The sequence below is a fragment of the Nocardioides sp. LS1 genome (assembly GCF_003865225.1).
In the GTDB taxonomy this organism is placed as follows: Bacteria; Actinomycetota; Actinomycetes; order Propionibacteriales; family Nocardioidaceae; genus Nocardioides; species Nocardioides ginsengisegetis.
In genome coordinates this window covers 1,462,040-1,576,575 of the sequence record NZ_BIFF01000002.1, presented here as the reverse complement: position 1 = coordinate 1,576,575, position 114,536 = coordinate 1,462,040, and the positions used below count along the sequence as shown (strand labels likewise).

Below are 114,536 nucleotides of genomic sequence, written 5' to 3'. Positions count from 1 at the left end.
ACCTTCGCCCTGGGCGCTCTCTTCGCCCTCGCGGCGCTGCCGCTGGTGCCGGTCGCGGCCGAGCGCGAGCTCTCCTGAGGCGTGAGCCGGCCGGGATCGGGTACGACGCAGGCATGTCGACCACCACCGTCATCATCGTCGTCCTGCTCGTCGTCGTGCTGGGCATCGCCCTGGCGGCCGTCGCGGTCATGAACCGCAAGCGCCGCGCCGAGCAGGACCGCGCCGCCGCCGAGCAGCTCCGCATCGAAGCGGTCGGGACCCACGGCACGGCCGTCGCCGAGTCGGAGCAGCAGGCGCAGGAGGCCGAGGCGCGTGCCGAGCTCGCCCGCGCCGAGGCCGAGCGCGCCGAGCGCGCCGCCGCCGAGGCCCGCCTCGGCCGGCATGTGGAGGAGGCGCGCCAGGAGGACGTCCTCCGGACCGCCGACCGTGTCGACCCCGACGTCGACCACCGCGCCGACGACTACCGGCCGGGCGCCACGAGCTAGTCGCTCGCTAGCCCTTCCGGGCAGCCAGCACGCAGAACTCGTTGCCGGACGGGTCGGCGAAGTGGCGCCAGGGCAGGTCTCCCCACGCGAAGTGGAGCTCGCGCCCGCCCCGGTCCGCGATCCCGCTCGCGACCGCCTCGGCGTCGTCGTCCGACTCCAGCCGCAGGTCGAGGTGGGTCGGGTTCTTGGCGTCCGTCTTGGGCTGCTCCTCCGGCACCAGCGCGAGCACCGGCCCGCGGCCGGACGGGTGCCGGAGACCGCGCACCTCGCTGCCCGCGACCGGCGTCCAGCCGGTCAGCCACTCCCAGAAGGCCAGGTCCCGCGCGGGGTCGGCAGACTCCAGCCGCAGCGCCGTGAGCTCCCCGTCCCGGACGTCGAGGTGGAGCCGGGGTGTCCCCGTCGGCTCGTCCGGCACCCGCTGGAAGCACAGGTCCAGCTCGGGACCGCCGGGCACCGCGAGGCGGGTCTCGAACCCCGCCTCCTCGTCGGTCAGCGTCTCGGTGCCGAGCTCGGCCTCCCAGGCCCGGCCGGTGGTCTGCGGATCGGTGGCGTCGAAGACGACGTTCTCGAAGTACACGGCCTCACCCTAGGACGCTCGGCCCGGACCCACCCGGAGGGCACGGCGCGGGCACTAGCCTCGGGCCCATGAGCCAGGTGCCCGCCGCGACCCGCACCTTGAGGGTCCTCCGGTTCCTGGCCAGCCAGCCCGACCCTGTGCCCCTGGACCGGATCATGCGGGCCTGCGACCTGCCGCGCTCCACGGCGTACCACCTGCTGCGCGCCATGGTCGAGGAGGGCTTCGTCGTGCACCTGGTCGAGGAGCACCGCTACGGCCTCGGGCTCGCGGCCTTCGAGGTGGGCAGCGGCTACGCCCGGCAGGAGCCGCTCCAGCGGATCGCCCGCCGGCCGCTCGCCGACCTCGTCGACCGGGTCCACCAGTCCGCGCACCTCGCGGTGCTGCACGGCCGCGACGTCCTCTACGTCCTGGAGGAGCGTGCGCCCGGACGGCCGCCGCTCGTCACCGACGTGGGGGTGCGGCTCCCGGCCCAGCTCACGGCCAGCGGCCGGGCGATCCTGGCCGCGCTGCCCGCCCCGCAGGTGCGGGCGCTCTACTCCTCGCCGCGGGACTTCGTGGACCGGCACGGGCTCGGCCCCCGCACGCTCAGCAGCCTGCGCACGCTGCTGTCGGAGACCCGGCAGCGCGGCTATGCGACCGAGGACGGCGAGGTCACGCCGGGTCTCGCCAGCGTCGCCGCCGCGGTGCTCGACCACAACGGGCACCCCGTCGCCGGGGTCGCGGTGACCTACCCCGTCGCCGACGGCGAGCCGGCCCGGATGGTCGGGCACGTGCGGCGCACCGCCGCCGGCCTCACCCGCCGGATCGGGGGGACGCCGGACTGACCGGCGCCTCACCGCCGAGCCGGAAGCCCGCCCACAGGCGTCCGCCGGCCAGGTCGAGGACCTCGTCGGCCACGACGACCAGCGGACCCGGGTCGCCGTCCAGTGCGGCCCGCAGGGCGGCCAGCAGTCGCGGGGCGTACGTCGATCCCGCGGCGTCGTCGTGCGCCTCGAGCTCGCGGACCAGCCACTTGCCGGTGCCCGACCACCGGCCCTCGACCGCCAGCAGCAGCTCGGTCGCCTCGCGCCACACCTCCACCGCCACCGCGGCCATGATCGCGGGCGGGCCGCCGCCGACGAGGTCGTCGAGCAGGTCGGTGAGCATGTAGCGGGCCAGCTCGAGCGCGGATCCCTCCAGCGCGGGCGGCCCCGCCGCGACCGCGGCGGTGCACTCCGCGACCAGGGCCGCCCCCGACCCGTCGACGTCCAGGAGCATCTCGCCGCCGGAGACGAGCCGCGCCATGGTCGGCCGGCGCCGGTCGCGGTCCTGGGCGACGTAGTGCCGGACCGAGTCGGGGGTGTGCACGAACAGCTCGACCGGCCACCCGTCGTACTGCAAGGACTCGCGGTGGGCACCGCCCGACGCCTGCAGCACGGTGATGTCGAGGTCCGACGTCGACGTCGCGCCGCCCAGCACCACGCTGCCGGACAGCCAGGCCGCGGTCGCCTCGGGGAAGCGCTCGGCCACCAGGCGGCGTGCGGACTCGAGGGCGTGCTCGCGGGACGTCACCGGAGCAACCTAGACAGCGCCGGCGACGCGTGCCACCTTCGCGAGGGTGACGTCGCGGTCCCCCGCTCGTTGAACGGTCCACGCAGCCACGCGGGAAGGAACCACCGTGCGCCGAAACTCCCCCCAGCACCCCGATCGACGGCCCGTGCGCCGACTCCTCTGGTCGGGCACCCTCGCCGCCGTCCTGGTGGCGTCGGCCGTCGCGATCCCCTCCTACGGGAGCCGCGGCGGGACCCTCCTCGCGAAGTACGACGCGACCAAGGCGGCCGTGCTCGAGGCGCTGCCGCACACCGACCCGCCGGGGGCCGCGCCGCACAACCACAACGACCCCACCACCAAGAACTCCCTCTCCCGCGCGAGCGACACGGGTCCGGAGACGCAGGACCCGACGACCGCCGCGGAGAAGAAGGCCAACGCGGCCTACGTCGCGGCCGAGCGGCAGACCGCCGACCCCCGGCTGACGACCACGCCGGTCATGGCGCCGCGCGCCCTCCACCCGGAGACCCGCTACGCGATGGCCAACGGCTGCTACACCCTCACCCCCGGCGGTGAGCCGCTCTTCTTCAAGCCGACGAAGCTCGGCACCTACCTCCTCTACGACAAGGCGCGGAAGTTCGTGAGCGCCGCCGGCGGCAAGGCCGACGCGCCCAGCACGGACACCGAGTGGAAGGCCGTCCAGCACGGTGACCGGATCACCTTCACCAGCGGCCAGACCACGCTGAAGCAGGGCGGCACGTCCGACTTCCTGCTGACCCGCACCACCGGCTGCACGGCCTACCCGGAGGCGCAGATCGACATCGACGGCGACCCGACCGCGGGCGTCACGCCGTACCAGGAGGTGCGGGGGTACGTCGACGCGCACACCCACGGCATGGCCTTCGAGTTCCTCGGCGGCGACGTCCACTGCGGCAAGCCCTGGGACAAGTACGGCGCGCCGTACGCCCTGGTCGACTGCCCCGACCACACCTACACCGGCGGCTACGGCTCGGTGCTCGAGGCGGCCCTGTCCGGTCGGCCCAGCCACGACCCGATCGGCTGGCCGACGTTCAAGGACTGGCCGGCGCCGGAGTCGCTGACCCACGAGGGCACCTACTACCGCTGGCTGGAGCGCTCGTGGCGCGGCGGCCAGCGCATCTTCGTCAACCTGCTGGTCGAGAACAACCAGCTGTGCCAGATCTACCCGATCAAGCACAACTCCTGCGACGACATGGACTCCATCCGCCTCCAGGCGAAGGACATGTACAAGATGCAGGACTACATCGACGCCCAGTTCGGTGGTCCCGGCAAGGGCTTCTACCGGATCGTCACCAACCCCTTCCAGGCTCGCAAGGTCATCAACGCCGGGAAGATGGCGGTGATCATGGGCATCGAGACGAGCCGCCCGTTCGGGTGCACCTACAAGCACCTGCCCGGTGGCGACGTCCCGGCCTGCGACATCGCCTCCATCGACAAGCAGCTCGACCAGGTCCGTGCCATGGGCGTGCGCCAGATGGAGCTGGTCAACAAGTTCGACAACGCGCTGTCCGGCATCGCCGGTGACAACGGCGAGGTCGGCGCGGTCGTGAACTCCGCCAACTTCATGGAGACCGGCTCCTACTGGGACATGCAGCACTGCGAGCCCGCCGACCCCGAGGCCCACGACCACAACCAGGTCGCCGCGCCGGACATCTCGGCCGGCCAGCAGGACGCGCTGTTCGGGGCCGTGGGCGAGCTGTTCGGGTCGCTCAACCTGGGCGCGCTGCCGATCTACCCGCCGCCGGACCACTGCAACAGCCGCGGCCTGACCACGCTCGGCGAGCACACCATCAAGGCCCTCGCCCAGCGCCACATGATCTTCGACCCCGACCACATGAGCGTGAAGGCCCGCAACTCGGCACTCGACGAGATCGAGGCCATGAAGTACCCCGGCATCGTGTCGTCGCACTCCTGGTCCACCCCGGACGCCTACCCGCGGATCTACAAGGCGGGCGGCTTCATCACGCCGTACGCCGGCGACTCCACCGGCTTCGTGGACAAGTGGCGCGCGCACGTCGGCTGGGCGGACAAGCGCTACTACTGGGGCATCGGCTACGGCGCGGACATGAACGGCCTCGGCGCCCAGGGCAACCCGCGCGGGACCGACGTCGCCAACCCGGTCACCTACCCCTTCACCGGGATGGGCGGCGTGACCGTCCGGCAGCAGCACGCAGGCAAGCGGGTCTACGACATCAACGCCGACGGCGTCGCGCAGTACGGCCTCTACCCCGACTGGATCCAGGACCTGACCAAGGTCGCCGACGCCAGCAAGCCGGGTGACGGCGCGGCCATCCTCGAGGACATGTCCCGCGGCGCGGAGGCCTACCTGCAGATGTGGGAGCGGGCCACGGGCATCGCTCCGGACTCCTGCCGCAACCCCGAGCTGCGCCAGCCGGTGCGCGTCGTCGAGGGCCGCATCCACGACGGCATGTCGACCCGCGCCGTCATGGAGGCCGTCGGCCAGCCGTTCACCCGGCTCGGCGACCACTACACGTTCTGCGCCCGGACCGGCCAGGACGACGACGTACGCATGCAGGTGACGTTCGACCGGGCGGGTGAGGTGACCGCGCTGCGGCGGGTGGGCTGACCACACCCCATCGGGTGAGCGGAGAGGGGTGCCGCTGCCTCACCTTTGTGCACTGCATGTTCCTGCACGCCAGTTCCTCTTGTGGCGGGGGTGAGGTCCGGATGGAATCCGCTCACCCCCCAGTCGGACCGCAACATCTCCGGCGCCCCCACCACACCCCCAGGGAGCTCGTGCATGAAGCCCACGCTGGCTTCTGCCCTCGCCCTCGGCTGCGTCTCCGCAGCCCTGGTCGCGACGGCAGGCAATTCTCAGGCAGCCGACACCACCCACGACGTCCGTGGCGACAGCATCGCCTCGGCCCGCAGCAACGCCGAGCAGTACGCCGGGGTCGGCCGCGGCCAGGACCTCCGGGTCAAGGACACCGTCCTCGACAAGGACGGCGGCAGCCACGTCCGCTTCACCCGCACCTTCCGCGGCCTCGAGGTCGTCGGCGGTGACTTCGTGGTCCACCAGGCGCAGGGGGGCCGCTTCGAGTCCGTCAGCGGCTCCAAGCTCACGCAGGGGCTCCACCTCGCGACCACGCCCACCGTCTCGGCCCAGCGCGCCGCGACCAAGGCGGCCCACGCGGTCGACTTCGCCGGCCGCAAGTCCAGCCCGGAGCTGGTCGTCCTCGCGGCGCACCGCGCCCCGGCGCTGGCCTGGCGCGTCGACGTCACCGGTCGCAACGCCGACGGCTCCCCCGCCGGCGAGTACGTCTTCGTCGACGCCCGCAAGGGCGGCGTCCTGGCCAGCTGGCCCTCGGTCCTCGAGGACACCGGCACCGGCACCGGCCTGTTCACCGGCACCGTGCCGCTGGAGACGACCCTCACGGGCGGCCAGTACACGATGGTCGACGCCAGCCGCGGCGGCACCGCGACGTACAACGGCCCCTACGGCACCAGCACCCCGCTGTTCACCGACGCCGACAATGTCTGGGGCAACGGCTCCACGAGCAGCGCCCAGACCGCCGGCGTGGACGCGCACTACGGCATCGCGAAGACCTGGGACTTCTACAAGAACACCTACGGCCGCAACGGCATCGCCAACGACGGCAAGGGCGCACGCTCCTTCGTCCACGACGGCGCCTACGTCAACGCGTCGTGGAGCGACTCGTGCTTCTGCATGCGCTACGGCGACGGCGACGCGACGACCTACCCGCTGGTCGCGCTGGACGTGGCCGGCCACGAGATGAGCCACGGCGTCACGAGCCGCACCGCCGGCCTGACCTACCGCGGTGAGTCGGGCGGCCTGAACGAGGCCAACTCCGACATCTTCGGCACCATGGTCGAGTGGTACGCCAACATGGCCGGGGACACCCCCGACTACGTCATCGGCGAGCAGATCTACCGCGCCTACAACCCGGCGACCAACTACATCCGCCGCATGGACAAGCCGTCGATGGACGGCGGCAGCCAGGACTGCTGGAGCACCGCGACCAAGCGCGTCGACGTGCACTACTCCTCGGGTCCCGCCAACCACTACTTCTACCTGCTGTCCGAGGGCAGCGGCGCGAAGACGATCAACGGCATCGCCTACAACAGCCCGACCTGCAACGGCTCCACGATCACCGGCATCGGTCGCGACGCCGCCGCCAAGATCTGGTACCGCGCCCTGACGGTCTACATGACCTCCAACACCAACTACGCCGGTGCCCGCGTCGCGAACGTCAACGCGGCCACGGACCTGTACGGCGCCACCTCGACCCAGGTCGCGGCGGTCAAGGCTGCCTGGTCGGCGGTCTCGGTCAACTGAACCGCCCCAGCACCGCTGACGGCGGCCGGTCCTCGGGGGCCGGCCGCCGTCGGCGTTCCCGGGTGACGAACGCGGCGTGCCACGCGAAGTTACCTGCCGGTAGGATCTGTCTCACAGAGGTCCACCGCTGACGCAGAACCCGTGGCAGCCCTAGGCTCGCGACACGCGTGCCGGACCGGCGTGCCCGCCCCGACGAGGAGCAGTAGTCCCATGCAGATCTTCGCCATTGTCGTCTCCCTCGCGATCGCCGTCGTCGGCGTCGTCTTCTTCGTGCGGGCGATCCGCTCGATGATCGGGGTCATCAAGGTCGGGCAGCCGGCGTCGCGCAGCGACAACCCCGGCAAGCGCACCGTGACCCTGCTGAAGGAGTCGCTGCTCCACACCCGGATGCTCCAGTGGCACTGGGTCGGCGCGGGCCACTGGTTCATCTTCATCGGCTTCGGGCTGCTGTTCTTCACCCTCGTCACGGCGTTCGGCCAGCTCTTCCACGCCGAGTTCGCGCTGCCGCTGATCGGCCACTTCTTCCTCTGGGAGTGGCTCACCGAGTTCGTGACGCTCGTGATGATCGTGGCGATCTGCGCCTTCATCGGCTACCGCGTCTCCCGGCCCAAGGAGCGCACCCGCGGCACCGACGGCCGCTTCTACGGCTCGACCATGTGGCAGGCCTACTTCGTCGAGTCGGTCATCCTCGGCGTCGGCCTCTGCATCGTCACCCTGCGCGGCCTGGAGTACGCCCTCGAGAGCGACTCGACCGCGTTCCACTACCCGCTGACGTTCTGGCTGGGCGAGGCCTTCTCCGGCATGTCCGAGGGCTCGCTGAAGAACGCGATCTACTTCGTGTCGATGCTGAAGATCCTCATCTCCTTCATCTGGATGATCACGATCTCGGTCAACCTCACGATGGGTGTCGCCTGGCACCGCTTCCTGGCCTTCTTCAACATCTGGTTCAAGCGCGAGTCCGCGGGCCGCGACACCGACGGCGCGACCACCGCCCTGGGTGGCCTCAAGCCGCTGACCTCGGCCGGCAAGGCGATCACCCTCGACGACATCGACGACCTCGACGAGGACTCCGTGCTCGGCGTCGGCTCGGTCGAGGACTTCAGTTGGAAGGGCATCCTCGACTTCACCTCGTGCACCGAGTGCGGCCGCTGCCAGTCGCAGTGCCCGGCCTGGAACACCGAGAAGCCGCTCTCCCCCAAGCTCCTCATCACCGCGCTGCGCGACCACGCCTACGCGAAGGCGCCGTACCTCCAGGCCGACGAGGACGCGCGACCCGCGCTCCTCGAGGGCAACGACACCCTGACCCAGGAGGTCGAGCGGCCGCTCATCGGTGACGAGTCGATGTACGGCGTGATCGACCCCGACGTGCTGTGGTCCTGCACCTCGTGCGGCGCCTGCGTCCAGCAGTGCCCCGTCGACATCGAGCACGTCGACCACATCGTCGACATGCGCCGCTACGCGATCCTGGTCGAGTCCAACTTCCCCGCCGAGCTCAACGGCCTCTTCAAGGGCCTGGAGAACAAGGGCAACCCGTGGAACATGTCGCCCTCGGCGCGCATGGACTGGGCCAAGGGCCTCGACTTCGAGGTGAAGGTCGTCGGCGAGACCATCGAGTCGCTGGACGAGGTCGACTGGCTGTTCTGGGTCGGCTGCGCCGGCGCCTACGAGGACCGGGCGAAGAAGACCACGCGCGCGGTGGCCGAGCTGCTCGACATCGCGGGCGTCTCCTTCGGCGTCCTGGGCAACGGCGAGACCTGCACCGGCGACCCGGCCCGCCGCGCCGGCAACGAGTTCGTCTTCCAGGGCCTGGCCCAGCAGAACGTCGAGACGTTCAAGGAGTACAAGGTCAAGAAGGTCGTCTCGACCTGCGCCCACTGCTTCAACACGCTCAAGAACGAGTACAAGGAGTTCGGCGTCGAGCTCGAGGTCGTGCACCACACGCAGCTGCTCAACCGGCTCGTGCGCGAGGGCAAGCTGACCCCGGTCACCAGCGGTGAGGGCGCCCACAAGCGCTCGATCACCTACCACGACCCCTGCTACATCGGCCGCCACAACGGCGTCTACACGCCGCCGCGCGAGCTGCTCCAGGTCCTGCCCGGCGCCGAGTTCGTCGAGATGGAGCGCAACTCCGAGAAGTCCTTCTGCTGCGGCGCCGGTGGTGCCCGCATGTGGATGGAGGAGAACATCGGCGAGCGGATCAACGTCAACCGCACCGTCGAGGCCGTCGGCACCGGTGCCGACCAGATCGCGGTGGGCTGCCCGTTCTGCCGCGTGATGCTCTCCGACGGGCTGACCGCCCAGCAGGCCAAGGGCGAGGCGCGCGAGGAGGTCGAGGTCCTCGACGTCGCGCAGATGCTGCTCGCCTCGGTCAAGGGCGAGGTCGCCACCAAGGCCAAGCCCGGCGAGGCCCCGGCCCCCGCCGCGAAGAAGGCCGAGCCCGCTTCGGTGGTCGAGCCTGCCGAGACCGAGGACGAGGCGACCAAGGCCGAGCCCGAGGCAGGCGACGCGACCCAGACCGAGGAGACCGTCACCGAGACGGCCGACGCGGGACCCGCGGCCAAGGCCAGCGGCGGCTCGTCGCTCTTCGACACCCCCGCCGAGGACGCCGCGGAGGCGCCGGCCGAGGACAAGCCGGCCACCGCCGATGCGGAGAAGCCCGTCGCGGACGAGGCGAAGGCGGCCCAGCCCGCATCGTCCGGCGGCTCGCTGTTCGACCTCGACACCCCCGACGCTCCCGCCGAGAAGGATGCCCCCGAGGCCGAGACCGAGGCCGAGGCCGAGACCCCGGAGCCCGCGGCTGCGGAGACCACGGCCGCACCCGAGGCCAAGCCGGCCGCGGAGGCGGACCTGGGGTCCGGGTCGCTCTTCGACCTCGAGGCCCCCGCCGAGGAGCCGGCCGAGGCCACGAAGGAGCCGGAGCCGGAGGCCGCTCCCGAGCCCGAGCCCGAGTCGAAGACCACGGAGGAGGCGAAGCCTGCGGCGACGTCCAGTGCCCCGGCTGCCGCACCCGCGACCGAGATCCCGGAGGGCGGTTCGCTCTTCGACCTCGAGGCCCCCGAGCCCGCTCCGGCTCCTGCCAAGCCGGAGCCCACCGAGGCGAAGGCCGAGCCCGAGCCGGAGCCCGAGCCGGAGCCCGAGCCGGAGCCCGAGCCCGAGCCCGAGCCCGAGCCGGAGTCGGAGTCGAAGCCCGAATCCGAGTCGAAGGCGACGGAGGAGCCGAAGGCCCCCGCCGCGCCGGCCGCGACGCCGTCCAGCGAGATCCCCGAGGGCGGCTCGCTGTTCGACATCGAGGCGCCCGAGCCCGCCGCCGCCCCGACCAAGGCCGAGCCCGTCGAGGCCCAGCCCGAGCCGGAGGCCGCTGCGGAGCCCGAGCCCGAGCCGGAGGCCGCCGCGGAGCCCGAGCCCGAGCCGGACACCGAGCCGGAGGGCGACCTCAGCCCCGGCGCCGCGATCAGCGCCGCCGCGACCGCCGCCGCCAGCGGCGCGAGCGAGGACGCCGAGTCCGAGCCGGAGGCCGAGCCGGAGCCCGAGCCGGAGCCCGAGCCCGAGGCAGCAGCGGAGCCCGAGCCCGAGCCCGAAGCCGAGCCGGAGAAGCCGAAGCCGGCCAGCAGCGGCGAGGCCCACGAGCCGAAGACCGACGTGGCCATCGACGAGGCCGGATCGCTCTTCGACCTCTGAGAGCCGCAGGACCGCCGACGTGGCGGATCCGGCGCACCTGGTGCGCCGGATCCGCCACGTTCGTCATTTCCGGGGGAGGCATAGCGTGGCGGCGACAGGAGGGCCATGGACGTCCAGACGTACGTCGACGCGCGGCACGCGATGCTCGTGCGCACCGCGGTGCTGATGGGCCGATCCTCCGCCCGGGCGCACGCGCTGGTGGCCGACGCCCTCGACCACTCAGCCCGCCAGGTCGCGCGTCACGACGACCCCGACCCGGTGGTGCTGCAGGCCCTCGTCGACCGGCTCCGCGCCGACCGCGAGGTCGACCCGGGCGACGCCGCGGTCGAGGACACCCTCGACGCCTACCGGGTCGTGTCCGAGGAGTCGCTGGCGGCACGCGAGGCGGTGGCCGCACTCCCGGCGGGTCTGCGCGATGCAGCGGTCCTCCTCTACTTCTCGCGGCTCCGGGCGCGTGACGCCGCGGCCGCGCTGTCCGTGCGCTCTCGCGAGGTGCCGGGCCTGGCCCGCGCCGTGCTGGGCGCCCTGCCCGCGGCGGACAGCGACGAGGCCGCCCAGGTGCTCGGCCTCGCCGGCGAGACCATCGCGGTCGACCCCCCACGACCCGTGGCCGCTGCGCCGGCGCGGCGTCTCCGCGGCGTGCTCGTCGCGGTGGCTGCGCTCGCGGCCGTCGTGGGCCTCGCGACACTGCTCCAGCCGGACGGCGCCCCGGCCAGGTCACTGCCTCCCGACCCGCCCGAGAAGCTCGGCGCCGACCAGGTCCCCTCGGTGTTCGGCCTGTCGACCGACGAGGCGGCGTCGATGCTCGAGGCGCGGGGGCTGACCGTGCGGCTCGCCGACTCCCCCGCCTGCGAGCCGGCCGACCGGGTCCTCGGCACCGACCCGACGACCGGCACCCTCGTCCGACGCCACGACGTGGTGACCCTGCTGACCGCGTCCCCCTCGGGCCCAGCCTGCGAGGTCCACTTCGGCGAGCGCACCCGGGCCTGGGAGTTCCTCGACTTCGCCGCCGGACGGGCCACCGCCCAGCCGGGCTTCGCCCCGACGGTCCGGGTCTTCCTCGACGGCGCGCCGGTCACGCGCCTGAGCGACCAGGAGGTCCTCTTCCGCGGGCCTGCGTGGGCGGCGGTCCTCGACCGGGTCACGGCCGCGACCCGACGGGTGGAGCTGGACGGCCGCAGCTACGCCGTGCCCCAGCTCACCGTGACGACCGGTGTCCCGCCGGCCAACGCGTGCGGGGTGCGACGGCCCGAGACAGTGGGCCGACGCCCCGCACTCGAGCTCGCCCTGGTGATGGCGACCGAGGCCGGGGGGTGCCCGTTCTCCGTCGACCTCTACACGCGCCGGGGAGCGATCGACGCGGTCGTCGTACGCAGCCCGGCGCCGCAGGGCGCGCGGGACGTCGCCCACCCCTGACGAGCGCCGTCAGCCGCCCATGTGGGGAGCCGTGTCGTCGCGCTCCACCTGGTCGGGGACGACGACCGGCTTGAGCCGCGCCCACGCCAGGAAGCCCACGCCGGTCGCGAGCAGGATCAGCCCGGCCCAGAGGTTGGCGTTGATGCCGCCGGTCTTGTCGGTCTCGGTGTCGCCGAAGAGACCCATGCCGAGCAGGATCACGCCGTAGATCGTGAGCAGCGAGCCGATGATGTTGCGGACGTCGAGCGCGCCCGCGGTCTTCTTGTCACTAGCCATGGGAGAGCCTCCTTCAGAACAGGGCGTTCAGGACGATGACCATGCCGAGGGCGAGGCCGGCGAGCGGGACGGTGCGACGGAACCACGGGTACGACGCCTCGTGCTCGTCGGTGCGCTGCTCGACCGGGGTCTCGGAGTAGACCAGGCCGACCAGCTCGGAGGCGGGCTTGGGCTGGGTCACCATCGAGACCGCGATGCTGAGCGCCACGTCGACGACGAAGGCGGTCGATGCGGCGAGGAACGCCGCGCCCTGGCCGCTCACGGGGATCACGCCGGTCGACGCCGACCCGAAGGCGTCCTCGGACAGGAAGGCGACCGCCACCGCCGACAGCGTGCCGGACACGAGCCCGACCCAGCCGGCCGTGGAGGTCATCCGCTTCCAGAACATGCCGAGGATGAACGTCGCGAAGAGCGGGGCGTTGAAGAACCCGAACAGCGTCTGGAGGTAGGTCATGATGTTGGAGAAGTTCGCGGCCAGCGAGGCCGTGAAGATCGCGACCACCGTCGCCGCCACGGTCGCGTAGCGACCGATCCGCAGGTAGTAGCCGTCCTCGCGGCCCTTGACGACGTAGTCGCCCCACAGGTCGTAGCTGAAGACGGTGTTGAACGCCGAGATGTTGGCCGCCATGCCGGCCATGAAGGCCGCCAGCAGGCCGGTGATGGCCAGGCCGAGCAGGCCGTTGGGCAGCACGTCGCGCATCAGGAAGAGCAGCGCGTCGTTGTAGGTCACGCCGTCCCCGGAGGACCCGCCGGGGACCGTGCCGCCGGCCTTGAGCTTGGCCATCTCCGAGACCAGGACGGCCGCGATCATGCCGGGCACGATCGTGATGAACGGGACGAACATCTTCGGGAAGGCGCCGATCACCGGCGTCTTGCGGGCCGAGGAGATCGAGTCGGAGGCCATCGCGCGCTGGACCTCGACGAAGTTGGTCGTCCAGTAGCCGAAGGACAGCACGAAGCCGAGGCCGAAGACGATGCCGATCACCGAGACGACCGGGGAGTCGAAGCCGGACAGGGCCTGGCCCGGCCAGGAGTTGAGCTGCTGGTCGACGGTGGCGCCACCCTTCTCGGGGGCCACCTTGTCCATGAGCCCGCTCCAGCCGCCGACCTTGTGCAGGCCGATGAACGTCAGCGGGGCCAGCGAGGCCACGATGACGAAGAACTGGAGCACCTCGTTGTAGATCGCGGCCTTGAGGCCGCCGAGGGTGATGTAGGAGAGCACGATCAGCGCCGCGACGAGCAGGGCGACCGGGAGCGGCCAGCCGAGCAGGGCGTGCACGATGCTGCCGAGCAGGTAGAGGTTCACGCCCGCGATCAGCAGCTGCGCCACGGCGAACGAGATCGAGTTGACCAGGTGGGCGCCCGGGCCGAACCGGCGCAGCATGAACTCCGGCACCGACCGGACCTTCGAGCCGTAGTAGAACGGCATCATCACGACGCCGAGGAAGAGCATCGCCGGGATCGCGCCGATCCAGAAGTAGTGGACCGTGGGCAGGCCGAACTCCGCCCCGTTGGCCGACATGCCCATGATCTCGACCGCGCCGAGGTTGGCGGAGATGAAGGCCAGGCCGGTCACCCAGGCGGGCAGCGAGCGCCCCGACAGGAAGAAGTCGAGGGAGTCCGAGACGCGGCGACTGGCCATCCAGCCGATGGCGAGCACGAACGCGAAGTAGATGAAGACGATGAGGTAGTCGACGGGACTCGCATCGATGAGCGTGTCGCTCGCGAGTGCCGTGATGCCCGAGAAAGCCATGTGCGGCCCTTCCAGAATCCGTGGTGACAGCCTGCCCACCGTAGACCCGCCGCGCCGTTGACGTCACCCCGCCAGCACGTGACGTCAAAGTTGACGTCAGAAATGCTTGACGTGACATCACGGTGATGTCAGGATGACGCACATGGACATCACGCCGTACATCGACAGCCTCCGCCGGGACCTCGTCGCCGCCGCGGAGGCCGCCGGCCCGGAGACCCGCCAGGCCGCCGAGCGCCTCACCTTCGCCCTCGACCCGTCGGCCCGGCTGGCCCTGATGGAGGCCGTCTCCCAGGCGGCGGCCGAGATCACGGCCGAGATGCCGAGCGGCGGCGTCGACGTGCGGCTCAACGGCCGCGAGCTCGACTTCGTCGTGCAGAGCGCGCCGCTGGCCGCCCCCGCCCCGCCGGCCCCGCCGGCGCCCCCCTCCGCCGAGGAGATGGAGGAGGAGGGCGGCGTCGCCCGGATCACCCTCCGGATGCCCGAGTCGGTCAAGACCAAGGCGGAGGAGCTCGCGGCCCGGTCCGGCCACTCCCTCAACACCTGGCTGGTCAACGTCGTCCGGGCCGCCACCCGCGAGGGCGCGATCAACGTCGACATCGACCTCTCGAGCATCCCGTTCTTCGGCGGCGGCAACGACCCGTTCTCCGGCAAGAACCGCGGCAACCGCCGCATGACCGGCTGGATCTGAGCCCGGACCACCCCAGCAAACCCACTCAAGCCCCCACCGGGGACCAGCCTCCAGGCTGGTCCCGCGGACCAGCACACCCAGGAGCAGACATGCCCGAGCACCACTTCGAGACCCTCCGCCCCACCGCCCTGTACGTCGAGGTCGGCAAGGGCTCCGTGACGATCACCGCCACCGACACCACCGAGACCCTCGTCTCCGTCACCGGACGGGACGCCGACTCCGTCGAGGTCCGTCAGGACGGCGACGAGATCAGCGTCGTCGCCCCGCACCAGCGCACCGGCTTCCTGAGCGGTGACGCCCGGATCGACGTACGCGTCACGCTGCCCACCGACAGCGACCTGGCCGTCAAGACCGGCAGCGCCGACATCGCCGTCGAGGGTCGGGTCGGCACCGCCCGGGTCAAGAGCGGCTCCGGCGAGGTGCAGCTCGACACCCTGGGCGGCCCCGCCACCGTCGAGACCGGCTCCGGCGACGTCCGTGTCGCCGAGGCGCTCGGCGAGCTGCGGGCCAAGAGCGGCTCGGGCGACATCAGCGTCGGCCACGCCACGTCCGCCGTCTCGGTCTCGACCGGCTCCGGCGACGTCGAGATCGGCACCGCCAACGGCCCGGCCGTGGTGAAGACCGGGTCCGGCGACCTCAAGATCGTCGACGCCCAGGACGACGTCACCCTCACCAGCGGCAGCGGCGACCTCCTGGTCGGCACCGCCCACCGGGGCCGCTTCACCGCCAAGGGCGCCTCCAGCGACGTCCACGTCGGCATCCCCGCCGGCGTACCCGTCTGGACCGACATCTCCACCGTCTCGGGGTCGATCCGCAGCAACCTGCGCGGGGCCGGGGAGCCCGCCGAGGGCGCCGACCACGTCGAGGTCCGCGCCAAGACCGTCAGCGGCGACATCGTCCTGACCGAGGTCTGACCCACCCGTCCACGCCCACCACCCGCCAGTGAACCCAGGAGACCGCCATGAACGACACCCACCTCCTCATCGAGACCGAGGCTCGCCACCAGATCGCCGAGCGGGTCGCCCGCGCCGCGGGCCCGCGCATCCCGTCCGTCGCCCCGCGCCACAGGGTCGCCCAGCGGCTGCGCCGGTTCGCCGACCGCATCGACAACTGAGCACCGCACCCCCGCCACCGGGTCGTGCTGCTGGGAGTGCGCCGGGGCGCACCGTCAGCAGCACGACCCGGTGGCGTCAGATGGAGGTGCGGTGGAAGTTCTGGAACGAGCGCGACGGCGTCGGGCCACGCTGGCCCTGGTAGCGCGAGCCGTACTTCGCCGAGCCGTAGGGGTGCTCGCTCGGCGAGGTGAGCTGGAAGAAGCAGAACTGGCCGATCTTCATCCCCGGGTAGAGCTTGATCGGCAGCGTCGCCACGTTGGCGAGCTCGAGCGTGACGTGCCCGGAGAAGCCGGGGTCCACGAAGCCGGCGGTGGCGTGGGTGAGCAGCCCGAGGCGCCCCAGCGACGACTTGCCCTCGACCCGGGCGGCGATGTCGGCGGGCAGCGTCACGACCTCGTACGTCGATCCCAGCACGAACTCGCCCGGGTGCAGGATGAACGGCTCGTCACCCTCCGGCTCGACCTCGCGCGTCAGGTCGGACTGGTCGACGGCGGGGTCGATGTGCGGGTAGCGGTGGTTCTCGAAGACGCGGAAGAACCGGTCGAGCCGGACGTCGATCGACGACGGCTGCAGCATGTCGGGTTCCCACGGGTCCATCGCGATCCGTCCGGCGTCGATCTGGGCCAGGATGTCGCGGTCTGACAGCAGCACGGTCGCACCCTAGCCGACCCCCTCGGTGGCCGAGCCCGCCGAGACCCGAGAATGAACAGCATGTCGACCGCTCCCCCGTTCCACCGCTACGTCGCCCTCGGCGACTCCTTCACCGAGGGCGTCGGCGACCCCGACCCCACGCGGCCCAACGGCCTGCGTGGCTGGGCCGACCGGGTGGCCGAGGTGCTCGCGGGCCGCACGGACGACTTCGGCTACGCCAACCTGGCGATCCGGGGCCGCAAGCTCGACGGGATCCTGGCCGAGCAGCTCGAGCCGGCCCTCGCCCTCGAGCCCGACCTGGTCACCATCTACGCCGGCGCCAACGACATCCTCCGGCCGCGCGTCGACATCGACGGGCTGGTCGACCGCTACGACGCCGCGATCGGCCGGCTGGCCGCGACCGGGGCACGGGTGCTCGTGTGGACCGCTTTCGACCCCGGCGGCTCGGCGATCTACCGGCCGATGCGCGGCCGGTTCGCCCTCTACAACGAGCTCGTCCGTGCCGCCGCCGACCGGCACGGCGCCGACGTCGTCGACTTCTGGCGGCTGCGCGAGTACCGCGACTGGCGCTACTGGGACGCCGACCGCATGCACATGGGCCCCGCCGGCCACCAGCGGATGGCGACGGAGGTGCTCGACGTCCTCGGCATCGAGCACGCCCTCGAGGCGCACCCGCTCGCGGAGGTGGTCGTACCGCCCCGCGGCGAGCAGCTGCGCGAGCACGTGACCTGGGTCCGCGAGTCGGCCGCGCCCTGGGTGCACCGCCGCCTGACCGGGCGATCCTCGGGCGACCGGGTCAGCCCGCGCTACCCCGTCCTGGGCCGTCCCACCCTCGACTGAAACGCGCCTCAGGTGGGGTAGCATCCTCCCGCTGGTCCCGACCGGCGTGCGGATGTAGCTCAGTTGGTAGAGCGCGACCTTCCCAAGGTCGATGTCGCGAGTTCGAGTCTCGTCATCCGCTCCAGTCCCTCTCCCCCCACCAATGTCGCGCTCCAGAGCGCGACGCTCCCCCGAACGTCGATGTCGCGAGTTCGAGTCTCGTCATCCGCTCCAGACCGAAGCCGCGGGCCCGTTGGGTCCGCGGCTTCCTCCATTTGCCGCGAGACCTCTGTGACTGGTGTTGCGCTTGACTACTCGTGAGGTCAGCGGGGACAGTGGGGAGGCTCCCTCCCCTTCCCCGGTCTCGAGGTTCGTCGCCATGCCCCGCCCCCGCACGATCGCGATCGGCGCGTTCGCCGTCCTGCTCGCCGCCACCCCCTTCATCCCGCGCGGCGGGGGTAACGAGGGCGCGCTGCGCCCCTCCGGGAAGCAGCAGTACGCCGCCCTGCCGGGCGAGGCGACCGGCTACGGCCCGCTGACCGCCGACCTGCGCGCCGAGGTGGACCGCGTCGTCGCCCAGGGCCGGACGCTGGGCCGCATCTCCGGCAAGACCACCACCGACGCACTCGTGCGCGGGCTGGTGCGCTGCGCCGATTTCCAGGGCCAGACCTACTGCCTGCACTCGGGCTGGACCGAGAGCAGCCCGACCACCGTGCAGGCCCGGATGGCCGTCGCGGCCCGCACCATCGCCGCCCGGCCCGCCGCCGGCACCACCACCGGCGACCTCGACGTGCTGGCCACCCTCGACCGGGCCGCGGCGCTGTCGCCCTCGGCTCGGGCCGCCGCCGAGCGCGAGGAGCTCACCCAGGCCGCCCGTTCGGTGGCCAAGGTGTGGCTGCTCCGCCACGAGATCGAGGGCGTCCCGCTGCCCGCCGGCTTCCTGGCCCGGCACCCCGAGGCCCGCGCCGACGCGCCGGTCGCGGCGAAGGGCGCGTCGTCCTCGCCCAGCCCGAGCAAGTCACCCAGCCCCACCGCGAGCCCCAGCCCCTCGAAGCCGCAGCCCAAGACCCAGAAGGACTACCCCGCGCGCCGGGTCATCCTCGACACCAAGCAGACGGCCGAGCAGACCCGCACCTACTGGTGCGGCCCGACGTCGATGCAGATGATCACCTGGGGCTGGAAGGGCGTCGACAAGGGCCAGGCCTACTGGGCCGATCAGCTCCACACCACCAGCGGCGGCACCGCCATCAGCGACATGGTCCGCGTCGTCAACAACAGCACCGGCTGGGACCGCAAGGACCACGCCGGGCCCTACGTCGTGCTAGACATCGGCGACTGGTCCTTCAACCAGTGGATGCTGCTGACCATGCGCCACATCGTCGACTACCACGCCCCGCTCGTGCTCCACCCGATCCTGCTGAAGAAGTACTACCCCTACCTCGACGACGACGCCTCCGGGCACTTCCAGGTGGGCCGCGGCTACGACAAGAAGGGCGACAAGCCCACGCTGATCAGCTACTTCGAGCCGTGGAACCAGCAGCGCTTCGACCCCTCGGAGCCCTACATCAGCCGCGTCCAGTGGCGGACGGCGTACAAGAGCTACCGCGCCAACAAGGCCCACTTCCAGCACAACATCGGCGTCTGACGTGCGCCGGTACGCCGCCACCGCCGCCCTGCTCGCCGCCACCCTCGCGCTGGCCGGTTGCACCGCCGACAAGAAGCCGCTGGCCGGCAAGCCCCACGCGACCGCCTCGAGCGGCAGCCCGTCGAGCAGCCCGTCCACCTCTCCCGGCACCCCGCCCGCGACACCTGCCCTGCCCGCCGGCGGGACGGCCGACGAGCCGGCGCTGGTCGTGGCCGACCGCGACCTGCTCGACTGGAGCCCGGTCGGCGGCTCCACCGAGGCCACCGTCACCACCAACGGCGACTGGTCGCTGACCGTCGACAAGTCCGGCAGCCAGGCCGACCTCGAGGGACCCAGCTCGGCCTCCGGCTCGGGCAGCAGCGGCGAGCGGGTCACCGACGCCTTCCTCGACGACCAGTGGGCGGTCGTCGTGTTCGAGGACAAGCAGGAGACCGCGCCCAGCCGGGCGACGGTCACCGACCTTGCCACCGGCAAGACCTTCGACATCGACGGCCACTCCGACGTCCCTACCACGGTCGGCGGCACCTGGGCGATGGGCGAAGGGCACGTGCTGCACGCGACCGTGCACGGGCAGGGCTACTGCGTCGCCTCGGTCGACCTGGCCACCCGGAAGTCCACGCTCGGCTGGTGCGCGCCCCAGCGGCACGGCTTCAACGGCGCCCGGATCACCCCCGCCGGCGACTCGCTGCTCACCTTCGACGACAGCCACCCGTCCTGCCGGACCGTGGTGGCGCTCGACGGGACGACCACCACGCCGTTCGAGGGCGTCGAGGACTGCCACGGCTGGGACGGCCTGGTCACCGACGACGGCGCCGTCTGGTCGGTCGTGCCCCAGGAGAACAACGTCGAGACCGCCCGCTTCTTCGCCCGATCGGGCGACGCCTACTACGACCTCGGCCCGGGCTCGTCCGGCAGCCTCGTGTGGTGCGCGGGATCGGCGTACTTCGCCCGCGACCCGCAGCAGGACGGCGACCCAGCCCGGCTGATGCGCTGGACGCCGGGTGCCGGCCTCGACGTGGTCTACGAGTCGAAGGGCGGCCAGGCGTTCCTCGCGGAGCCCCGCTGCGGCGGCGACACGATGACGGTCACCTCACTCGCCCAGGGCGGCGACGAGCAGGTCAGCACCCCGCTGGGCTGAGGAGATCCGTCGGCTGGCCGACGAAATCTGCCCGTATTTCTCGCCAGAACGCCGTCACGCTCCGCCGACTCGACCGTTCCACCAGTGTCGGGACGTGGGGACCCGGCGACCGGACGCGAGGCGGTGGCGGCGCAGCGGTACGCCATCGCCTCGCCCCGGCTCGCTCCCGCCGCTGTCCTGCACGGACCTCGACGCGACGCCCGCCGTAGGCTGGCCGGGTGACTCCCGAGCCGGCCCCCTTCGAGGGCTTCCCCACCGCCGCACTCGACTTCTACGACGACCTCGAGGTCGACAACACCAAGTCGTTCTGGGAGAAGCACAAGCACGTCTACGCCGCGTCGGTGAAGGCGCCGATGACCGCCCTGTGCGCCGCCCTCGAGCCGGAGTTCGGTCCGGCGAAGGTGTTCCGTCCCTTCCGCGACGTCCGCTTCGCCAAGGACAAGACGCCCTACAAGACCGCCCAGGGCGCGTTCGTCGGCGCCGGGCCGGCGACCGGGTGGTACGTCGAGCTGTCGGCCCGCGGCCTGCGCGTCGGCGCCGGTTTCTACGAGGCGTCCGGCCCGCGCCTGGCCGCCATCCGTGAGGCGATGGCCGATGACAAGTCCGGACCGATCCTCGAGAAGCTCGTCGCCCGGTACGCCGCCGACGGCTGGGAGGTCGGCGGCGAGCAGCTCAAGACCGCACCCCGCGGCTACGACGCCGACCACCCGCGCATCGACCTGCTGCGCCGCAAGCAGCTCTTCGTGGGCCGCCCCTACGGCTTCGAGAACCTCGACGACCCGGCCGTCGCCGACCGGGTGCGCGAGGACTGGCGCACGCTGCGCCCCCTGGTGGAGTGGGTCGCCACCCACGCCGTCGAGTGACGGTCAGCTGAACCAGGCGTCGGTCGTGGCGAGCAGCGTCAGCTCGTCCATCGTCAGCGGCGGGTGCGTGAACAGCGGCGGGGAGTTCTTGCCGTCGGCCGCGTTGTAGGACAGCGCGCTCACCTCGAAGCCGTCGCGCCACACGGTCGCGCCCTGCGCCTCCACGCCGTCGCCGAGGGTGGGCCCCCAGAGCAGCATCGGGCGACCGGCCTCGTCGGTGCTGCACGTCCCGCCGGTCGGGCCGACGCTCTGCTGACAGGCCGCCTGCCCGTCGCCGGGGAAGCGTTCGATGACCACGGACGCGAGCGTGCCCTGCCAGGAGAAGTGGGCGATGAGCCGGTCGGCACTGCCGGCCGAGCCGTAGGACGGGCCGGTCCGGATCGGGCCGGCTCCCTGCCGGCCGAGCTGCTCCTCGACCAGGACGGGCACCTGCTCGGGCGTCACGGTGACGTGGTCGGCGACGAACGGCGGGGGGTCCGACACCGTCGGATCCGAAGGTGTCGAGCTGGCTGTGCCGGTCGGCTGCGCCGTCGGCGACGCCGACGGGCTCACGGTCGGGTCGCTGGCGACCGGCGTGCCGTCACGGCCGGTCGCGTGGGGGATGAAGCTCGCCGCGGCGCCGATGACGCCGAACACGGCCACCGCGGCGAGCATCGAACCCGCCCGTCGACGGCGCTGCGCGCGCCGGCCTCGGGCGATGCCTCCGGAGACGAGTCGGTCGACGTCGGACGTCAGCCCGTTCGTCGCTCGGTCGAAGAGGTCTCGGGGATTCTGGTCAGTCATGCTGGGTCCTTCCGGGTGACGGAGAGTGACTCGTCGAGTAGAGGACGGACCCGCTCCAGCGCCCGCATGCTGCGGTTGCGCACCGCGCCCGGGGAGACCCCGAGCCGCTCCGCCACCTCGCCGACACTGAGGTCCTCGAGGTAGCGCAGCACCAGCACCGCCCGGTCCAGCGGGGCCAGCCCGGCCAGCGCCCGCTGGAGGGCGAGCCGGAGGTCGCTGTCGGCGGACTCGTCAGGACCCGCGTGCTCGGGCAGCTCGGCCCAGGGCAGCTCACCGCTGCTCCGGCGTCGCCGCGCGCTCAGGAAGGTCCGCACGAGCGTGGTCTGGGCGTACGCCGCGGGGTTGTCGATCCGCGCACCGAGCTTGCGGTGCCAACGGACGTAGACCTTCGCCAGCGTCTCCTGCACGAGGTCCTCGGCCAGATGCCGGTCCCCGCACAGCAGCCACGCGCTGCGGTGGAGCTGAGGGGTCCGCCCTCGCGCGAACTCCTCGAATTCCCCGAGATGTCCTGTACTCAACTTGTCACTCCTGTGATGGCGTCACCCCTACGACGCGCTGCACCACTGGAGTGTCACACGACTACTCCTTCCGGTAGGTCGCCATCGCACGCTCGGGCTCCCAGAACGCCCGCATCGAGGCGACCCGGCCGTCGTCGTGGACGGTGTAGACCATGACCAGGTCGGTGTCGACGCGGCCGCCGTCGGGGAAGGTCGTGGTGATCGTGCCGACGTTGGCGCAGGTGTCGCCGTTGGCGTGGGAGTCGTGGATCGTGAAGTGGAAGGTGCCGACCGGGGCGATCGCGGCGTTCCAGAACGCCGTGATCCCGTCGTGCCCGTGGTGGCCCGTGCCCTCGGGGTCGAACATCGAGGGGCCGACCGGGTCCTCGATGACCGCGTCCTCGGCGTAGACCGTCAGCCACTCGGCGAGGTCCCCCTTCGCGACCGCGGCGTAGGAGCGCTGCGAGGCGCGCCGGGCCGGGTGGTCGCCGTCGGGGGCGTTCCAGGTGATGGCGTCGGACGTCGTCATGGGCGGCATCGTACGCCGCAAACTGGAACACGTTCTAGTGGCTGGCCTCACGCCGGACCGGCGGGCACTCGTCACGCGACGTTCACCTGGCGTGCGCCTGCGGCTGGGACATTGCTGGCATGGCACGACGCAAGGCCTTCGTCCACATCGGTCTCCCCGGCACCGGCGGCGCCTTCCTGGGCGCCGAGCTGGCCCACCACGCCGACGAGCTCCGCGAGCAGGGCGTGTGCACCCCCGCCCGCTCCACCAACGAGATGTTCCGAGCCGCCCTCGAGATGCGCCGCGACCACAAGGTGTGGGGTTACCGTCGCCGCGACGTCGAGGGCGTCTGGGCGGGCATCTGCCGCCGGGCGTTCAAGGAGAAGGGCACGGTCGTGGTCAGCCACGAGCTCCTCGCCGCCTGCACGACCCCCCAGATCGCCCTCCTCCTCGACGGCCTGGCCGGCCTCGAGGTGCACGTGGTCGTGACGGCCCAGGACCCCGCGACCCAGGTCGTGACCGGCTGGGCCGACACCGTCGACTCCGGCAGCGCGGCCAGCTTCGGCCGGTTCCGCCGACGGATCATGGACCCGGCCCGCGAGCACGAGCAGGCCCAGCAGTTCTGGGCGGCGCAGGCCCTCGACGAGGTGCTCGAGCGCTGGGGTGCCGCGGTCCGCGACCCGCGCCACGTCCACGTCGTACCCCTCCCTGCTGACAGCGCCGACCCGCGCCCGGCCATCTGGCGGGCCGTCGGGGAGCTCGCGGGGTTCGACGCCGCCGCGCTGCCGCTCGTCGCGAGCGGACCCTCGATCACCCTCGACGGAGCCGGCACCTCGGTGCTGCGCGAGGTCAACGACGCCATCGACGGCCGCCTCGGCGCCCGCGACCGCGCCATGGTCAGCGAGTTCCTGCCCCGCGAGGCCGTGAGCCCCGTGCGGGCCTCGGTCCCGGCCGACCTCTACGACGACCTCCTCGAGGTGGCCGAGCGCTGGGCCAAGCAGATCGCCGACGGCGGGTACGACGTCCTCGGCGCGACCTCGGACCTGCTCCCCGAGCGCCCCGCCGACGACGCGCAGGTCCCCGACCACCACCCGGTCGAGGAGCGGCTCGCCCGCACGACCGACGCGCTGGCCGACGTCCTCGTCGAGGTGGCCCGGCTGCGCGAGCACGCCGAGGACCTCGAGGAGCGCAACGCGAAGCTCGAGAAGAAGAAGCGCAAGCTCAAGCGCCGGCTCGCCGACGCGACCCTCGGGCCGCTCGCGGGGTGAACCCGCCACAGCGGCCGCCCGTCAGTGCGGCTGCCAGGCGTCCTCGTCGGCGGTCCGCGAGGTGACCGCCTTGGGCAGCTTGCCGTCGGCGAGCTGCTGGATGGAGACCTGTTCGAAGACGTCGCGCAGCGAGCGGCGGGCGGCGATCCAGACGTGCTGGAGCACCTCGGCGGACTCGTTGTAGCTGACCGCCTCGGGGCGCAGGCCGTAGACGGAGACGAGCGGGCCGTCGACGGCCCGGATCACGTCGGCGACCGACACGGTCTCGGGGCCACGGCCCATGCGCCAGCCACCCGACTGACCGCGCTGTGACATCACGATGCCGGCACGGCGCAGGTCGGCGAGGATCGCCTGGAGGAAGCCGTGCGGGATCTCCTGCAGCCGGCCGAGCTCCTCGGCGCTGACCGCTCGTCCGTCCACTCGCGTCGCCATCTCGATCAGGGCACGCAGGGCGTAGTCGGACTTGGCGGAAACTCGCATGGGAGCAGTGTGTCAGATTTGTCGACTCAGGCAGTCGACCAACGCCGGTTCAGTGCCGGCTCACGACCGGTGTCCCGCGCGGGAGGTAGCGGGTGGCCTCGGCGTCGACGGCCTGCTCGAGCTTGACGGCCCAGGCGATCCACAGCACCCACAGTGTGAAGACGACCGACGCCAGCAGCGCCACGGTGATCCCCGAGGCGCCGAGGGAGTCGGCGAGGGTCTTGAGGTTGGTGAGCACGATGACCCCGCCGGCGGCGACCCCGAGGATGCGCGGGCGCAGGTGGCGTACGACGAGCGCCGCGAGCGGAGCCGCCACCACGCCACCGACGAGCAGTGCGCCGGCGAAGGCCCAGCTGACACCGGCGCTGCCCAGCCCGAGCAGGAACCCGAGCGAGCCCCCGATCGAGACGACGAACTCGGCGGTGTCGACCGAGCCGACCACCTTGCGGGGCTCGAGCCGTCCCGAGGAGAGCAGCGACGTGGTGCCGACCGGCCCCCAGCCGCCACCGCCGATCGCGTCGAGGGCACCGGCGAACAGCCCCATCGGCGCCAGGAACCAGGCCTCGGGCCGCGGGTTGAACCGCAGCCGCCGGGGCGCGGCCAGGAAGCGCCAGGTCACGTAGGCGCCCAGCGCGAGGAGGAGCGCCGCCACCACCGGCACGGCGGCCGCAGCGTCGAGGCGCACCAGCAGCGTCGCACCGAGGAAGGCGCCGACGAAGCCGGGCAGGGCGAGGATCCCGACCGTGCGCCAGTCGACGTTGCCGAAGGCGTGGTGGGAGGCGCCGGAGACCAGGGACGTCCCGATCTCGGAGAGGTGCACGGCCGCGGAGGCGGCGGCCGGACCGAGCCCCCCGGCAAGGAGCAGCGTCGAGGAGGTGACGCCGTACCCCATGCCGAGGGAGCCGTCGACCAGCTGCGCAAGCAGGCCGACGAGCGCGAGGACCAGCAGCTTCCGCATGCCGCCTCACCTCAATCCTTAATGTGACTGACTTACTCGACATTTTAGGACGCAATCCCCAGACCCACAAGGGCGCAGCGGTTCCGAGGTCACGATCGGGCAAATGCCGGGTAATCCACGTCACCGCGCCTTGCACGGCCCGGGATGCCCTCCTACTATTTTGTTACCGGTCAGTAGTACACCGAGTTTGACCGCGTCCCCCCACGGAAAAGGTGGATCAGTGAGCCACTACAAGAGCAACCTGCGCGACATCGAGTTCAACCTCTTCGAGGTGCTCGGTCGGGACGAGGTCCTGGGCACGGGTCCGTTCGCCGAGGTCGACAGCGACACCGCGCGTTCGATCCTCAGCGAGGTCGACCGCCTCGCCCGCGAGGACCTGGCGGAGTCCTACGAGGACAGCGACCGCAACCCGCCGGTCTTCGACCCGCAGACCAACACCGCCCCCATCGGTGACTCGTTCAAGAAGTCCTACAAGGCCTGGATGGACGCCGAGTGGTGGCGCCTGCAGGTCTTCGAGGAGATCGGCGGCCAGGCGGCCCCCTCCTCCCTCGTGTGGGCCATGGGCGAGCTCGTCCTGGGCTCCAACGCCCCCATCTGGATGTACGCCGCCGGCCCCGCGTTCGCCAACGTCGTCTACCGCAACGGCAACGAGCGCGACAAGCTCATCGCCCAGCACATGGTGGACCGCCAGTGGGGCGCCACGATGGTGCTGACCGAGCCCGACGCCGGCTCCGACGTGGGCGCGGGCCGCACCAAGGCCACCCCCAACGACGACGGCTCGTGGAACATCGAGGGCGTCAAGCGCTTCATCACCTCGGGTGAGCACGACATGAGCGAGAACATCATGCACCTCGTCCTCGCGCGCCCCGTGGGCGTCGAGGGCGTGGGCGGCCCGGGCACCAAGGGCCTGAGCCTGTTCCTCGTGCCGAAGATCCACTTCGACCACGAGACCGGCGAGCTGACCGGCGAGCGCAACGGGGTCTACGTCACCAACGTCGAGCACAAGATGGGCATCAAGGTGTCCAACACGTGCGAGGTCACCTTCGGCGACTCCGCCGTCGGCGGCGGCGAGCCGGCCAAGGGCTGGCTGCTCGGCGAGGTGCACAACGGCATCGCCCAGATGTTCCAGGTCATCGAGAACGCCCGCATGATGGTCGGCACCAAGGCCATCGCGACCCTCTCGACCGGCTACCTCAACGCGCTGGAGTTCGCCAAGACCCGCCAGCAGGGCGCAGACCTGGCGCAGTCCGCCGACAAGACCGCGCCGCGCGTCACGATCACGCACCACCCCGACGTACGTCGCTCCCTGATGACGCAGAAGTCGTTCGCCGAGGCCATGCGCGCCCTGGTGCTCTACACCGCGTCGTGGCAGGACAAGGTCATGCTGGCCGAGCACGCCGGCGAGGTCGACGAGCTCGCCAACGCGGTCAACGACCTGCTGCTCCCGATCGTCAAGGGCTACGGCTCGGAGCGGTCGTGGGTGCTGCTCGGCACCGAGTCGCTGCAGACCTTCGGCGGCTCCGGCTTCCTGCAGGAGTACCCCCTCGAGCAGTACGTCCGCGACGCCAAGATCGACACCCTCTACGAGGGCACGACCGCGATCCAGGGCCAGGACTTCTTCTTCCGCAAGATCGTCAAGGACCAGGGCAAGGCGCTGGGCCACATCGCGAAGGAGATCGAGTCCTTCATCGCCAGCGAGGCCGGCAACGGTCGCCTCAAGGTCGAGCGCGGTCTGCTCGCCAAGGCGCTCGAGGACGCCAACGCGCTGGTCGGCCACATGATCAACGACCTGATGTCGGCCGACGCGTCGGCCGAGGGCGGCGACCTGCGCAACATCTACAAGGTGGGCCTGAACACCAGCCGCCTGCTGATGGTGCTCGGCGACGTCGTCTGCGGCTGGCTGCTGCTGCGCCAGGCCGAGGTCGCGCTTGAGAAGCTGGGCGGGGAGCCGGGCAAGGACAAGGCCTTCTACGAGGGCAAGGTCGCGGCCGCGCAGTTCTTCGCCGCGCACAACCTGCCGAAGATCACCGCCGAGCTGGCCATCGCCGAGGCGACCGACCTGTCGCTGATGGACCTGGACGAGGACGCGTTCTGACGTCTGCTCGCTGATCCCACGCTGACGGGAGCCACGCCGGTCCGACCGGGGTGGCTCCCGTCACGTTTCCCCCGGGTCCCCACCGGGTATCCCTTCGACCAGGCGGTGCGGCGCCTCCCCCGTCGCCGTACCGCCCCCTATTCGCAACCGAAGGAGCACCCATGGGTATCGGAGCAGGCATCGTCCTCCTCGTCCTCGGACTCATCCTGGTCACCGGCTCGGTCGACCTGCCGGCCGCCGTCGACGCCAACGTCGCGACGGACACGGTCGGCTGGATCTGCGTCGTCTGCGGCGTCCTGGCCCTCGTGCTGACCCTCGTGATCAACCAGCAGCGCTCGCGCACCACCCACGTGGAGGAGCGCCGCACCGAGGTGTGAGCGATCTCCGAACCGCCCCGTCCGCATGCTGCGGGCGGGGCGTTCCGCATGTCGGCGTGCCCTAGCGTGCTCCCGTGCTCGACTCCGCCGCGGCCGGCCTGGCCACCGGCCTCTCCCTGATCGTGGCGATCGGCGCGCAGAACGCGTTCGTGCTGCGGCAGGGCCTGGCGCGCTCGCACGTCGGGATCGTCGTGCTCGTGTGCACGCTCTCCGACGTGGTCCTGATCGTCGCCGGCGTCGCCGGGATCGGGACGGTCGTGGAGGCCGCGTCCTGGGCGCTGGAGGTCGTGCGCTGGCTGGGCGTCGCGTTCCTCGGGTGGTACGGCGTCGCGTCGCTGCGTCGGGCACTGCGGCCCGAGGCGCTCGCGGCGGCGGGCGGCAACGGCCTGACCCGCCGCGGCGCCCTCGGGCGCGCGGTCGCGCTCACCTGGCTGAACCCGCACGTCTACCTCGACACCGTGCTGCTGCTCGGGTCGATCGCGAACCAGCACGGCCACTCCGGCAGGTGGTGGTTCGCGGTCGGCGCGTGCGTGGCCAGCACGGCGTGGTTCGCGGGCCTGGGCTACGGGGCCCGGCTCGCGAGCCGGGTGCTGGCCCGGCCGCGGGCGTGGCAGGTGCTCGACGTCCTGATCGGACTCACCATGCTCGCCATCGCGGCCGGGCTCGCGCTCGGCTGACTGCTGCTCGGGTCAGCGACCCCAGCGGGCGTTGCCGTCGGGGCGGCCGCCCTGACGACGGTCGCCGCCGCCCTGACCGCCACGGCGCGGGCCGCCCTGCGACTGGCCGCCGCGGGACGAACCGCCACCCTGGCCGCGGTAGGGCTTGCGAGCCCCGCCGGACGGGGCGGAGGAGCGGGCCGGGGCCGGGCCACCGTGCTCGGCGAGGGCCTCCGCCGTCAGCACGCGCGGGGCGGTCCGGATGTCGTGGTGCAGCACCTCGACGCCGGCGTTGTGCTGGAGGCGCACGACCTCGTTGACGAACTTCGGGGTGGTGATGGTGACCACGCAGCCGTCGTTGCCCGCGCGCGCCGTACGGCCCGAGCGGTGCAGGTAGGCCTTGGGGTCGCTCGCGGAGTCGAAGTGCACGACCAGGTCGACGTTGTCGACGTGGATGCCGCGGGCCGCGACGTCGGTGGCGACGACGGCCTGGGCCTGGCCCTTGGAGAAGCGGGCGAGGTTGCGCTCGCGGACCCGCTGGCTCAGGTTGCCGTGCAGGTCGACGGCGTCGACGCCGGTCTGCCCGAGCGCCTCGGCGAGCTCGACGGCCCCGTCGCGGGTGCGCGTGAAGATGATCGTGCGGCCGTTGGCCGTGATCAGGCGCTGGACGGCGTCGACCTTCTCGCGGAAGCCGCCGACGACCAGCGTGTGGTGGGTCATGGTGGTGACCGCACCGGCGTTGGGGTCGAGCTGGTGGGTGCGGGGGTTGCGCAGGTGCTTGCGGACCAGGCGGTCGACGTCGCCGTCGAGCGTGGCGCTGAGCAGCATCCGCTGGCTGCCCGCGGGGGTCTGGCCGAGCAGGGCGTCCACGGCCGGGAAGAAGCCGAGGTCGCAGAGGTGGTCGGCCTCGTCGAGGACGGTGACCTGGATGTCGGCGAGCTGGCAGTGGCCCTGCTCGATCAGGTCGGCGAGGCGACCCGGGGTGGCGACGACGAGGTCGGCACGGTTCCGCAGGGCGCGGACCTGACGGTCGTACGGCGTCCCGCCGTAGACGTTGGTCATCCGCAGCTTGAGCGCGTCGGCCAGCGGCTGCAGGGAGCGGGCGACCTGCTGGGCGAGCTCGCGGGTCGGCACGATGACGACGGCGCGGGGGTGGTTCGGACGGCTGCGCTCGCCGGCGAGGCGGGCCAGGATCGGCAGGCCGAAGGCCAGCGTCTTGCCCGAGCCGGTCTGGGCGCGGCCGAGCACGTCGTGGCCGGCCATGGCGTCGGGGAGGACGGCGGCCTGGACGGGGGTGGGGGTGGTGATGCCCTGCTTGGCCAGCGCGACGACGACTTCCTCGGGGAGGTCGCTGAAGACGGTGCTGGTGGGGGCGGTGCCGGGGGCGGGGGCGACGGGGGTCTGCTCGAGGGCAGGCGCGGACATGCGTGAACTTTCCGGATGCAGGATGCGTCACTGCGCGGAACCACGGGTGCGGATCCGGTGAGCCTGGCGAGACGCGGTCTCAAGGCACCCGATCCATTGGTCTCTGCGCGACTCGAAACGCGCACCACACCGGGTTACTTGGAGATGAGCGGCCCTGTCGAGAAGCGGGCCACTGGCTGCCCCCAGTCTAGGGAACCGGAGGCCCCATCCGTTAATCGTGTTCCGTTCGCGATCCGTTGATCGTGCCGGTCAGCTCGCCCCACCGAGCGGCAGGGCGAGGACGGCGCTCCCGTCGGGCTCGATCCGGACCGGCACGCCCCAGTCCTGCTGGTGCATCCGGCAGGCCGCCCCCTCGCCGCCGTCGATGTCGCAGGACGCCGCGCGGGCGGCGATGTGGAGCACGCCCTCCCCCACGGCCGGATCGAGCACGAGGGTCCGGGACAGGTCGGTGCCCCGGCCCTCGCCCTCACGGATGAGGGCCGCCGGGGTGGCCGAGACGAGCAGCTGCGAGGGCGGGCCGAAGCGGTCGTCGACCTTCTGGCCGGGGGGCGGCTCGAAGGCCACCACGAGCTCGAGGGCGGCCGAGACGTCGGTGACCGGGCGCTGCGTGGTGTGGGCGAAGCCGTCGGTGGTCGTCGCGGCGGCGCCGAGGGCGATGCGGGTGAGCCGGTGGGCACCGGACTCCACGACGACGAGGTGCTCGCCCGCGACGTACGCCCCGCTGGGCTCGGCGAGGTCGGTGGCCAGGGTCGACATCTCGTCGGTCACCGGGTCGAAGCGGCGGACCGCGCCGTTGTAGGTGTCGCAGACGGCGACGCTGCCGTCGGGCAGGACGGTCACGCCGAGCGGGTGCTGGAGCAGCGCCTGCTCGGCCGGGCCGTCGCGGAAGCCGAAGTCGAAGAGGCCGGAGCCGACGGCCGAGTGGATCTCGGCAGGCTCGATCACCGACGGCTCGATCACCGACCGCTCGATCCAGCGCAGGCTGGACGTCTCGCTGTCGGCGAGCCACAGCCGGTCACCGGCCGCGGCGAGGCCGCTGGTCTGGGCGAACCACGCCTCGGCCAGCGGCCCGTCCAGGAGCCCCTCGTTGGTGGTCCCGGCGGCGACCTCGGTGGTGCCGGTCAGCGGGTCGAACGTCCAGAGCTGGTGGATGCCGGCCATCGCGACCCAGACCCGGTCGCCCCACCAGGCCACGTCCCACGGGGAGGACAGCCGGTCGGTGCCGTCGCCCTGCATCCACTGGGCGCCGTCGCCGGCGAGGACCCGGACCTCGCCCGAGCCGAGCGCGATCCCCCGGAGCTGGTGGTGGACCGTGTCGGCCACCACGACGTCGTAGCCGACCTCGCGGGCCACGTCGTCGGGCAGCAGGCACAGCCCGTTGGGCTCGCGGAAGCCACCGAAGCGACGCACCACGTCCCCCTCGGCCGACAGCTCGACGACCTCGTCGTGGCCGGCGTCGGCGACGAGCACACGACCGTCGGGCAGCGGCACGGCCTTGGCGGGGAAGCGGAGATCGGTGGGCTCCACGACCGGGGCGACGTACGGCGAGTCGCCCGGCTGGAGCGTGCCGCGGGCGCGGTGGTCCTCGACGAGCTCGGCCAGGAGGGCGTCGATGGCGTGGGCGTGGCCCTCGCCGGCGTACTGCCCCACGACGTAGCCCTCCGGGTCGACCAGCACGAGGGTGGGCCAGGCGCGGGCGGTGTAGGCCTGCCAGGTCACCAGCTCGGGGTCGTCGAGGACGGGGTGGTGCACGGAGTAGCGCTCGACGGCCGCCGCCAGGGCGTCCGGGTCCGCCTCGTGCACGAACTTCGGCGAGTGCACGCCGATCACGACCAGCTCGTCGGCGTACTTCTCCTCGACGGGGCGCAGCTCGTCGAGGACGTGCAGGCAGTTGATGCAGCAGAACGTCCAGAAGTCGAGGAGCACGAACCGGCCCCGCAGGTCGCGGAGGGAGATGGGGCCGTCGGTGTTGAGCCAGCCTCGGCCGACGAGCTCGGGGGCACGTACACGCATGGGGCCATTGTCGCGAACCGGCCGCGATCGAGGGGAAGCGTCTCTCGCAGGGCGGACCCGCGCTAGATTTCACGCAAGGAATGCGCCCCGAGACACGGGACATGCAACCGGAGGGGCGGCGCAGATGGCAAGGCAGCAGACGGCCGAGGTGGACACCTCGTTCGACCGCTATGCCCGGATGGTGCGCAACGCCCTCGACACCCCCGTCGCGCTGGTGACGCTGATCGAGGAGAGCCGTCAGGTCTTCGTCGGCGCGGCCGGCCTCGACGAGCCGGTCGCGTCGACCCGGGAGACGCCGCTGTCGCACTCCTTCTGCCAGTACGTCGTCTCCGACGAGTCGCCCCTGATCGTGCGCGACCTCCGCGAGGACGACCGACTCAAGGACAACCCGGCGATCCTCGACTTCGGGGTGGTGGCCTACGCCGGCTTCCCGATCAAGGACCAGCACGGGACCGTCATCGGCTCGCTGTGCGCCCTCGACACGAGTCCCCACGAGTGGAGCGACCAGGACATCGAGCTGCTCGAGGACATGGCCTCGGCCTGCTCGACGGAGCTGTCCGAGCGGGCGCTCCGCCTCGACGCCGCCGAGCGGGCGTGGCACGCACACGGGCTCACCGACCGCAGCCGCGTCCTGCTCGCGCTCAGCGAGGGGCTCTCCACGACCGCGACCCTCGAGGACGTCGCCACGGCGATGGAGGACATCGCGGTGGACATCCTCGGCTGCCTCAAGGGCGGCATCTGGCTGCGCCACGACCCCCTGAAGCAGCGTCACGCCGCGGACCTGCCGCTGACCGAGCAGGAGTCCGCCGGCGGGCTGACCTTCATCACCAACCCCGATGCCGAGTGGACGGCGGCCGCCAACTTCGGCAGCCTGGCCATCGACGACGGCAACCCCGCCGGCGCCGCCCTCGTCCACGACGCCCCGATCTTCTACCGGTCGCGGGCCGAGCAGAACGCCGACTACCCCCACCTGGTCAACCCCGGACAGCTCGGCGAGGCGCGCGCGTTCCTGCCGCTCGGCGTCCGCGGCCACGTCTACGGCGTGCTGGTGCTGGTGTGGCCCGACGAGCGGGAGATGTCGGAGGAGGACCGCGTCACGATCGCCGCCCTCACGGCGTACACCGCCCAGGCGGTGGAGCGGGCGCTGCTCTACCAGGACCGGCTCGACGCGCTGGTCATCCTGCAGAGCTCGCTGCTGCCGCGGCTCCCCGAGCAGGACGACCTCGACATGGCCGCGCGCTACCGCCCGGCCGCGACCCGGGACCAGGTGGGCGGCGACTGGTACGACGCCGTGCTCATGCACGGCGGCGCCACCAGCCTGATGATCGGCGACGTGGTGGGGCACGACATGGACGCCGCGGCCGTGATGGGCCAGCTGCGGACGATGCTGCGCACCATCGCCTGGGCCGGCGACAACTCTCCCGCGCGCAACGTCGAGCGCCTCGACCAGGCGATGCGCGACCTCGACGTCGACGGGATGGCGAGCCTGGTCAAGGCGCGCATCCAGCCGGGCGGCTCGCCCGACCTCTGGGTCCTGTCGTGGACCAACGCCGGCCACCCGCCGCCCCTGCTCATCACCGCCGACGGGTCGACCGAGCTGCTCGACGCCGACCTCGAGGCCGATCTCATGATCGGCATCGCCCCCGACATCCGACGCACCGACCACCGGACCGTCATCGAGGCGGGCTCGATGCTCCTGCTCTACACCGACGGCCTCATCGAGCGCCGGGGTGAGGACCTCACGGCCGGGCTCGACCGCCTGTGCAAGGTCGCGGGCCAACACCACGACCTGCCGCCGGCCAAGTTCCTCGACGCGCTGCTGGGCGAGCTGGTGGGGGCCAGGCCCAGCGACGACGTGGCCGTGCTGGCCGTGCTGTTCAAGACGCAGACCTCCGACTGAAGCAGATCGGCATGCGCCTAGGGTGCTGCGCATGACGGATCAGCAGGTGCTCAGCGGCTACATCGACGTCTGGTGGCAGGCGGTCAACGACTTCACGGCAGTCCTGGAGCAGGTGCCCGCCGAGCAGTGGTCGACCCCGACCGACCTGGCCGGCTGGGACGTCCAGGCCGTGGCGGCCCACATCGCCCACCTCGAGGCGATCCTCGCGGGTGCCCCCGAGGAGACCGTCGAGGTCGGCGAGCCGGCCCACGTCACCAGCCTGATGGGGCTCTACACCGAGCAGGGCGTGGTCGCGCGGCGCGACCGCAGCCCCGACGACCTGATCAACGAGATCCGCTCGGTCACCACGGCCCGGCACACGACGCTGCTCGCCGACCCGCCCACCGACGGCACGGCGAAGCCGGCCACGATCTTCGGCGGCATCGACTGGGACTGGAGCCGGCTCCTGCGCAACCGCCCGCTCGACGTGTGGATGCACGAGCAGGACGTACGCCGTGCGGTCGGCCTGCCCGGCGGGCTGGACACGCCTGCGGCGCAGCACACGGCCGACTACCTGATGGATAGCCTGGGCGTCGTGCTCGCCAAGCGCGTCGGTGCCCCCGCCGGCACGACCGCCGTGCTCGAGGTCACCGGCAGCGCCCCGGCCGCCTTCGTGGTCGACGAGAACGGCCGCGGGCAGCAGATGCCCGAGCTCCCGGCCGACCCGACCGTCCGGCTCGGGATGGACCGCGAGGCGTGGATCGTGCTGGCCGGCGGTCGACGTACCCCGGAGGCGGGGGCGGTCACCGTCGAGGGCGACGCGACCCTGGGCCGGGCCGTCCTGGACAAGCTGGCGGTCACCCCGTGACCGCGACTGCCTGGCACCCCCGCGACATCCCCGACCAGACGGGCCGCACCGTCGTCGTCACCGGGACCACCGTCGGCGGACTCGGCCACGCCACGGCCCTCGAGCTGGCCCGGCGCGGGGCGCGGGTCGTGCTCGCCGGACGCACGCAGGCCCGGCTCGACGAGACCGCTGCGGCGATCCGCGCGGAGGACGGCACGGCCGAGCCGGAGACGCTGGTCGTCGACCTCTCCGACCTCGGCTCGGTGCGCCGGGCCGCGGACGAGGCGGCCGCGCTCGGCCCGATCGACGTCCTGGTCAACAACGCCGGCGTCATGGGCACCTCCCACCAGCGGACCGCCGACGGGCTCGAGCTCCAGATGGCCACCAACCACTTCGGCCCGTTCCTGCTGACCGGGCTGCTCCTGCCGCAGCTGGTCGCCAGCGAGGCCGCCACCGTCGTCACGGTCTCCTCGCTCATGCACCGCGTGGCCCGCCAGGCGCCCCTGCACGATCCCCGCGACCGGGACCGGCGCTACTCCCGGTGGCCGGTCTACGGGCAGTCCAAGCTGGCCAACCTGCTCTTCACCTACGAGCTGGACCGACGGGCCCGCCGCGCCGGGCTGCCGCTCACGGCGCTGGCCGCGCACCCGGGCTTCGCCGCGACCCACCTCGCGGCCAACGGGCAGTACGGCCGCTCGTCGGGCGGTCTGGCCTCGATCCTCGACGCCGCGGTCCGGGCCGTGGCGCAGCCCGCCCACATGGGCGCCTGGCCGACCCTGATGGCGGCCACGGCCGAGCTGCCGGGATCGACGTACTGCGGGCCGGGTGGTCTGGCCGAGCAGCGTGGCGCGCCCGTCGTGGTCGCGAGCAACAGGCTGTCGCACGACGAGTCCGCGCAGCGGCGGCTGTGGGAGATCAGCGAGCAGACGACCGGGATCGCCTACCCCTAGTCCCCGACTCCCCGGTCGCGGACGCGGACCAGGCCCGCGAGCGTGGCGACGTAGAGCGACCCGTCCGGGGCGATGGTGATCGCGGAGTAGTGGTTGTTGAAGAGCGTGCCGAGGCCGGTGCGGACCGCGAAGACGCGGCGGCCGGTGCGGACGTCGAGGGCGGTGACGTACCAGGCGTTGGCGCCCCACCAGCTGTGCGGCTTGGTGTAGGCGTAGAGCAGCCCGTTGGCCAGCGAGACCTTGGGGACCGACGTCGGGGCGGCCAGGTCGGAGGTCCACCGCACCGAGCAGGTGCCGTCGTGGACGTCGACGCGGGCCAGGCCGGCGTCGGTGGTGCGGCCCAGGATGGTGCTGAGCGGGCTGTTGTAGCCGTGGTTGTTCTCCACGATGACGCCGGTGCCGACCGAGACCAGGGAGTTCTCGGTGGCGCTCTCGTCGTCGCCGAAGACCTCCTGGCTGCACACCAGCCGGCCGGAGCGGGTGTCGCGGAACTCCACGTGCATCCGCGGGTCGGCGTTGTCCGTGGTGGCGACCAGGTTGCCCGGCAGGATCGTCGGGGTGGTGCCGGAGCCCTGGCTGAGCTGGCCGGACTTCCGCCCGCTCCCCCGGTCATACGTCGATCGCCACACCTCGGCCGGGCCGCCGGCTGCATCGACCCGCAGCTTGTGGACCGCCTCGGTCGTGACGACGTACACCCCCGTGCGGTCCACCGCCATCGAGTTGGCGACCTGCTCGCCGAGGTCGACCGACCGGACGCGGCCCGAGGTGTCGACGGTGCCGACCCGGCCACCCCGGGTGGCCCACCAGATGCGGCCCTGCCAGTCGGGGACGAGCGCGACCAGGCAGTCGTCCTCGGGGATCTCCCCGGACAGGTCGTGGCTGGCCCGGGTCGTCAGGTCGGCGTTGCCCTCGGCGTCGTCGGTGCTCACGACCAGGACGTGGCGGTCGGTGGTGCCCACGACCGCGCGGTCGCCGTCGTCGAGGTAGAAGTAGGCGGCGCCGCAGAGGTCCTCCCACGGCGGCGTGCCGTGCCCGTCGGGACGGTCGGGCAGCCGCTTGGTGGCCAGCGGGTGCATCGAGTCCTGGTCGATGACCTCCAGCGTCGGGCCGCGGCGGTCGCCGCACAGGCCGACGAGCCTGCCGTGGGAGTCGAACGCCAGCGTCGCGCACTCCTGGAGGCCGAACCACGCGGTGTCGACGTCCGGCGACTCCCCCAGCGGGCCGCTCCACGGGTAGGTGTCGCTGGCCCACGCGTCGTCGTGCATGGAGCTGGTGCCGTTGCGGGACAGGCCGGGGTGCTGCGGCACGTCCAGCCGGATCGGGTGGGCCGCCGCGGGACGGCCGAGGTAGCGGGGCGTGACGAGCGCGCCGGGACCGGGCGGGATCGGCAGCCAGCCGTCCGGGATCAGGAGGACCAGCCCGGCGACCACGAGCACACCGGCCGCCCAGCCGGCGACGACCCGCCAGGTCGGGCGCAGCCAGTCGCGGACGCGCGGCACCGCCAGGGCGCCGGCGGCGGCCAGGACGACCCACGGCCCGAGGGCGACGTACAGCAGGAGGGCGACGACGAGCGCCGCCGTGCGCTGGAACCTCACGTCACCGCGAGCGCGGCCCGAACTGCGGCGTGACCTTCGCAGCTGCCGCCTCGCGGGCGACCTTGGTGTTGCGGATCCCCAGCAGCCAGGCCTGCTCGATGCGCTCGCGCGCGAACGTGCGGCGCGGGCCGGAGGTCCAGGTGGCGTTGAAGAGGCGCTTGGCCGCGGCGAGCTGGTCGGGCGAGCGGACCTTGAGGCGCTCGGCCAGCTCGAGGGCGGCGGCGACCGGGTCGGCGTCGACGCCGGTGACCAGGCCCAGCGCCTCGGCTTCCTTGCCGGAGACGACCTCGGCGGTCATGGTCAGCCTCTTGGCGGTGTCGATGCCGACGAGCTCGGCGAGCGTCCGGATGCCCGTCATGTCGGGGATGATCCCCCACTTGCCCTCGAGCACCGACCACTGCGAGTCGGGCGTGGCGAACCGGAAGTCCGCGGCCAGGGCGATCTGCAGGCCGCCGCCGAGGCAGTGCCCGTGGACGGCCGCGATGACCGGGACCGGGATCCGGCGCCAGGCCCAGCAGGCCTCCTGGAAGGTGTTGGTGCCGCGCCACGGCCGCGGGACGAAGCTGGTCAGGATCTTCGCGGGCTGCCGGAGGACCGACCCGAAGTCGAGCCCCGCGCAGAACGCGTCACCCGCACCCTCGATGACCACCGCCCGCAGCGTCCGGTCCCGGCGCAGCCGGTGGGCGGTGGCCACCAGCTCGTCGAGCGTCTGCAGGGTGAGGGCGTTGAGCTTGTCGGGCCGGTCGAGCGTGACCCGCGCGATGCCGTCCTGGACCGTGCACGTGACGAGGGAAGCCATGGGGCCAGCCTACTTTTCCCTGCCCCCGCTGGGTGGCGCTGCCCAGGGTGCGTCCGGGCGCTCCCTGGGCAGCACGACCCGGAGGGGCTCAGTCCTCGAGCCAGTCGTTGCGGGCTGCGACCGCGTCGTCGGGGAAGTCGGAGAACAGCGCGTCGACCCCGGCGTCGAGGAAGGCCGCGATCTCGGCGTGCATGTCGCCGTGGGCGTTGGGGTCGGTGCCGCGACGGAAGTTGGTGGCCATGAACTGGTTCTCCTCGCGCAGCGTGTAGATCACCACGTGCAGGCCCGCCCGGTGCGCGTTGTCGACCAGGTCGCTCGGCGTCGTCGTCGCGCCGGTGGCCGGGTCGCGCGGCAGGACCAGGTCCTTGCTCGGGCCGGCCCAGTCGGCGTACCGCGCGATCCTGCGCATGCCCTCGGGCGTCGTCATGTCGGCGTACGTCGTGGGGTCGCCCGCCGCGACCTTGTCCGCCGGCGCGCCCGAGGAGTCGATGAGCTGCTCGAGCGGCAGGTCGGTCATGTGGTTCAGCTGCTGGAGGTTGCCGATCTCGAAGGACTGGATCAGCACCTTGTCGCGCGGGCTGTCGTAGCCGAACTTCTCCAGCGTCCGCACCATCGGCTCCTCGGGAGAGAGTCCGATCGAGTCGAAGTACGTCGGGTGCTTGGTCTCCGGGGCAACCCCGATGGTCCTGCCGGTCTTGCGCTCCTCGGTCCGCACCAGGTGCAGGACCTGCGCGAAGGAGGGGATCTTGTAGAGGCCGTCGTACTGCGTGTTGGCCGGGCGCACCTGCGGCAGCCGCTCCTTGGCGCGCAGCGTCTCGAGCTCGGCGAAGGTGAAGTCCTCGGTGAACCAGCCGGTGATCTTCTGGCCGTCGATCGTCTTGGTCGTCTTGCGGTCGGCGAACTCCGGGTGGTCCGCGACGTCGGTGGTGCCGGTGATGTCGTTCTCGTGGCGGGCGACGAGGACGCCGTCCTTGGTCGAGACCAGGTCGGGCTCGATGTAGTCGGCTCCCATGTCGATCGCGAGGCGGTAGCCGGCGAGGGTGTGCTCGGGGCGGTAGCCGGGCGCGCCGCGGTGGCCGATGACCTGCGGGGTGGCGACCTGCTGGACCGGCGCCTTGTCGGTCGCCGTGGCGGTCGAGGTGCCGACGAAGGGGAGGGTCGCGCCGACGAGGGCGACCAGGCTGGTGCGGATGATCCGAGATGTCATGGTCCCGACCCAAGCGAGGCGCGGTGACGGAGCGGGGTGGCTCAGGTGAACCGACGGTGACGCGTGGCGGGGCTCACGTGGTGCGGCCGTCGACGAGAGGGACGTACGGCGTGCGGCCGGCCAGGCGGGTCACGACGACACCCGTGACAGTCATCGTCAGGGCGATGCCGGCCAGCACGACCAGCTGGAACTGCGCCGCCTCCGCGGGGCTGGCGCCGCCGAAGAGGGCGCCGACGAAGGCGCCGGGCAGCGTGACCAGGCCGGTGGACTTGGTCTGGTCGAGGGTCGGCAGCAGCGACTCCCGGACCGCCTCCTGGCCGATCTCCTCGTGCGCCCGGCTGGGGGTCGCCCCCAGCGAGAGCCACGCCTCGATCTCGTCCTTGCGGGCGCGGGAGCCGCGGAGGAAGTTGCGGCCCGCCAGGGTGGCCGCGCTCATGGAGTTGCCGATGATGATGCCGCCGACCGCCACGACGTAGCGCACCTGGAAGTCGACGAGCTGCAGGGCGAAGATCGTGACGAGGGTGAGCAACGCCCCGGTGAGCACGCCCGCGACCGCCGTACGACGACCACGGTGCAGCTCGCGCAGCCGCCCCATCGAGGTCCACGACGCGGTGCTCAGCATCAGGACCACGAAGCCCGCGACCGTCCACGGCACCGCGAGGATCCCGCGCAGCAGCAGGGCGATCACGGTGAGCTGGACCACGGCGCGCAGCAGCGCCCACAGCGGGAACCAGCCCAGCCCGGTGCGCGCCCAGCGGCCGATGCCGAGGGTGAGGGCCGTCATCGCGGCCAGCCCGGCGCCGAACGCGAGGTAGTGCGCGGTGCCGGTCACGCCCCGCATTGTGCCCCGACGGGGCGCCGCACGGGCTCAGGCAGGCTCAGGCAGGGCTCAGGCGGGGCTCAGGCGGCGGCCAGCGCGGGCTCCACGTGGTGGCCGAGCAGGCCCTCCTTGCGGGCGACCACCACGGCCAGCCCGATGGTCGCGGCGGCGGCGGACATGTTGATGAGGAGCACCGTGACGCTCTTGACCAGGATGAAGGTCTCCAGCGACTGCGACTGCAGCAGCCACAGCGTCATCAGCGCCTTGCCCAGCGCGAGCAGCGCCCACAGGACGGTCAGGTCGCGAAACAGTCGCTGGATGCGCGGGCGCATCGCCAGCTCGTGGTCCAGCGGGTAGAAGTCGCCGGCGAGCCGCGCGACCATCGGGCGGGCCGTGACCAGCGAGAGCAGGAACGCCGTGGCGACGACGCCGTCGCTGATGATCGGCTGGAGGAAGTAGAAGAAGGTGCTGTGCGCCATCAGGCTGATCACCGTGCGGCTGGTGATCAGGGCCGCGGTCAGGAACAGCAGCCCGGACGTCCGCCGCCCGGTGAGCTTGCGCCACGCGATGGCGCCGTAGGACCACAGCAACGAGACGATGATCGCGGTCCACACGCCGAAGGTCGCGAACACCGCGTAGAACAGTGCGGCCGGGATCACGCAGGCGATGAGCAGGCTCAGGGAGACCCGCTTGATCACGGCGCCCAGGCGCGGGCGGTGGTGGGCCGCGGGGGCAGCGTGCGGGGCGGTGGGACGTTCGAGGGTGTCAGGCATGGCGGAAGCAGGCATCGTGGAGGTGTCTCCTGCCGACCGGGACCGGGTCGGGTGATGGGGGCGATAGCCCCGGAACGACACGGACTGATCCGCGTCGGGGGGTTCCGGGGTTCTTCCACTGTATGTCGACAATCCCGGGAGAGCGCCTGTCGACCGCATCACAGGGCCCGCTCACCACCCGCTCGCGACCGGATCGCGGCATGATGTCGGCCATGGCCGACTCACGCGCTGGACAGCTCGCCGAACCCTCCGACCTGGTGGACGTCGCGCACCTGGTGACGGCCTACTACACCGGCGTGCCCGACCCCGAGGACGTCGACCAGCAGGTCGCCTTCGGCACCAGCGGGCACCGGGGCACCTCGCTGAGGACGTCGTTCAACGAGACGCACATCCTCGCCACCACGCAGGCGATCTGCGACTACCGGCGCGAGCAGGGGTACGACGGCCCGCTGTTCATCGGCCGCGACACCCACGGGCTGTCGGAGCCCGCGTGGGCGACCGCCCTGGAGGTGCTGGCCGCCAACGACGTGACCGTGCTCGTCGACGACCGCGACGGCTGGACGCCGACGCCGGCTGTCTCCCACGCCATCCTGCGCGCCAACGCCGGCCGGACCACCGGGCTCGCCGACGGCATCGTGGTCACGCCCTCGCACAACCCGCCGACCGACGGCGGCTTCAAGTACAACCCGCCGCACGGCGGCCCCGCCGATACCGACGCGACGTCGGTGATCGCCCGGCGCGCCAACGAGCTGATCGCCGGCGGGCTCGCGGGCGTCCGCCGGATCCCGTTCGCGCGCGCCCGGGCCGCGGCGGCGCCGTACGACTTCCTGGGCACCTACGTCGACGACCTGCCGAACGTGCTCGACATCGGGGCGATCAAGAACGCCGGCGTCCGGATCGGCGCCGACCCGCTCGGCGGCGCGGCGGTGGACTACTGGGGCGAGATCGCCGAGCGGCACGGCCTCGACCTGACCGTGGTCAACCCGCTGGTCGACCCGACATGGCGCTTCATGACGCTCGACTGGGACGGCAAGATCCGGATGGACTGCTCCTCGCCCAGCGCCATGGCCTCGCTGATCCGGCGCAAGGACGAGTACGACATCGCGACCGGCAACGACGCCGACTCCGACCGGCACGGCATCGTCACCCCGGACGCCGGCCTGATGAATCCCAACCACTTCCTCGCCGTCGCGATCGGCTACCTCTTCGGCGGCGCCCGCCCGGACTGGCCGGACACGGCACGGATCGGCAAGACGCTGGTGTCGTCCTCGATGATCGACCGGGTCGCGGCCGGGCTCGGCAAGCCGCTGGTGGAGGTGCCGGTCGGCTTCAAGTGGTTCGTGCCCGGCCTGATCGACGGCTCGTTCGGCTTCGGCGGCGAGGAGTCGGCGGGCGCCTCCTTCCTGCGCCGGGACGGCTCGACCTGGACCACCGACAAGGACGGGATCATCCTGGCGCTGCTGGCCTCGGAGATCCTCGCCACGACCGGCAAGTCCCCCTCGCAGCACTACGCCGACCTCGTCGCCGAGCACGGCGACCCGGCGTACGCCCGCATCGACGCCCCGGCCAACCGGGAGCAGAAGGCCAAGCTCGGCGCGCTGTCGCCCTCCGACGTGACCGCGACATCGCTGGCCGGCGAGGAGATCACCGCCAAGCTCACCGAGGCACCCGGCAACGGCGCCAAGATCGGCGGCCTCAAGGTGACGACGGAGTCGGCGTGGTTCGCCGCCCGGCCGTCGGGCACCGAGGACGTCTACAAGATCTACGCCGAGTCGTTCCGCGGGGCCGACCACCTCGCCGAGGTGCAGGCCGAGGCCCGCGAGGTGGTGTCGGCAGCGCTGGGCTGAGTGGCTGGGATGCTGGGGGCGTGCGCTTCACCGAGAACGAGATGACCCAGGCGATGGCCGGCGCGGCGAAGTCGGTCCTCGCGACCCGGCGGGACGTGCGCCGCGGCAAGCGGGACGTCGACGAGCTGTGGGAGTCGATGGACCGCGCCCAGCGCTACCAGCTGCTGAGCGGGCTGGGCGACCAGGTGCTGCCGGTGCTGGTCGCGCTCCCCGACGTGGAGGTCGCCCCCGGCACGCGGCCGTCGTACACCGACCGTGAGGTGCTGGCCACGGTCGAGTCCGTGGCGACCGACGACCTGGGGCGCGTACGTCGGGCGGTGCTGCTGCGGGCCCGCGTCGCCCTGGTGCAGGCGGCGCTCGCCGCCGTGCCGCCGCGGCTCGACCCGGACGCCCTCACCTGACCCGCCGGTCCCGGACAGGACGACGCCCCCGCACCGACGAGCGGTGAGGGGGCGTCGTTGACCTGGGTCAGCGCCGGACGCGGCCGAGGATGAAGAGCACGAGGGCGATGATGGCCACCACGATCAAGATGGTCCACAGCATGGTGAGACTCCGTCCGTTTGGGTTGTTGGGTTGCGAACTGCCGGTCGGAGCCCGAGCGATCAGCCGCTGGACAGTTCGTGCCCAGTCGACCGCCTGCCCAAACGCACGAAGGGCGGTGGAGCGTCAGGCGGCCCTGGCCTCCGCGGCACGGCGCGCCTGCTGGTTGAGGCGGGCCTGCGCGGCCCGGCGGACCTTGGCGCCACCGGTGGTCATCTTGTAGAGCAGCTTGGTCTGCGGCACGACGTTCTTGGCGTTGGTCGTGGCCAGCCAGCCGTTGGGCAGCGACAGGCGGATCACCTTGTGCCAGGCGGACGCGACCTGCTTCGGGAACGGCGCGGCGTGGTAGTTCAGGCCGTACTTGTCGAAGAGGTCCTTCACCTTCGGCGCGATCTCGGCGTACCGGTTGGACGGCAGGTCCGGGAACAGGTGGTGCTCGATCTGGTGGGACAGGTTGCCGCTCATGAGGTGCATCGCCTTGGAGCCGGAGATGTTGGCCGAGCCGAGCATCTGGCGGACGTACCACTCGCCGCGGGTCTCGCCCTCGATCGAGCGCTTCTCGAAGGTCTCGACGCCCTCGGGGAAGTGGCCGCACATGATGATCGAGTGGCTCCAGAGGTTGCGGACCACGTTGGCGGTGAAGTTGGCGGCCAGGGTCGGCAGGAACGAGCCGGTCGGCAGCGACAGCGCCGGGTGGACGACGTAGTCCTTGGTCGCCTGGTTGCGGATCTTCTTCAGCACCTGGCTGACCCGGGCCTTGAACTCGGGGTCCTTGGTCTTCTTGCGCTTGATGTTGGCGCCGAGCTCGAGGTCGTAGGCCGCGATGCCGTACTCGAAGAAGCAGGCGTTCACGAAGTTCCAGAACGGCTGGACGAGGAAGAACGGGTGCCAGGGCTGGTCCTCGTCGACGCGCATGATGCCGTAGCCGAGGTCGTTGTCCTTGCCGATCACGTTCGTGTAGGTGTGGTGGAGCTCGTTGTGCGAGTGCTGCCACTGCTTGGCCGGCGTCGCCATGTCCCACTCCCACGTCGTGGAGTGGATCTTGGGGTCGCGCATCCAGTCCCACTGGCCGTGGAGGATGTTGTGGCCGATCTCCATGTTCTCGAGGATCTTCGCGACCGAGAGGCCGGCGGTGCCGACGACCCAGGCCGGCGGGAAGACGCTCGCCAGGAGGACCGCGCGGCTGCCGAGCTCCAGCTTGCGCTGGACGCTGATGACCTTGCGGATGTACGCCGCGTCGCTGGCGCCGCGCGCGTCGAGCACGTCCTGGCGGATCGCGTCGAGCTCGACGCCGAGCTGCTCGATGTCCTCGGGGGTGAGGTGGGCGATCGGGTTGTCGGACTTCTTCTGCAGGGCGGTCATGGTGGTTCCTCTCGGGGGGTCGAGGAGTCAGTTGTCGATGTGGCAGGGGCCGGCGGCCGCGCTGATGCAGGTCTGGATGATCACGCCGTCGCCCGGGGCGGCGATCGTGAGCTGGCCGTTGCGGAGGTCGCGGACAGCGCCCTCGCGGAGCGGCAGGACGCAGCCGAAGCAGACGCCCATCCGGCAACCGCTGGGCATCAGGACGCCGGCCGACTCGGCCGCGTCGAGGATCGGGGTGGCGCCGTCGGCCTCGACGACGGTGCCGGACTTCGTGAACGAGAGCGTGCCTCCGCTCTGCCCATCGTTGGCGGTGGCGACCATCGGCGCCCGGAAGCGCTCGATGTGCAGCGGCAGGCCCTTGGGCTCGTGGTGCGCCTCGAGCGCGTCGAGCAGCCCGACCGGGCCGCAGGCGTAGGTCACGCGCTCGGCGAGGTCGGGGACGATCGTGTCGAGGTCGTCGACGTCGAGCATCCCGTGGGTGTCGGTGTGCAGCTCGACGAGGCGCAGGCGGCCCTCGGCGGCGTACTGGCGCAGCTCGTCGCCGAAGATCACCTCGGCCCGCGAGAGCGCGGAGTGCAGGACCACGATGTCGGCCGTGACCCGCTCGGAGCGGGCGAACAGGCCGCGCAGCATGCCGATGACCGGGGTGATGCCCGATCCCGCGGTGACCATCAGGAGCTTGGCGGGCATGGGGTCGGCGAGCACGAAGTCGCCGGCAGCCTGACCGAGCTGGATCATCTGGCCGGGGCGGACCTTCCGCACGAGGTGGTTGGAGACCACGCCGTCGGGGATGCCCTTGACCGTGATGCTGATGCAGCGGTCGGCACGGGGACCGTGGGTCAGCGAGTAGGTGCGCCAGAGGCGGACGCCGTCGACGTCGATGCCGATGCGGACGTACTGACCGGGCACGTGGCCGGCCCAGTCCCTGCCCGGCTTGATCACCAGGGTGGCGGCGTCGGCGGTCTCGGCGGTCACGGACACGATCCGGCCGCGCAGGTCGGCGCCCTTGCGGAGCGGGTGGAAGACGTCCAGCACGTCGCCGAGCTCGAGCGGGGTCACCGCGGCCTCGGCGAGCCGGCGTACGCCGTCGCGCAGGCTGCGTCCGAACGGGACGGGAGCCGCGGCGCGGGGGAGAACGGTGCTCATGGGATCAGTCTCCTGCACCTCGGGCGTAAACTCATGTGCGAGGCACGTGAAAGTCCGCGTCACATTTGTTCGCAGGAGACAAAAATGCCCCGAGCGACGCCCCGCCGCACCGCCGGTCACGGGCTGACCCTGTCCCCCGAGGCGGTGGCCGACATGCGCTCCCGGCTGCCGGCGGTCGCCGAGGCCACCGTCGCGGCCATCATCGAGGAGGTCCCCAGCTACGAGGGGGCGCTGTCCGGGCCGATGGGCGAGAACATCCGCAACGCGGTGCAGCTCGCGCTCGGCGGCTTCCTCTCGCTCGCCTCGGGCCGCCGCGGCTCGGACCCGCGCACGCCGGCCGCACCGGCGGTCGAGGGCGCCTACCAGCTCGGCCGGGGCGAGGCCCGCAGCGGCCGGACGACCGAGGCGCTGCTCGCGGCCTACCGGATCGGTGCCCGGGTGTCGTGGCGCGAGATGTCGACGGCGGCCGTGGCCAACGGGGTCCAGCCGGAGACGCTGGTCGACTTCGCCGAGCTCGTCTTCGCCTACATCGACGAGCTGTCCGCGGCCAGCGTGGCCGGGCACACCGACGAGCTCGCGACCACCGGCCGGGTGCGGCAGCGGCTGCTCGAGCGGGTCGCCCACCACCTGCTGAACGACTCCACCACCGAGACCGTCGTCGATGCCGCCGAGCGCGCCGACTGGGTCCCGCCGACGACACTGACCGCGGTGCTGCTGCCGGAGTCGCAGGTCCGCTCGGTCCTCGCCTCCCTCTCCCCCGCGACCCTGCGGGCCGGTGACCTGCCCGGGCTCGAGGAGCTCGCGCTGCTGCTGGTCCCCGACGCGCACGGCCGCGCGCGGGGCGTGCTGCTGCGCACGCTGCGGGGCCGCGGCGGCATCGCCGGGCCTGCCCGGCCCTGGCTGGAGGTGCGGGCGTCGTACGACCGGGCGCTGCGCGCGCACGCCCTCGGGCTCCCCGACGACACCGAGGCGCACCTCCCCCGGCTCGTGCTGAGTGCCGACCCGGCCGCGCTCGCCGACCTCCGCGCCCAGGTGCTGGCCCCCCTCGAGGGGCTGCGCCCCGGCACGGCCGAGAAGCTCGCGGACACGCTGCGGTCATGGCTGTTGCACCAGGGCCGCCGGGAGGAGGTCGCCGAGGAGCTGTTCGTGCACGCGCAGACCGTGCGCTACCGCATGGGCCAGCTCCGCGACCTGTACGGCGACCGCCTCGACGACCCGGACACCGTGCTGCAGCTCGTGCTGGTGCTCGGTGCGGACCGGGTCAGCCGGCCGGCGGCGGGTCAGGGCTGAGCGAGGGGTCCTCGGGGAGCGAGAGCGTCAGCACGGCGTCCTCGATCAGGTCGTTGCGCTCGATGTCGAGCTCGACCTGCCGGAGCCGCTGCGCGAGCGTGGGCTCGCGGTCGTCTCCGGTGAGGTCGACCGCTGCCACGACGAACACCTTCTGGGGACCGACGTACTCCACGTGCAGGTAGGTGATCCGGTCGATCGCGTCGTGGGCCAGCAGGGCCGCCAGGACCCGCGACCACATCTCGGAGCCGAGGGTCTGGCCGAGGAGGTACTGCATGTTGCGGCGCATCAGGTAGACCGCCACGAACGCCAGCAGCACGCCGACCGCGATCGAGCCCACCGCGTCGTACGCCGCCTGGCCGGTCAGCTGGTGCAGCGCGATGCCGGCACCGGCGAGGACGAGCCCCAGCAGGGCTGCGAAGTCCTCGAAGAAGACCGCTCGCAGGGTGGGGTTGGAGGTGCGGTCGATGTAGCTGAGCGGGTGCAGCCCCCAACTGCTGGCCTCGCCCTTGAGCTGGCGGCTGGCCTGGATGAACGACGAGCCCTCGAGCAGGAACGCGAGCCCCAGGACGACGTAGTTGACGGTGTAGCTCACCTCGCTCGGCTCGGCGAACAGCTCGCTCACGCCGTGCCAGATCGAGACGACCGCGCCGGCGGAGAACAGCCCGAACGCCGCGACCAGCGACCACACGTAGGTCGCCCGGCCGTAGCCGCGTGGGTGCTTGTCGTCGCGGGGCCGCTCGCCACGCTTCTCGGCGATCAGCAGGAAGATCTCGTTGCCGGTGTCGGCCCACGAGTGCGCGGCCTCCGCCCCCATCGACGCCGAGCCGGTCAGGAAGGCCGCGACCGTCTTGGCCAGGGCCAGCAGGCCGTTGGCGACCAGCGCGACCAGGACCGTGAAGGTCGAGTCCTTCTTCTGCCCCGGCTCGGTGGGCATGGCCTCGTCCACCGCCTCGTCGCTCCTGAGCTCGGAGTCGCCCGGGGGCGGGGCGTCGGGGGGCAGGTGGTGGTCGGTCACAGCACAGTCGTACCCCACGAGCGACGTCTCGGTCACACGGGAGGCGGGGCGTGGCGGTCCGGCATGGTCGTGGGCCGTAGCGTGCTGGACATGACGTCCCCCCTCCGCACCGTCCTCGTGGCCGCGCTCGCGACCCTCGCCCTGGCCGGCTGCTCGTCGGACGCCACCACCGGATCGCCCTCCGCCGACTCGACCTCGGCCACGCCCAGCGCCTCGGTCACCACGCAGGTCGACGCGCGGTTCCCGACGTACGTCGCCCTCGGCGACTCCTACACGGCCGCGCCGCTGGTGCCGGACACCGACACCTCCAACGGCTGCCTGCGCTCGACCAACAACTACCCGGCCCTGGTCGCCGCGGCCCTCCCCGGCACCTCACTCACGGACGTGAGCTGCAGCGGGGCGTCGAGCGAGTCGATGATCGGCGTGCAGAAGACCAACACCGGGCTGGTGCCGGCGCAGTTCGACGCCCTCACCGAGGACACCGACCTCGTGACCATCGGCATCGGCGGCAACGACGCCAACCTGTTCGCCACGATGGTCGGCGCGTGCTCCCAGGTCACCAGCAAGGACCCGCACGGCTCACCCTGCCGGGACAAGCTCACCGCCGGCGGCACGGACCAGCTGCGCGCCGCGGTGCGGCAGATCGGCGGGCACGTCACCGCGATCGTCAAGGGCATCCACGACCGGTCGCCCCACGCGAAGGTGCTCGTCGTCGGCTACCCGCAGATCCTGCCGGCCCACGGCACCTGCCCCGACCTGCTGCCCTTGGCCGACGGCGACGTGGTCTACGCCCGCGGCGTCCTCGAGGACCTCGTCACCACGATCAAGAAGGCCACCGCGGCCGCCGGCGACGCGGAGTACGTCGACTTGTTCTCCGCCACTGCCGGCCACGACATCTGCGCCAAGGACCCCTGGATCAACGGCGCCCAGACCGACACCCACGCCGCGCTCGCCTTCCACCCGTTCGAGGCCGAGCAGCAGAAGGCCGCCGAGCTGGTCCTGGCCGCGCTCAAGTAGCGCGAGAGGGCAGTTGGGGGCACTCTCAGCGGCGCGAGAGGGCAGTTGCAGGCACTCTCAACGGCCCGAGCGGGCAGTTTGAGGAGGACTCATCTGCGGCGACACTCGACGCGAGTGCCCGCTCGGCGCGATGAGACTGCCCCTGAGTGCCCGCTCGGCGCGATCAGAGTGCCCCTGAGTGCCCTCTCGCGCTAGAGGGCGGAGTGGACCGTCGCGCCGGCGACGAGGGTCAGGGCGACGGACATGTCGCGGAGGGCCGCGCCGGTCTTCGCCGAGTCGCCGAGGTCGGCCAGCGGGTCGGCGTCGAGGAGGACCAGGTCGCCGCGGGAGCCGACGCGGACCATGGGCTGGCCGTCGACCGAGGCGGCCAGGGCCTCGCGGGGGGTGAGGGCGTGCTCGGGGTGCCACGCCACGCGCTCGTCGGCGCTGCGGTGGACGGCCGACGAGACGGCCAGCCACGGGTCGAGCGGCGAGACGGGCGCGTCGGAGCCCATCGCGAGCTCCACCCCGTCGTCGAGCATCCACCGGAACGCGAACGAGCGCGCCGACCGGTCGCCCCAGATCTTCTCGGTGAGGTCGCGGTCGTCGAGCAGGTGCGCGGGCTGGACGCTGGCGCGGATCCCCAGCCGGGCCATCTCCCGCACGTCGTCGCGGCCGACGAGCTGGGCGTGCTCGATGGAGCCGCGGGCACCCGTGTCGGCGTACGACGCGAGCGCCTCGACGACGGCCGCGTCACCGATCGCGTGGGTGGCGATCTCGAGGCCCGACGCGTGCGCGCGGGCGAGCAGGGCCCGCAGCTCGGCGCCGGACAGGTTGGGCTGGCCGCAGGGGTACTCCAGGCGGTGGGCGTCGGCGTAGGGCTGGCAGCACCAGGCCGTGCGGGTGTTGAGCGAGCCGTCGCTGATGATCTTGAGCGGCCCCATGGTGAGCCGGTCGTCGCAGCCGGGCAGCGCGTCGCCGGTGCGCAGGCCCCGCCCGATGATGTCCTCGAGGGTGTCCGCGTACGTCGCCATCCGGATGCGCAGCAGGTCGCAGCCGTTGGCCCAGCGGTGCTGCCACTCCGGGACGCCACCGCTGAACTCGAAGTCGACGATGCCGACGACGCCCATCGTCGCGGCGTGGTCGAGCGTGCGGCGGTAGGCCTCCGGCGAGGTGCCGTCGTCGCCGACGAGCGTGGAGAGCCGCCCGTACGCCGCGAACCACTCGGCCTCCCGGACCACGCTGTCGCGCACCGGCATGGCGAGGTGCATGAGGGCGATGGTGTTGAGCCAGGCGTGGTGGCCGTCGCCGCTGATCAGCACGACCGGGGTGTCGCCGGAGACCGCGTCGAGCTCGGAGACGGTGACGTCGCGCTCCCAGCCGCCGCTGCGGTGTCCCCAGCCGATGACGGGGAGCTCGGGGTATTCAGCGACCCGCTCGGCGACCATCCGGGTGGCGTCCTCGGGCGACCGGGCGAAGGCCAGGTCGAGCCGCTGCGAGGCAAGCGTCCACTGGGCGAGGTGGACGTGCTGGTCCCAGAGGCCGGGGGCGATCCAGCGGCCGGCGGCGTCGATCTCCTCGACGCCGGCGGGTCTGTCGAGCGCGGTCCCGAGGGCGGTCACCGAGCCGCCCTCGACGAGGACGTCGAGGGGCTGGTCGGGGGCGACCTCTCCCGGCGCGAGCGGGACGAGGCGGGCGTTCCGGATCATCGTCACGTCCCGCACGCTAACGCCCGCCGGGAGGTCAGACCGGGTCGGGGAGGGGGTCCTCGTGAGCGGGGACGGTCTCCACCTCGTGGGGCATCTGCATCGGGCGCGGGCGCAGCAGCCCGCCGCCGATCGCGGCGGCCAGCAGCGCGAAGACGGCACCGGCCGCGAACGCCCAGTGGTAGCCGCCGTTGAGCGCGTCGACCGGGTCCGCCCCATCGGCCAGCAGCGAGCCGGTGCGGTGGTCGGAGAGGCTCACCAGGATGGCGAGGCCGAGCGCGCCGCCCATCATGAAGCTGGTGTTGACGACCCCGGACGCCAGGCCGGACTCGTGCGGCTCGACGTCACCCATCGCGGCCAGGAGCACCGGGTTGAAGGCGATGCCAGCGCCGATGCCGAGCAGGATCATCGAGGGCAGCACGTCCACGACGTACGAGCCGTCGACGGGCGCCCGGGAGAACAGCGCCAGGCTGGCGGCGGCCAGGCCGAGGCCGACGGTGAGGGGACGGCGGATGCCGAACCGCATGACCGCGCGGTCGGAGACCTTGAGCGAGCAGAACGCCATCACCACGCTGGTGGGCAGGAAAGCCAGGCCGACCTCGAGGGCGTCGTAGCCCAGCACGCGCTGGAGGTAGAGGGCCGCGAGGAAGAACCAGGCGAACATCGCGGCCGCCCAGAGCACGCCGACGACCTGGGAGATCGAGACGTTGCGCAGCGCGAAGAGCCGGAGCGGGACGAGCGGGCTCGCGGCCCGCGCCTCCCACGCGACGAACGCGGCGAGCAGGACGGCGCTGGCGCCGAGCAGCCCGAGCGTGCGGCCGGAGGTCCAGCCGGCCTCGTTGCCGCCGACGATGCCGTAGACCGACAGCATCAGCGCCGCCGTCACCAGGACGGCACCGGCCACGTCGAGCCGGCCCTGGCCCTCGGCGACGTCGTCGCCGGGCAGCACCCGCTGGGCGGCGAACCAGACCGCGATCCCGACCGGGACGTTGACCAGGAAGATCCAGTGCCACGAGAAGAGGCCGGTGAGCACGCCGCCGAGCAGCACGCCCACGGCGCCGCCGCCCGACATCACGAACCCGAAGAAGCCCATCGCCTTCGCCCGCTCGCCGGGGTCGGAGAACAGGCCCATGATCAGGCTCAGCGCGACCGCGGACACCGCGGCGCCGCCGAGCCCCTGGATCGCCCGACCGGCGACCAGCAGGCCCGACGAGGGCGCCAGGCCGCAGGCGATCGAGGCCACTGTGAACGACACCACGCCGAGGGTGAAGACCCTCTTGTTGCCGAACAGGTCGCCCAGCCGGCCCGACAGCAGCAGGAAGCCGCCGAAGGTCAGCAGGTAGGCGTTGACCACCCACGCCAGGGCCGACGGCGAGAAGCCGAGGTCGGTCTGGATGGAGGGCAGCGCGACGTTGACGATGCTGGAGTCCAGCACGATCATCAGGTCGCCCAGGCAGAGCACGTAGAGCGCCAGCCAGCGGCTCTTCAGGTCGGTCATCGCAGGTCTCCTCGGTGTCGGGGTCTCACCCCCTCCACGAACACGGGGCTACGGATACGACAGACCCGCGCGGGGAGAAATACTCATCGTCCGTCAGACGTGGCGGCGGGACTGCACCACCCGGAAGCGGGAGGCGACGTACGCGCCGTCGGTGTAGGACGCGTTGGCCGCGGGGTTGGCGCCGGTGCCGTGGAAGTCGGAGTAGGCCGCGGACTGGTTGACGAAGACGCCGCCGAGGAGGTTCTCCGACAGGGCGACGCCCGCGTCGAGGGCCGCGTCGCGCATCGACGCGATGACCGGCTCGGAGGTCGCGTAGACCGCCGCCGTCATCGCGCCGTGGCGCTGCACGGTGTCGCGGAAGAGGTCGATCGACTCCTCGGTGGAGGACGTGGTGATCAGGTAGGCCACCGGGCCGAAGCACTCGGACTCGTAGACGTCGGCGTCCTTGGCCGACAGCTGGACGAGGGTGGGGGTGCGCACCGTCGCGTCGGCGTACGCCGGGTGCGTGACCGTGCGCGAGGCGACCAGCACATCGCCGCGGGAGCCGACCTGCTCGAGCCGCTCGAGCACGCCGGCGTTGACCACGCCGCCGAGCAGCTCGACCGCGCGGGCGTCGTCGCCGAGCAACTTGTCGAGGGCCGCCTCGATGCCCGCGGCCACCTCGGCGACCGTCTTGACGCCGTCGTCGGTCGCGATGCCGGACTCGGGGAGGTAGACGTTCTGCGGGGCCGTGCACATCTGGCCGGAGTAGAGGGAGAACGAGAACGCGAGGTTCTGGCACATCGCCCGGAAGTCGGACGTGGAGTCGATGACGACGGTGTTGACGCCGGCCTTCTCGGTGAAGACCGTGGCCTGGCGGGCGTTGGCCTCGAGCCAGTCGCCGAAGGCGTTGCCGCCGGTGAAGTCGATCAGCTTGACCTCGGGCCGCACCGCGAGGACGGCGGCGAGCTTGTCGGCGGGGTCCTCGGCGGCCAGCGTGACGAGGTTGGGGTCGAAGCCGGCTTCGGCCAGCACCTCCTGACAGGCCTGCACCGTGATCGCGAGCGGCAGCACCGCCGAGGCGTGCGGCTTCACGACGACCGGGTTGCCGGTGACCAGCGAGGCGAACAGGCCGGGCCAGGAGTTCCAGGTCGGGAAGGTGTTGCAGCCGATGACCAGCGCGACGCCGCGCGGCACCACGGTGAAGGTCTTCTCCATCCGCAGCGGCTCGCCACGGCCGGGCTTCTCCCACAGCGCGGTGGCGGGGGTGCGGGTCATCTCGGTCCAGGCGTAGGCGATCGCCTCGAGGGCGCGGTCGAGCGCGTGCGCGCCGCCGGCCTGGAAGGCCATCACGAAGGCCTGGCCGCTGGTGTGCTGGACGGCGTTGGCCAGCTCGAAGATCCGGCCGTGCAGGCGCGCCAGGATCTCCAGGCAGACGCCGGTGCGGGCCTCGGGGCCGGCGTCGCGCCAGGCCTTCTTGCCCGCCTCGGCCGCGGCCAGCAGCGCGTCGACGCCGGCCGGGGTCACGCGGGGGTAGGTGACGCCCAGGTCGAAGCCGAACGGCGACCGCTCGGTCGCCACGGTGCCCTCGGCGCCCGGCGTGCTCAGCGGGAAGGCGCCGTCGAGCCAGGACTTCCACGCCGCGACACCGTCGGCGGCGGCGTTCTCGCCGTAGACCCGCGGCGAGGGGGACTCGTCGAAGGCGGAGAAGTAGCCACGGGTGGCGCAGGCCGCCACGGCGGCGTCGAGGCGGTCACGGTGCTGGGCGAAGAGGTCCGGCGACGTTGTCATGGCGCCACCCAATCCCCTCGGCGGGCGGTGACGCAACTCACGGAGGGGCCAGACCATAGGGTGACGGCCATGGGTGCACGGGGACTCGGGGTGGTGCTGCTCCTCGCCCTGCTCGGGGTGGGCGGCGGCTACGCCTGGGCGCAGCACCGCGAGCCGACGGCGGTGACCTTCCGCGACGCGGGCCCGGTGCCCGCGAGCAGCCCGTCGCTGCCGGTCGACCCGGTGCGGCCGTACGCCGCCGACATCCCCTACCCGCCCCTGTTGCCGAGCCTGACCTACAAGCGGCACGTCATCGGCAGCCCGGGCTTCCAGTGGACCTACCGGGCGCCGCGGGGCTGGGTGCGCACGGAGGAGTACGACAACGAGTACCGGTGGCGCCCGCGCGGCGAGCCCGAGATCGGCGGCTACAGCCTGCGCGTCAAGATCGCCAGCGAGCACAAGACCCGGGAGCAGATGGTCGCGCAGAAGCTGGCCGCGATGCAGGCCGGCTACCAGGACGTCGAGATCATCGGCCAGACGACCGACCTGCTGTCCTTCAGCTACCGCGACGCGGTCCGCAACACCCAGCGCTTCAACACGTTCATGTGGTTCTCGATCCCCGGCGAGACCGAGGCGAAGTTCGAGATGTCCGTCGTCGGCCGGTCCGTCGACCGGGCCGGTCTCGACGACCTGCTGGCGACGGTGTCCCGGAGCATCTCGCCCGTGCAGTAGCGGGCGTCAGATGCCGCGGGTCTCGACGGAGTCGAGCACGGCGTTGGCGGTCGCCCGGGTGGCGCTGCGCACCTGGATCCAGAGAAGCCGGTTGTCCGCGACCTGCACCACCCGCTCGACGGTGACCCCGCCGGGGCAGTCGGTGTAGACGACGGTGACCGAGGAGCCGAGGTCGCCCTCGTCGGTGTAGGGCGACTGGGCGGTCCGGCACTCGGGGTGCTGCGGCACCTGGCTGGGGAGCTCGGTGCCGGCGAGGATCCCGAGGAAGACGCCCTGCGCGGTCGACGCCGGGGCGGTCCAGTCGGGGCTCGTCCCGACCGAGAGGGCGGCGTACCGGGTCTTGTCGAGGGGTGAGCGCCAGCCCGCGTCGGCGACCGCCCGGTGCCAGGTCGAGGGGACGGTCACGAACAGCGAGCCGCCGTCGTCGCCCAGCGTCACGTCGCGGTCGGCCCGACGCTGCTCCGCGGCGTACCCACCGGCGGCGCCGGCCGCCAGCGCGACGGCGCCGACGAGCGCCGCGGCGACCGTGCGGCCGCGGCGCCGGGGCTTCGCGGGTGGCTGGGGATCGGGCAGGACCGTGCCGGCGACCGGGCGCGGCGAGGGCCGGGCACCGGGCTGGGTGAGGGCGGGGTCGACGGGCAGCCACGGGGCCGGCGCCGTGCTCGCGGCATCCCGGCCGAGCGCGGCGGTCAGCGCCTCGACGTAGGACCGGACGTCGGGCCAGCGGTCCTCGCGGTCGGGGGCCAGGCCACGGCGTACGACGGCGTCGACCTCGGCCGGGAAGGGCCGCTCCGGCGTCGAGAGCGACGGGGGCGGGCCGGGCTCGGCGGCCGCGGCCAGCGTCGCATGGGAGTAGGGCGCCCGGCCGGCGAGGAGCAGGTGGGTGAGCGCGGCGAGGGAGTACTGGTCGGCGCGGGCGTCGAGGCTCTCCCCCTGCGCCTGCTCGGGCGCGACGAAGGAGGGGGTGCCGGCGATCATCGTCAGCCGCGAGGACATGTCGAGCGCCTTGCCGAGCCCGAGGTCGCCCATCATCGCCCGGACCTCGGTGCCGGTCCCGGCCTCGGCGGTGCGGAAGAGGACGTTGGCCGGCTTCACGTCGCGGTGCAGGATGTTGCGCTCGTGCAGCGCCTGGAGGCCGGCGCCGACCTGACGGATCACCTCGAGCGCCTGCTCGGGGGTGAGCCCCTCGACGTCGAGCCGGTCCGCGAGCGTGCCCTGGTCGGCGTACGACATCACGAGGTAGGGGCGGCCGTCCTCGAGCTCGCCGGCGTCGTAGACGGACACGACGTGGGGCGACTCGACCTTGCGCAGGTAGCGGCCCTCCTCGAGGAAACGGCCCCGCACGTGGTGGTCCTCGGTCCAGTTGTCCGCGAGCACCTTGATCGCCACCGGGGAGTCGAGCTGCTCGTCGTAGGCGAGCCAGACCGTGGCGAAGCCGCCCGCTCCGATGCGCCGGCGCACGGCGTAGCGACCGAGGCGGGAGGGCATGGACACGGAGGCATCATGCCAAGAAGCCCGGCCGGGGCGCTGGTCGCCGGATCGGGGTCGACCCCGAGGGCGTCTCGGGGGTGCGACCGGGGTCGAGTTCAGCGGCTTCCCCGATGCGCACCGACCCCCGGTCAGGCGAGTCTTCTCGACATGATCTCCATCGACTCCCTCACCCGGACCTACGGCAGCTTCACGGCCGTCGACGACGTGACGTTCACGGCCCGTCCGGGCCGCGTCACCGGGTTCCTCGGCCCCAACGGTGCCGGCAAGTCCACGACGATGCGCGTCCTGGTCGGGCTCACGCCCGCCACCTCGGGAACCGCCACGGTCTGCGGTCGGCGTTTCGCCGACCTGCCCAACCCCGGCCTCGAGGTCGGCGTGCTGCTCGACGCCTCGGCGCAGCACGCCGGCCGCACCGGCCGGGAGATCCTCACCGTCGCCGCCCGCACGATGGGCCTGCCAGGTGGTCGCGTGGACGAGATCCTCGACCTCGTCAGCCTGACGCCGGAGGAGGCTGGCCGCCGCGTGCGGCACTACTCCCTCGGCATGCGGCAGCGGCTCGGCATCGCGACCGCGCTGCTCGGCGAGCCGGAGGTGCTGATCCTCGACGAGCCCGCCAACGGCCTCGACCCGGCCGGCATCCGGTGGATGCGCGACCTGCTGCGGGGGTACGCCGACCGCGGCGCGACCGTCCTGCTGTCCTCGCACCTCCTGCACGAGATCGAGGTCATCGCCGACGACCTGGTCGTGATCGGCAACGGCCGGATCGTCGCCCAGGGCACCAAGGCCGAGCTGCTGCAGGCGGCCGGCACCGTCGTACGGGCCGCGGACCGCGACCACCTGTCGCGGGCGCTGACCGCCTCCGGCATCACTCACCACGCCAGCGGCGGCGACGCCCTGCGCACCGACGCCGACCCCGACCTCGTCGGCGAGGTCGCCCTGCGGGCCGGCATCGCCCTGCGCGAGCTGCGCAGCGCCGACGGCGCCGGGCTCGAGGAGATGTTCCTCGAGCTCACCGCGGACACCCAGCGCGAAGGAACCCGAGAAGGAGTGGCGGCATGACCACCATGACCCCCGCAGCAACCAGCGGCCTGCCCCAGAAGCCGGCCCACCGGCCCGTGACCCGCACCGCCCCTCCGGCGCCGATCCCGTTCTCGCGGGTGGTCGCCGTGGAGGCCCGCAAGTCGTTCGACACCCGCTCCGGCTTCTGGCTGCTCGCGAGCATCGGCATCACCGCCCTGCTCGCCACCGGCGCCGTGCTGCTGTGGGCGCCGCGCGACGAACTGACCTACGACACGTTCGCCGGCGCGATCGGCTTCCCGATGGCGGTGATCCTGCCGATGGTGGCCGTGCTCGCGGTGACCAGCGAGTGGAGCCAGCGCAGCGGCCTGACGACGTTCACGCTCGTGCCGCACCGCGGCCGGGTGATCGCCGCCAAGGCGGTCGTCGCCGTGGCCGTCGGCGTCGGCTCGATGCTGGTCGCCATGGTGATCGGTGCGATCGGCAACGTCGTCGGGTCGGCGATCGCCGGCGTCGACACCGTCTGGGACGACGGGCCGCGGACGCTCGCGTTCATCGTGCTCGGCAACGTCCTGGGCCTGCTGATCGGCTTCATGCTCGGCGTGGTGATCCGCAACTCGGCGGGCGCGATCGTGGGCTACTTCGTCTACGGCTTCGTGCTCCCGACGCTGGCGATGCTGCTGGCCAACGGGCAGGCGTGGTTCCACGACTTGCAGCCGTGGGTCGACTTCAACTTCGCCCAGGGCCAGCTCTTCAACGGCACCATGACCGGCGAGCAGTGGGGCCAGCTCGGCACCAGCGGACTCATCTGGCTGGTCGCGCCGCTGGCCGTCGGCCTGACGATGCTGATGCGGTCCGAGGTGAAGTAGCCCCGGAATCGTGACCGAACCGTAGAACCCGGCCCCGGCCGGGTCCTACGGGTTCTGGACTATCTTCGGGGTGTTGCGACAGGGGCCTCGGGGGCCCACGGATCGGGCAAGACAATCGGGGGAGATCGGCGTGGAGGCACGCACTGCTGACGAGATCGACGAGCTGGCGCGGCGCGCCCAGGAGGGCGACCGCGACGCGCTCGAGGTGCTGCTCGGGGCGATCCGGCCGCGGGCGCTCAACGTCTGCCGCGGGGTGCTCCCCTACACCCCCGACGCCGAGGACGCCTGCCAGGAGGCGCTGATCAACATCGCGGCCAAGATCGGGTCGTGGGGTGGCCGGGGCCGGTTCACGACGTGGATGCACGTCGTGGCGGTGAACTCCGCGAGGTCGACGTACCGCCGGATGAAGAACCAGGCCGTGCCCGCCGACCCGCACGCCGCGACCGGACCGATGGACCGGCCCGACCCCCGCACCACCAGCGTCATCGCCGGCACCCGCCTCGACCTGCTCGAGGCGATGGAGACCATCGAGCGCGACCACCCGCAGTTCGTGGAGCCGCTGATCCTGCGCGACGTCTACGGGATGTCCTACGAGGAGATCGCCGAGCAGGTCGGCGCACCGCTCGGCACCGTGAAGGCCCAGATCCACCACGGCCGCAAGCTCGCCCGGCCGTTGCTGCGCGGCGGCGTCGAATGAGGCTGGCCGGCGGGGTCGTCGCCCTCGCCCTGGCCTGGACGTCGCTCGCCGCGTGCGACTCCTCCTCGCCGAAGGCCGACCCGTCGCCGGTCTCCGCCTCCTCGTCGGCATCCCGGGCCATCGAGCCGGTCGGGGGCGCGGCGACCGTCGCGACCGACGACCCGTCCCTGGACGCCGCGGTGAGCGAACCGGTCGAGGACCGGGTCTACCCCTCCGTCGGCGACCCGTCGGTCGACGCGCTGCACTACGACCTCGACCTGGCCTGGACGCCCTCGAGCGACACCCTGACCGCGGTGGAGACGCTGGTCTTCCGCGCCACCGCGACCGGCGACCACGTCCAGCTCGACCTCGGCCAGGCGCTGACCGTCTCGTCGGTGACGGTGGACGGCGCGGACGTGGAGTTCGACCACCCCGGCAAGGACCTCGTGGTGCACCTCGACACCCGGGCCGACCGGCGCTACACGATGGTGATCTCCTACGCCGGCTCCCCGCGGCCGGTCAGCGCCCCCACGACCCGGGGCGACTTCAGCACGCTCGGCTGGACCACGACGACCGACCACGCCGCCTGGACGATGCAGGAGCCCTACGGCGCCTACAGCTGGTACGCCGTCAACGACCAGCCGGCCGACAAGGCGCTCTACTCGTTCACGATCGCGGCGCCCGAGCCGATGATGGGCGTCGCCAACGGCACGCTGGACTCGCGCGACATGCAGGACGGCACCAGCATCACGCGCTGGCACCTCGACGAGCCGGCATCGTCGTACCTCGTCACGATCGCGGTCGGCGACTTCCAGGAGACCAAGGACCGCTCGACCAGCGGCGTGCCGATCACCTACTGGACCCCGCGCGGTGCGGCGTACACGATCAAGGGGCTCCGGTCGACCGCTCCGGCCGTCGACTGGGTCGAGGGCAAGCTCGGGCCCTATCCCTTCTCCAGCCTGGGCATCCTGCTCGTCGACTCGCGGTCGGGCATGGAGACGCAGACGATGATCACGCTCGGGCGGACCGACTACACCACCGCGCCGCAGGTGCTCGTGCACGAGATCGTGCACCAGTGGTACGGCGACGAGGTCACCCCGCGCGACTGGCGCGACGTGTGGATGAGCGAGGGGATGGCGCTCTACCTGCAGGGGCTGTGGGAGGCCGAGCACGACCACCGGTCGGTCGAGTCGCTGATGGCCGAGTGGGGCAGCATCGAGCCGCAGATGCGCCGTGAGTCCGGGCCGCCGGCCGACTACGACCCGGCGACGTTCGGCGAGGGCAACATCTACTACGGCCCCGCGCTGATGTGGGACGAGCTGCGCAAGCGGCTGGGCGACGACGAGTTCTGGCGGCTCGTGCGGGAGTGGCCGACCGTGCACGAGGACGGCAACGCGGGCTACGACGACATCACGTCGTGGTGGTCGCAGCAGTCCGGGCGCGACCTGCAGCCGTTCTTCGACGCGTGGCTGCTCGGCCGGAAGTCGCCGCCCCGCACCTGACGCCGCCCCGTCTCTTGTTGGATCTGTGCTCTGGGCGAACACCCTTGCGGTCCGGTCGGCGCCGTAGTCGGCTGAACCCATGAAGCTCCTGGTGCTGGGTGGGTCGGTGTTCCTGTCGCGTGCGGTCGCCGAGGACGCGGTCCGCCGCGGCCACGAGGTCACGTGCGCGTGCCGCGGCTCGTCGGGGTCGGTGCCGTTCGGCGCCCGGCACGTCGTGACCGACCGGGCCGCGGGGTTGCCCGACGAGCTGGGCGACTTCGACGCGGTCGTCGACGTGGCCCGGCACCCGTCGTGGGTCCGCGCCGCGGTGGCGCGCTTTCCCCTTGCCCACTGGGTCTTCGTGTCCACCGTCAACGTCTACGAGGACGAGTCGACGCCCGGGGGTCGCCCCGGCACGCTGCCGCTGCGCGAGCCGATCCACGAGGACGTGGACCTCTCGGTCGACGGCGAGGCCTACGGCCCGATGAAGGTCGCGTGCGAGGAGATCGTGCTCGACGGGGTCGCGTCCGCGATGGTGGTCCGGCCCGGGCTGATCGTCGGCCCCGGCGACCCCACGGGCCGGTTCACCTACTGGCCGGCCCGGCTCGGCGCGGTCTCCGACGGCGACGAGGTGCTCGCGCCGGGCTCGCCGGACGACGCGGTCCAGGTGATCGACGTACGCGACCTGGCGGAGTGGGTCGTCGACTCCTGCGAGGCCCGCACCGAGGGCGTCTACGACGGGGTCGGGCCGACCACGCGGATCGAGGACGTGCTGGCGGCGACGGCCGAGGGCACCGGGGTGTCGCCCGCGTGGACGTGGGTGCCGCAGGAGTTCCTGGCCGACCGCGACGTCGCACCGTGGGCCGGGCCGCGGGCGGTGCCGCTGTGGCTGCCGCGCCCGGAGTACGACGGCATGCTGGCTCACGACGTCCAACCCTCCCTCGACGCCGGGCTCCGGCCGCGGCCGGTCGCCGACACCGCCCGCGACACGCTGGCCTGGCTGCGGGCCCACCCCGACGCGACCGTCACCGGTGTCAGCCGGGAGGACGAGCTCGAGGTCCTCGCCGCCTGGCACGAGGCAGGGCATAGCCTGCCCGCGTGACGCATCGACTCAACGCAGCAGAGCTCATCGGCCTGGTCCTCGACGAGGGCTCCTGGAGCTCGTGGGACGTCCCGCCCGTGCGGTCGGGGCTGTCGGAGGAGTACGCCGCCGAGCTCGCCGCCGCCGCGGCGAAGAGCGGCGTCGACGAGTCCGTGCTGTCCGGTGAGGGCCTCATGCACGGCCGCCGCGTGGCGGTGGTGGTCGGCGAGTTCGGCTTCCTGGCCGGGTCGATCGGGCGCGCGTCGGCCGACCGGCTCGTGGCCGCCATCGAGCGGGCGACCAGCGAGGGCCTGCCGCTGCTCGCCGCGCCCGTCAGCGGCGGCACCCGCATGCAGGAGGGCACGCCGGCGTTCGTGCAGATGGTCCGGATCTCCGCGGCCGTCGCGGCCCACAAGGCCGCGGGCCTCCCCTACCTCGTCTACCTGCGGCACCCCACCACCGGCGGCGTGATGGCGTCCTGGGGCTCGCTCGGCCACGTGACGGTCGCCGAGCCCGGCGCGCTGGTCGGCTTCCTGGGCCCGCGTGTCTACTCCGCGCTCTACGGCAAGGAGTTCCCCGCGGACGTGCAGACGTCGGAGAACCTCTACGCGCGCGGCATCATCGACGCCGTCGTCCCGCCCGAGGAGATCGCCGGCATCCTCGACCGCGCGCTGACGATCCTGCTGGCGCCCCGGCACGGCATCAAGCCGGTCCCGGCGCCGGTGCCGCTGACGCCGCTCCCGGACGTCGAGACGTGGGACGCCGTCACGCGGTCAAGGCGCCCCGACCGGCCCGGCGTACGCCGTCTCCTCAAGTACGCCGCCACCGACGTCGTACCCCTCAACGGCACCGGGCAGGGCGAGCACGACCCCGGCCTGCTGATCGCGCTGGTGCGCTTCGGCGAGGCGCCGTGCGTGTTCCTCGGCCAGGACCGGCGCGGCCAGACCGCGGACCACCCGATGGGTCCCGAGGCGCTGCGCGAGGCGCGGCGCGGGATGCGCCTCGCGTCCGAGCTGGGGCTGCCGCTCGTGACGGTCATCGACACGCAGGGCGCGGCCCTCTCCCCCGAGGCGGAGAACGGCGGCCTCGCCGGCGAGATCGCGCGCAGCCTGGCCGACCTGGTCACCCTCGACGCCCCGACCCTGTGCCTGATGCTCGGCGAGGGCAACGGTGGCGGGGCGCTGGCGTTCCTGCCGGCCGACCGGGTCGTCGCGGCCCAGCACGCCTGGCTCTCGCCGCTGCCGCCCGAGGGCGCGAGCGCGATCGTGCACCGCGACCTCGACCACGCCCCCGAGATGGCGCGGCAGCAGCGGGTGCGGGCGCTCGACCTGGCCGAGCTCGGCATCGTCGACCGGATCGTCGCCGAGCTGCCCGACGCCGCGGACGAGCCCGAGGCGTTCTGCCAGCGGGTCGGATCGGTGCTCGAGCACGAGCTGGCCGCGCTGCTCGAGGCCGGGCCCGGGTCGCCGGCCGACCGTGCGGCCCGCTACATCTGAGCCCGCCGTGAAGACCTACGTCGTCACGGGCGCTGCGTCCGGCATCGGTGCGGCCACGACCGCACTGCTCCGCGCGCAGGGCCACAGGGTGCTGACCGTCGACCTCGCCGGGCCGGGGATCGACGTGCTGGCCGACCTCTCGTCGGCGTCGGGTCGGGCCGCGGCGGTGTCCGGCGTCGCTGCCCTGGCTGACACGATCGACGGCTGCGTGCCCTGCGCGGGGATCGCCGGGCTCACCGGCGTCGATCCAGCCCTGGTCGTGTCGGTGAACTACTTCGGCGCGGTCGAGGTGCTGGCCGGGCTGCGGCCGCTGATGCGGCCGGGGGCCGCGGTCGTGGTGCTGTCGTCGAACTCGGTCACCGCGCAGCCCGGCTGGAGCGGCGACGTCGCGGAGGCCTGCCTGGCCGGCGACGAGAGCCGTGCCCGCGAGGTGGCCGCGGGGGTCGAAGCCGTCGAGGTCTACCCGGCTACCAAGGCGGCGCTGGCGCACTGGGCGCGGCGCGCGGGCGTCACTCCCGACTGGATCGGGGCGGGGATCCGGCTCAACGCCGTCGCCCCCGGCCTGGTCGCCACCCCGATGACCGATCGGCTGCGCGAGGACCCGGTGCTGGGGGTGTTCGCCGACGCCTACCCCTCGGCGATCGGGCGCCCGGGTCGCCCCGACGAGGTCGCGGCCGCGATCGCCTTCCTGCTCTCCGACGCCGCCAGCCTGGTCGTCGGGTCGGTGCTGTTCGTCGACGGCGGCACCGACGCCCTGCTGCACCCCCTCGAGCCCGCCGGGTCCCCGGTCAGCGGCAGGCGACCGTCGCCCTGACGACCGCCGCCGCGACGGCCGGGAACGGCGCGAGGTCCCGGTCGAGGTAGTTCATCCGCGCGTCGAACAGCCCGTCGGCGACCATCTCCTCCAGCCCGACCCTGCGGATGACGTCGCGTGCCACGCACCGCGCCTGGGCGGGCGTCACGTCGCCCCGGGCGGCCAGCGCCTGCGCGAGCCCGGCGGTCGCCCGCTGCTCTGCCGCGCGGTCTGCGGCCGGGGACGCGGAAGCGGTGGAGCCGGTCGACGGCGGTCTCGTCGGCCCGTCCCCGCGCGACGCGGCCCAGGCGACACCTCCCCCGCCCACGAGCAGGAGCGCGACGGCGGCCGCCGCGACGAGCGTCGTACGTCGGGAGGGGGCGGGCGCAGCCTCGGGCAGCGCCACGGCAGCCCGGAGCGCGTCGCGCATCGCGGTGGCCGACGGGAAGCGGTCGTCCGGCCGCTTGGCCATGGCGGTCCGCAGCACGGCGTTGACGGCCTCGACCAGCGGTCCCGTGCCCGGGAGCTGCGGCACCGGCTGCTCGCGGTGGGCGGTGACGACCTGGAAGTCCGACGTGCCGGAGTACGGCGCCCTCGCGGTGAGGGTCGCCCAGAGCAGGCAGCCCAGGGAGTAGACGTCGCTGGCGACGCCGGCCATGCCGCCGGTGTGGAGCTCGGGCGCCATCCAGGCCGGGGTGCCGACCGTGTGCACGGTCGCCGAGGACCCGTCGCCGACGAGGCGCGCGATCCCGAAGTCGGCGAGGTAGGCCCGTACCTGCCCGTCGCCTCTCCGGAGCAGCACGTTGGCCGGCTTGATGTCGCGGTGCACCAGCCCGGCGGCGTGGGCATCGGCGAGGCCGGACGCCACCTGGGCGATCAGGACCAGCGCGGTCCGCACCGGCGGTGCCCCGTGGGCGTGGAGCAGGTGTCCGAGGTCGCCGTCGGGGACGAGCTGCGTCGCGATCCACAGCCGGCCGCCCGACTCACCGTGGGCGAAGACCCGCACCACGTGCTCGGAGTCCAGCGACGCCTGCGCCTGGGCCTCACGGGTGAACCGCGCGCGGAAGCCGGGGTCGTCGGCCAGGTGCGGCGAGATCACCTTGAGCGCCACCGGCCGGCGCAGGGTCTCGTCGGTCGCCGCGAACACGACCCCCATGCCGCCGCCCCCGAGGCGACGGCCGACCCGGTAGGGCCCCAGGAGTTCCCCGAGCGCTGGGTAGCCGGTGGTCACGCCCTCGTTCTACCCCGGCGGGCGGGTCCCATGCCTGCCCCGTCCACAGGCGACGAGTCGGCGCAACTGCCCGGCAGTTGCGCCAGTGAGACTTGTGTCGGTGTCGTGGAGGACGTGCTGACCCGAGTTGCGCCCTGTCGTCGCTGACTGACTTTGAGTCGATTCGATCGCGCGTTCTCCACGACCCAGCTCGATGCGCATTCAGGGCGCGCCGGCCGGGCTCGTGACTTGATAGGAGCCTGGCTGAGGTCTCATCACTGGTTTGTCCGTGACCCGGCTCGGCGCGCTGTCCCTGTTGAAAGGACGGCACCAGCATGACTCACAACCACACGCAGATCGAGTCCGCCCAGGTCGGGATCTACGGCGGCGTGGACACCCACCTGGACTTCCACGTCGCGGCCGCGGTCAACGCACTCGGCGCGCTGCTGGGCACCGCGGTCTTCGCGACCACGGTCCAGGGCTATGCCGAACTACTGGCCTGGCTCCGCGCCTGGGGCCCACTGGCCCAGGTCGGGGTCGAGGGAACCGGCTCCTACGGCGCCGGCCTGGCCCGTCACCTGCACCGCCACGATGTCGAGGTCCTCGAGATCAACCGGCCCGACCGGGCCAGCCGCCGACGCCGCGGGAAGACCGACGCCTACGACGCCGAGGCAGCCGCCCGGACCGCGTTGGCCGGTCACGCCCGGGCCGCCAAGATCAACACCGGGGCCGTGGAGTCGCTGCGGATGCTGAAGCTGCAACGCGACTCCGCGGTCAAGCAGCGCACCGCCACGCTCAACCAGATGCACCAGCTCAGGGTCACCGCGCCCCAAGAACTCCGCGAACAACTGACCGGCCTGACCAAACACACCCTGGCCACCCACTGCGTGCGGTTCCGCGTCACCCGCGACACCAACAGACTCACCGACCCCGTCCAGGCCGCCAAGAAGGCCCTGCATGGACTGGCCCGCCGAGTCCTGGCGCTCACCGCGGAGATCACCGAACTCGACGCCGACATCGCGGCCCTGACCAGCGCCATCGCCCCGGCCACCAGTGCCGCGGCCGGTGTCGGGGCCCAGACCGTGGCACAACTGCTGATCGCCATCGGCGAGCAACCCGAACGGTTCCACAGCGAGGCCGGCTTCGCCGCCCTGTGCGGCACCAGTCCAATCCCGGCCTCCTCAGGGAAGACCCAACGTCACCGCCTCAACCGCGGCGGGAACCGACAAGCCAACAGTGCCCTGCACATGGCCACCCTCAACCGGCTCTGCCACCACCCACCGACCAGGGCCTACATCGCCGCCCGGACCACCGATGCCAAGTCGGACCCCCACCTGCGCCGCAAGCTCAAGCGCTACCTCGCCCGCGAACTCTTCACCCTGCTCCGACAAGACCTACGAGCCCTCAACACCCCCGCCATCGCGGCTTGACGCGTCATAGGAGCATCGACTCGACCTCAGAACAGCAGCGCGGAGGCGGGATCCTCGAGGATGCCGGCCACGTCGGCGAGGAAGCGCGAGCCCTTCTCACCGTCGATGTGGCGGTGGTCGAAGGACAGCGCCAGCGTCGTGATCTGGCGGGCGACGATCTCGTCGTCCACCACCCACGGCTGCTTGCGGACCGCGCCGAAGCACAGGATCGCCGACTCGCCGGGGTTGATGATCGGCGTGCCCGCATCGACGCCGAAGACGCCGACGTTGGTGATCGTGAACGTGCCGCCGCTCATCTCGGCCGGCTGGGTCTTGCCCTCGCGGGCCGTGGCCGTGAGCTGGTTGAGCGAACCCGCCAGCTCGAGCAGCGACTGGCTGTCGGCGTCCTTGACGTTCGGGACGACGAGCCCGCGCGGGGTCGCGGCCGCGATGCCGAGGTTGACGTAGTGCTTGAGCACGACCTCCTGCGCCGCCTCGTCCCAGAACGAGTTGATCTCAGGAGTACGGCGCATCGCCAGGATCACCGCACGCGACAGCACCAGCAGCGGGCTGACCTTGACGTCCTTGAACTCGCGCCGCTTCTTCAGCCGGTCGACGAACTCCATCGTGGCGGTCACGTCGACGGTGATCCACTCGGTGACGTGCGGGCTGGTGAAGGCCGACTGGCTCATCGCCTGCGCCATCATCTTGCGGACGCCCTTGATCGGCTCGCGGGTCTCCCGCTGGCCGGGCCGGACGTCATGCGAGGTGGCTGCCGGGGCAGCCGACGCGTATGACGTCGCGCCCGAGGCGGCCGCCTCGACGTCGCCACGCGTGACGGTGCCACCGGGACCGCTGGCGACCAGCGAGGCGAGGTCGACGCCGAGGTCCTTGGCCAGCTTGCGCACCGGCGGCTTGGCCAGCGCACGCGCGGCACCCGGGGTGGTCGCGGCGGCCGGCACGAACTCGCTGGCCGGCTGCGGGGTGCGGGCCGAGGTGGCCGGGACCGGCGTCTCGTCGGCCGCGATCACCTCGTCGCTCTGCGCGCCACCGGGCGCGAAGGCGCCCTGCAGCTGCAGCTGGGTGTTGGCGCCGGCCTCGGTCGCGGGCGACGCCGAGCCCTTGCGGGCACGACGGATCGGGCCGCGGTCGGCCTTGTTGCGGCCGACCAGGCTCTCGCCCTCGCCGCCACCGCTGGCGGCGGGGTTGGACAGGTCGATCTCCATCTCGGGCGCCGGGGTGCTCGCGGCCGGGGCCGGGGCGGCCGGCGCCGCGGCGGCGGCGTTCGGGTCGCCGATCGAGATGATCGGCGTGCCGACGGGGACCATCTCGCCCTCGGGCACCATCAGCTCGAGCACCGTGCCGGCGAACGGCGACGGCAGCTCGACCAGCGACTTGGCGGTCTCGATCTCGACGATGATGTCGTTGATCGCGACGACGTCGCCGACCTTGACCTTCCAGGCCACGATCTCGGCCTCGGTCAGGCCTTCGCCGACGTCGGGCAGCTTGAACTCAGACATGCAGGGCTCCTCAGTAGGCCAGCGAGCGGTCGACGGCGTCCAGCACCCGGTCGAGGTCGGGGAGGAAGTCCTCCTCGATCCGCGAGGCGGGGTACGGCGTGTCGAAGCCGCCGACGCGCAGCACCGGCGCCTCCAGGGAGTAGAAGCACTCCTCGGTGATCCGGGCCGACACCTCGGCACCCATGCCGAGGTTGACGTGCGCCTCGTGGGTGATGATCGCGCGGCCAGTGCGACGCACCGACTCGAAGACCGGACCCATGTCCAGCGGGGAGAGCGTGCGCAGGTCGATGACCTCCAGCGACTTGCCCTCGCCCGCGGCGGCCTCGGCGGCCTTGAGCGCCGTCTTCACCATCGGGCCGTAGGCCAGCACGGTGGCGTCGGTGCCCTGCTTGACCACGCGCGAGGTGAACAGCGGCTCGGGCTGCACCGACTCGTCGAGGTCCATCTTGTCGGCGTGGTACTGCCGCTTGGGCTCGAGGAAGATCACCGGGTCGTCGGAGGCGATGGCCTGCTGGATCATCCAGTAGCCGTCGACCGGGTTGGAGCACGCGACGACCTTGAGGCCGGGCGTGTGCGCGAACTGCGCCTCGGGCGACTCCGAGTGGTGCTCGACCGCGCCGATGCCACCGCCGAACGGGATGCGGATGACCATCGGCATCTTCGAGCGGCCCTTGGAGCGGTAGTGCATCTTCGCGACCTGGCACACGATCTGGTCGTAGGCCGGGTAGACGAAGCCGTCGAACTGGATCTCCACGACCGGGCGGTAGCCGCGCAGCGCCATGCCGACCGCGGTGCCGACGATGCCGGACTCCGCGAGCGGGCTGTCGATGACGCGGTCCTCGCCGAAGTCCTTCTGCAGGCCGTCGGTGATCCGGAAGACGCCGCCGAGCTTGCCGACGTCCTCACCCATGATGAGGACCTTCGGGTCATCCTCCATCGCCTTGCGCAGCCCCATGTTGAGGCCCTTGGCGAGCGTGATCTTGGTGCTCATCAGGAGTGCGCTCCTTCGAAGGTCTCGAGGTACGCCGCGTAGCCCTCGCGCTGCACGCGCAGCTCCTCGGTCTCCTCGGCGTAGACGTGGTCGAACATGCTCATCGGCTTGGGGTCGGGCAGCGCCTTGCAGCCCTCGCGCAGGTGGTGACCGAGCTCGTCGGCCTCCTGCTTCACCCCGTCGAAGAACGCGTCGTCGGCCAGGCCGTTGCGCTTGAGGTAGACCTCGACGCGGGCGATCGGGTCCTTGAGCTTCCAGTGCTCGACGTCGTCGCTGAGCCGGTAGCGGGTCGGGTCGTCGGTCGTGGTGTGCGCACCCATGCGGTAGGTGTAGGCCTCGACCAGCGTGGGGCCCTGGCCGTCGCGGGCACGCTGGAGCGCGGCCTGCGTGACGGCGTACGTCGCCAGCACGTCGTTGCCGTCGACGCGGACGCCCGGGAAGCCGAAGCCCAGGGCGCGCTGGTAGAGCGGGATGCGGGTCTGGCGCTCGATGGGCTCGGAGATCGCCCACTGGTTGTTCTGGCAGAAGAACACGACCGGAGCGTTGTAGGACGCCGCGAAGATGAACGCCTCGTTGACGTCGCCCTGCGAGGACGCACCGTCACCGAAGTGGGCGATCACGGCCGCGTCGCGCTCGGGGTCGCCGGTGCCGACGTCGCCGTCGCGCTGGATGCCCATGGCGTAGCCGGTCGCGTGCAGCGCCTGCGCGCCGATCACGATCGTGTAGAGGCCGAAGTTGTTGTCGTTGGGGTTCCACGCGCCGTGGTCGACACCGCGGAAGAGGCCCAGCAGGTTGAGCGGGTCGACGCCGCGGCAGTAGGCGACGCCGTGCTCGCGGTAGGTCGGGAAGACGTAGTCCTGCGGGCGCAGCGCGCGGCCGGCGCCGATCTGGGCGGCCTCCTGGCCGAGCAGCTGGGCCCAGATGCCGAGCTCGCCGTGGCGCTGCAGCGCGGTGGCCTCGGTGTCGATCCGCCGGGTCAGGACCATGTCGCGGTAGAAGCCGCGCAGGTCCTCGGCGGAGAAGTCGTGGTCGAACTCCGGGTGGTGAACCCGTTCGCCTTCCGGCGTCAGGAGCTGGACGAGGTCGGGGCCACCGTCACGCTGGGAGGGTCCGAAGACCTCCACCAGGTCGGGGCCGAAGCCTGGCTGCTGGGTCACGTGCTCTCCTTCGAGGTCACCGGCTCCGCGGGGTCTCCGCATGCCGCAGGAACCGGGGGTGACGGGCGAGGGGGTGGTCCGCCGTCGTGCCCGGTCCAACTGATTGAGGGCGTCACGACGTGACACCCCAGCGTCTCGAAAGCTGCTGTGATCGGCACCACATCGTGCACCGCCCAACCTACCGGGGGTCCCGGTCGGGCCGCCAATCCGGCGTCCTCCCCCTATCGTTGGCCCCTATCGTTGGCCCGGCACAGCACGGCGAGCAGCGAGCGAGCAGCAAGGGAGTGGAGCGGTGGCGAGCAGGACCCTGCGCACCCGTTCCCTCATCGGTACGACGCTCGTGGCGCTCGCCCTGTCGACCGGCCTGGCGAGCGGCCTCTCCGGCTGCAGCCTCATCAAGGACCCGGCCGCACGGCCCCACCCCGGCGGCCCCTCGGTGAGCCCGACCGGCCCGGTGGCCTCGGCCTCGCCGACGAGCGCGCCGATCGCCTTCGCCGAGAAGGACCAGCGCCGCTTCCCCGAGGAGGGCGTGCGCACCGCCGCGGTCGGCCGCGACGTCGTGCTGACGATGACCGACTCGACGGTCATCGCGCGGTCGCTGCCCGAGCTCGACACGGCGTACTCCCTGTCGGCGGCCGAGGACCGCTTCACCGACCTGTGGACCGACCCGCCGGCGGGCATCGGCTACACGCTGGAGGTCTCGACCGACGCCGGGTCGGGCACCGCGGTCGGCCGGGAGCACTACGCCGTGCAGCGCTTCGACCTCGAGACCGGCGAGATCGCCGAGACGGTCACGGCCACCCTGCCGCAGGACCCCGGCGGCTCCGCGAGCGACGCGACGGCCCGGATCGCCGGCGTGGAGGGCGACCGCGTCGTGCTCGACTCGTGGGTGCCGGGCGCCGGCAGCAGCCACACGGTCGTCGTGGTCGACCTGGCCAACCGGGCCCGCCCCTGGCAGGCCCGCCCCGCCCAGGTGCTCGCCGCGACCGACGACCTGGTCGTCGTCGACACCGGCACGACCGAGGTGGCCGGACGCATCGAGGCGCTCGACCTGCGGACCGGCCGGCGCCAGTGGGCCGCCCTGCCCGGCACGCTCGGCGCCACCGCCGTGGGCACCACCGACGACGCGGTGACGATCGCCCGCGACGACAACGTCTTCCCCGACGCCACCGTCACCCGGCTGCAGCTGGCCGACGGCACGCCCTCCAAGCCGGTCCCGGCCACCGCCTGGGACTGGTCCTGCACGCCGACCGCCGGCACCGTCACCGTCTGCACGTTGGCCGACAACGACCAGGGCGACACCGACCGGGTGGTGGGCTGGGACCTCGCGTCCGACCGGCGCGTGTGGTCGCTGCCCACGGCCAACCGGTTCGCACCGATCGTGACGGCGGTCCGCGGCAACCTGGTCTACGGGTTGCTCGACTCGGGCCAGGGCGTGGTGCTCGACGGGGTCACCGGCGAGGACGTCGCGGGCGACACCGGCGGCGCCCCGATGGCGCTCAACGACTGGGGCGGCGTGCTGCTCTACGACGGCACCGCCCTCTTCCTGCCGGCCACCACGCCGTCGAAGGACGGCGGCCGCGACTTCCCGACCGAGTCGCCGACGGCCCCGCCGACCGGCTGAGCGCCCGATCGACCGGGGGCTACCGTCGGGGCATGAGCACCGTCCAGGCCAGCACCACCATCGCGGCCCCGGCCGAGGCGATCTTCGCGATCCTCGCGGACCCGCGGCAGCACCCGCTGATCGACGGCTCCGGCACCGTCCTGGCCTCGATCTCGGGTCCCGAACGGTTGAGCCTGGGCGCTCGCTTCGGGATGGACATGCACCGCGGGGTGCCCTACCGGATCCGCAACCGGGTGGTGGAGTTCGAGGAGGGCCGGCTGATCGCGTGGCGCCACGTCGGGCTGCACCGCTGGCGCTACGAGCTCGAGCCCGTCGAGGGCGGCACCCGCGTCACCGAGACCTGGGACGACAGCCGCTACCCCGCGGCCGGACGGCTGGCGTTCCGGCTGCTGGGCTACCCGGAGAAGAACCAGCGCGCCATCGAGGAGACCCTGGTCAAGCTCGGCGCCGCGGCGACGCGCGCCTGACCCGGCCCGTCGAGGCCCGCACCACGAGCTGCGTCGGCAGCACCCGCGCGGCCGGATGCTCGATCCGCGCGTGTGCCTGCTGCACCAGCGCCTCGATCGCGCGGGCTCCGGCGTCCTCGGTGCGCTCGGCGAGCGTCGTGAGGGCGGGGTTGCAGAAGTCGGCGCCGAAGATGTCGTCGAAGCCCACCACGCTCACCTGGCCGGGCACGTCGACGCCCCGCTCCGCGAGCCGCCGCATCACTCCGATCGCCAGCATGTCGTTGTGCGCCACGACGGCGGTGGCCTCGGAGGCGAGCACCGCGTCGGCGGCCGCCGGACCGCCGGCCAGGGTCGGCGCGTAGGGGCCGAAGCGGGTCGCGACCATGCCGTGGGCCTCCGCCGCAGCCCGCAGTCCCGACCAGCGACAGGCGCCGGACCAGGACTCCGGCGGTCCGCCGAGGAAGACGAAGCCCCGGTGGCCCAGGCTCGCGAGGTGGTCGACGATCTGGCGGGTGCCGGTGTCGTAGTCGGCCACGATGCACGCGACGCCCGGCGTGGCCCGGTTGATCAGCGCGATCGGGCAGAGCTCAGCGGCCCGGCGCAGCTCGTCGTCCGGCAGCCGTGAGGCGCTCAGCACGAAGCCGTCCACGGCCGGGCCGAGGCGTCGTACGAGCTGTTCCTCGGTGGCCGGGTTCTCCTGGGTGTCACCCAGCACCAGCGTCAGCCCGGCCGCTGTCGCCGCCCGCTCGGCGCCCTTGATCACGCCGGCGAAGTAGGGATTGGTGATGTCGGGGACGAGCAGGCCGAGCGTGTTGGTGCGGCCGGACTCGAGCGCCCGGGCGGCGGGGTTGGGGGTGTAGCCGAGCTCCTCGGCGACCGCCAGGACGTGCTCGCGCGTCGCGTGGTTGACGCGTCCGGGGCGGGTGAAGGCCCGCGACACCGTGGACGCGGCCACGCCGGCCGCCTCGGCCACGTCGGTGATCGTGGCCCGTCGGCGGGGCTGCCCGGGCGTCATCGCAGGTGCCTCATGGCCCCAGTGTGGCAAATAATGGCAAACGCTTGCCATGTGACGGCGGCCACTCCAACACTCGACGGCATCCCCCCTGGCAGAGCAGGGTGACCATCGAAGGACAGGTGCCATGACCACCACGGACCACCAGCAGGCCGGCCTCGAGCCGACGCGCCGCCGCACACCCGGCAAGGCCGCCCTCGCCGCCTGGAGCGGCAGCGCCCTGGAGTACTACGACCTGGCGATCTACGGCACCGCGGCCGCCCTGGTCTTCCCCAAGGTCTTCTTCCCCGAGGGCAACGACTCCGCCGCCACGATCGCCGCCTTCGCCACCTTCGGCGTCGCGTACGTCGCCCGCCCGATCGGCTCGTTCTTCATGGGCCACGTCGGCGACCGGCTCGGCCGCAAGAAGGTCATGGTCGGCACCCTGCTCCTGATGGGCATCTCGACGTTCCTCGTCGGCTGCCTCCCGACGTACAAGCAGGTCGGGCTGCTCGCCCCGGCGCTGCTGGTGCTGCTCCGCCTGCTCCAGGGCCTCTCCGCCGCGGGCGAGCAGGCCGGCGCCAACTCGATGTCCTTCGAGCACGCGCCCGACGACCGGCGCGGGTTCTTCACCAGCTTCACCCTCAGCGGCACGCAGGGCGGTCAGGTGCTGGCGCCGGCGGTGTTCCTGCCGCTCGCGGCCGTGCTGTCCGAGGACCAGCTGCTCGCCTGGGGGTGGCGGATCCCCTTCTGGGTCAGCGCGATCGTGGTCTTCGCCGGCCTCAAGATCCGCCGCAGCCTGGACGAGACCCCCGAGTTCGAGGCCCAGTCCGCGACCGACCAGCGGTCCGACATCACCACCGCCGCGTCGCACACGCCGCTCGGGCTGCTCTTCCGCCACCACTGGCGCGGCGTGCTGCGGGTCTTCTTCGCGGCCTTCATCGCGATGGTCAACACGACCTTCCAGGTCTTTGCGCTGAACTTCGCCACCTCCGACGACTACGGCGTCGGCATCAGCTCCACCGCCATGCTCTGGCTCGCGATCGTCGCCAACCTCGTCGCGATCGGCACCATCCCCTTCTGGGCGCGGCTCTCGGACCGGATCGGGCGCAAGCCGGTCTTCGTCACCGGCCTCATCGGCACGGCCGTCCTGGTCACGGCCTTCCTCGGCGCGATCTCGACCGGGAACACCCCGCTGGTCTTCGTGCTCGGTGTCGCGCTGGCCGGCGTCGTCTACTCGATGCCCAACGCGGTCTGGCCCGCCACCTACGCGGAGTACTTCCCCACCAGCGTCCGCCTGTCCGGCATGGCCGTGGGCACGCAGTTCGGCTTCGCCCTGGCCGGCTTCACCCCGACCATCGCCGGCTGGATCATGGCCGGCGAGGCCGGCAACTGGTGGAAGGTCGCGGCGTTCGCCGCAGGCGCCTGCGTCGTCTCGGCGATCGCGGTCCTGTCCGGGCCGAACAACACACACCGGGTCGCGACCCGCGACATCGGCCGGCGTACCGCGCCCGTCGACGCCCGCGTCGCCGTCCCGGCGGTCTGACCCGGTCACCGGTCGTCGTCATGGGCACGATCACGGTCCTCAACGGACCCAACCTCAACCTGCTCGGCACCCGCGAGCCCGCCCTCTACGGCACCGCCACGCTGGCCGACGTCGAGGAGCTCTGCCACCGCACCGCGGCCGGGCTGGGCCACCGGGTGGACTTCCACCAGACCAACCACGAGGGCGTCCTGGTCGACCAGGTCCAGGCCGCCCGGGGGTCGGCCGGCGTCGTCGTCAACGCCGCCGGGCTGACCCACACCTCGATCGCCCTGCGGGACGCCCTCGCGACGGTCCCCGGGCCGGTCGTCGAGGTGCACCTCACCAACATCCACGCGCGCGAGCCGTTCCGGCACACGTCGTACGTCTCGGGCGTCGCCGACGCCGTCATCGCCGGCTGCGGGCCGGACGGCTATGCCTACGCCGTCCGCCACGTCGCCGCCCTCTGCTCCTCCCTCTGCTCCGAAAGGCAGCTCCATGACCTCGCCCGCGCCTGAGCGGCACAGCTACCTCCTCGGCCTCGTCGGCCAGGGCATCGGCGCCTCACTGACCCCGGCGATGCAGGAGCGGGAGGGCCGCGAGAGCGGCCTGCACCTGAGCTACCGGCTGCTCGACGCCGACCGGATGGGCTTCGGCGTCGAGGACCTGCCCGACCTGCTGAGCTGGGCGCGACGGCTCGGCTTCGACGGCCTCAACGTCACGCACCCCTTCAAGCAGGCGGTCGTGCCGCTGCTCGACGAGCTGTCCGACGACGCGGCCGACCTCGGCGCCGTCAACACCGTGGTGTTCCGAGACGGCCGCATGCTCGGACGCAACACCGACTGGTCCGGCTACGGCCGGGCGTTCCGCCAGGTGCTGCCCGACCGGGTCGAGGACCGGGCCGTCCTGGTCGGCGCCGGCGGCGCGGGCGTGGCGGTCGGCTACGGGCTGCTCGAGCAGGGGGCCGAGCACGTTGCCGTCCTGGACAGCGACCCGGAGCGCGCCGACGCGTGCGCCGTACGCCTCGCGAAGCGGTTCGGCGACGAGCGGGTCACCGCGGTCCGCGACCTCGAGCGGGCGCTCGCCGATGCGCAGGGCCTGGTCAACGCGACGCCGATCGGGATGCTCGGACACCCCGGCATGGCCGTGCCGGGGCGGCTCGTCCACGACGGCCTTTGGGTCTCCGACGTCGTCTACTTCCCCCTCGAGACCGAGCTCGTCCGGCTGGCCCGCGAGCGGGGCTGCCGGGTCGTGCCCGGCGGCGGGATGGCGGTGCACCAGGCGGTGGGGGCGTTCGAGTACTTCACCGGCCGAGTGCCCGACGCCGAGCGGATCGCCCGGCACTTCGCCGAGCTGACGGGCACGGCCGCCTGATGCGCCGGGGCATCGCGACGGTCTCGCTGAGCGGGAGGCTGGAGGACAAGCTGGCGGCGGCCGCGGCCGCCGGCTTCGACGGGATCGAGGTCTTCGACAACGACCTGATCGCCTCCGCGCTGAGCCCTCGCGAGGTCGCCGCCCGCTGCGCCGACCTGGGGTTGGCCATCGACCTGTTCCAGCCGGTGCGCGACGTCGCGGGCATCGACCCCGCGACGTACGACGCGGCGCTGCACCGCTTCCGCACCAAGCTCGGCGTGATGGCCGGGCTCGGCACCTCGACCGTGCTGGTCTGCTCGACCGTGCTGCCGGGTGCGCCGGCCGACCCGGACCTGCTGGCGTCGCAGCTGCACGGACTCGGCGTCCTGGCCGCCGAGCACGGCGTGACGATCGCCTTCGAGGCGCTTGCCTGGGGGCGTCACGTCCACCGGGTCGGCCAGTCGTGGGACGCGGTCGTGGCGGCGGACCACCCGGCGGTGACGCTGGCGGTCGACACCTTCCACATGCTCGCGCGCGGCGACGACGGATCGGCGCTGGCCGGGATCCCGGGCGACCGCATCGGCTTCCTCCAGGTCGCGGACGCGCCGCTGCTCGACATGGACGTGCTCGAGTGGAGCCGGCACTTCCGCTGCTTCCCCGGGCAGGGCACGCTCGACGTCACCGGCGTCGTGGCGGCCACGCTCGCCGCCGGCTACGACGGCCCGCTGTCGCTCGAGGTGTTCAGCGACGTGGTCCGCGAGACGGACCCCGTCGAGACCGCCCGCGACGCGATGCGGTCGCTGCTCTTCCTCGAGGACCAGGTCAGCGGTGAGCTGGCAACCGAACCCGCGGCCAACATGGTTGCTGCCGCACCGCCGCCCGCGCCGCGGGTCGACGCCGCCTTCCTCGAGATGGCCTCGGCCTCGCCGATCGTGCCGAACCTGCTCACGGGCCTCGGTTTCGTGATCGCAGGCCGGCACCGCAGCAAGCCGGTGACCTGGTGGCGCCACGGCGACGCGCACGTGGTCGTCAACGAGTCGGGATCCCAGCCGGCCGGCACCTGCGCACTCGGCCTCGTCGCCCCGCCGGTCGAGGCCGTGGGCGCCCGCGCCAAGGCGCTGCTGTGGCCCGAGGTCGACCGGACCCGCGGCACGGGCGAGGCGCTGCTCCCCGGCATCACGTCCCCATCGGGGCTGCACGTCTTCGTCAGCGCGGCGGCCGGGGAGGACGACTGGCAGCACGACTTCGAGCCCACGGGTGCCGCCCCTGACGGTTGGCGCGGCATCGACCACGTCGGGATCGGCGTACCCGCCACCCAGCTCAACGAGGAGATCGGCTTCCTGCGCACCGTCCTCGACCTCACGCCGGGGGCCGTCGAGGAGTTCATGGAGCCGCAGGGCCGGCTGCGCAGCCGGGCGCTGCGGCCGGCCGAGGGCGACCTGCGGGTCGTGCTGAACGTCGAGGACGTGCGGGCGGGATCGGCGCCGAGACTGGGCGTCACGCAGGTGGCGTTCGGGTGTGACGACGTCGCCGCCGGCGTACGGGCGCTGCGGTCCAACGGCGTGCCGATGATGCGGGTGCCGGACAACTACTACGTCGACCTCGACGCCCGCTTCGCCCTGGCGCCGGAGCTGCTCGCGTCGCTGCGCGAGCACGGCCTGCTCTATGACCGCGACGCGCACGGCGGCGAGCTGCTCCACGCCTACACGGCGTGGCTGGAGACCGGCTTCTACGTCGAACTGCTCGAGCGGCGGGGTGGGTACGACGGCTACGGATCGGCCAACACGCACGTGCGGCTGGCGGCGCAGGGCTGAGGCTCACTCCCGCCTGGGTCTGCTGCGGATCCACTGGGTTGCCGGTCGGCCACGCTTGGGTGGTGGGAGGAACTCGGGTCTGCCGTCGTGGGGGTTGAGCCGGACCTGCCAGGGGGTGTGGTGGATGACCCGGTGGTGGTGGCCGCAGAGCAGCACGAGGTTCGCGAGCTTCGTGGGGCCGTGGTCGGCCCAGTGCACGATGTGGTGGGCGTGGCACATCACCGGCGGGCGGGTGCAGCCCGGGAACGCGCACTGCCGGTCCCGGCAGACCAGGGCCTTCCAGATCGCCGGGGTGACCAGACGGCAGGTCCGCCCCACGTCGAGGACCTCACCCTGCCCGCCCAGCGCGACCGGGATGATCTCGGCGTCGCAGGCCAACCGCCGGACCACCGACGGTGCGAGCTCGAGGCCGTCCTCGGTGGTCCCGGCACCACAGGTGCCGAGGGTGGCCCAGTCGATCCGGCCACGCAGCACGTCCAGGCTGGTGGTGACCGCGACCCGGGGCCGGGCGCCGTGGCACTCCGGCGGCAGATCCGTGTCCAGTGCGTGCTGGGCGATGGCCACGAGGGCGTCCCACATCCGGGCGCCGTGGTCGCGGGGATCCCGGCCCTCCTCACACGTCTCGGGATCCATCCCTGTGTCCATGGCCGGGGCCGGGGTGGTCAACGGCAGCAGCGCCGCCCTGAGCACCGCCGCGTCCTCCACGGTGCCGCGGCCCTTGAGCCGGACCCCGCCCGCGCCGTCCTCGGTGATCGCCAGGAACCGGCCCAGGTGCGCGGCCCGGTCGTCGCGGTCAAGCGCCCGCTCCGCCTCACGCTCGGCCCGCTCGGGGTCGGCAACCTCGACCAGGTGCCGCGCGGCCCTCGCCAGGTCGGCGGCGTTGAGCCGCCCCGCCTCCTCCAGCAGCACCGCCTCGCCCCGGGCCCGCACCGTCTCCGCGGCCGGGAGCTTGTCCACCGCGTCGAGGACCACCCCGACCTGCTCCGGCGACACCGCCCCCTGCGCCAGTGCCGCCCGGGTCGCGGGGCGGTCGGCCAGCGCGACCGCGTGCCGGACCATCCGGTGGCCCTCACGTCGGGACAGCCCCGCCAGGTGGGTGAACCAGTCGGCCGTCGACCCCCAGCCCAGCTCGGTCTTCGCGACCTGGCGGGCGTCGATCTCGGCCAGCACCGCCAGCTCCACCGCCGCCAGCTGCGACCGAACCGTCTCCAGCTCCTCCAGCGTCCCGACCAGCTCGTGCGACCCCCGCGCCGCCCACAACACCTCGCCCAGCGAGGCCAGCAGCCCGCCCGCGTCCGCGACCACACCCGCAGGTGAGGTGAGGGAAGGCATCGGCTGCTCCATGACCTGACTCAACCAGAGCCCACCGACAGTCCCGGCCCGTTGACCTGCGGATATTCCACCATGCGAGACAGTATTCGAAACTTTCTTCGCACGGATCACGCTCCGGGCGCCCGCGCATGCGGGCGGCGCGGGCGGAGCCCGTGCCGGCAGCGCGCCGCCCAGCCGACCGTCCGGGTCCCGGGGTCAAGGACGGCCGAAGGCCGCCGCGCAGCGGCCGGAGCGAAGCGGAGGTCCTGGACGCCGGGAGACGGTCGGCTACGCGCGCGGGCGCCCCAGCCACCGACCTGAGGAACCGTGCGGCACGAGGCCGATTCCCGGCTCACAGGGTTTCGAGGCTCGTCGCTGGCGCTCCTCGCACCTCAACCAGCGGCGGTCGGCACCACGCAGCTCGCGCTCACCGGCGCGCCCTCGCAGCACGGCCGGATGTAGCCGCAGCGGTCGCACCGCGAGTGGGAGGTCTCCCACCGCATCGTCGCGCCGCAGTTGTCGCAGTCCATGTCACCCACGGCCCCGATGATTCCACCCGGCGCGGACGGCGACGGGGCGCCACACCGGCTCAGGCGGAAGCACGCCGCCCGAACAGCCACCAGCAGATCCCGGCCCACGGCGAGAGCAGCACGATCGCGACGGCCCAGCCGAGCCGGCCGCGGTGCAGGGCCTGGCCCAGCGGCAGGATCAGGAGGAAGACCAGCGGCACCACCAGCAGGAGCAGGAAGGGCCCGTCCGGCACCAGGAAGTTGGTCTCGAGAGCGCGCACCGGTCGATGATCCCCGACCGCCGACACGAGCGCGTCAGTGGGCCTCGCCGAGGTCCTCGTGCTCCCGGTGACTCACCGGCTCGACCTGGAACGTCGCGTGCCGGACGTCGAACACCTCGGCGGTGCAGTGGCAGAGCCGGTCCAGGATGGCGCCGACCCCGTGCTCGTCGAGGGCCGCGTCGGTGACGGTCACGTGGGCCGACAGGCTGGGCATGCCGCTGGTGATCGTCCAGGCGTGCAGGTCGTGGACGTCGACGACGCCGGGGACCTCGAGCAGGTGTCGGCGTACGTCGGCGAGGTCGAGCCCGGCCGGGGCGATCTCGAGGAGCACCGACGTGGACTCCCGCAGCAGCCCCACCGAGCGCGGCAGGATCAGCACCGCGATGAACAGCGAGGCGAGCGGGTCGGCGCGCTGGAAGCCGGTGAACCAGATGACCGCGCCCGCGGCCAGCACCAGCGCCGACCCGACGAGGTCGGCGAGGACCTCGGTGGCCGCGCCGCGCAGGTTGAGCGAGCCGGTGGTCGACCCGGCGAGGATCGACATCGCGACGCCGTTGGCGACCAGGCCGACCGCCGCGAAGGCCATCATCGGCCCGGCGCGAACGGTCTGGGGGTCGACGAGGCGGGCCACGCCGGCGTACGCGAGGTAGCCGCAGACCCCCAGCAGGACCAGGGCGTTGAGCTGCGCGGCGATGATCTCGGCGCGGTGGTAGCCGAACGTCGAGCGCGGCCCGCCCGGCAGCGTCGCCACCAGCGAGGCGCCCAGCGCGAGCACGATGGCGGCAGCGTCGGTGGCCAGGTGGCCGGCGTCGGCGAGCAGCGCCAGCGAGCCGGCGACCCAGGCGCCCACGAGCTCGACGACGAGCACGGCGAGGGTGATCCCGAGGACCAGGCGCAGCCGCCCGCGGTCCTCGGCGCGACCGGCGACGTGCCCCGAGCCGTGAGCATGGTCGTGGCCGGCGCCCATCGACGTACCCCCCTCATCCGCCCGTTGGTCACACCATTGTCTCGACTCGGCGATTCGCGCGACAGCCCGCCCGTCTCGGGTGATCCTTCTGCCCTCGGCATCAGCACAGCAACACTGGGGACGGCAGCACATGCAGTGGGGGAACGGGGCCGTTCCGGCCCGTCGTGCACTTCTGGCGACGACGATCATCATCATCCTGGCGGCGCTCCTGGCGACCGGACTGGAGTCCGGCGCGAGCGCGCGACCCTCGACCGAACGCCCGCTGCGCGCCCACCCGCTGCTGCACCAGCGCGGCTTCGCCGACCCGTCGGTGACGCCGTACGGCGGCGGGTACGTCGCCGTGTCGACCGGCCGGGGCGCGCCGCGCGCGACCGCCACCAGCCCGACCGGCCCGTGGACGATGCGGCGCCGCGCGATGCTGAAGCTGCCCCGCTGGAGCGTGTCCCAGGAGATCTGGGCCTCCGACATGGTCAAGGTCCGGCACCGCTGGCTGCTCTACTACTCCGCCCCGGTGCACGGCCTCGGCCGCGGCGCCCGCTGCATCGGCGTGGCCACCTCGCACACCGCGCTCGGCACGTTCCGCTCCGTCGGCCGACGTCCGCTCGTCTGCCCGCGCGGCGCCGACGCCCCGCGGGCCTGGGACCAGCTGCGGCACCGCGGCCGGCACATGCCGCACTCCGGCGTCATCGACCCCTCCGGGTTCCGCGGCGCCGGCGGCAGCCGCTACCTGCTCTACAAGACCCAGGGCTACCCCTCGAGCATCCGGATCGTGCGCCTGACCAGCCGGGGCGCCCGCGTGGCCCGCCACGCGCACAGCCGCCAGCTGGTCCGCGCCCGCGGTATCATCGAGAACCCGGTGCTGGTCCGCCGCCACCACCACTTCGTGCTGTTCACGTCCGAGGGCTTCTACGGCGGCTGCCACTACCGGACCACCTGGCGCCGGTCGCACCGCCTGCTCCACTGGAGCCACCGCCGCCCGCACCTGCTCCTGCGGCGTTCGCGGATGGGCGTCTGCGGCCCCGGCGGCGCCGACGTCGTCACCCGCAAGCACGAGCTGCCGCTGGTGTTCTTCCACGGCTGGACGTGTTGGGGCCACCTGCCGTGCCCGCCGTCGTTCCACATCAACCGGTCGCGTGGCATGCACCCCCAGCGGTCGCTCTACGCCGCGCACCTGCGCTGGACGCGGCGCGGCACCCCGAAGGTCCGCGGCTTCCTGCACCCCCGCTGAGGACTACGGACTGTCCGGGCGGTCGGCCAGCGACGCCACGAAGTCGAGCTTGTCGAGCACCGGCGCCGGGATCACGAACGGGTAGAGGTCGTCCTTGCCCATGCTGCGGTTGATCATGTTCAGCGCGATCGACAGCGGCACCCAGATGCCGACGACGAGGTCGCGGAACGACGAGAACAGCGCGGGCGAGGACACCGCGGTCAGGCCGTACTCGCCGGCGGTCTCGATGGTGTCGCAGATGTGCAGGTAGTGCGCCCAGGTCTCGGCGAAGTCCTCGAAGGGGTGCATCGTCGCGTACGTCGAGATGTGCGACTGCTCCCAGCCGTCGGGCGGGCCCTGCTCGTAGTGCCGCTGGAGCTCGGCCGCGTAGTCGATCGACTCGTCGCCGAACAGCTCCCGGCAGCGGCTGAACCGCTCATCGCCGCGGACCAGCTGCCACTCGTAGTAGTGCCCGACCTCGTGCCGGAAGTGGCCGAGCATCGTCCGGTAGGGCTCGGCCAGCTGGGCGCGGATCTTCTCGCGGTAGGCGTCGTCGGACTCGGCGAGGTCGATGGTGACCACGCCGTTCTCGTGGCCGATCGTCACGTCCTCGCCGTTGCTGGAGGAGAGCAGGTCGAAGGCGAGGCCGTTCACCTCGTCGCCGCCGGTCGCGGGGTCCTTGCCGACCACCGGGAAGCCGAGCCCGTCGAGCTCGAAGACCAGGTGCCGCTTGGCCTGCTCGGCCAGCGGGTAGTTGGCCAGCCCCTCCAGGTCGTGGTCGCTGGGCCGGGTCCGGGTCAGGCCGCACGCGAAGCAGGACGCGCCCTCCACCGGCGCCAGCCAGGTGCAGCCGCTGAGGTTCAGGTTGGCGCAGACGTGCCAGACCAGCCCGGCGGGATCGACGTACCGGCCGGTGTCGTCGAGCGGCACGATCGCGCGCTCGGAGCGCGAGAAGCCGAGCGCGGTGCCGCAGGAGACGCAGACGGAGTTCTCGAAGTGCAGCGGGTTGTCGCAGACCCGGCAGCGGAAGGCCTTCACGCCCCGAAGACTGACAGAGGACCGGTGCCGCGGCCACACCTTCGAGACACTCGCCCGCACGGCCGCCTGCTCACCCCGGCGGGGTCCTATGATCGCGAACTGACATCCATTCAATACGGGGGCGTATCGAGCAGGGGTCTCGGATGAAGGGCATCATCTTCAATCTGTTCGAGGAGCTCGTGGTCGGCCGGGGCGGCGAGCGCGTGTGGGACCAGCTCCTCACCGACGCGGACCTCACCGGCGGCTACACGTCGCTCGGCACCTACCGCGACGACGAGCTCGCCACGCTGGTGGGCGCCTTCGCCGAGGACCAGGACAGCACCGGGGTCGAGGTCCAGCGGGCGTTCGGTCGCCACGCGATCGTCGCGCTGGCCGAGCGGTACCCCCAGTTCTTCGAGCCGCACGCGCACACGGTGGACTTCCTGCTCACCCTCAACGACGTCATCCACACCGAGGTGCGCAAGCTCCACGCCGAGGCGAACCCGCCCACCTTCGAGTTCGAACGGTCCGGGCCCTCGACGCTCCGGATCGGCTACGGCTCGGACCGCCGGATGTGCGCGTTCGCCGAGGGCATGATCGCCGGAGCGACCGAGCACTTCGGCGAGGACGTCTCCATCACCCAGCCCCGCTGCCAGCAGGACGGCGCGGCCGACTGCGTGCTGGTGTGTGAGTTCCGGGCCCGTGCGTGACCAGCGAGGCCGATGAGGAAATCGCCCTCCTCCGGCGGCAGCTGGAGCGGGAGCGCCGCGCGCGCACGACGGCCGAGACGGTGGGCGAGCAGTCGACCGCCCAGCTGTACGACGCCGTGGTGCAGCTCCAGCAGGCCGAGGCCGAGCTGCGCGCCAGGGCCGAGCAGCAGGCGCAGCTGCGGCTCGTGGCCGGCCTGGTGCGTCAGGACCTCGACCCCCAGGCCGTGCTCCGCCGCGCCGTGACCGCGATCGGCCCCGTCGTCCAGGCCGACCGCTGCGTCATCCGGCTTGCCGACGGCGTGAGCATCGGCTCGGTGGTCGAGCAGTGGTCGCTGCCGGGTTGCCACCTGGCCGCGGGGCTCGAGGTACCGCCGGCGTTCGCCGGGCTGTGTCTCGAGACCGCCCATCGGCGCGAGACGCTGAGCATCGACGACGTCACGGCCGACCCGCGGATCGGCCCCGAGAACACGGCGCACCTCGTCGACGTGATGGGCATCGGCTCCTACCTCGGCGCGCCGATGTGGGTCGCTGGCAAGCTCGTGGGCTGGCTGGCCCTGCACGCCGTCCGGACGTCCCGGCCCTGGAGCCCGGACCGGCGGGCCCTGGTCGAGCAGCTCGCGAGCGACCTGGGCTCGGCCCTGTCACAGGCGCAGGCCTACCGGCACATGACCGAGGCGGTGGAGCACCTCGAGGAGGCCAACCGGGTCAAGTCCGAGCTGGTCTCGACCGTCTCCCACGAGCTGCGCACCCCTCTCGCCAGCATCAACGGCTACCTGGAGGTCCTCGCCGACGAGGACCTGGGCGCCATCACGGACCGCCAACGACGCGTCATCGAGGTCATCAGCCGCAACGGCGACCGGCTGGCGAGCCTCGTCGAGAACCTGCTGACCCTGGCCCGCTCCGACTCCGGCGAGACCGGGATCGACCACACGCTCCTCGATCTGGTCGAGGTGGTCCGTGAGAGCCACCGCGTCCTCGAGCCGGCGGCCCAGGCGGGGCAGGTGTCCGTGCGCGTCGTGGAGTCCGCTCCGAGCCCGGTGCGCGGCAGCCGGGACGAGCTCGAGCGCCTCGTGATCAACCTGGTGTCCAACGCCATCAAGTTCACCCCCGCCGGCGGCGAGGTCAGCCTGCAGCTGACGACCACCGAGGACCACGTCACGCTCACCGTCGCCGACACCGGGGTCGGGATCGCCGCCGAGGACGTACCGCTGGTCTTCGACCGCTTCTATCGAGCGCAGAGCGCGACCACCAACGCCGTCCAGGGCACCGGCCTCGGCCTGGCCGTGGTCCGGACCATCGTCGACCACCACGCCGGGCACATCGAGCTGACCTCGGAGCCGGACGCCGGAACCCGGGTCCGGGTGCGGCTGCCGCGCGCGGTGCCCGCCGGGGCGGCGTCAGCCTGATTCAGTACGGCGCCACGTCGACCGCGACCTGCAGCGTCGAGCGCTTGGCCTCGGTGAAGATGACGCCCTTGACCGGGACGACGTCGGCGTAGTCGCGGCCCCAGGCGACGGTGACGTAGCGGTCGTCGGCGCGGCTGTCGTTGGTCGGGTCGAGCGCGAGCCACTCGTCGTCGCCGACCCAGACCGCGACCCAGGCGTGCGAGGCGTCGGCGCCGACGAGCCGCTCCTGCCCGGGCGGGGGCGTGGTCGCGAGGTAGCCGCTGACGTAACGGGCGGCCATCCCGAGTGAGCGGACGCAGGCCAGCGTCAGGTGCGCGAAGTCCTGGCAGACCCCGGCCCGCTTCTCGAGGATCTCCTCGATCGTGGACGTCACGGTCGTGGCGGTCTTGTCGTAGGCGAAGTCGGCGTGGATCCGGCGCACCAGGTCGGTCACCGCCTCCCCCACCGGCCGGCCGTCGGAGAAGGACGCGGCGGCATAGGCGGCCGCCTCGGGGTGGTGCGGTGCCTGCCCCGAGGCGAGCGCGAAGTCGGTGGCGGCGACGGCGCCGGGCGTGGCGGGGTGGAGCAGCGGGCGCAGGGCGGTCCACGGCCGCGCCAGCAGCCCCGCGTCGTACGACGGGGACGACACCTCGACCTCGCTCGTCGCGTGGACCTCGAGGACCGTGTGGGCCTCGGTCACCTGGAAGTAGGTCGCGGTGTTGCCGTAGTAGTCGCGGTCCCAGGACATGTCGCCGGGCACCGGGGCCACCTCGACGCGGGCCTCCCCCACCTCCTGCCACGGCAGCACCCGCGGGAGCAGGTGGGCGATGCCGAGGCTGTCGGTGACAGGCTCGTCGTAGGTGTAGGTGGTGGCGTGGCTGACGCGGTACCTCACGGCGCCACCCCCGACGGCTCGGAGCCGAGGAACAGCGTCGAGTCGAACGTCCGCGGGGCGGGACCGCTGGCGAAGTGCAGGTCCGCGACCGCGTCGGAGAGCCGGGCGAGCTGGGCGAGGTGCCCGTCGAGGAAGGCCTCGAGGTTGGGCCGGCCGACGCCGCCGATCGCGACGAGCTCGGCCACCGAGGCGTCGCGCAGCTGGCCGGTGAGGTCGTCGAGGAGCCGCTCGGGCCGCGACGAGCCGGTCGAGCCGGGCATCGCGGCGAGGTGGGTCGCGGCCTCGCCGAGGCAGAACGCGAGCGACCGCGGGTTGTCGGGGTCGGTCAGCAGCAGGTCGAGGACGCTGGCGGCACGGACGTAGCCGCGGTAGCGGCGCCGGTGCGTGACCGCCGACTCCGACGCCGCCAGCACCGCGTTGAGCACGTCGCGGTCGACGTCGATGCCGCGCCGCAGCGTGGCCGTGGCGCGCAGCAGGTGGCAGAGCTGGATCGCCCGCTCGAGGGCGCGGCCCAGGCCGATGGTGTGCCAGCCGGCGTCGCGGATCATGCTCGCGGTGACGCCCTGCAGCGACAGGATCCCGGTGAGCATCCGGCCCGCGGACTCGGCGACCTGGTGGCTGTGCGTGGAGCCGACCAGCACGTCGTGGGCGCGCTCCACGACGCCGAACGCCCGCCAGGTGTCGGGCGAGAGCTGGTCGCGGACCCCCATCGCGGCCTCGCGCAGCCCGGCGATCGCGTGCGCCGCGGAGCCGGACCGGTGCGGGTCGAGCAGCAGCGAGCGGAACTCCTGGTCGAGGTCGTCGGGCTCGAAGCGGGTGCCGGCCAGCCGCGTCACCGCCTGCATCAGCACCGCCAGGCTCTCGCCGCCGGCGGAGTGCGGCCGGGCGCGGAAGTCGTCGGCCAGCGCGTGTGCGGCCATCACCAGCCGCAGCATGTCCTCGCCGCGCTCGGCGTAGCGGCCCAGCCAGAACATGTCCTCCAGGACGCGCGGCACGAACGGCGAGACCGACCGCACCCGCGTCAGCGGCAGCACGTCGGCGAGCCCCTGGTCCGGCGCGTCGGGCTCGGCCTTGAGGACCCACACGTCCTTGGACGCCGCGGTCCGCTCCCCCTCGTAGACGTTGGCCAGGCCGCCGACGAGCGGGCGGTAGGCCGACCCGTAGCGCAGCGTGAACGCCCGCAGGGTCAGTGCCTGCGGGCGCACCGACCCGAACCGCAGCGTCGGCGCCTGCGACAGGGCGGCCCGCTCCTGGCCGACGTAGCGGTGCGGCGCGCCCAGGATCCGGGCCCGCACCTCGTCCCGCCCCAGCGCGGCCAGGTCCTCGGGCTTGCCGTCCAAGGTGCGCACGACCAGCCCGTCGAGGTGGTCCAGGACGTGGTCGAGCCCCGCCGGGTCGCCGCACCACCAGGTGCGGACCGACGGCAGCCGCAGCGGCTCACCGAGCAGCTCCTCGCACAGCGCGGGCAGGTAGGGCAGCAGGCCGGGGTTCTCCAGGACCCCGGAGCCGAGGCCGTTGACGACACGGACCGTGCCGCGGCGTACGGCCTCGGCCAGCCCGGCGACGCCGAGCTGGGAGTCGCCGCGCAGCTCGAGCGGGTCGGACCAGGCGGCGTCGACGCGGCGCAGGATGACGTGCACGCGCTCGAGCCGACCTGGCCCCTTGAGGTAGATGGACCCGTCGCGCATGAGCAGGTCGCTGCCTTGCACGAGCGGGAAGCCGAGCGTGGTGGCCAGGAACGCCTGGTCGTACGCCGTCTCGCTGGCCGTGCCGGGCGACAGCACGACCACGCGCGGGTCCCCGGGCTCGCCCGGCGCGGACTGGATCAGGGCCGAGCGCAGCGCCGAGAAGTAGGGCTCCATCCGATGGGTCCCGGCCTCGCGGTAGAGCTCGGGCATCACCCGCGAGACCACCCGCCGGTTCTCCATCGCGTAGCCCAGCCCCGAGGGCGCCTGCGCCCGGTCGGCCAGCACCGTCCACTCGCCGGCGGCGTTGCGGCCCAGGTCGGTGGCGGAAAGGACGAGCGGCCGCGGGTCGGTGGCCGAGGCGCGGGCCAGGCCGCGGACGAAGCCGCCGTGGCCCAGCACCACCGGCGCCGGCAGCAGGCCGGAGGCGAGCAGCCGCTGCTCCCCGTAGACATCGGAGAGCACGGCGTTGAGCAGCTCGGCGCGCTGGGCGAGGCCGACCTCGAGCGGGGTCCAGTCGGCGGCGTCGAGGACGAGCGGGACCGGGTCGAGCCGCCACGGCCCGAGGCCCTCGCCGGGCCGGGCGTAGGTGACTCCGTCGTCGGCGAGGAACCGCTTGATCTCCTCGTCCACGCGCATCAGGTCGTGCGGGGTCAGGGTGACCGCGACCTCCGCCATGCCCTTCCACGCCGGGCGCAGCGTGCCGTCGGGGCCGACCACCTCGTCGTAGCGGGCCCCGCCCTCGTCCTCCCCGGGCAGCGTGGGCTGGGTGACGGCGGCGGAGTAGTCCCGCAGCAGCGTCACGTGCGCCCCGGCCTCGGGGAGCGGGGCGGCACCCGGCGCAGGTCGAGCGTGTGCGGGTACTCCTCCGTGGCCGCCCGTCGGCCTGCCTCGCGCAGCGCGCCGACGTCGATCCGGCCGGCGGTGTGGCCGCGGGCCTCGAAGCGGCTCGCGCGCCGGGCCTCGGCCTCGTTGGCGTTGACCGGCGGGGTGTCGTAGGAGCGGCCGCCCGGGTGCACGACGTGGTACGTCGCCCCGCCGAGCGAGACCGCCGACGCCACGTCGACGACCTCGATATGGAGCGGGGCCTGCACCTCGATGGAGGGGTGCAGCGCCGACCAGGGCTGCCACGCGCGGTAGCGCACGCCGGCGTAGAACTCGCCGACCACGCCGGTGCTCGTCAGGGGCACGGGGACACCTTGGCAGGTCACGAGGTGGCGGTGCGGGTCGAGCCCGCGGACCTTCACCTGGATCCGCTCGACCGAGGAGTCGACGAAGCGGGCGGTGCCGCCGGCGGTCGCCTCCTCGCCCAGGACGTGCCACGGCTCGATGGCGGCCCGCAGCTCGAGCTCCACGCCGTCCACGACGGTCACGCCGACCCGCGGGAACCGGAACTCCGTGAACGGGTCGAGCCACGACGACTCGAAGTCGATCCCGTGCGCGCGCAGGTCGGCCACGACCGCCTCGATGTCGGCGATCGCGCCCTGCGGCAGCAGGAAGTCCTCGTGCAGGGCGGTGCCCCAACGGACCAGCGGCGCGGTGTCGGGCTCCTCCCAGAACATCGCGACCAGGCTGCGCACGAGCAGGGCCTGCAGCAGCGCCATCTGAGGGTGCGGCGGCATCTCGAAGCCGCGCAGCTCCAGCAGCCCGAGCCGGCCGCGGGAGGAGTCGGGGCTGTAGAGCTTGTCGATGCAGAACTCTGCGCGGTGGGTGTTGCCCGTCAGGTCGGTGAGCAGGTGCCGCAGCGCCCGGTCCACCAGCCACGGGCGGGCCTCGCCACCCTCTTCCGTCAGCCGGGCGATCTCGGCGAACGCGATCTCCATCTCGTAGACCGCCTCGGGGCGGCCCTCGTCGAAGCGCGGCGCCTGGCTGGTCGGGCCGATGAAGCGTCCGGAGAAGAGATAGGACAGCGACGGGTGCCGCTGCCAGTAGCGGATCAGGCTGACCAGCACGTCCGGGCGCCGCAGCAGCGGCGAGTCGACGGGCTGGCTGCCGCCGAGGGTCAGGTGGTTGCCGCCGCCGGTGCCGGTGTGCAGCCCGTCGAGGTCGAACTTCTCCGTCGACAGCCGGGCCTCGCGGGCCTGCGCGTAGAGCGTCTCGGTCAGCTCCCGCTGCTCGGCCCAGCTCGACGTCGGCTGCACGTTGACCTCGATGACGCCGGGGTCGGGCGTCACCACGAGCTGGGTCAGTCGCGGGTCCGGCGGCGGGCCGTAGCCCTCCAGCACGACGGGCAGCCGCAGCTTGCGCACGGCCACCTCGACCAGCCGGAGCAGGTCGGCGTAGTCCTCGAGCCGCTCGGTCGGCGGCAGGAAGACGAACACGCTGCCCTCGCGCGCCTCGACCACCAGCGCGGTCGTCGGCACGCCCTCGGGCCCGACCACCGAGACAGTCGGCACCCTCGGCGCCAGCGGCGGACCGGCCTCGAGGTACGACGGCGTGACCGCGGCCTCGGGGTCCTCCCACGCGATCGAGTCGAGCGGCAGCCGCAGGCCCGCCGGCGACGTACCGGGGGTCAGCACGAGGCGACCGCGCCGGAACGACCAGGCCGGGACCGCCCAGTCCTCGCCGGTCACCAGGGGCAGCACCCACGCGACCGCGTCGGTGACCGCGGCGTCGAGGTGGGCGAGGCTGTCGGCGTCGATCCCGTCGTCGGCCGCGGGCCGGTCTCCCGTCGGACGGCGGACCTCGGCGGCGAGCACCGCGAGCGGGTCCTCGTACGCCGCGTGCAGCAGGTGGCCGGGCAGCCCGAGCGTCTGGGTGATCCGCTCCGCGAGCGCCCGCGCGTCAGCGTCGGCGCTTCGTTGGTCGAGCGTCTTTCGTTGGTCGAGCTTGTCGAGACCCGCCCACGGGTCGGCCAGCAGCGCCGGGTCCTGCCACAGCGGCTCCCCGTCGGTGCGCCACTGGAGCCCGATCTGCCAGCGGGGCAGCGGCTCGCCGGGGTACCACTTGCCCTGGCTGCGCTGGACGACCCCGCCCTCGGCGTACACGCGCCGCAGCCGCTCGGCCAGGTCGTTCGCGAGGCGGCGCTTCTCGGGCCCGTCGGCCTCGGAGCTCCACTGGGCGGAGGTCGCGTCGTCGAGGGAGACGAAGGTCGGCTCGCCGCCCATCGTCAGGCGGCAGTCGCCCTCGGCGAGCCGCTTGTCGACGGCCTCACCGAGCGCGTCGATCCGGGCCCACTGCTCGTCGGTGTAGGGCTTGGTGACGCGCGGGTCCTCGTGGACGCGGCGCACCTGGTTGTGGAAGGAGAAGCTGACCTCGACCGGCTCGGTGGCGCCCTCGATGGGCGCGGCGCTGGACGGGTGCGGCGTGGCGGAGAGCGGGATGTGGCCCTCGCCGGCGAACAGCGCGCTGGTCGGGTCCATGCCGACCCAGCCGGCGCCGGGGATGAACACCTCGGCCCACGCGTGCAGGTCGGTGAAGTCGGCCTCGGGGCCGCTGGGGCCGTCGAGCGCCTCGGTGTCGGCGGTGAGCTGGACCAGGTAGCCCGACACGAAGCGCGCGGCCAGGCCGTGCTGCCGCAGCAGGCTGACCAGCAGCCACGCGCTGTCGCGGCAGGAGCCGATCCCGGCGCGCAGCGTCTCGTCGGGGGTCTGGACGCCGGCCTCCATCCGCACGGAGTAGGCGACGTCGCGGTGCACGGCGGTGTTGAGGTCGGCGAGGAACGTGACGGTCGGGGTGCCGTCCTCGGGCAGCGGCGGCAGCCGGTCCTTCCACGCGGCGGCCTCGGCGCTGTCCTCGACCGGGCGGAGGTACGGCGCGAGGTCGGCCGCGAGGGCCGGCTCGTAGGCGAACGGGAAGCGCTCGGCGCTCTCCTCGATGAAGAAGTCGAAGGGGTTGATCACCATCAGGTCGGCCACCAGGCCGACGGTGATGTCGAGGGTCTGGACCGGCTCGGGGAACACCAGCCGGGCCAGCCAGTTGCCGAAGGGGTCCTGCTGCCAGTTGACGAAGTGGTTCTTCGGCGAGACCTCGAGGGAGTAGGCCTCGATCGGCGTGCGGCAGTGCGGCGCGGGCCGCAGCCGGACCACGTGGGGCGCCACCGCGATCGGGCGCGCGAACTCGTAGGTGGTGCGGTGCTCGAGCGCGACCTTGACCGACATGGCCCTAGCCTGCCCGGTCCCCGTTGCTTCGGGGTAACACCGTCTCAAGGCAGCCTCGCGCCCGCTGGTCCAGACTGATCGCAAAGAAGTGTTTGCAAACATCTCTTTGCGGTTCTACAGTCCTGCCATGGACCTCACCTCGATCACCCCGTCGCCGCAGGCGCTCAAGGCGCTGACGCACCCCGTGCGGCTGCGGATGCTCGGGCTGCTGCGGATCGAGGGGCCGGCCACGGCCACCCAGCTCGCGACCCGCCTCGGCCTCAACAGCGGCGCCACGTCGTACCACCTCCGGCAGCTGGCCCAGCACGGCTTCATCGTCGACGACGAGGAGCGGGGCAACGCCCGCGACCGCTGGTGGAAGGCCGCCCACCAGGCGACCACGACCGAGCGCGAGGAGCCGGCGGACGAGGAGACCCGGCAGACGATGGACGCCTACCTGCAGTCGGTGGCCACCGTGCTGACCGAGCAGCTGCAGCGGGCCGTCGAGGAGCACGGCCTGCTGTCCGACGAGTGGCGGCACGCCTCGACGTTCAGCGACTACGGCATCCGCCTCACCCCGGCCCGGGCCAGGGCACTGCTCGACCACGTCCACGACTGGTTCATGAGCCAGGACGAGGAGCCCGACGACGACCCCGCCACCGCGGACTTCGTCATCCAGATCGCCGCCTTCCCGCGACCCGGGACCGTGACAGGAGACAAGCAATGAGCAGCACGACCACCGCCAACCGCCGGCCCCTCTACGGCTGGCTCACCTCCGAGGCCGTGTCCCTGACGGGCACCCGCGTCTCCATGCTGGCCCTGCCGTACTTCGTCCTCGTGACCACCGACTCCCCGGTGAAGACCGGCCTGGTCGCCCTCTTCGAGATGGTGCCGCTGGTGCTGCTCAAGGTGCTCGGCGGGCCGATCATCGACCGGGTCGGCGCGCGCCGGGTCAGCATCACCTGCGACGTCGGCTCGCTGTTCGTGGTCGGCTCGATCCCGCTGTTGTACGACGCGGGGCTGCTGCGGTTCGGTGCCCTGCTGGCGCTGGTGGCCCTGGCCGGCGCCCTGCGCGGTCCCGGCGATGCCGCCAAGGGCGCGATCGTGCCGGGGCTGGTCGAGTCGGCGCAGGTCCCGATGGAGCGGGCGACCGGCCTGCACGCCACCGTCGAGCGCTCGGCCACAATGCTGGGCGCCGCCTTCGCGGGCGGCCTGATCGCTGTCATCGGCGCCGCCAACGCGCTGGTGGTCGACGCCGTCAGCTTCGGGCTCTCCGCGCTGCTGCTGGCCTGGGCGACGGCCTCGATGGCCCGACCGGCCGCGACAGGCGCGGAGGGCGAGGAGGGCGACCCGCTCCCCTACCGCGCCCAGCTCGCCGCTGGCTGGCACTTCCTGCGCGGCGACCGGGTGCTGCTCGCCATCGCCTTCATGGTCGCGCTGACCAACATGATCGACGCGGCCTACGCCTCGGTCCTGATGCCGGTGTGGGCCCGGACGTGGGGGGGCGGCCCGGCCGTGCTGGGCCTGGTCTTCGCGGTGTTCGGCGGCTTCGCGGCCCTCGGTGCGATCTGCGCCGCGACCTGGGCGGCCCGGCTGCCCCGCTACACGACGTACCTCGTGACCTTCCTGGTCTGCGGTTCGCCGCGGTTCTTCGTCCTGGCCTGGGACAACCCGCTGTGGACGGTGCTGGCGATCGCGGTCGTCTCGGGCTTCGGGTCGGGGTTCATCAACCCGATCCTGGGCGCGGTCATCTACGAGCGGATCCCCGGCCACCTGGTGGGTCGCGTCTCGTCGCTGATCACGGCGCTGTGCTTCGCGCTCATGCCGATCGGTCCGCTGCTCGGCGGCGCGATCATCAGCGGCGCCGGCCTGATGGTCGCCATGCTCGTCGCCGGCTCGGCGTACTTCCTGGTCACGATGCTGCCGGCGGTCGACCCGAAGTGGCGCGAGATCGACGTCCGCCCGGTGGCCGAGGTGACCGAGCAGGTCAGTGAGGGAACTCCCGCGCCAGCGTGAGGATCCGGTCGTTCGCCTCGGTCTCACCGATCGACACCCGCACGCCCTCACCGGCGAAGGGGCGGACGGTGACACCGACGGCGTCGGCCGCGGCGGCGAAGTCGGCGGCGCGGTCCCCGAGGTCGAACCACACGAAGTTCCCCTGGGCCTCGGGGATCGCCCAGCCGGCCTCGAGGAGACCGTCGCGGAACCGGGCCCGCTCGCCGACCAGCGCCTCGACCCGCTCGAGGAGCAGGTCCTCGGCGGCGAGCGAGGCGATCGCGGCGGCCTGCGCGACGGTCGAGACGCCGAAGGGCAGCGAGACCGCGCGCAGGGCGCCCGCGATGTCGGCGGGCGCCACGGCGTAGCCGACCCGGAAGCCGGCCAGCCCGTAGGCCTTGGAGAAGGTCCGGGTCAGCACCACGTTGTCGTGGGCGGCGTAGGTGGCGATGCCGTCGACGGCGTCGTCCATCCGCACGAACTCGACGTAGGCCTCGTCGACCACCACGAGCACATGCGGCGGCACCTTGGCGAGGAAGGCGTCGAGCTCGGCCTGGGTGACCGCGGGACCGGTCGGGTTGTTGGGGGTGCAGACCAGCACGACCTTGGTGCGGTCGGTGATGGCGGCGGCCATCGCGTCGAGGTCGTGGCGGCCGTCGGGCAACACCGGCACCCGGACCGACGTCGCGGCCGCGGCGGTGACCGCGATCGGGTAGGCCTCGAAGGACCGCCAGGCGAAGACGACCTCGTCGCCGGGGTCGCAGAAGGCCTGCACCAGCTGGTAGATCAGGCCCACCGACCCGGTCGCCAGCGACAGGTGCTCGGCCGGGACCCCGAACCGGTCCGCGAGGGCGTCGTACAGCGCCGTCGCGCCCATGTCGGGGTAGCGGTTCATCTGGGCGACCGCGGCCTGCGCGGCCTCGAGCACGCCGGGCAGCGGCGGGTAGGGGTTCTCGTTCGAGGAGAGCTTGTACGACGTCAGCCCGGGCCGGACCGTCGGCGGCTTCCCCGCGACGTACCGCGGGATCTCGGAGACGTTCGGACGAGGCTGCGGACTGCTCAGGCTGGGCACAGACGGCACCCTAACCGCGGACCTGGCCGCGACGCCGCCACGGGCGGAGCACCAGCGCCAGCAGCCCGCCGACCAGGACGCCGACCGCCGCGCCCGACACGTTGTCGATGACGTCGGTGACGTCGCAGGCGCGGTCGATCCGGGCCAGCTGCAGCTGGGTGAACTCGATGCCGGCGGAGTAGCAGGCGAGCAGCGCGAAGCCGACCGGGACGAGGACCCGGGCCGCCCGCCACCGCGCGGCGGCCAGCACGAGCAGCGCCCCCGACGGCACGAACAGCACCGTGTTGAGGAGCCGCTGGCCGGACTGGAAGATCCAGAAGCCCGTCGGGGCGGGCCCGCCGATGTCCCACGAGCAGGTGGTCAGCCGGCCCTCGGCCGAGACGATGCCCGGGGCGCCGTTGGCCGGGATGAGCGTGACGAGGGCGATCACGACGACCGACCAGAGCAGTCCGGCGACGGACAGGCCCGTCGTCGGCCCGAGGCGGCGGCGCAGGGCGGTGCCGAGCAGCAGGCACAGGCCCCCGGACACGAACGCGCCCAGGAGCATCACGCCCACCCCTCCGACAGGAAACACGCGGGGAAGGGTACTCACCGCAACCATGCTTCTAGGATCGACGCGTGCGGATCATCTCCTGGCTCATCACCAACGCCGTCGCGCTCGCCGTGGCCGCGCAGCTCTTCGACGGCATCCGGTTCACCGGCCCGGTCCACGGGCAGGAGGAGATCAAGCACAAGCTGCTGCCGCTGCTGCTCGTGGCGCTGATCCTCGGCCTGGTCTCCGCGACGGTGAAGCCGGTGCTGAAGCTGATCTCGATCCCCTTCATCCTGCTCTCGCTGGGCCTCTTCCTGCTCGTGATCAACGCCGCGATGCTCGGCCTGACGAGCTGGCTGGCCGACGGCCTGGGCATCGGCTTCCACGTCAACGGGTTCTGGACCGCGGTCGGGGGGGCCATCGTCATCACCATCGTCGGCTGGGTCGTCGACGGACTGATCGGCCCGGAGGACGACCGCCGCTGATGCCCGGCCTGCCGCAACCCCGGACGCCCGGTCGCTACCGGATCGCGTTGGTCTGCCTGGGCAACATCTGCCGCTCGCCCATGGCCGACGTGGTGCTCTCCGCGCGGATCGCGGACGCGGGGCTCGACGACCGCGTCGAGGTGGCCAGCTCCGGCACCGGCGGCTGGCACGTCGGCGACCCGATGGACCGCCGCGCCGCGGCCACCCTGGCGGCCGCGGGCTACGACCCCTCACGGCACCGCGCCCAGCAGTACGACGACTCCTGGCTCGGCGCCTTCGACCTCGTCCTCGCGATGGACGACAGCAACCTGTCCGACATCTCGGTGGGCGGGATCGGCGGCGGGGACGACCGGGTGCGGCTCTTCCGGGACTTCGATCCCGTCGATACCGGTGGCGAGGTGCCCGACCCGTACTACGGTGGCCCTGCCGGCTTCGAGGAGGTCCTCACGATGGTGGAGCGCACAGCAGCGACGATCGTCGCCGAGCTGCACCGCCTGCCCGGCGTCGGGGTCGCAGTCAGATGACCCGGCTGCCGCTGGTCGCCAGGCGTGCCGAGGAGCTCCTCGGCTCGGCCGTCGTGGCCACGGCCCCCGTCGCGGGCGGCGACATATCCACGGCCACACGGCTGCGGCTCAGCAACGGCACCACAGCCCTGATGAAGACCCACCCGCACGCCCCACCCGACTTCTTCGAGTCCGAGGCGCGCGGGCTGGCGTGGCTGGCCGAGACCGGCGGCGTCTCGGTGCCCGAGGTGCTCGCGGTCGACCACGAGTGCCTGATCCTCGCGTGGGTCGAGCCCGGCAAGAACGCCGTCGACGCGGCCTCGGAGTTCGGCCGCGCGCTCGCCACCACCCACACCGCCGGGTGCGAGGGCTTCGGCCTCGACCACGACGGCTACATCGGCAAGCTGCCGCTGCCCAACAAGCCCACCGAGACGTGGGCGGAGTTCTACGCCGTACGCCGGGTGCTGCCCTACCTCAAGGTGGCCCGCGACCGCGGCGCCGTCACCGACGACCAGGCCGTCGCGGTCGAGACCGTGATCGGGCGGCTGCCCGAGCTGGTGCCCGTCGAGCCGCCGAGCAGGCTGCACGGCGACCTGTGGAACGGCAACGTCCTGTGGGGCCTCGACGGCCGGGTCCGCGTCATCGACCCCGCCGCCCACGGCGGCCACCGCGAGGTGGACCTCGCGATGCTCGCCCTGTTCGGGCTGCCCCACCTCCCCCGCGTCCTCGACGCCTACGCCGAGGTCGCGCCGCTCGCCGACGGCTGGCAGGACCGGGTCGCGCTGCACCAGCTCCACCCGCTGCTCGTCCACGCCTGCCTCTTCGGCGGCGGCTACGGCGCCCGCGCGGCCGACGCCGCGCGCCGCTACGCCTGAGCCGGTCAGGTCAGGTCAGCTCGTGCACAGGCAGAACGGGTGCCCCGCCGGGTCGAGGAACACCCGGAACGTCGTCCCCGGCTGGTGCTCGTGCCGCGTCGCCCCCAGCGCCACGACCGCCGCCTCGGCCTCGTCGAGGTCGTCGACGACGACGTCCATGTGCATCTGCTGCGGCGAGTCCTGCCCCGGCCACACCGGCGCCCGGTAGTCCTCGACCTTCTGGAAGCACAGGCACATGCCGTAGTCGGCGCGTGCTTCGTACCAGTCCTCCTGCTCCACCAGCGTGAAGTCGAGCATCGTCGCGTAGAAGGTCGCGAGCGCGCGGGGGTCGGGGCAGTCGAGGACGAAGCTCGGGAAGCGTGCGATGGCCATGCCCGCACCCTAGGCAAGGAACCGGACGACCTGCTTCCGGTTGTCGCGCGCGTCGCTCAACCAGTGCGTGGCGCAATCTCAGTCACCGTTCAGGCACGACTGGCAGAGTAGGAGCGTGACCAGCACCGCGCCCGCCAAGCCCCGCGTCCTCGTCGTGGACGACGACAAGGCCGTGCGCGAGTCGCTGCGCAGGTCGCTGGAGTTCAACGGGTACGACGTCGCGCTGGCCTCCGACGGCGCCGAGGCGCTCGCGGGCATTGCCGGCGCCGGGCCCGACGTCGTGATCATGGACGTGATGATGCCGCGACTCGACGGCATCGAGACCACGCGGGCGCTGCGGTCGGCCGGCAACGACGTGCCCATCCTGGTCCTCACCGCCCGCGACGCGGTCGGCGACCGGGTCGACGGCCTCGACGCCGGCGCCGACGACTACCTCACCAAGCCGTTCGCGCTGCAGGAGCTGCTGGCGCGGCTGCGCGCGCTGCTCCGTCGCGTCGTCCCCCGCGAGGACGCCCCCGACGAGACGCTCTCCTTCGCCGACCTGACGATGGACGTCGCGACCCGCGAGGTGCGGCGCGGCGACCGCGCGATCGAGCTGACCCGCACGGAGTTCACGCTGCTGGAGATGTTCCTGCGCCGGCCGCGCCGCGTGCTCGAGCGCTCGTTCATCCTCGAGGAGGTGTGGGGCTACGACTTCCCGACCACCGCCAACTCGCTGGAGGTCTACGTCGGCTACCTGCGCCGCAAGACCGAGGCCGAGTCCGAGGCACGGCTGATCCACACCGTGCGCGGCGTGGGCTACGTGCTGAAGGAGTCATGAGCGGCCCGGCCCCCTTCGGTCACGCCCCGTTCGGCACCCGCACGTGGGAGGAGCGTCGCTGGCACTACCGGCGCTCGCTGGCCAGCCGCGTCATCCTGCTGACGACGATGGCGGTGGGCCTCGCGGTGGCCTTCGTGGCGCTCGGCGCCTACGTGACCGTGCGGATGCAGATGACCGAGACGCTGGACCAGTCGCTGCTCGACCGCGCGCACAAGTCGGCCGCGTCCCCGACGCTGATCCGCTTCCCGTCCGGCAACGAGATCCCGGTGTGGGCGCTGGTCGCCTCCGACCTGCGGATCGCGCTCGTCTCCTCCGACGAGACCGTCTACCAGCCCGACCGGATGACCCGCTTCCCCCAGCTCGGCGCCCAGGAGCTCGCCGTGGCCAAGGGCCAGGCCTCCTCCAGCATCCGCACGGTCAGCTCCGGGGGCACCGACTACCGGGTCGTCTCGGTCCCCTACGCCGACGGCCAGTCCCTCGTCCTCGCCCAGTCGCTCGCACCCCAGGAGCGGGTGCTGGAGAAGCTCGGCGCGGTGATGCTGCTCTTCGGCCTCGCGGGCGTGATCGCGGCCGCGATGGCCGGGTGGGGCGTGGCGCGCAACGGCCTGCGACCCGTACGCCGGCTCACGACCGCCGTCGAGGAGATCGCCCGCACCGAGAAGCTCGACCCGCTCCCGGTCGAGGGCGACGACGAGATCGCCCGCCTGGCCTACGCGTTCAACCAGATGCTCGTCGCCCTGGACGCATCGCGCGACCGGCAGCGGCGGCTGGTCGTCGACGCCGGCCACGAGCTGCGCACCCCCCTCACCTCGCTGCGCACCAACCTCGACCTCCTCAGCCAGGCCGACGGTGACCCCGCCATGACGTTGCCGCCGGAGGCGCGGGCCGAGCTGCTCGACGACGTCCGCGCCCAGATCGAGGAGCTGACCACGCTCATCGGCGACCTGGTCGAGCTCGCCCGCGACGAGCCGCTCACCCACGTCGTCGAGTCGGTCGACATCGCCGAGGTGCTCGACCAGGCGCTGGCCCGGGTCCGCCGTCGCGCGCCGGGCATCGCCTTCGAGGTCGACACCGACCCATGGTGGGTCGTCGGGGAGCCCGCCGGCCTCGAGCGCGCGATCACCAACCTGCTCGACAACGCCGCCAAGTGGAGCCCGCCGCACGGCACCGTCCGGACCCGCCTCGCCGACGGCGTACTGACCGTGGACGACGAGGGCCCCGGCATCGCCGAGGAGGACCGGCCGCACGTCTTCGAGCGCTTCTACCGCTCCCCCGAGTCGCGCTCGATGCCCGGCTCCGGCCTGGGCCTCTCGATCGTCCACCAGGTCGCCGAGCGGCACGCCGGCAGCGTCGAGGCAGGTGTGTCCCCCGCCGGCGGCGCGCGACTCACGTTGCGGCTGCCCGGCAGCCGCGAGCCCCACGCCCTGTCCGCCGCCGGCCCGGCCACCACCGCATGAGGCGCGCCGCTCCCGCGCTGGCCCTGCTGCTCCTGCTCGCCGGCTGCTCCTCGACGGACGCGACCACGGAGACGTCTTCGACGTCGTCGTCTCCCTCCCCGTCCGCCTCGCCGTCAGCCTCGAAGCCCGCGTTCAATCCGTGCTCGGGGCTGGCCGCCGGGCCCCTGGGCCGGGCGCTCCGCGAGAAGGTCCGCGAGACGACCGGCACCGCCGACAACCCCCGCTGCGCATTCCTGCCCGTCGCCAAGGGCGGACCGACGCTCAACGTCACCTACCTGGAGTTCGGCGGCGACTTCGACAAGGCCTTCGCCGCGATGGGCCAGATCAAGGGCCGGGTGAGCGACGTACGCATCCCCGGCGCGACCGCCGCCCGCGTCGTCGTGCACGCCTCGAGGAAGGTGGTGCTCGTGACCGGCTTCGTCCAGGTCCACGGCCTGATCGAGACCGTCAACGCGATCCAGCTGGCGCCGTACGACGCGGGCACCATGCGCGACGCCACCGAGGCCGTCATGCGCACCCTCGTCGCCACCGCGCCCTGAGCCGGCCGCCCGACACACCGAAGTGCCCTGATCCGGGGCCGCGGCGACTCGGTCAGGGGACTTCGGTGTGTTCCGGTGTCGGCGAGAAGACCTGCAGCAGCCGGTCGGCCTTCCAGCGCGACTCGGCCCACTCCTCGGCCACCTCGGACCGGACCGTGATGCCCCCGCCGGTGCCGAGCGACCACCGCCCGTCGCCGGCCGTCATCAGCGAGCGGATCACCACCCCGAGGTCGGCCCGGCCGTCCGCGGCGACCCAGCCGAACGCACCGGAGTAGGCGCCGCGCGGCGTCGCCTCGACCGCGTCGATCACCTCCATGGTGCGCAGCTTGGGCGCCCCGGTCATCGAGCCGGCGGGGAACAGCGCCCTCAGGGCGCCCATCGTGGTGACGTCGTCGCGCAGCCGGCCGCGGACGGTGGAGACCAGCTGGTGCACGGCCTCGTAGGACTCCACCTCCATCAGCACCGGCACCTCGACGCTGCCCGGCTCGCACACCAGCGACAGGTCGTTGCGGAGCAGGTCGACGATCATCAGGTTCTCGCTGCGGAACTTCGGCTCCGTCGCCAGCCGCTCGCGCAGCACCTCGTCCTCGGCCGCGGTCCCGCCGCGGGGCGTCGTGCCCTTGATCGGCTTGGTCTCCAGGGTCCGCTCCGCCGTCACCAGGGCGTAGCGCTCCGGGCTGGAGCTGAGCAGCCACGCGCGCTGCCCGGCCACGTCGTGCTGGAGGAAGCCGGCGTACGGCGCCGGGTTGAGCTCGCGCAGCCGCAGGTAGGCCACCGCGGGGTGGACGTCGCTCTCGATGCCGACCCGGTAGGTCAGGTTGGTCTCGTAGGAGTTGCCGGCGTGCAGCGCCTCCTGGACCTCCTCGAAGGCCGCGGCGTAGTCGGCCGGGACGCCGTTCCCGTTGCCGTTTGGTCCCCAACGGCATGTTTCGGGGTCGATTTCATGCCGTTGGGGACCAAACGGCAACGCAGGGCCCCCCGGCGCGGGGTGGTCGAAGAGCCGGACGTGCCGGGCCCGCATCCAGACGGCATCGGGGAGGAGCGGGTCGGGGCGGGCGGGCAGGTCGGGGCGGCACGCGTAGCCGAAGTACCCGAACCACTGGTCGGCCGGGTCGCCGGAGGCGAGCTCCGCCTCGAGGACGGCGAAGGCGTCCGACCCGACCACCGTCGCCCGGCCGCCGGAGTGACGCAGCACCTCGCGCCGCGCGGCCGAGTAGGTCAGCGAGACGTCGTCGTCGTCGAGCCAGCCGATGATCGACCGGCGGCCCGACCACTCCCGGGCACCGCCGCCGTCGAGCCAGAAGCAGCGGGCGTGGTCGGCGGCCACCGAGCGGAAGATCGAGGCCGGGTCCGCGGTCACGACGCACCCCCGAAGCCGGGCGCCAGGAAGTTCGCCACCAGGGCGGCGCCCTGCTCGGACAGGACCGACTCGGGGTGGAACTGCACGCCCTCCAGCGGCAGGTCCCGGTGCCGCACGCCCATGACCGTCCCGTCGTCGGCGCGCGCGCTGACCTCGAGCACGTCGGGGACGTGCAGGGCCGCCAGCGAGTGGTAGCGGACGACCCGGAAGCGCTGCGGCAGCCCGGCGAACACCCCGCGCCCGTCGTGCACCACCGGCCCGACCTCGCCGTGCGCGGGCAGGATCCGGTCGACGGCCCCGCCGTACGTCGTCACGAGGCCCTGCATGCCGAGGCAGACGCCCAGGACCGGACGGGTCGCCGCCTCGAGCACCGCGCGACCGACCGCGAAGTCGTGGGGGTCGTCGGGACGCCCGGGGCCCGGCGAGAGGACGACGTGGGAGTGCCGCAGGACCTCGGCTGCCTCGACCTCGTCGTGCTGGACGACCGCGGGCAGGCGTCCGGTGACGGAGGCGACGAGGTGGACGAGGTTCCACGTGTAGGAGTCGTGGTGGTCCACGACGACCACGTCCGGAACGACCACCGGCCCAACCTACTGGTGCCGGTGCCCACGTCGCCCGGTCAGGCCTTCCCGGAGCCGCTCCGCGAGGTGTGCGCCACGGCGTGCCGCGGGATCCGCTGCTCCCAGGCGGCCTTGTCGGCGAACGGCAGCGCCTTGCAGGTGTCCGACACGTCCGGCGTCAGCGCCTGCTCGCGCGCGCACCGGTCGAACTCGTCGAGCTTGGCCATCAGCTCCGAGACCTGGGCGGCGTAGCGCGGGTCGCCGTAGAGGTTGCGGCGCTCCCACGGCTCGGTCGCGTAGTCGTAGTACTCGTAGGCGTAGTCGGTCCCGGTGTAGCTGTAGTCGAGGTCGTCGCGGATCAGCAGACCGGTGCGGCTGCGGACGGCGACGTACGACGGGATGTGGTCCAGGTCGTGGCCGCTGAACGGCCGGTCCGGGTCGTTGCCCGGCGACTGCGACCAGGTGTGCTCGAAGAAGGCGTAGTCGCCGGTGTCCTTGGCCGGGTCGGCGAAGGACGGGGCGAAGGAATGCCCCGAGCGGTAGGCGGGCGACCCGATGCCGGCGAGGTCCTCGAAGGTCGGCGCGAGGTCGATGTTGGACACGATCCCGTCGCGCGGGCCGGGCACGACGCCGGGACCCATGACGTAGAGCGGCACGTGCACGTCGGTGTCGTAGGCGGTGCCCTTGCCGCGGGTGAGGCCGTGCTGGCCGAGGTGGAAGCCGTTGTCGGAGGTGAGCACGACGTAGGTGTTGTCGTCGACGCTGTGCAGGATCCGACCCAGCATCCGGTCGATCGACTGCGCCATCCGCGCCCGGTCGCGCATCGAGGTCTCCGCGTCGGCGACCGAGAGCCCCTTGCCCGAGCGGCTCCACGCCGGCGCGAGCGTGCCGTCGGCCCGCACCGGGGCGTTGTCGCCCTGCCAGTCGTCGTAGCCGGGCAGGTCGGCCACCGTCAGGTCGTGGCAGTCGACGGGGCCGCAGTTGCCGTGCGCCGTGCCGTGCCCGGGCCGGTCGCGGAACGCCGGCGGGAACATCGGGTCGCCGGGGTAGGGGGGGTTGCTGTTGATCCGTCCGTGCGTGGCGTAGGGCGCCACCTCGAGGAAGTAGGGCTTGGTGTCGTGGCGGTGCTCATGGATGAAGTCGAGCGCGTCGTTGCCGATCACGGTGCCGGCGTACGCCTTGTCCTTCACGGCGTCCGGCTCCGACGCGGCCGGGGCGTCGTAGTGCTGGACGCGCACCTGGCCGCCCTGGGTGTAGGTCGCGTTGTAGTCCCAGCCGTCGTACGCCGTCCCGAAGACCACGCGCAGGTCCGACCAGCCGAGCGGCGGCCTCGGCACGCCCTTGGCGGGGTAGTACTCGTACTGGTTGAGGTACTTGCCCACGAAGCCGGTCGTGTAGCCGGCCTGTTGCAGCCGGACCGCGAACGTGCGCCGCTCGTCGCCGTGGGCGGCGAACGCCCGGTAGCCGCCCATCGCGCCCACCCGGTTGGGCATGTTGGCGGTGTTCGTGAGCACGCCGGTCTGGTGGGGGTACTGCCCCGTGAAGGTGGCGGCCCGTGAGACGCAGCAGAGGCTGTCGACGACGAAGGCGTTCTGGTACGACGCCCCCAGCCGGGTCATCGTGCGGGCATGCTTGAGCGTCGGCACCAGGTCCATCGAGAAGTCGTCCATGAGGACGAAGACGATGTTGGGGCTCTTGCCGCTCACCTGCTGGACCGGCACCGCCGACTGCGGGACCTGCGGCAGCGGGCGCGACGCGTACGGCGACGGCCCGACGGCCGGCGTGGCCGTGCAGGCGGTCGCGAGCGCGAGCACCCCGGCGACGGCCGACACTCGGCCCGTCAGCCTGCCCGTCAGCCTGCGCAGCATCGGTCCCCTCACCTCTCCATACCTACCGGTGAGACGTGCGAGGAAGTGTGTGAGTTGCCCAAGGAATACCCAAAGATTTTGATCGGGGGCCCGAGAGGTGCCCGTGGTCTGGCAAAAGCGGTGGGCCCGATGGAGCTGGGGGGCAGTCTCCACCGGGCCCATGAGCCACTTGGCACCTCTGACGGTACCTCCCCGGCGGTCCCGGCCGAAGCCGATCGGGCGCGACGATCATCACGATTTGGACGGTTTCCGTCCGTTGAGAGGTGCTTCCCCGGCACCGCCGTCTCGGTCTAGACCCGCTCACGCGGGGAGGACGAGACGAAGGACTCAGCCCTGCTAGTCACTTCGAACCATCCTGACCGCATTCCGCACCACCCCGCGCGGCCGTGCCTACGGTCGGCCCACGTGGCGCTCGTCCACGTTCCACGGGGGAGGCCCGCGGGGCGCCGGTGACCGGCGTCCCGCGGCCGAAGCAGCAAGGAGTCACCCATGAAGTCGTTGTATCCACTGGTGAGCATCGCGATCGCGGCCACCCTGCCACTGGCCATGTCGGCCCCGTCGACGGCATCCGTCGACGACCGACACCGGGTCTTGTCGGCGTCCGGCCGACAGCTCGTCCACCGGGACGACGCGGCCGCCGCAGCCGACCAGCTCGGCGCGCTCACCCGGGCCATCGCGGCACGGCACACCGAGAGGCAGGGAGCAGCCGCTCCTTCCCTCATCTCGACCAAGCCCGGCATCACCGCGCCGGCCCAGGACGCGGTGGTCTCACAGCTGACGACCGTGTCGGCAACGTCCACGGCCTCGATCGTGCGGTTCAGCATCAGCGGATCTGCCTGGTCGCGGGACGTGGCGGTGCAGAACGGCGTGGCGACCACCCAGTTCGACACGTTCGGCCTCACCGGCCCCCAGATGCTGCTGGCGGTCGATTGCGACGGCACGGCGTGCGGCACGACCAAGGCCGCGGTGAACTTCAGTGTGGACAATGCTCCGATCGCCCTGACGAGTCCGACGGACGGGGCCGTCGTCGGCTCCAGCGTCGTCGCCCAGACCGACGCTGCTGGTGGCGGCATCCGCTACCTCCTCGACGGTGCCGTGGTGGGCCAGAGCAGCACGGCACCCCACCAGGCGACGATCGACACGAGCGGAGTGACGGCGGGCCAGCACACGCTCGGCGCCATCCAGTGCGACGCCGCCTTCATCGACTGCGCCGGCGAGGTCAGCAACCAGGTGGGCATCACGGTGCAGCACGCCCTGTCACCGGTCATCGGCTCGGTCTCACCGTCACCGTTCAGCCCCAACGGCGACGGCAGGTTGGACACGTCCACCGTGCGCTACAGCCTGGACGGCCCGCAGGACGTCACGTGGGAGGTGCGCGACACCTCCGGACACGTCGTGCTGGGACCGAAGGCGTTGGGCACCCAGGCCGCCGGTGAGCACGAGCTGACCTTCAAGGGACAGGCGGGCAACGGCAGTGCACTGCCCAACGGCGCCTACACGATCGTGCTGGACACGACCCGGGAGATCACCGGAGGCACCATCACGGGCCACGCCCAGCGGGGCGTCCTGATCGACACGAAGGCGCCGTCGGCCACCCAGCTCCACGCCAAGCCCGGCACCTTCTACCCGATCAAGGACGGCTACCTCGACTCTGCCGCGCTCGTCTCCCGGCTCTCCGAGAACCTCGCGTCCGTGAAGGTGGAGATCCGGGACGCCGGCGGGCACCGCGTCCGGACGCTCACCCCGCACGCCGCGAAGCAGGGGACCTACCGCGTCACCTGGGACGGGCGAACGTCATCCGGCTCCGTCGCGACCCCGGGGGCCTATCGTTTCCGGCTCCTGATGCGTGACGTCGCCGGCAACGAGGGCAGCTCGGCGTTCGGGACGCTGACCGCGTCCGGCAAGCACCTCGTGAAGCACACCTTCGCCACGGTGCTGACACCCAGGGCCAGCACGATCGGTCACCTCATCGGCGGCTGCTCCGAGATCTTCTACCCGGCACGACGCTCCTGGCCGGGGTCCTACACCTACGCCAGCAACTACGACGTCTGCTACGCCCCGAGCGACACCCAGCTGATCGCGTTCACCCGCCACTCGGTGAAGGTTCCCGCCGCGGCCCGGTACGGGCGAGTCAGGGTCGACGGCTACGGGCAGCGATCGGTGCCGGGGTTCAACGACGTGGGCTTCGTCTTCTACGAGACCAGGAGCGGCGACATCAGCAGCAGCGGCGCCCTGCTCAAGGCTGGTGCCGGGTGGCACGGCGGCGATGGCGTCGACGCCTCCAGTTTCGTGACCAAGAAGCACACGTTCCGGTGGTGGTCGGGAACGAGCGACGGCTACTACTACGACGTCAAGGCGTTCCGGGTCACCCTGGCCTACTCCACCCTGCAGTGATACGGATCGACTGAGCGGCGACCCGAGCGGTCGCCGCTCAGTCGAGGAGCAGGCTGCCCACGAGGTCGTGCAGCAGGTCGTAGCCGTGCTCGGTGAGGATCGACTCGGCGTGGAACTGGATGCCCCGGTAGTGCGGCCCGCGGAGCGCGTGGATGTCGCCGGTGACGGGGTCGGCCGAGGCCTCGACCCCGGCCGGGAGCCCGCTCCCGGGGGTCGAGCCTCCGTCGGTGGTCGAGCTTGTCGAGACCCGGCCGACGAAGGTGTTGTAGAACCCGACCCGCTCGGTCCGGCCGTCGATCTCGACCGGCGACTGGGTGCCCTGGAAGACGATGTCCTTGTAGGCCAGCGGGATGCCGAGCTGGTGGCACAGCGCCTGGTGCCCCAGGCAGACCGCGAGGAACGGCTGCTCCCGCTCGAGCAGCCGGGCGACGGCGGCACGCAGGTTGGCCATCTTGGGGTCCGCGTCGTCGCGCGGGTCGCCCGGGCCGGGACCAACGACGACCAGGTCGAAGCCGTCGAGCACGCCGTCGACGTACTCGTCGTGGCGCACCACCTCGCTGGTCATGCCGAGCACGCCGAGGACGTGGCGCAGCATGTTCACGAAGTCGTCCTCGCCGTCGAGGATCACCGCCGACCGGCCCTTGAGGCGCGGGTCGGGCGGCGAGCCGCCCTGGTCGGTGAGCCAGAAGCGGCTGAGCCGGCGGTTGCGGGCGTTGAGGGCGAGCAGCACGTCCTCGTCGATGACCAGCTCCGCAAGGTTGGCGCTCGGCACCGGCGCGGGCGGCACCAGGCCGAAGGCGCTGAGGATGCCGCCGGCCTTGGCGTGGGTCTCCGCGACCTCGTACGCCGCGTCCGAGTCGCGCACGAGCGTGGCGCCGGCGGTCACGGTGAGGTTGCCCTCGAGGTCGACGTCGGCGGTGCGGATCACGATCGGGCTGTCCACGACCGGCCCGCCGGCGGCGTCCCGGCCCAGGATCGCGAGGGCGGCGCCGTAGTAGCCGCGTCCGTCCCGCTCGTACTGCTTGATCAGGCGGCAGGCGTTCTCGACCGGGCTGCCGGTGACGGTGGCGGCGTACATCGTGTCGCGCAGCACCTCACGGGGGTCGCGGCTGGTTCGGCCGGCGAGGAGGTACTCCGTGTGGACGAGGCGGCTCATCGGCTTGAGGAACGGCCCGAGCACCTGGCCGCCCTCGTTGCAGATGTCGCACATCATCTTCAGCTCCTCGTCGACGACCATGAAGAGCTCGTAGATCTCCTTCTCGTTGTGGAGGAAGTCGAGGAGCTGAGCCTTGGTGTCGCCCTCGGCAGGGATCCGGAAGGTGCCGCTGATGGGGTTCATCCGGACGTCGCCGCCGTGGATGGAGACGTGCCGCTCGGGGCTCGCGCCGATGAGGTAGCGGTCGCCGGTGAAGAAGACGTAGGTCCAGTAGGCGCCGCGCTCGCGCTCGAGCAGGCGGCGGAAGACGGTGAGCGCCTTGTCCGCGCCCCAGTCGGCGACGGTGGCGCGGTAGTGGCGGCCGATGACGAGGTTGGCGCCCTCGCCCTGCCCGATCTCGTCGCGGATGATGGCGTCGACGAGCTCGCCGTACGTCGCGTCGTCGGTCTCGAAGCCGCCGCGGTCGGCGAAGTCGACGCCGGTGTCGTCGATCGCGTCGACCACCTCGGCCACGGAGAACTCCAGCTCGGTCTCGACGTCCACGACGACGAGCGGGGTGCCGTCGTCGTGCGCCTCGAAGCCACGCTCGGCCACCTGGCGGAAGGGGATCGCCAGCAGCCGGTCGGCGATGTGCCCGTCGTCGGGCGCCCCGTCGGCCAGCGGCACGTCGAGGATCGACTCGACCACGCTGCGCCGACCACCCACCAGTCCGACCGTGTCGCGGTCGCCACCGCGGGTCGAGCGCCGGATGATGGCCCAGGCCTCGTGCCCCTGGAGCGCCTCGATGGCTTCCCGGGCAGAGGTCGTCGCAGTCATGGGCGAAGCCTAGTTGCGATGATTTCGGCCGCCGGGCGCGGTCCACCGCGTGGTGGCCCGGTCACGGGCCGTCGAGGATGCTTCCGAGAGGTGGAGAGATGCGCAGGATCGTGGCCTACATGCTGGTGTCGATCGACGGGGTCGCGCAGGACCCCGACGAGTTCGTCCTGGAGTGGGACGAGGAGATGGACGCCAACCTCGCGGAGGTGATCGGCACCCAGGACACGGTGCTGCTGGGCCGCGGGATGCACGACGAGTGGTCGCGCTACTGGCCCTCCTCGGACATCCAGCCCTTCGCCGACTTCATCAACGCGGTCGAGAAGTACGTCGCCACGTCGTCGCCCCTGACGGGCGACTGGCCGCACGCGCGCGCCATCGAGGGTGACGTCCTCGAGTTCGTGCGCGGGCTCGCGGCCGGTGACGGCGGCGACGTCGGGGTGCACGGGTCGATGGAGCTCACCGCGTCGCTGCTCGCCGCCGGGCTCGTCGACGACCTGCGCCTGGTGGTGGCCCCGCGGGTCGCCGGCAAGGGCCGGCGCCTGTTCGGCGACGGCGTGCCGACGGCGTACGAGCTGGTGGCGAGCAGTGCCACCCCCACGGGGGCGCTGCTCGTGCACTACCGCCGCGTCAGCTGACCGTGGTGAGCAGCTGCGTCGCGCGGGTGAGCACGACGTAGAGCGTCGCGCGCCCGGTGACCGACTCGTCCTCGATCTGCTGGGGGTCGACGACGACGATGCCGTCGAACTCCAGGCCCTTGGTGTCGAGGCCGGTCAGCACCACGACCCGGTCCTCGCCGGAGGGGGCCACGGCCGAGTCGACCGCGGCGCGGGCGCCGGGGGCGTCGTCCGCGAACTCCGGCCAGGACGCCAGCCACGCGTTGACCTCCGAGCGCCGCGCGACCGGGACCACGATGCCGACGGTGCCGGCGACCTGCTCGGCCACCTCGCGGACCGCCTCCCGGGTGGCCGACTCGAGGTCGGCCGAGCCGGTGACGACCTTCGGGTCGATGCCGGTCGAGCGGACGGCGGTGGGCAGGTCGGCGTCGAGGCCGACGCGCTCGGCGTAGGCCGCGGCGTAGGCGTAGATCTCCGAGGAGTTGCGGTAGTTGGTCGACAGGTGGAACTCGTGGAGGTCCTTGCCCTCGAGCGCGGCGGCGCGGGCCTCGGCGGACTCCGCGGGCACCGGCCACGACGACTGCGCGGGGTCGCCGACGATCGTCCACGACGCGCCGCGACCGCGACGGCCGACCATCCGCCACTGCATGGGCGTGAGGTCCTGGGCCTCGTCGACGAGCACGTGGGCGTAGCCGTCGTCCTCGATCCGGTGCGTGGGCGGGGCCCAGGCGCGACCCGACGGGGCGTACTCCCGCTCGGCGGCGGTCGTCAGCTCCTGGAGGTCACCACCGATGTGGTCGTCGAGGTCGTGGTCCTCCTCGGTGCGCGCCGGCACGTCGCCGAGGGCGTAGCGCAGCTCGTCGAGCAGCGGCACGTCCTCGACCGAGAGCGAGCCGTCGCCGCTCCACGACTTGGCGAGCAGCCGCTGGTCCTCCGGCGAGACCAGGCCCTCGCCCACGCGGGCGAGCAGCTCGGGGTCGCGCAGCCAGCCGAGCACCTGCGGGGCGTCCAGCGGCGGCCACCAGGCCACCGCGAACTCGACGAAGGCCTGGTTGCCGAGCATGTCGTCGTTGAAGGCCTCACGGCCGCGGTCGCGGCCGCGCTCGCCCCGGACCTGGCGCCACATCGCGTCGAGGAGCGTGGTGGCGACGCGGGGCAGCTGGCGGTTGCGGCGGCCCTGGCTCATCAGCTGGCGGCGCAGCCGGCCGAGCGTGCCGCGGTCGAGCACGATCGTGTCGTCGCGCCAGAACACCCGGAACTCCTGCGGGCTGCCGGGCGCCTGCTGGCGCGCCGTACGCCGCATCAGCTCGGCCATCCGCGCCGAGCCCTTCACGTCGGCCACGGCGGGCTCGTCGTGGCGGGAGGCCTTCACGCCGTCGACGACCTCGCCGAGCGAACGCAGCGCGACGGCGGTCTCGCCGAGGCTCGGCAGGACGCGCTCGATGTAGCGCATGAAGACGCCGCTGGGGCCGACGACGAGCACGCCGCCGCCCTCGTAGCGACGGCGGTCGGTGTAGAGCAGGAAGGCGGCGCGGTGCAGCGCGACCACGGTCTTGCCGGTGCCGGGGCCGCCGGAGATCGAGACGACGCCCTTGCCGGGCGCGCGGATCGCCTTGTCCTGCTCGGCCTGGATGGTCGCCACGATCGAGTGCATCGAGCGGTCGCGGGCGCGCGAGAGCTGGGCCATCAGGGCGCCCTCACCGACGATCGGCAGGTCGGTCTCGGCCTCGGCGTCGAGCAGCTCGTCCTCGACGCCGATCACCGTCGGGCCGGTCGAGCGGAGCACCCGACGGCGTACGACGCCCTGCGGCTCGGCAGCGGTCGCCTGGTAGAACACCGCGGCGGCGGGGGCGCGCCAGTCGATCAGCAGGGAGTCGCGCTGCTCGTCGCGCAGCCCGATCCGGCCGATGTAGCGCGGCGCCGCGTCGAGCTCGGTGCGCAGGTCGAGCCGGCCGAAGACCAGGCCCTCGTGCGCGGCGTCCAGCTGGGCGATCCGCTTGGCGGCCTGGAAGACCATCGCGTCGCGCTCGACCAGGCCACCCTCATGGCCGAGCCGGCCGCGGCCGTGCCCCTCCCGGGCGAGCTCCTGCGCCGCCTTCGCGGACTTCACCAGCTGCACCTGCACACGGTCGACGAACGCCTGCTCCTGGGCGATCTCGTTCTCGACGAGCTCTTCTGACAACGCCGTTCCCCTCAGACCCGAAAAACTTCCCCCGAAACGTCCAGCCCCGACCCGGGACTGGCGAGTCGACAAGCCTACCTGCCCCCGAACACGCCAATGACCGGTTTTCACGGCCCGAAGGGGTGATCGCGCGCACCCCGCTCCCGAGGCACCCGAAACCGTTCGAGAAGGTGGGGGCGTACGCCCGTCACGGGAACCCCTCGGGAAGGAACCCCCGCTCCATGCGCCTGCGCACCCTCACCGCCGGTCTCACCCTGCTCGGCACCGCCCTGGCCGTGTCCCCCGCCCCGGCCCAGGCGGCCGTCCAGGGCCACGGCGACGCCCGCCACGACGTCGTCCGCGACGACGCCGGCACCGACCGGCCCGCGCCCGACAACCGCACCGCCGACATCCGCCGGCTCCGGGTCAACCACACCGGCACGGCACTCTCCACCACCCTCGTCCTCGACACGATCGCCAAGGACCACTGGGGCGTGATCTGGCAGGTGAAGACGCCCGAGCAGGGCCGCTGGACCGTGCAGGTGCTCAAGTTCGGGCAGACCAAGGACTTCACGCTGCACCACCGCGGCAAGACCGTCGCCTGCGCGGACATGACCAAGCAGGTCACCCGCTCGACCGGGACCGTCCACGTCGTCGTACCCCGCTCGTGCCTGGACGACCCGGCCTGGGTGAGGGTCGGCGGCGGCGCCTTCGCGAGCTCCTCCGACGGCATGAAGCAGTACGCCGACGACGCCCGCCTCGACGGCGAGGTGCACCAGGCCGGGCTGGTCCTCGGTCCCCGGCTCGCCGCGGGCTGAGCGCGGAAAATTCACGGGTCAACCCGTGAATTGCGAGGCGGGTGGGGCGACTACTTCTTCCGGTTCAGGAAGGCGGTCATCGCCTCACGCGCCTCGTCGGAGGCGAACAGCGAGGCCGAGAGCCGCGCCATCTCCTCGCCACCAGCGTCGATCCGGGCGACCAGGTCCCGGTTGAGGATCCGCTTGGACTCCCGCAGCCCCTGGGGCGCGCCGGTGGCGAGCGAGGCGCAGACCGCGGCGACCTCGTCGTCGAGGGCGTCGGCGGGGACCGCCTTCGTCACCAGCCCGTACGCCGCGGCGTCGGCGCCCGTGAACACCTCGCCGCCCAGCGTGGTCAGCGCGGCGGCGCGCGGGTTCATGCGCGCGTGCACGGTCAGCGAGATGATCGCGGCGGCCAGGCCGAGCTTGACCTCGGTCAGCGCGAAGGTGGCGTCCTCGGACGCGATCGCGATGTCGGAGGCGGCCACGATGCCGATGCCGCCGGCCCGGACCGCGCCGTGCAGGCGGGTCACGACCGGCTTGGACATGGTCGCGATCAGCCGCTGCAGGTCCACGATCCGGCGGGCACCGACCTCCATGCCCTCGGTGCTCGCCTCGGCCAGGTCGGCCCCCGAGCAGAAGACCCTGCCCTCGGCCTGCACCTGCACGACCCGCACCGCGTCGTCGGCCTCGGCGGCCTCGAGGTGCCCGAAGAGCTCCGTCACCAGCTGCCGCGACAGGGCGTTGCGGTTGTGCTGGGAGTCCAGGGTGATCGTCGCGACGGAGTCGGCGACGGACAGGTGCACGAGCTCGGCGGGGGTCTCAGACATGCCCGTCATCCTGCCGCACCACCCATCCGAACCGGCCGCGGCTCCGAACAACACCCATGAGAACCCGACTTCTGTACGCCTTCTTCGGCGTGCTGTCCACGGTCGTGGGTGTCGCCCTCGGCCACCTCGTCGCGTCGCTCACCAACCCCTCCGCCTCCCCGGTCCTGGCCGTGGGTTCGCAGGTCATCGACCTCACCCCGACCCCGATGAAGGAGTGGGCCATTGCCCACTTCGGCAGCAACGACAAGACCATCCTGATCGGCAACGTCTTCGCCGGCGTGCTGCTCCTCGCGGCCGTCGCGGGCCTGCTGGCCCTCAAGCGCTTCGTGTACGGCGCCGCGCTGCTCGTCCTCCTGGTCGCGGTCGCCGCGTTCACCGCCCTCAACCGGCCCAGCGCCGGCGTCAGCGACCTGCTGCCGAGCCTGGCAGCCGCCGTCGCGGGCGTCGCCTCGCTCTGGTGGCTGGACCGCTCGCGGCACCCCGCGACCGGCGCCGCCAACAGCGCCCCGGCGGTCGCGGGAGCCGGCACCAACCGCCGGACCGTGCTCGTCGCCGCCGGCGCGCTCACCGCGGCCGCGGCCGTGATGGGCGGCGCGGGCCGCTGGATCACCTCCTACCGGACCCGCCCGGAGAACGTGCAGCTCCCCGCGGCCAAGGACGCCGCCAAGGCGCTCCCCGCCGGCCTCGACGACCGGGTCCCCGGCATCTCGCCGTTCCGCACCCCCACCGCCGACTTCTACCGCGTCGACACCCGGCTCTCGCTGCCGGTCGTCAGCATCGACGGCTGGAGCCTGACCATCGACGGTGACGTCGACAACGAGGTCACCTTCACCTTCGACGACCTGCTCGCGATGGACCTGATCGAGCGCGACATCACCCTCACCTGCGTCTCCAACGACATCGGCGGCAAGTACATCGGCGCCGCCCGCTGGCTCGGCGTGCCCCTCAAGACGCTGCTCGACAAGGCCGGGATCGACAACACCAAGGCCGACCAGATCGTCTCGACCGACGTGGACGGGATGACGATCGGCACGCCCTTCGACCTGGCCACCGACGGCCGCGACGCGATGATCGCGGTCGGCATGAACGGCGCCGCGCTCCCCCGCGAGCACGGCTTCCCGGCCCGGATGATCGTCCCCGGCCTCTACGGCTTCATCAGCGCGACCAAGTGGATCACCCGGATCACGCTGACGACGTACGCCGACACCGACGTCTACTGGACCCAGCGCGACTGGGCCACGGACGCCCCGATCAAGATCTCCAGCCGGATCGACACCCCCAAGCCGCTGTCGACCGTCAAGAAGGGCCGCACCGTCATCGGGGGCGTGGCCTGGGCGCAGCACCAGGGCGGGATCGAGAAGGTCGAGGTCCGCATCGACGGCGGCGGCTGGCAGGAGGCCCGCCTCGGCCCGTCGGGCGGCCAGGACTACTGGCGCCAGTGGTACCTCCCCTGGACCGCCGAGCCCGGCCAGCACTCCCTGGCGGTGCGCGCCGTCAGCTCCCAGGGCGACCAGACCGCCGTCCGCGCGACCCCCTTCCCCGAC

General features: G+C 72.6%; 101 protein-coding genes and 1 tRNA gene (2 of these 102 running past the window's edge). 56 read left to right on the top strand and 46 right to left on the bottom strand.

What is annotated here, in order from left to right; translation table 11 throughout:
• Together EJF31_RS12310 and EJF31_RS12305 are read left to right on the top strand one after the other, a co-directional pair.
• Positions 1-78, top strand: partial view of an MFS transporter gene (locus EJF31_RS12310; protein WP_125037316.1) — the end only. The gene continues 1,131 nt to the left of window position 1, outside the view; 78 of the gene's 1,209 nt are visible here — the last part of the coding sequence; its start codon lies off the left edge, out of view; it ends in the stop codon at positions 76-78.
• A 35-nt stretch (positions 79-113) separates the two neighbouring features.
• Complete coding sequence (locus EJF31_RS12305) at positions 114-485, top strand: hypothetical protein (protein ID WP_125037315.1); 372 nt, start codon at positions 114-116, stop codon at positions 483-485.
• A 7-nt stretch (positions 486-492) separates the two neighbouring features.
• On the opposite strand, the gene EJF31_RS12300 is transcribed toward EJF31_RS12305, so the two are convergent.
• Complete coding sequence (locus EJF31_RS12300; protein WP_125037314.1) at positions 493-1,062, bottom strand: VOC family protein; 570 nt, start codon at positions 1,060-1,062, stop codon at positions 493-495.
• Between the two features lie 68 nt (positions 1,063-1,130).
• Here EJF31_RS12300 and EJF31_RS12295 point away from each other — a divergent pair, with 68 nt between their 5' ends.
• On the top strand, positions 1,131-1,886 hold the full coding sequence (locus EJF31_RS12295; protein ID WP_125037313.1) for an IclR family transcriptional regulator: 756 nt from the start codon (positions 1,131-1,133) through the stop codon (positions 1,884-1,886).
• Here EJF31_RS12295 and EJF31_RS12290 read toward each other — a convergent pair.
• Positions 1,855-2,613: a nucleotidyltransferase domain-containing protein gene (locus EJF31_RS12290; protein ID WP_125037312.1), complete on the bottom strand. Its 759-nt coding sequence runs from the start codon at positions 2,611-2,613 to the stop codon at positions 1,855-1,857. The genes EJF31_RS12295 and EJF31_RS12290 overlap by 32 nt on opposite strands.
• A gap of 145 nt (positions 2,614-2,758) precedes the next feature.
• On the opposite strand from EJF31_RS12290, the gene EJF31_RS12285 reads away from it, so the two are divergent.
• The 4 genes from EJF31_RS12285 to EJF31_RS12270 all read left to right on the top strand — a co-directional run bounded on the left by EJF31_RS12285 (position 2,759) and on the right by EJF31_RS12270 (position 12,040).
• Positions 2,759-5,215, top strand: a complete 2,457-nt coding sequence (locus EJF31_RS12285; RefSeq protein ID WP_125037311.1) for a hypothetical protein — start codon at positions 2,759-2,761, stop codon at positions 5,213-5,215.
• A gap of 174 nt (positions 5,216-5,389) precedes the next feature.
• Positions 5,390-6,946, top strand: a complete 1,557-nt coding sequence (locus tag EJF31_RS12280) for a M4 family metallopeptidase (RefSeq protein ID WP_125037310.1) — start codon at positions 5,390-5,392, stop codon at positions 6,944-6,946.
• Positions 6,947-7,156: 210 nt separating this feature from the next.
• Positions 7,157-10,624, top strand: coding sequence for a (Fe-S)-binding protein (locus EJF31_RS12275; RefSeq protein ID WP_125037309.1), 3,468 nt, complete (start codon positions 7,157-7,159; stop codon positions 10,622-10,624).
• A 105-nt stretch (positions 10,625-10,729) separates the two neighbouring features.
• Positions 10,730-12,040, top strand: coding sequence for a PASTA domain-containing protein (locus EJF31_RS12270; RefSeq protein WP_125037308.1), 1,311 nt, complete (start codon positions 10,730-10,732; stop codon positions 12,038-12,040).
• Positions 12,041-12,049: 9 nt separating this feature from the next.
• Here EJF31_RS12270 and EJF31_RS12265 read toward each other — a convergent pair whose 3' ends face one another.
• Both EJF31_RS12265 and EJF31_RS12260 read right to left on the bottom strand, forming a co-directional pair.
• The gene (locus EJF31_RS12265; RefSeq protein WP_125037307.1) at positions 12,050-12,316 is read right to left on the bottom strand and encodes a hypothetical protein; all 267 of its coding nucleotides are present in this window, start codon (positions 12,314-12,316) and stop codon (positions 12,050-12,052) included.
• Positions 12,317-12,329: 13 nt separating this feature from the next.
• Positions 12,330-14,069: a sodium:solute symporter family protein gene (locus tag EJF31_RS12260; RefSeq protein ID WP_125037306.1), complete on the bottom strand. Its 1,740-nt coding sequence runs from the start codon at positions 14,067-14,069 to the stop codon at positions 12,330-12,332.
• Positions 14,070-14,211: 142 nt separating this feature from the next.
• On the opposite strand from EJF31_RS12260, the gene EJF31_RS12255 reads away from it, so the two are divergent.
• From EJF31_RS12255 to EJF31_RS21865, 3 genes are all read left to right on the top strand, one after another.
• Positions 14,212-14,757: a pilus assembly protein HicB gene (locus EJF31_RS12255; RefSeq protein ID WP_260430801.1), complete on the top strand. Its 546-nt coding sequence runs from the start codon at positions 14,212-14,214 to the stop codon at positions 14,755-14,757.
• An 89-nt stretch (positions 14,758-14,846) separates the two neighbouring features.
• Positions 14,847-15,671 carry a DUF4097 family beta strand repeat-containing protein gene (locus EJF31_RS12250; RefSeq protein WP_125037304.1) on the top strand — a complete coding sequence of 275 codons (825 nt, stop codon included), beginning with the start codon at positions 14,847-14,849 and terminating at the stop codon, positions 15,669-15,671.
• Between the two features lie 47 nt (positions 15,672-15,718).
• Positions 15,719-15,871, top strand: coding sequence for a hypothetical protein (locus EJF31_RS21865; protein ID WP_185736226.1), 153 nt, complete (start codon positions 15,719-15,721; stop codon positions 15,869-15,871).
• A 76-nt stretch (positions 15,872-15,947) separates the two neighbouring features.
• Here the strand turns inward: EJF31_RS21865 and dcd are convergent, their stop codons facing one another.
• Complete coding sequence (gene dcd / locus EJF31_RS12240) at positions 15,948-16,523, bottom strand: dCTP deaminase (RefSeq protein ID WP_125037302.1); 576 nt, start codon at positions 16,521-16,523, stop codon at positions 15,948-15,950.
• Between the two features lie 60 nt (positions 16,524-16,583).
• Between dcd and EJF31_RS12235 the strand changes: the two genes are divergently transcribed.
• The 5 genes from EJF31_RS12235 (at position 16,584) to EJF31_RS12215 (ending at position 20,988) form a co-directional block, all read left to right on the top strand.
• Positions 16,584-17,363 (top strand): SGNH/GDSL hydrolase family protein, encoded by a 780-nt coding sequence (locus EJF31_RS12235; protein ID WP_125037301.1) that lies wholly within the window; start codon positions 16,584-16,586, stop codon positions 17,361-17,363.
• Positions 17,364-17,411: 48 nt separating this feature from the next.
• Positions 17,412-17,487, top strand: a tRNA-Gly gene (locus EJF31_RS12230).
• A 234-nt stretch (positions 17,488-17,721) separates the two neighbouring features.
• Positions 17,722-18,987, top strand: coding sequence for a C39 family peptidase (locus tag EJF31_RS12225; RefSeq protein WP_125037300.1), 1,266 nt, complete (start codon positions 17,722-17,724; stop codon positions 18,985-18,987).
• Position 18,988: 1 nt separating this feature from the next.
• Positions 18,989-20,125, top strand: a complete 1,137-nt coding sequence (locus EJF31_RS12220; protein WP_125037299.1) for a hypothetical protein — start codon at positions 18,989-18,991, stop codon at positions 20,123-20,125.
• A 218-nt stretch (positions 20,126-20,343) separates the two neighbouring features.
• Positions 20,344-20,988 (top strand): DUF2461 domain-containing protein, encoded by a 645-nt coding sequence (locus EJF31_RS12215; protein ID WP_125037298.1) that lies wholly within the window; start codon positions 20,344-20,346, stop codon positions 20,986-20,988.
• Positions 20,989-20,991: 3 nt separating this feature from the next.
• Here the strand turns inward: EJF31_RS12215 and EJF31_RS12210 are convergent, their stop codons facing one another.
• The 3 genes from EJF31_RS12210 to EJF31_RS12200 form a co-directional block, all read right to left on the bottom strand.
• Positions 20,992-21,771 carry a hypothetical protein gene (locus EJF31_RS12210; protein WP_125037297.1) on the bottom strand — a complete coding sequence of 260 codons (780 nt, stop codon included), beginning with the start codon at positions 21,769-21,771 and terminating at the stop codon, positions 20,992-20,994.
• Positions 21,768-22,289 (bottom strand): SigE family RNA polymerase sigma factor, encoded by a 522-nt coding sequence (locus tag EJF31_RS12205; protein WP_125037296.1) that lies wholly within the window; start codon positions 22,287-22,289, stop codon positions 21,768-21,770. Before EJF31_RS12205 ends, EJF31_RS12210 begins: the two co-directional genes overlap by 4 nt.
• A 61-nt stretch (positions 22,290-22,350) precedes the next feature.
• Positions 22,351-22,797, bottom strand: a complete 447-nt coding sequence (locus tag EJF31_RS12200; RefSeq protein ID WP_125037295.1) for a nuclear transport factor 2 family protein — start codon at positions 22,795-22,797, stop codon at positions 22,351-22,353.
• 119 nt (positions 22,798-22,916) lie between these two features.
• Between EJF31_RS12200 and EJF31_RS12195 the strand changes: the two genes are divergently transcribed.
• Positions 22,917-24,044 carry a hypothetical protein gene (locus tag EJF31_RS12195; RefSeq protein ID WP_125037294.1) on the top strand — a complete coding sequence of 376 codons (1,128 nt, stop codon included), beginning with the start codon at positions 22,917-22,919 and terminating at the stop codon, positions 24,042-24,044.
• 21 nt (positions 24,045-24,065) lie between these two features.
• Here the strand turns inward: EJF31_RS12195 and EJF31_RS12190 are convergent, their stop codons facing one another.
• Together EJF31_RS12190 and EJF31_RS12185 are read right to left on the bottom strand one after the other, a co-directional pair.
• A complete protein-coding gene (locus tag EJF31_RS12190; RefSeq protein WP_125037293.1) occupies positions 24,066-24,524 on the bottom strand; it encodes an Rrf2 family transcriptional regulator in 459 nt (152 codons plus the stop codon).
• 49 nt (positions 24,525-24,573) lie between these two features.
• A complete protein-coding gene (locus EJF31_RS12185) occupies positions 24,574-25,482 on the bottom strand; it encodes a sulfite exporter TauE/SafE family protein (protein WP_125037292.1) in 909 nt (302 codons plus the stop codon).
• Between the two features lie 220 nt (positions 25,483-25,702).
• On the opposite strand from EJF31_RS12185, the gene EJF31_RS12180 reads away from it, so the two are divergent.
• From EJF31_RS12180 to EJF31_RS12170, 3 genes are all read left to right on the top strand, one after another.
• Positions 25,703-27,577, top strand: coding sequence for an acyl-CoA dehydrogenase (locus tag EJF31_RS12180; RefSeq protein ID WP_125037291.1), 1,875 nt, complete (start codon positions 25,703-25,705; stop codon positions 27,575-27,577).
• 161 nt (positions 27,578-27,738) lie between these two features.
• The gene (locus EJF31_RS12175) at positions 27,739-27,954 is read left to right on the top strand and encodes a DUF6458 family protein (protein ID WP_125037290.1); all 216 of its coding nucleotides are present in this window, start codon (positions 27,739-27,741) and stop codon (positions 27,952-27,954) included.
• Between the two features lie 74 nt (positions 27,955-28,028).
• Entirely contained in the window at positions 28,029-28,631 is a 603-nt protein-coding gene (locus EJF31_RS12170; protein WP_125037289.1) for a LysE/ArgO family amino acid transporter, read from the top strand.
• 12 nt (positions 28,632-28,643) lie between these two features.
• Here EJF31_RS12170 and EJF31_RS12165 read toward each other — a convergent pair whose 3' ends face one another.
• Positions 28,644-30,035, bottom strand: a complete 1,392-nt coding sequence (locus EJF31_RS12165; RefSeq protein WP_125037288.1) for a DEAD/DEAH box helicase — start codon at positions 30,033-30,035, stop codon at positions 28,644-28,646.
• 249 nt (positions 30,036-30,284) lie between these two features.
• Positions 30,285-32,048, bottom strand: a complete 1,764-nt coding sequence (locus EJF31_RS12160; protein WP_125037287.1) for an NHL domain-containing thioredoxin family protein — start codon at positions 32,046-32,048, stop codon at positions 30,285-30,287.
• Between the two features lie 124 nt (positions 32,049-32,172).
• Here EJF31_RS12160 and EJF31_RS12155 point away from each other — a divergent pair, with 124 nt between their 5' ends.
• From EJF31_RS12155 to EJF31_RS12145, 3 genes are read left to right on the top strand one after another with little or no spacing between them, the layout of a single operon-like run.
• Positions 32,173-33,948 (top strand): GAF domain-containing SpoIIE family protein phosphatase, encoded by a 1,776-nt coding sequence (locus EJF31_RS12155; protein WP_185736225.1) that lies wholly within the window; start codon positions 32,173-32,175, stop codon positions 33,946-33,948.
• Between the two features lie 31 nt (positions 33,949-33,979).
• On the top strand, positions 33,980-34,795 hold the full coding sequence (locus EJF31_RS12150) for a maleylpyruvate isomerase family mycothiol-dependent enzyme (RefSeq protein ID WP_125037285.1): 816 nt from the start codon (positions 33,980-33,982) through the stop codon (positions 34,793-34,795).
• Positions 34,792-35,724 (top strand): oxidoreductase, encoded by a 933-nt coding sequence (locus tag EJF31_RS12145; protein WP_125037284.1) that lies wholly within the window; start codon positions 34,792-34,794, stop codon positions 35,722-35,724. Before EJF31_RS12150 ends, EJF31_RS12145 begins: the two co-directional genes overlap by 4 nt.
• Here EJF31_RS12145 and EJF31_RS12140 read toward each other — a convergent pair.
• The 5 genes from EJF31_RS12140 to EJF31_RS12120 form a co-directional block, all read right to left on the bottom strand.
• Positions 35,721-37,319, bottom strand: a complete 1,599-nt coding sequence (locus tag EJF31_RS12140; protein ID WP_125037283.1) for a hypothetical protein — start codon at positions 37,317-37,319, stop codon at positions 35,721-35,723. The genes EJF31_RS12145 and EJF31_RS12140 overlap by 4 nt on opposite strands.
• A gap of 1 nt (position 37,320) precedes the next feature.
• Complete coding sequence (locus tag EJF31_RS12135; protein ID WP_125037282.1) at positions 37,321-38,118, bottom strand: crotonase/enoyl-CoA hydratase family protein; 798 nt, start codon at positions 38,116-38,118, stop codon at positions 37,321-37,323.
• Between the two features lie 88 nt (positions 38,119-38,206).
• The gene (locus tag EJF31_RS12130) at positions 38,207-39,325 is read right to left on the bottom strand and encodes a glycerophosphodiester phosphodiesterase (RefSeq protein ID WP_125037281.1); all 1,119 of its coding nucleotides are present in this window, start codon (positions 39,323-39,325) and stop codon (positions 38,207-38,209) included.
• Positions 39,326-39,398: 73 nt separating this feature from the next.
• The gene (locus tag EJF31_RS12125) at positions 39,399-40,157 is read right to left on the bottom strand and encodes an ABC transporter permease (protein ID WP_260430799.1); all 759 of its coding nucleotides are present in this window, start codon (positions 40,155-40,157) and stop codon (positions 39,399-39,401) included.
• Between the two features lie 68 nt (positions 40,158-40,225).
• Positions 40,226-40,918: a VC0807 family protein gene (locus tag EJF31_RS12120; RefSeq protein WP_185736224.1), complete on the bottom strand. Its 693-nt coding sequence runs from the start codon at positions 40,916-40,918 to the stop codon at positions 40,226-40,228.
• Between the two features lie 212 nt (positions 40,919-41,130).
• Between EJF31_RS12120 and pgm the strand changes: the two genes are divergently transcribed.
• Both pgm and EJF31_RS12110 read left to right on the top strand, forming a co-directional pair.
• Entirely contained in the window at positions 41,131-42,765 is a 1,635-nt protein-coding gene (pgm, locus tag EJF31_RS12115) for a phosphoglucomutase (alpha-D-glucose-1,6-bisphosphate-dependent) (protein ID WP_125037278.1), read from the top strand.
• A 20-nt stretch (positions 42,766-42,785) separates the two neighbouring features.
• Positions 42,786-43,166, top strand: a complete 381-nt coding sequence (locus EJF31_RS12110; protein WP_125037277.1) for a hypothetical protein — start codon at positions 42,786-42,788, stop codon at positions 43,164-43,166.
• Positions 43,167-43,431: 265 nt separating this feature from the next.
• Here EJF31_RS12110 and EJF31_RS12105 read toward each other — a convergent pair whose 3' ends face one another.
• Complete coding sequence (locus EJF31_RS12105; protein WP_125037276.1) at positions 43,432-44,667, bottom strand: acyl-CoA desaturase; 1,236 nt, start codon at positions 44,665-44,667, stop codon at positions 43,432-43,434.
• A gap of 27 nt (positions 44,668-44,694) precedes the next feature.
• A complete protein-coding gene (locus tag EJF31_RS12100) occupies positions 44,695-45,813 on the bottom strand; it encodes a ferredoxin reductase (protein ID WP_125037275.1) in 1,119 nt (372 codons plus the stop codon).
• 84 nt (positions 45,814-45,897) lie between these two features.
• Here EJF31_RS12100 and EJF31_RS12095 point away from each other — a divergent pair, with 84 nt between their 5' ends.
• The gene (locus EJF31_RS12095) at positions 45,898-47,103 is read left to right on the top strand and encodes a CdaR family transcriptional regulator (RefSeq protein WP_125037274.1); all 1,206 of its coding nucleotides are present in this window, start codon (positions 45,898-45,900) and stop codon (positions 47,101-47,103) included.
• Here EJF31_RS12095 and EJF31_RS12090 read toward each other — a convergent pair.
• The gene (locus EJF31_RS12090) at positions 47,075-48,118 is read right to left on the bottom strand and encodes a cation diffusion facilitator family transporter (protein WP_260430798.1); all 1,044 of its coding nucleotides are present in this window, start codon (positions 48,116-48,118) and stop codon (positions 47,075-47,077) included. The two genes, EJF31_RS12095 and EJF31_RS12090, sit on opposite strands and share 29 nt — an antisense overlap.
• A 90-nt stretch (positions 48,119-48,208) precedes the next feature.
• On the opposite strand from EJF31_RS12090, the gene EJF31_RS12085 reads away from it, so the two are divergent.
• Positions 48,209-49,135, top strand: a complete 927-nt coding sequence (locus EJF31_RS12085) for an SGNH/GDSL hydrolase family protein (protein ID WP_185736223.1) — start codon at positions 48,209-48,211, stop codon at positions 49,133-49,135.
• A gap of 191 nt (positions 49,136-49,326) precedes the next feature.
• Here the strand turns inward: EJF31_RS12085 and EJF31_RS12080 are convergent, their stop codons facing one another.
• The 3 genes from EJF31_RS12080 to paaN form a co-directional block, all read right to left on the bottom strand.
• Complete coding sequence (locus tag EJF31_RS12080; protein WP_125037768.1) at positions 49,327-50,823, bottom strand: amidohydrolase; 1,497 nt, start codon at positions 50,821-50,823, stop codon at positions 49,327-49,329.
• 34 nt (positions 50,824-50,857) lie between these two features.
• Positions 50,858-52,318 carry a DHA2 family efflux MFS transporter permease subunit gene (locus EJF31_RS12075; RefSeq protein WP_125037272.1) on the bottom strand — a complete coding sequence of 487 codons (1,461 nt, stop codon included), beginning with the start codon at positions 52,316-52,318 and terminating at the stop codon, positions 50,858-50,860.
• A 93-nt stretch (positions 52,319-52,411) separates the two neighbouring features.
• Complete coding sequence (gene paaN / locus EJF31_RS12070) at positions 52,412-54,088, bottom strand: phenylacetic acid degradation protein PaaN (RefSeq protein ID WP_125037271.1); 1,677 nt, start codon at positions 54,086-54,088, stop codon at positions 52,412-52,414.
• 69 nt (positions 54,089-54,157) lie between these two features.
• Between paaN and EJF31_RS12065 the strand changes: the two genes are divergently transcribed.
• A complete protein-coding gene (locus EJF31_RS12065) occupies positions 54,158-54,799 on the top strand; it encodes a hypothetical protein (protein ID WP_125037270.1) in 642 nt (213 codons plus the stop codon).
• 6 nt (positions 54,800-54,805) lie between these two features.
• On the opposite strand, the gene EJF31_RS12060 is transcribed toward EJF31_RS12065, so the two are convergent.
• Positions 54,806-56,287, bottom strand: a complete 1,482-nt coding sequence (locus EJF31_RS12060) for a serine/threonine-protein kinase (RefSeq protein WP_260430857.1) — start codon at positions 56,285-56,287, stop codon at positions 54,806-54,808.
• A gap of 150 nt (positions 56,288-56,437) precedes the next feature.
• On the opposite strand from EJF31_RS12060, the gene EJF31_RS12055 reads away from it, so the two are divergent.
• The 7 genes from EJF31_RS12055 to EJF31_RS12025 all read left to right on the top strand — a co-directional run bounded on the left by EJF31_RS12055 (position 56,438) and on the right by EJF31_RS12025 (position 63,724).
• Positions 56,438-57,349 (top strand): ABC transporter ATP-binding protein, encoded by a 912-nt coding sequence (locus EJF31_RS12055; protein WP_125037268.1) that lies wholly within the window; start codon positions 56,438-56,440, stop codon positions 57,347-57,349.
• Positions 57,346-58,176, top strand: coding sequence for an ABC transporter permease subunit (locus EJF31_RS12050; protein ID WP_125037267.1), 831 nt, complete (start codon positions 57,346-57,348; stop codon positions 58,174-58,176). Before EJF31_RS12055 ends, EJF31_RS12050 begins: the two co-directional genes overlap by 4 nt.
• 130 nt (positions 58,177-58,306) lie before the next feature.
• Positions 58,307-58,873 (top strand): RNA polymerase sigma factor, encoded by a 567-nt coding sequence (locus EJF31_RS12045; RefSeq protein ID WP_260430797.1) that lies wholly within the window; start codon positions 58,307-58,309, stop codon positions 58,871-58,873.
• Complete coding sequence (locus EJF31_RS12040; protein ID WP_125037266.1) at positions 58,870-60,354, top strand: M1 family metallopeptidase; 1,485 nt, start codon at positions 58,870-58,872, stop codon at positions 60,352-60,354. Before EJF31_RS12045 ends, EJF31_RS12040 begins: the two co-directional genes overlap by 4 nt.
• A gap of 79 nt (positions 60,355-60,433) precedes the next feature.
• Positions 60,434-61,435 carry an epimerase gene (locus EJF31_RS12035; RefSeq protein WP_125037265.1) on the top strand — a complete coding sequence of 334 codons (1,002 nt, stop codon included), beginning with the start codon at positions 60,434-60,436 and terminating at the stop codon, positions 61,433-61,435.
• Positions 61,432-62,910 carry a carboxyl transferase domain-containing protein gene (locus tag EJF31_RS12030; protein WP_125037264.1) on the top strand — a complete coding sequence of 493 codons (1,479 nt, stop codon included), beginning with the start codon at positions 61,432-61,434 and terminating at the stop codon, positions 62,908-62,910. Before EJF31_RS12035 ends, EJF31_RS12030 begins: the two co-directional genes overlap by 4 nt.
• 7 nt (positions 62,911-62,917) lie before the next feature.
• Positions 62,918-63,724 (top strand): SDR family oxidoreductase, encoded by an 807-nt coding sequence (locus EJF31_RS12025; RefSeq protein ID WP_125037263.1) that lies wholly within the window; start codon positions 62,918-62,920, stop codon positions 63,722-63,724.
• Here the strand turns inward: EJF31_RS12025 and EJF31_RS12020 are convergent.
• A complete protein-coding gene (locus EJF31_RS12020; RefSeq protein ID WP_125037262.1) occupies positions 63,699-64,934 on the bottom strand; it encodes a serine/threonine-protein kinase in 1,236 nt (411 codons plus the stop codon). The two genes, EJF31_RS12025 and EJF31_RS12020, sit on opposite strands and share 26 nt — an antisense overlap.
• A 314-nt stretch (positions 64,935-65,248) precedes the next feature.
• Between EJF31_RS12020 and EJF31_RS12015 the strand changes: the two genes are divergently transcribed.
• A complete protein-coding gene (locus EJF31_RS12015) occupies positions 65,249-66,343 on the top strand; it encodes an IS110 family transposase (RefSeq protein ID WP_125037261.1) in 1,095 nt (364 codons plus the stop codon).
• A 26-nt stretch (positions 66,344-66,369) separates the two neighbouring features.
• Here the strand turns inward: EJF31_RS12015 and EJF31_RS12010 are convergent, their stop codons facing one another.
• From EJF31_RS12010 to pdhA, 3 genes are read right to left on the bottom strand one after another with little or no spacing between them, the layout of a single operon-like run.
• Complete coding sequence (locus tag EJF31_RS12010; protein ID WP_125037260.1) at positions 66,370-67,842, bottom strand: dihydrolipoamide acetyltransferase family protein; 1,473 nt, start codon at positions 67,840-67,842, stop codon at positions 66,370-66,372.
• Positions 67,843-67,852: 10 nt separating this feature from the next.
• Positions 67,853-68,833 (bottom strand): alpha-ketoacid dehydrogenase subunit beta, encoded by a 981-nt coding sequence (locus tag EJF31_RS12005; RefSeq protein WP_125037259.1) that lies wholly within the window; start codon positions 68,831-68,833, stop codon positions 67,853-67,855.
• Positions 68,833-70,032 (bottom strand): pyruvate dehydrogenase (acetyl-transferring) E1 component subunit alpha, encoded by a 1,200-nt coding sequence (gene pdhA / locus EJF31_RS12000; protein ID WP_125037258.1) that lies wholly within the window; start codon positions 70,030-70,032, stop codon positions 68,833-68,835. Before pdhA ends, EJF31_RS12005 begins: the two co-directional genes overlap by 1 nt.
• Before the next feature lie 250 nt (positions 70,033-70,282).
• Between pdhA and EJF31_RS11995 the strand changes: the two genes are divergently transcribed.
• A complete protein-coding gene (locus EJF31_RS11995; RefSeq protein WP_125037257.1) occupies positions 70,283-71,614 on the top strand; it encodes a hypothetical protein in 1,332 nt (443 codons plus the stop codon).
• Between the two features lie 32 nt (positions 71,615-71,646).
• Positions 71,647-72,081, top strand: a complete 435-nt coding sequence (locus EJF31_RS11990; protein WP_125037256.1) for an SRPBCC family protein — start codon at positions 71,647-71,649, stop codon at positions 72,079-72,081.
• On the opposite strand, the gene EJF31_RS11985 is transcribed toward EJF31_RS11990, so the two are convergent.
• Positions 72,050-73,075, bottom strand: coding sequence for a LacI family DNA-binding transcriptional regulator (locus tag EJF31_RS11985; protein WP_125037255.1), 1,026 nt, complete (start codon positions 73,073-73,075; stop codon positions 72,050-72,052). The genes EJF31_RS11990 and EJF31_RS11985 overlap by 32 nt on opposite strands.
• A 124-nt stretch (positions 73,076-73,199) precedes the next feature.
• Between EJF31_RS11985 and EJF31_RS11980 the strand changes: the two genes are divergently transcribed.
• The 4 genes from EJF31_RS11980 to EJF31_RS11965 are packed head-to-tail and all read left to right on the top strand — an operon-like array spanning position 73,200 to position 77,740.
• Complete coding sequence (locus EJF31_RS11980; RefSeq protein WP_125037254.1) at positions 73,200-74,597, top strand: MFS transporter; 1,398 nt, start codon at positions 73,200-73,202, stop codon at positions 74,595-74,597.
• A gap of 20 nt (positions 74,598-74,617) precedes the next feature.
• Complete coding sequence (locus EJF31_RS11975; protein ID WP_125037253.1) at positions 74,618-75,091, top strand: type II 3-dehydroquinate dehydratase; 474 nt, start codon at positions 74,618-74,620, stop codon at positions 75,089-75,091.
• A complete protein-coding gene (locus EJF31_RS11970; RefSeq protein ID WP_125037252.1) occupies positions 75,072-75,947 on the top strand; it encodes a shikimate dehydrogenase in 876 nt (291 codons plus the stop codon). Before EJF31_RS11975 ends, EJF31_RS11970 begins: the two co-directional genes overlap by 20 nt.
• Entirely contained in the window at positions 75,947-77,740 is a 1,794-nt protein-coding gene (locus EJF31_RS11965) for a sugar phosphate isomerase/epimerase and 4-hydroxyphenylpyruvate domain-containing protein (protein ID WP_125037251.1), read from the top strand. The genes EJF31_RS11970 and EJF31_RS11965 overlap by 1 nt, the downstream gene beginning before the upstream one ends.
• 3 nt (positions 77,741-77,743) lie before the next feature.
• Here EJF31_RS11965 and EJF31_RS11960 read toward each other — a convergent pair whose 3' ends face one another.
• The 4 genes from EJF31_RS11960 to EJF31_RS11950 form a co-directional block, all read right to left on the bottom strand.
• On the bottom strand, positions 77,744-79,072 hold the full coding sequence (locus EJF31_RS11960) for an HNH endonuclease signature motif containing protein (protein WP_185736222.1): 1,329 nt from the start codon (positions 79,070-79,072) through the stop codon (positions 77,744-77,746).
• 371 nt (positions 79,073-79,443) lie between these two features.
• Entirely contained in the window at positions 79,444-79,590 is a 147-nt protein-coding gene (locus EJF31_RS21860) for a hypothetical protein (RefSeq protein WP_185736221.1), read from the bottom strand.
• 50 nt (positions 79,591-79,640) lie between these two features.
• Positions 79,641-79,841, bottom strand: coding sequence for a hypothetical protein (locus EJF31_RS11955; RefSeq protein WP_125037249.1), 201 nt, complete (start codon positions 79,839-79,841; stop codon positions 79,641-79,643).
• Positions 79,842-79,875: 34 nt separating this feature from the next.
• Complete coding sequence (locus EJF31_RS11950) at positions 79,876-80,808, bottom strand: cation diffusion facilitator family transporter (RefSeq protein ID WP_125037248.1); 933 nt, start codon at positions 80,806-80,808, stop codon at positions 79,876-79,878.
• A 130-nt stretch (positions 80,809-80,938) separates the two neighbouring features.
• On the opposite strand from EJF31_RS11950, the gene EJF31_RS11945 reads away from it, so the two are divergent.
• Entirely contained in the window at positions 80,939-82,036 is a 1,098-nt protein-coding gene (locus EJF31_RS11945) for a family 43 glycosylhydrolase (protein WP_125037247.1), read from the top strand.
• 3 nt (positions 82,037-82,039) lie between these two features.
• Here EJF31_RS11945 and EJF31_RS11940 read toward each other — a convergent pair whose 3' ends face one another.
• Positions 82,040-83,053: a putative zinc-binding metallopeptidase gene (locus EJF31_RS11940; protein ID WP_125037246.1), complete on the bottom strand. Its 1,014-nt coding sequence runs from the start codon at positions 83,051-83,053 to the stop codon at positions 82,040-82,042.
• Between the two features lie 143 nt (positions 83,054-83,196).
• Here EJF31_RS11940 and EJF31_RS11935 point away from each other — a divergent pair, with 143 nt between their 5' ends.
• Together EJF31_RS11935 and EJF31_RS11930 are read left to right on the top strand one after the other, a co-directional pair.
• A complete protein-coding gene (locus EJF31_RS11935; protein WP_125037245.1) occupies positions 83,197-83,742 on the top strand; it encodes a heme NO-binding domain-containing protein in 546 nt (181 codons plus the stop codon).
• The gene (locus EJF31_RS11930; protein WP_125037244.1) at positions 83,739-85,148 is read left to right on the top strand and encodes a cell wall metabolism sensor histidine kinase WalK; all 1,410 of its coding nucleotides are present in this window, start codon (positions 83,739-83,741) and stop codon (positions 85,146-85,148) included. The genes EJF31_RS11935 and EJF31_RS11930 overlap by 4 nt, the downstream gene beginning before the upstream one ends.
• Position 85,149: 1 nt before the next feature.
• Here EJF31_RS11930 and EJF31_RS11925 read toward each other — a convergent pair whose 3' ends face one another.
• Genes EJF31_RS11925 through EJF31_RS11915 form a run of 3 tightly spaced genes read right to left on the bottom strand, consistent with a single transcriptional unit; the run spans position 85,150 to position 91,807 of the window.
• Positions 85,150-86,022: a transglutaminase family protein gene (locus tag EJF31_RS11925; protein WP_125037243.1), complete on the bottom strand. Its 873-nt coding sequence runs from the start codon at positions 86,020-86,022 to the stop codon at positions 85,150-85,152.
• The gene (locus tag EJF31_RS11920; protein WP_125037242.1) at positions 86,019-88,511 is read right to left on the bottom strand and encodes a circularly permuted type 2 ATP-grasp protein; all 2,493 of its coding nucleotides are present in this window, start codon (positions 88,509-88,511) and stop codon (positions 86,019-86,021) included. The genes EJF31_RS11925 and EJF31_RS11920 overlap by 4 nt, the downstream gene beginning before the upstream one ends.
• The gene (locus tag EJF31_RS11915) at positions 88,508-91,807 is read right to left on the bottom strand and encodes a DUF2126 domain-containing protein (RefSeq protein WP_125037241.1); all 3,300 of its coding nucleotides are present in this window, start codon (positions 91,805-91,807) and stop codon (positions 88,508-88,510) included. The genes EJF31_RS11920 and EJF31_RS11915 overlap by 4 nt, the downstream gene beginning before the upstream one ends.
• A 127-nt stretch (positions 91,808-91,934) precedes the next feature.
• Between EJF31_RS11915 and EJF31_RS11910 the strand changes: the two genes are divergently transcribed.
• The gene (locus tag EJF31_RS11910) at positions 91,935-92,513 is read left to right on the top strand and encodes a transcriptional regulator (RefSeq protein WP_125037240.1); all 579 of its coding nucleotides are present in this window, start codon (positions 91,935-91,937) and stop codon (positions 92,511-92,513) included.
• Complete coding sequence (locus tag EJF31_RS11905; protein ID WP_125037239.1) at positions 92,510-93,802, top strand: MFS transporter; 1,293 nt, start codon at positions 92,510-92,512, stop codon at positions 93,800-93,802. The genes EJF31_RS11910 and EJF31_RS11905 overlap by 4 nt, the downstream gene beginning before the upstream one ends.
• Here EJF31_RS11905 and hisC read toward each other — a convergent pair.
• A complete protein-coding gene (gene hisC / locus EJF31_RS11900; RefSeq protein ID WP_307718975.1) occupies positions 93,774-94,853 on the bottom strand; it encodes a histidinol-phosphate transaminase in 1,080 nt (359 codons plus the stop codon). The two genes, EJF31_RS11905 and hisC, sit on opposite strands and share 29 nt — an antisense overlap.
• Positions 94,854-94,863: 10 nt before the next feature.
• A complete protein-coding gene (locus EJF31_RS11895; RefSeq protein WP_185736220.1) occupies positions 94,864-95,427 on the bottom strand; it encodes a VanZ family protein in 564 nt (187 codons plus the stop codon).
• A 44-nt stretch (positions 95,428-95,471) separates the two neighbouring features.
• Here EJF31_RS11895 and EJF31_RS11890 point away from each other — a divergent pair, with 44 nt between their 5' ends.
• From EJF31_RS11890 to EJF31_RS11880, 3 genes are read left to right on the top strand one after another with little or no spacing between them, the layout of a single operon-like run.
• Positions 95,472-95,870 (top strand): phage holin family protein, encoded by a 399-nt coding sequence (locus EJF31_RS11890; RefSeq protein WP_125037237.1) that lies wholly within the window; start codon positions 95,472-95,474, stop codon positions 95,868-95,870.
• Positions 95,870-96,394 carry a low molecular weight protein-tyrosine-phosphatase gene (locus EJF31_RS11885; RefSeq protein ID WP_125037236.1) on the top strand — a complete coding sequence of 175 codons (525 nt, stop codon included), beginning with the start codon at positions 95,870-95,872 and terminating at the stop codon, positions 96,392-96,394. The genes EJF31_RS11890 and EJF31_RS11885 overlap by 1 nt, the downstream gene beginning before the upstream one ends.
• Positions 96,391-97,248, top strand: coding sequence for a fructosamine kinase family protein (locus EJF31_RS11880; protein WP_125037235.1), 858 nt, complete (start codon positions 96,391-96,393; stop codon positions 97,246-97,248). Before EJF31_RS11885 ends, EJF31_RS11880 begins: the two co-directional genes overlap by 4 nt.
• Before the next feature lie 15 nt (positions 97,249-97,263).
• Here EJF31_RS11880 and EJF31_RS11875 read toward each other — a convergent pair whose 3' ends face one another.
• Positions 97,264-97,620 carry a VOC family protein gene (locus tag EJF31_RS11875; protein ID WP_125037234.1) on the bottom strand — a complete coding sequence of 119 codons (357 nt, stop codon included), beginning with the start codon at positions 97,618-97,620 and terminating at the stop codon, positions 97,264-97,266.
• A 115-nt stretch (positions 97,621-97,735) separates the two neighbouring features.
• On the opposite strand from EJF31_RS11875, the gene EJF31_RS11870 reads away from it, so the two are divergent.
• Genes EJF31_RS11870 through EJF31_RS11860 form a run of 3 tightly spaced genes read left to right on the top strand, consistent with a single transcriptional unit; the run spans position 97,736 to position 100,436 of the window.
• A complete protein-coding gene (locus EJF31_RS11870) occupies positions 97,736-98,440 on the top strand; it encodes a response regulator transcription factor (protein WP_125037233.1) in 705 nt (234 codons plus the stop codon).
• Positions 98,437-99,897 carry a HAMP domain-containing sensor histidine kinase gene (locus EJF31_RS11865; RefSeq protein ID WP_125037232.1) on the top strand — a complete coding sequence of 487 codons (1,461 nt, stop codon included), beginning with the start codon at positions 98,437-98,439 and terminating at the stop codon, positions 99,895-99,897. The genes EJF31_RS11870 and EJF31_RS11865 overlap by 4 nt, the downstream gene beginning before the upstream one ends.
• Positions 99,894-100,436 (top strand): DUF3558 family protein, encoded by a 543-nt coding sequence (locus tag EJF31_RS11860; protein WP_125037231.1) that lies wholly within the window; start codon positions 99,894-99,896, stop codon positions 100,434-100,436. Before EJF31_RS11865 ends, EJF31_RS11860 begins: the two co-directional genes overlap by 4 nt.
• A 52-nt stretch (positions 100,437-100,488) precedes the next feature.
• On the opposite strand, the gene EJF31_RS11855 is transcribed toward EJF31_RS11860, so the two are convergent.
• From EJF31_RS11855 to EJF31_RS11845, 3 genes are read right to left on the bottom strand one after another with little or no spacing between them, the layout of a single operon-like run.
• The gene (locus EJF31_RS11855) at positions 100,489-101,796 is read right to left on the bottom strand and encodes an anthranilate synthase component I family protein (RefSeq protein ID WP_125037230.1); all 1,308 of its coding nucleotides are present in this window, start codon (positions 101,794-101,796) and stop codon (positions 100,489-100,491) included.
• Positions 101,793-102,377 (bottom strand): aminodeoxychorismate/anthranilate synthase component II, encoded by a 585-nt coding sequence (locus EJF31_RS11850; protein ID WP_125037229.1) that lies wholly within the window; start codon positions 102,375-102,377, stop codon positions 101,793-101,795. Before EJF31_RS11850 ends, EJF31_RS11855 begins: the two co-directional genes overlap by 4 nt.
• Before the next feature lie 38 nt (positions 102,378-102,415).
• On the bottom strand, positions 102,416-104,236 hold the full coding sequence (locus EJF31_RS11845; protein WP_185736219.1) for a sulfatase-like hydrolase/transferase: 1,821 nt from the start codon (positions 104,234-104,236) through the stop codon (positions 102,416-102,418).
• Between the two features lie 477 nt (positions 104,237-104,713).
• Here EJF31_RS11845 and EJF31_RS11840 point away from each other — a divergent pair, with 477 nt between their 5' ends.
• On the top strand, positions 104,714-106,618 hold the full coding sequence (locus tag EJF31_RS11840; protein ID WP_125037227.1) for a FlgD immunoglobulin-like domain containing protein: 1,905 nt from the start codon (positions 104,714-104,716) through the stop codon (positions 106,616-106,618).
• A 37-nt stretch (positions 106,619-106,655) separates the two neighbouring features.
• Here EJF31_RS11840 and EJF31_RS11835 read toward each other — a convergent pair whose 3' ends face one another.
• Positions 106,656-108,590: an anthranilate synthase family protein gene (locus EJF31_RS11835; protein ID WP_125037226.1), complete on the bottom strand. Its 1,935-nt coding sequence runs from the start codon at positions 108,588-108,590 to the stop codon at positions 106,656-106,658.
• Positions 108,591-108,688: 98 nt separating this feature from the next.
• Between EJF31_RS11835 and EJF31_RS11830 the strand changes: the two genes are divergently transcribed.
• Entirely contained in the window at positions 108,689-109,225 is a 537-nt protein-coding gene (locus EJF31_RS11830) for a dihydrofolate reductase family protein (protein WP_125037225.1), read from the top strand.
• Here EJF31_RS11830 and EJF31_RS11825 read toward each other — a convergent pair.
• Positions 109,218-111,386, bottom strand: a complete 2,169-nt coding sequence (locus EJF31_RS11825) for a UvrD-helicase domain-containing protein (protein WP_125037224.1) — start codon at positions 111,384-111,386, stop codon at positions 109,218-109,220. The genes EJF31_RS11830 and EJF31_RS11825 overlap by 8 nt on opposite strands.
• Before the next feature lie 221 nt (positions 111,387-111,607).
• Between EJF31_RS11825 and EJF31_RS11820 the strand changes: the two genes are divergently transcribed.
• The gene (locus EJF31_RS11820; RefSeq protein WP_125037223.1) at positions 111,608-112,183 is read left to right on the top strand and encodes a hypothetical protein; all 576 of its coding nucleotides are present in this window, start codon (positions 111,608-111,610) and stop codon (positions 112,181-112,183) included.
• Between the two features lie 50 nt (positions 112,184-112,233).
• Here the strand turns inward: EJF31_RS11820 and EJF31_RS11815 are convergent, their stop codons facing one another.
• The gene (locus EJF31_RS11815; RefSeq protein WP_307718974.1) at positions 112,234-112,992 is read right to left on the bottom strand and encodes an enoyl-CoA hydratase-related protein; all 759 of its coding nucleotides are present in this window, start codon (positions 112,990-112,992) and stop codon (positions 112,234-112,236) included.
• A gap of 56 nt (positions 112,993-113,048) precedes the next feature.
• Here EJF31_RS11815 and EJF31_RS11810 point away from each other — a divergent pair, with 56 nt between their 5' ends.
• A protein-coding gene (locus tag EJF31_RS11810; RefSeq protein WP_125037221.1) for a molybdopterin-dependent oxidoreductase crosses the window boundary here: on the top strand, positions 113,049-114,536 show its 5' portion. Its footprint extends 42 nt past the window's final position; the window shows 1,488 of its 1,530 coding nt (coding positions 1-1,488); the start codon lies at positions 113,049-113,051; its stop codon lies off the right edge, out of view.

Coding starts and splice junctions, on each gene's coding strand:
- EJF31_RS11835 (WP_125037226.1), bottom strand. CDS start 108,590: ATGACTGCGACGACCTCTGCCCGGGAAGCCATCGAGGCGCTCCAGGGG.
- EJF31_RS11985 (WP_125037255.1), bottom strand. CDS start 73,075: ATGACGCCCGGGCAGCCCCGCCGACGGGCCACGATCACCGACGTGGCC.
- EJF31_RS11935 (WP_125037245.1), top strand. CDS start 83,197: ATGAAGGGCATCATCTTCAATCTGTTCGAGGAGCTCGTGGTCGGCCGG.
- EJF31_RS12130 (WP_125037281.1), bottom strand. CDS start 39,325: ATGACATCTCGGATCATCCGCACCAGCCTGGTCGCCCTCGTCGGCGCG.
- EJF31_RS12065 (WP_125037270.1), top strand. CDS start 54,158: ATGGGTGCACGGGGACTCGGGGTGGTGCTGCTCCTCGCCCTGCTCGGG.
- pgm (WP_125037278.1), top strand. CDS start 41,131: ATGGCCGACTCACGCGCTGGACAGCTCGCCGAACCCTCCGACCTGGTG.
- EJF31_RS12085 (WP_185736223.1), top strand. CDS start 48,209: ATGACGTCCCCCCTCCGCACCGTCCTCGTGGCCGCGCTCGCGACCCTC.
- EJF31_RS11915 (WP_125037241.1), bottom strand. CDS start 91,807: ATGTCGGTCAAGGTCGCGCTCGAGCACCGCACCACCTACGAGTTCGCG.
- EJF31_RS12235 (WP_125037301.1), top strand. CDS start 16,584: ATGTCGACCGCTCCCCCGTTCCACCGCTACGTCGCCCTCGGCGACTCC.
- EJF31_RS12095 (WP_125037274.1), top strand. CDS start 45,898: ATGCCCCGAGCGACGCCCCGCCGCACCGCCGGTCACGGGCTGACCCTG.
- EJF31_RS12105 (WP_125037276.1), bottom strand. CDS start 44,667: ATGACCGCCCTGCAGAAGAAGTCCGACAACCCGATCGCCCACCTCACC.
- EJF31_RS12015 (WP_125037261.1), top strand. CDS start 65,249: ATGACTCACAACCACACGCAGATCGAGTCCGCCCAGGTCGGGATCTAC.
- EJF31_RS11960 (WP_185736222.1), bottom strand. CDS start 79,072: ATGCCTTCCCTCACCTCACCTGCGGGTGTGGTCGCGGACGCGGGCGGG.
- EJF31_RS11990 (WP_125037256.1), top strand. CDS start 71,647: ATGAGCACCGTCCAGGCCAGCACCACCATCGCGGCCCCGGCCGAGGCG.
- EJF31_RS12275 (WP_125037309.1), top strand. CDS start 7,157: ATGCAGATCTTCGCCATTGTCGTCTCCCTCGCGATCGCCGTCGTCGGC.
- EJF31_RS11875 (WP_125037234.1), bottom strand. CDS start 97,620: ATGGCCATCGCACGCTTCCCGAGCTTCGTCCTCGACTGCCCCGACCCC.
- EJF31_RS12150 (WP_125037285.1), top strand. CDS start 33,980: ATGACGGATCAGCAGGTGCTCAGCGGCTACATCGACGTCTGGTGGCAG.
- EJF31_RS12200 (WP_125037295.1), bottom strand. CDS start 22,797: ATGACGACGTCCGACGCCATCACCTGGAACGCCCCCGACGGCGACCAC.
- EJF31_RS11975 (WP_125037253.1), top strand. CDS start 74,618: ATGGGCACGATCACGGTCCTCAACGGACCCAACCTCAACCTGCTCGGC.
- EJF31_RS11965 (WP_125037251.1), top strand. CDS start 75,947: ATGCGCCGGGGCATCGCGACGGTCTCGCTGAGCGGGAGGCTGGAGGAC.
- EJF31_RS12210 (WP_125037297.1), bottom strand. CDS start 21,771: ATGACTGACCAGAATCCCCGAGACCTCTTCGACCGAGCGACGAACGGG.
- EJF31_RS12295 (WP_125037313.1), top strand. CDS start 1,131: ATGAGCCAGGTGCCCGCCGCGACCCGCACCTTGAGGGTCCTCCGGTTC.
- EJF31_RS11950 (WP_125037248.1), bottom strand. CDS start 80,808: ATGGGCGCCGGCCACGACCATGCTCACGGCTCGGGGCACGTCGCCGGT.
- EJF31_RS11880 (WP_125037235.1), top strand. CDS start 96,391: ATGACCCGGCTGCCGCTGGTCGCCAGGCGTGCCGAGGAGCTCCTCGGC.
- EJF31_RS11980 (WP_125037254.1), top strand. CDS start 73,200: ATGACCACCACGGACCACCAGCAGGCCGGCCTCGAGCCGACGCGCCGC.
- EJF31_RS12265 (WP_125037307.1), bottom strand. CDS start 12,316: ATGGCTAGTGACAAGAAGACCGCGGGCGCGCTCGACGTCCGCAACATC.
- EJF31_RS12250 (WP_125037304.1), top strand. CDS start 14,847: ATGCCCGAGCACCACTTCGAGACCCTCCGCCCCACCGCCCTGTACGTC.
- EJF31_RS12255 (WP_260430801.1), top strand. CDS start 14,212: ATGGACATCACGCCGTACATCGACAGCCTCCGCCGGGACCTCGTCGCC.
- EJF31_RS11865 (WP_125037232.1), top strand. CDS start 98,437: ATGAGCGGCCCGGCCCCCTTCGGTCACGCCCCGTTCGGCACCCGCACG.
- EJF31_RS12260 (WP_125037306.1), bottom strand. CDS start 14,069: ATGGCTTTCTCGGGCATCACGGCACTCGCGAGCGACACGCTCATCGAT.
- EJF31_RS11860 (WP_125037231.1), top strand. CDS start 99,894: ATGAGGCGCGCCGCTCCCGCGCTGGCCCTGCTGCTCCTGCTCGCCGGC.
- EJF31_RS12185 (WP_125037292.1), bottom strand. CDS start 25,482: ATGCGGAAGCTGCTGGTCCTCGCGCTCGTCGGCCTGCTTGCGCAGCTG.
- EJF31_RS12060 (WP_260430857.1), bottom strand. CDS start 56,287: ATGCCCTCCCGCCTCGGTCGCTACGCCGTGCGCCGGCGCATCGGAGCG.
- paaN (WP_125037271.1), bottom strand. CDS start 54,088: ATGACAACGTCGCCGGACCTCTTCGCCCAGCACCGTGACCGCCTCGAC.
- EJF31_RS12075 (WP_125037272.1), bottom strand. CDS start 52,318: ATGACCGACCTGAAGAGCCGCTGGCTGGCGCTCTACGTGCTCTGCCTG.
- EJF31_RS12035 (WP_125037265.1), top strand. CDS start 60,434: ATGAAGCTCCTGGTGCTGGGTGGGTCGGTGTTCCTGTCGCGTGCGGTC.
- EJF31_RS11820 (WP_125037223.1), top strand. CDS start 111,608: ATGCGCCTGCGCACCCTCACCGCCGGTCTCACCCTGCTCGGCACCGCC.
- EJF31_RS12100 (WP_125037275.1), bottom strand. CDS start 45,813: ATGAGCACCGTTCTCCCCCGCGCCGCGGCTCCCGTCCCGTTCGGACGC.
- EJF31_RS12120 (WP_185736224.1), bottom strand. CDS start 40,918: ATGCCTGACACCCTCGAACGTCCCACCGCCCCGCACGCTGCCCCCGCG.
- EJF31_RS12080 (WP_125037768.1), bottom strand. CDS start 50,823: ATGATCCGGAACGCCCGCCTCGTCCCGCTCGCGCCGGGAGAGGTCGCC.
- EJF31_RS12005 (WP_125037259.1), bottom strand. CDS start 68,833: ATGAGCACCAAGATCACGCTCGCCAAGGGCCTCAACATGGGGCTGCGC.
- EJF31_RS12175 (WP_125037290.1), top strand. CDS start 27,739: ATGGGTATCGGAGCAGGCATCGTCCTCCTCGTCCTCGGACTCATCCTG.
- EJF31_RS12305 (WP_125037315.1), top strand. CDS start 114: ATGTCGACCACCACCGTCATCATCGTCGTCCTGCTCGTCGTCGTGCTG.
- EJF31_RS12165 (WP_125037288.1), bottom strand. CDS start 30,035: ATGTCCGCGCCTGCCCTCGAGCAGACCCCCGTCGCCCCCGCCCCCGGC.
- EJF31_RS12160 (WP_125037287.1), bottom strand. CDS start 32,048: ATGCGTGTACGTGCCCCCGAGCTCGTCGGCCGAGGCTGGCTCAACACC.
- EJF31_RS11905 (WP_125037239.1), top strand. CDS start 92,510: ATGAGCAGCACGACCACCGCCAACCGCCGGCCCCTCTACGGCTGGCTC.
- EJF31_RS12050 (WP_125037267.1), top strand. CDS start 57,346: ATGACCACCATGACCCCCGCAGCAACCAGCGGCCTGCCCCAGAAGCCG.
- EJF31_RS11945 (WP_125037247.1), top strand. CDS start 80,939: ATGCAGTGGGGGAACGGGGCCGTTCCGGCCCGTCGTGCACTTCTGGCG.
- EJF31_RS12055 (WP_125037268.1), top strand. CDS start 56,438: ATGATCTCCATCGACTCCCTCACCCGGACCTACGGCAGCTTCACGGCC.
- EJF31_RS12195 (WP_125037294.1), top strand. CDS start 22,917: ATGGCACGACGCAAGGCCTTCGTCCACATCGGTCTCCCCGGCACCGGC.
- EJF31_RS11910 (WP_125037240.1), top strand. CDS start 91,935: ATGGACCTCACCTCGATCACCCCGTCGCCGCAGGCGCTCAAGGCGCTG.
- EJF31_RS11815 (WP_307718974.1), bottom strand. CDS start 112,992: ATGTCTGAGACCCCCGCCGAGCTCGTGCACCTGTCCGTCGCCGACTCC.
- EJF31_RS12040 (WP_125037266.1), top strand. CDS start 58,870: ATGAGGCTGGCCGGCGGGGTCGTCGCCCTCGCCCTGGCCTGGACGTCG.
- pdhA (WP_125037258.1), bottom strand. CDS start 70,032: ATGCGGAGACCCCGCGGAGCCGGTGACCTCGAAGGAGAGCACGTGACC.
- EJF31_RS11885 (WP_125037236.1), top strand. CDS start 95,870: ATGCCCGGCCTGCCGCAACCCCGGACGCCCGGTCGCTACCGGATCGCG.
- EJF31_RS12190 (WP_125037293.1), bottom strand. CDS start 24,524: ATGCGAGTTTCCGCCAAGTCCGACTACGCCCTGCGTGCCCTGATCGAG.
- EJF31_RS12010 (WP_125037260.1), bottom strand. CDS start 67,842: ATGTCTGAGTTCAAGCTGCCCGACGTCGGCGAAGGCCTGACCGAGGCC.
- EJF31_RS21865 (WP_185736226.1), top strand. CDS start 15,719: ATGAACGACACCCACCTCCTCATCGAGACCGAGGCTCGCCACCAGATC.
- EJF31_RS12155 (WP_185736225.1), top strand. CDS start 32,173: ATGGCAAGGCAGCAGACGGCCGAGGTGGACACCTCGTTCGACCGCTAT.
- EJF31_RS11830 (WP_125037225.1), top strand. CDS start 108,689: ATGCGCAGGATCGTGGCCTACATGCTGGTGTCGATCGACGGGGTCGCG.
- EJF31_RS12135 (WP_125037282.1), bottom strand. CDS start 38,118: ATGGCTTCCCTCGTCACGTGCACGGTCCAGGACGGCATCGCGCGGGTC.
- EJF31_RS11970 (WP_125037252.1), top strand. CDS start 75,072: ATGACCTCGCCCGCGCCTGAGCGGCACAGCTACCTCCTCGGCCTCGTC.
- EJF31_RS12280 (WP_125037310.1), top strand. CDS start 5,390: ATGAAGCCCACGCTGGCTTCTGCCCTCGCCCTCGGCTGCGTCTCCGCA.
- EJF31_RS12270 (WP_125037308.1), top strand. CDS start 10,730: ATGGACGTCCAGACGTACGTCGACGCGCGGCACGCGATGCTCGTGCGC.
- EJF31_RS11840 (WP_125037227.1), top strand. CDS start 104,714: ATGAAGTCGTTGTATCCACTGGTGAGCATCGCGATCGCGGCCACCCTG.
- EJF31_RS12225 (WP_125037300.1), top strand. CDS start 17,722: ATGCCCCGCCCCCGCACGATCGCGATCGGCGCGTTCGCCGTCCTGCTC.